We start from the raw sequence: 110,065 nt of genomic DNA, 5'->3' as shown, positions 1-110,065 counted from the left end.
GCACTCAACGCGATGCTGAATCTGACGTTGCCGGGTCTGCCGCCGATCAACTTGTCGCTGCCGGGTCTGCCGAGCTTCACGTTGCCGCCGTTGCCGGGGCTGCCGTCGATCACGCTGCCCAACCTGGCTGCCGACATCAACGCCGCACTGAGCGGTGCGCTCAACTTGACGTTGCCGGGTCTGCCGCCGATCAACTTGTCGCTGCCGGGTCTGCCGAGCTTCACGTTGCCGCCGTTGCCGGGTCTGCCGTCGATCACGCTGCCCAACATCGGCGCCGACATCAACGCCGCACTCAACGCGATGCTGAATCTGACGTTGCCGGGTCTGCCGCCGATCAACTTGTCGCTGCCGGGTCTGCCCAGCTTTACGTTGCCGCCGTTGCCGGGTCTGCCGTCGATCACGCTGCCCAACATTGGGGCGGACATCAACGCGGCACTGAACGCGGTGTTGTCCGGGGCGTTGACTCTGCCGCCGATCAACTTGTCGCTGCCGGGGTTGCCGAGCTTCACGTTGCCGCCGTTGCCGGGGCTGCCGTCGATCACGCTGCCCAACCTGGCTGCCGACATCAACGCGGCATTGAGCGGGGCGCTGAATCTGACGTTGCCGGGTCTGCCGCCGATCAACTTGTCGCTGCCGGGGTTGCCGAGCTTCACGTTGCCGCCGTTGCCGGGTCTGCCGTCGATCACGCTGCCCAACATCGGCGCCGACATCAACGCCGCACTCAACGCGGTGTTGTCCGGGGCGTTGGCGCTACCGCCGATCACCTTCCCGGCCCTGCCTCCGTTCACGCTGCCTAACCTCGGTGCGTTGGGTCTGAACTTGAGCGCGGCGCTGAACGGGATCGGTGGCTCGATTAGCGCGTCGCTGAACGGGTTGGGTGCGTCGCTGAACGCGATGTTGGCGGGAAGCCTGAACCTGGGCACCAACCTCAACGCGTTTATCCAGACCGGTCAGACGCTGGCGGCCAACTTCGCTGCAGGGCTCGGGGCGGGCCTGAACACGGCGATCCAGACCGGCGAGAGCCTCGCCGCGAACCTCGCCGCCGCGTTGTCGACGCTGTCCCTGCCCAACCTGGGACTGTCCATCAATGGAGCGCTGTCGGCTAACCTCGGTGCCGCTCTGAACGGCCTGCTGCAGGCGACCGGATCCCTGGCGGGCGGCCTCACCGGCGGTCTCGGGGGCCTGGTGAGGGCCGGTGAAATGCTGGGCGGGAGCCTGGCGGCGGGCCTGTCCGGGTTCGCCGGCACGGGTAACGCGTTGGCGATGATCTGGGAGAACACCGCGGCGCAGGTTGGTTCCGCGCTGAGCGGCGGCTTCTCGTCGACCGTCGCGGTGGGCGCCCCCGGCTTGATCGGACTCGGCTCGGACCTCGCGACCGGGTTCGCGGGTGCCACCGCTGCACTCGAGCAGACGGGCGTCTCGCTCGTCGGCTCGCTGAGCACCGCACTGACCGATCTCGAGCTGTCGCTGCAGGCCGCCCTGGACGCCAGCCTGGGCATCAGTTTCGCCGCATAGACCGGTGGCGCCCAGGAGATTCGTGTAGGCCCTCGCTCTCCCGAAGCGGAGCCTTTGCCCGACACGATCTCCTGGGCGTACGCCGCTCCAGCAGGAGCGGAATGGATTTGCAAACTGCTGCATAACCATGCAGAATCATCCGAATGGCCGACGTATTGAGGGTGGCGGTTGCCGGCGCCACCGGCTACGCGGGTGGTGAGATTCTCCGGCTGCTGCTCGGGCATCCCGCCTGCGCCGACGGGCGGCTGACCATCGGCGCGCTGACCGCCGCCGCCAGCGCCGGCAGCACGCTCGCCGAGCATCATCCACATCTGATTCCGTTGGCCCAGCGCACGATTGAGCCCACCGATCCCGCCGTCCTGGCAAGCCACGACGTGGTGTTTCTGGGTCTGCCGCACGGGCATTCGGCCGCGCTGGCCGAACAGCTCGGCCCGGACACCCTGATCATCGACTGCGGGGCCGACTTCCGGCTCACCGACGCCGGCGCCTGGGAGCGGTTCTACGGCACGGCCTACGCCGGCAGCTGGCCCTATGGCCTGCCGGAGCTGCCGGGTGCGCGCGAGCGGCTGCGCGGCGCCCGCCGGATCGCCGTCCCGGGTTGCTACCCCACCGCGGCGCTACTGGCGCTCTCTCCCGCGATGGCCGAGGACCTCATCGAGCCCGCCGTCACCGTGGTCGCCGTCAGCGGCACCTCCGGGGCCGGCCGCGCGGCCAAGACCGAACTGCTCGGCTCGGAGGTCATCGGCTCGGCGCGGGCCTACAACATCGCCGGCGCGCACCGGCACACCCCCGAGATCGCGCAGGGCCTGGGCGCCGTCACCGACCGCGACGTCACGGTGTCGTTCACCCCGGTGCTGATCCCGACGTCCCGGGGCATCCTGGCGACCTGCACCGCGCGCACCCGGGCGCCGTTGTCGCAGCTTCGGTCGGCCTACGAAAAGGCCTACGACGCGGAGCCTTTCGTGTACCTGATGCCCGAGGGGCAGCTGCCCCGTACCGGGTCGGTGATCGGCAGCAACGCGGCACACGTCGCCGTGGCACTGGACGAGGCGGCCGAGACCTTCGTGGCAATCGTCGCGATCGACAACCTGGTCAAGGGCACGGGCGGGGCCGCGGTGCAGTCGATGAACCTGGCGCTGGGTTGGCCGGAGGGCGAAGGCCTTTCGGTGGTTGGGGTCGCGCCGTGACCCACACAGCCGAGGCGCGGATGCTGCGCGAGCAGGGCGTCACTGCGCCCGCGGGGTTCCGGGCCGCCGGCATCGTCGCCGGTATCAAGGCATCGGGCAACCCCGACCTGGCCCTCGTCTTCAACGAGGGGCCCGACTACGCGGCCGCCGGCGTGGTCACCCGCAACAAGGTCAAGGCCGCGCCGGTGCTGTGGACCCAGCAGGTGCTGACCACCGGCCAGCTGCGCGCGGTGATCCTCAATTCCGGCGGCGCGAACGCTTGCACCGGGCCGGGCGGCTTTCAGGACACCCACGCCACGGCGGAAGCCGTCGCGGCCGCCCTGTCGGACTGGGGGACGGAGACGGGAGCCATCGAGGTCGCGGTCTGCTCCACCGGCCTGATCGGTGACCGGTTGCCGATGGACAAGGTGCTCGCCGGGGTCCGCCAGATCGTGCACGACATGGCCGGCGGGCTGACCGGCGGCGAGGACGCCGCCCAGGCGATCATGACCACCGACACCGTGCCCAAACAGGTTGCGCTGCATCATCCGAACAACTGGACCGTCGGCGGAATGGCCAAGGGCGCGGGCATGCTGGCGCCGTCGTTGGCCACCATGCTGTGCGTGCTCACCACCGACGCGGCCGCGGAAGCCTCGGCGCTCGACCGGGCGCTGCGCCGCGCCACGGCGCGCACATTCGACCGGCTCGACATCGACGGCTGCTGTTCGACCAACGACACCGTGCTGCTGCTGGCGTCGGGAGCCAGCGAGATCACGCCGTCACAGGCCGAACTCGACGAGGCGGTGCTGCGTGTCTGCGACGACCTGTGCGCCCAGCTGCAAGCCGACGCCGAGGGCGTGACCAAGCGGGTCACCGTCACGGTGACCGGGGCCGCCTCCGAGGACGACGCGCTGACCGCCGCGCGAACGGTCGCCCGCGACAGCCTGGTCAAGACCGCGGTGTTCGGCTCGGACCCCAACTGGGGGCGCGTGCTCGCGGCCGTCGGCATGGCGCCGGTCACCCTCGAGCCCGATCGAATTCGGGTGTCGTTCAACGGTTCCGCGGTATGCATCGACGGGGTCGGGGCGCCCGGCGCGCGGCAGGTGGACCTGTCGGACGCCGACATCGACATCACCGTCGACCTGCGGGTCGGCGACGCCTGCGCCGCCGTCCGGACCACCGACCTGTCGCACGGCTACGTCGAAGAGAACTCGGCCTACAGCTCATGACCCTCCGCGTCGACGCCCTGCCCACGGGGGTCAAGGCCCAGGTGCTGGCCGAGGCCCTGCCCTGGCTCAAGCAGCTGCACGGCAAGATCGTCGTCATCAAATACGGCGGCAACGCCATGACCGACGACACGCTGCGCCATGCGTTCGCCGCCGACATGGCGTTTTTGCGCAACTGCGGCATCCATCCCGTGGTCGTGCACGGCGGCGGGCCGCAGATCACCGCGATGCTGCGGCGCCTCGGCATCGAGGGCGACTTCAAGGGCGGATTCCGCGTCACCACACCGGAAGTGCTCGACGTGGCGCGCATGGTGCTGTTCGGCCAGGTGGGCCGCGAGCTGGTCAACCTGATCAACGCGCACGGTCCCTACGCCGTCGGGATCACCGGGGAGGACGCGCAATTGTTCACCGCCGTGCGGCGCAGCGTCACCGTCGACGGCGTGGCGACCGACATCGGCCTGGTCGGCGACGTCGATGAGGTCAACACCGCCGCGGTGCTGGATCTCATTGCCGCGCGGCGCATTCCGGTGGTGTCGACACTCGCGCCCGACGCGGAGGGCGTGGTGCACAACATCAACGCCGACACCGCCGCGGCGGCGCTGGCCGAGGCCCTGGGCGCCGAAAAGCTGCTGATGCTCACCGATGTCGAGGGCCTGTACACCAGCTGGCCGGACCGCGGTTCGCTGGTCAGCGAGATCGACACCGTCGCGCTCGCGCAACTGCTGCCGACGCTGGAGTCGGGCATGATCCCCAAGGTCGAGGCGTGCCTGCGGGTTGTCACCGCGGGCGTGCCCAGCGCGCACATCATCGACGGGAGGGTCGAACACTGTGTGTTGGTCGAGCTCTTCACCGACGCGGGCACCGGAACCAAGGTGGTGCGCGCCGGCGACGATGCAGCGCGCAGCGATGAGGAGGAGCGGCGCAAGTGGAAGGCGTGACACACACCGACGAGATGCGGCAGCGGTGGGAAGCCGTGATGATGAACAACTACGGCACCCCGGCGCTGGCGCTGGCCAGCGGTGACGGCGCCGTCGTCACCGACGTCGACGGCAAGACCTACGTGGACCTGCTCGGCGGCATCGCGGTCAACGTCCTCGGCCATCGCCACCCGGCCGTCATCGAGGCCGTCACGCACCAGATGGCGACGCTGGGCCACACCTCCAACCTGTATGCCACCGAGCCCGGCGTCGCGCTGGCCGAGGAACTGGTCGCCCTGCTGGCGGTCGACGCGAAGGCGCGGGTGTTCTTCTGCAACTCCGGCACCGAGGCCAACGAGGTCGCGTTCAAGCTGTCGCGGCTGACCGGTCGCACGAAACTCGTTGCGGCGCACGAGGCATTTCACGGCCGCACGATGGGCTCGCTGGCGCTGACCGGCCAGCCGAGCAAGCAGGCGCCGTTCGAGCCGCTGCCGGGCTACGTCACGCACGTGCCGTACGGCGACGCCGACGCCCTGGCCGCCGCGGTCGACGACGGCACCGCCGCGGTCTTCCTCGAGCCGATCATGGGGGAGAGCGGCGTCGTCGTCCCGCCCGAGGGCTACCTCGCCGCCGCGCGGGACATCACCGCGCGCCACGGCGCCCTGCTGGTGCTCGACGAGGTGCAGACCGGAATGGGCCGCACCGGAGCGTTTTTCGCCCACCAGCACGACGGCATCACCCCGGACGTGGTGACCATGGCCAAGGGGCTCGGCGGCGGGCTGCCCATCGGGGCGTGCCTGGCCGTCGGTCCGGCCGCCGAGCTGCTGACCCCCGGCCTGCACGGCAGCACCTTCGGCGGCAACCCGATCTGCACCGCGGCCGCGCTGGCGGTGCTGCGCACCATCCGGACCGACGACTTGGTCCGGCACGCCGAGGTGCTGGGCAAGTCGGTGCGCCACGGCATCGAAACGCTGCGCCACCCCCTGATCGACCACGTCCGGGGCCGCGGGCTGCTGTGGGGCATCGTGCTGACCGCCGAAAGCGCCAAGCACGCCGAGGCGGCCGCCCGCGACGCCGGGTTCCTGGTCAACGCCGCCGCACCGAACGTCATCCGGCTGGCGCCGCCGCTGATCATCACCGAAGCGCAGATCGACGGCTTCATCGACGCGCTCCCGGAAATCCTCGACACCGCAGGGGCCACAGCATGATTCGGCACTTCCTGCGCGACGACGACCTGTCGCCCGACGAGCAGGCCGAAGTGCTCGAGCTGGCCGCCGAGCTCAAGAAGGACCCGTTCAGCCGTCGTCCCCTGGAAGGGCCGCGCGGCGTCGCGGTCATCTTCGACAAGAACTCGACCCGCACCCGGTTCTCGTTCGAGGTGGGCATCGCCCAGCTCGGCGGGCACGCCGTCGTCGTCGACGCCCGCAGCACCCAGATGGGCCGCGACGAGACGCTGGGCGACACCGCGCAGGTGTTGTCCCGCTACGTGGAGGCCATCGTATGGCGAACCTTCGGGCAGGACCGGCTCGAGGCGATGGCCGCGACGGCGACCGTGCCGGTGGTCAACGCCCTCTCCGACGACTTCCACCCCTGCCAGGTGCTGGCCGACCTGCAGACCGTCGCCGAACGCAAGGGATCGCTGAAAGGCTTGCGGCTGTCCTACTTTGGCGACGGTGCCAACAACATGGCGCACTCGCTGATCCTCGGCGGGGTCACCGCCGGCATCCACGTCACGGTCGCGGCGCCCGACGGGTTCGCGCCGGACCCGGCGGTGGTGGCCGCCGCCGGACGGCGCGCCGACGCCACCGGCGCGTCGGTCACCGTGACCGCCGACGCCGACGCGGCCGCCAAGGGCGCCGACGTCGTCGTCACCGACACCTGGACGTCGATGGGTCAGGAGGGCGACGGGCTGGACCGGGTGGGGCCGTTTCGGCCGTTCCAGGTCAACGCCCGGCTGCTGAGCCTGGCCGACGCCGAAGCCGTTGTGCTGCACTGTCTTCCGGCCCACCGCGGCGACGAGATCACCGACGAGGTGATGGACGGCCCGGCCAGCGCGGTGTGGGACGAGGCCGAAAACCGGCTGCACGCCCAGAAGGCGCTGCTGGTCTGGCTGCTGGAGCGCTCCCGATGACCCGCTCAAAGGCCACCCCCGAAACCACCCGGGCCGGACGCCAGGACCGCATCGTGGCGATCCTGTCGTCGGCGTCGATCAGCAGCCAGAGCGAACTGGCGGCCAGGCTGGCCGACGAGGGCATCGAGGTCACGCAGGCCACGCTCTCGCGCGACCTCGAGGAGCTGGGCGCGGTGAAGCTGCGCGGCGCCGACGGCGGCGTCGGGGTCTACATCGTTCCCGAGGACGGCAGCCCGGTGCGCGGGGTGTCGGGCGGCACCGCCCGGTTGTCCCGGTTGCTGAGCGAGCTGCTGGTGTCCGCCGACGCCAGCGCCAACCTCGCGGTGCTGCGCACACCCCCCGGCGGCGCCAACTATTTGGCCAGCGCAATCGATCGCGCGGCGTTACCGTACGTGGTCGGCACCATCGCCGGCGATGACACCGTCTTCGTGGCGGCCCGGGAGCCGATGACCGGCGCCGAGCTGGCCACCACCCTCGAACGCCTGAAGTAACTAAGGAGACCTATGTCAGAGCGCGTCATCCTGGCGTATTCCGGGGGCCTGGACACCTCGGTGGCCATCAGCTGGATCGGCAAGGAGACCGGTCGCGAGGTGGTCGCGGTCGCGATCGACCTCGGGCAGGGCGGCGAGGACATGGAGGTCGTGCGCCAGCGAGCCCTGGACTGCGGCGCCGTGGAGGCCGTCGTCGTCGACGCCCGCGACGAATTCGCCGAGGGCTACTGCCTGCCGACCGTGCTCAACAACGCGTTGTACATGGACCGCTACCCGCTGGTGTCGGCGATCAGCCGGCCGCTCATCGTCAAGCACCTCGTGGCGGCCGCCCGCGAGCACGGCGGCACGATCGTCGCGCACGGCTGCACCGGCAAGGGCAACGACCAGGTGCGGTTCGAGGTCGGCTTCGCGTCGCTGGCACCGGATCTGGAGGTGCTGGCGCCGGTCCGCGACTACGCGTGGACGCGGGAGAAGGCGATCGCGTTCGCCGAGGAGAACGCGATCCCGATCAACGTCACCAAGCGCTCGCCGTTCTCGATCGACCAGAACGTGTGGGGCCGCGCGGTGGAAACCGGCTTCCTGGAACACCTTTGGAACGCGCCCACCAAGGACGTCTACTCCTACACCGAGGACCCCACCTTGAACTGGAGTCCGCCCGACGAGGTGATCGTCGGGTTCGAGCGCGGCGTGCCGGTGTCGATCGACGGCAAACCGGTGTCGATGCTGCAGGCGATCGAGGAACTCAACCGGCGCGCCGGCGCGCAGGGCGTCGGGCGTCTCGACGTCGTCGAGGACCGGCTGGTGGGCATCAAGAGCCGGGAGATCTACGAGGCGCCGGGGGCGATGGTGCTCGTCACCGCGCACACCGAACTCGAGCACGTCACGCTGGAGCGCGAGCTGGGCCGGTTCAAGCGGCACACCGACCAGCGCTGGGCCGAGCTGGTCTATGACGGGCTGTGGTACTCGCCCCTGAAGGTCGCGCTGGAGAGCTTCGTCGAGAAGACCCAGGAGCACGTCTCCGGCGAGATCCGAATGGTGTTGCACGGCGGGCACATCGCGGTCAACGGCCGGCGCAGCTCCGAATCCCTTTACGACTTCAACCTGGCCACCTACGACGAGGGTGACAGCTTCGACCAATCGGCCGCCAAGGGCTTCGTCTACGTGCACGGGCTGTCGTCGAAGATCGCGGCCCGCCGGGACGCCGCCGCCGAGGACGCGTGAGCACGCGCGAGGGTTCGCTGTGGGGCGGCCGGTTCGCCGAAGGCCCGTCCGACGCGCTGGCCGCGCTGAGCAAGTCCACGCACTTCGACTGGGTGCTCGCGCCGTACGACATCGTCGCCTCGCGCGCCCACACCGTGATCCTGTTCCGGGCCGGGCTGCTGGACGAGGAGCAGCGCGACGGGCTGCTGGCTGGCCTGGACAGCCTGGCCGCCGACGTCGCCGACGGCAGCTTCGCCCCGCTGGTCACCGACGAGGACGTGCACGCCGCGCTGGAGCGGGGCCTGATCGACCGGGTCGGGTCTGACCTGGGCGGGCGGCTGCGGGCCGGGCGGTCGCGCAACGACCAGGTGGCCACGCTGTTCCGGATGTGGCTGCGCGACGCGGTGCGACGGGTCGCGGCCGGGGCGCTCGACGTCGTCGCCGCGCTGGCCGGGCAGGCGGCCGCCCACCCGGCGGCGATCATGCCGGGCAAGACGCACCTGCAGTCGGCGCAGCCGATCCTGCTGGCGCAGCACCTGCTCGCGCACGCCCACCCGCTGCTGCGTGACGTGGACCGGATCGTCGACTTCGACAAGCGCGCGGCGGTGTCCCCGTACGGCTCGGGGGCGCTCGCCGGGTCGTCGCTGGGGCTGGACCCCGACGCGATCGCCGCGGAGCTGGGCTTCGCCGCCGCCGCCGAGAACTCCGTCGACGCGACCGCCGCCCGCGATTTCGCGGCCGAGGCCGCGTTCATCTTCGCCATGATCGGCGTCGACCTGTCCCGGCTGGCCGAGGACATCATCCTGTGGAGCTCGACGGAGTTCGGCTACGTCACCCTGCACGATTCCTGGTCGACGGGCAGCTCGATCATGCCGCAGAAGAAGAACCCCGACATCGCCGAGCTGGCCCGCGGTAAGGCCGGACGGCTGATCGGCAACCTGGCGGGACTCCTGGCGACGCTGAAGGCCCAGCCGCTGGCCTACAACCGCGACCTGCAGGAGGACAAGGAGCCGGTCTTCGACGCGGTGGCCCAGCTGGAGCTGGTGCTGCCGGCGATGGCGGGGCTGGTGGCCAGCCTGACGTTTAACGTCGAGCGGATGGCCGAGCTGGCCCCGGCCGGCTACACGCTGGCCACCGACATCGCGGAGTGGCTGGTGCGTCAGGGCGTGCCGTTCCGGTCCGCGCACGAGGCCGCCGGCGCGGCGGTGCGGGCGGCCGAGAACCGCGGCGTCGGGCTCGACGAGCTGACCGACGACGAACTGGCCGCGATCAGTCCCGAACTGACGCCACGGGTGCGCGAGGTGCTGACCATCGAGGGCTCGGTGGCCTCCCGGGACGCCAGGGGCGGCACCGCGCCGGCCCGGGTGGCCGAGCAGCTGGACGCGGTGCTGGCCAGGCGCGCGGAGCTTCGCGACCGATTGGCCGACGGCGGGTAAATGACCTGGGCATATGCCCGGCGGTTTTCAAACGGCTAAACTTCCAGACCTATGGCATCGAGTTGAACGACTCGGCCTATGTCGTCGTGACCAAGGGATGGGACCAATGAGCGTCATCGCCGGAGTCTTCGGTGCGCTGCCGCCGCACCGCTATTCCCAGCGCGAGCTCACCGATTTCTTCCTGCGCATTCCCGGTTTCGAGGACTACGAGGACATCGTCCGCCAGCTGCACACCAGCGCCAAGGTCAACGGCCGCCACCTGGTCCTGCCGCTCGAGCAGTACCCCGCGCTGACCGACTTCGGCCGGGCGAACCGGATCTTCATCGACAAGGCCGTCGACCTCGGCTGTGAGGCGCTCGAGGGCGCCCTCGGCGAGGCGGGTCTGCGGCCACAGGACCTCGACGTGCTCATCACGACGACGGTGACCGGGATCGCCGTCCCGTCGCTGGACGCCCGGATCGCCGGGCGGCTCGGGCTGCGCGACGACGTGCGGCGGGTGCCGCTGTTCGGCCTGGGCTGCGTCGCCGGGGCGGCGGGCGTGGCGCGCCTGCACGACTATCTGCGCGGCGCCGTGGACGGCGTGGCGGCCCTGGTCTCGGTCGAGCTCTGCTCGATGACCTACCCCGGGTACAAGCCCTCGCTGGCCGGCCTGGTGGGCAGCGCGCTGTTTGCCGACGGCGCCGGGGCGGTGGTGGCCGTCGGTGACCGGCGCGCGGAGCAGATCGGCGCGGGCGGCCCGGACATCATCGACTCCCGCAGCCACCTCTATCCGGACTCGCTGCGCACGATGGGCTATGACGTCGGCGGCGCCGGCTTCGAACTGGTGTTGTCCAAGGACGTGGCCGCCGTGGTCGAGCAGTACATCGCCGACGACGTCGGCGGGTTTTTGGGCGCGCACGGCCTGAGCACCACCGACATCGGCGCCTTCGTGAGCCATCCCGGCGGCCCCAAGGTCATCGAGGCGATCAACGCGAGCCTCGACCTGCCGCCGGAGGCCCTCGAGCTGACCTGGCGCTCGCTGGGGGAGATCGGCAACCTCTCGTCGGCCTCGGTGCTGCACGTGCTGCGCGACACCATCGCCAAGAAGCCGCCCAGCGGAAGCCCGGGTCTGATGCTCGCGATGGGTCCGGGATTCTGTTCCGAACTCGTGTTGCTTCGGTGGCACTGATTCGTCGTGTTCGTGAACTTTTCGTCGTACGGTAAAGCTCTGCCTATGGGGTCTGTTGGGGCGTTGCACAAGGTGCTGACAGTGGGGCGGCGAGAGTGTGGTCGGGGGTCTGTTCGGGGGTTCAGGAAAGGCGCAAGCCGTGTCGGCCTGGGCGATGAGCCCGGGTCGGCGTTGGCTGTCGCGCCGCCGTACCCCCGTTCGGATGAGTGACACGAGAGGCCGGGTGGCATGACCAGCACCCACGATGAGCTCGTCGCCGCGCTCCGAAAATCGCTGAAGGAAAACGAGCGGCTGAAGCGGGAGAACCGCGAGTACCTCGCCCTGATCGCGGAAGGGCCCACCGAGCCGGTGGCGGTGGTGGGCATGGCCTGCCGCTACCCGGGCGGGGTGGATTCGCCCGAGGGCCTGTGGCAGATGGTGGCCGAGGGCCGCGACGTGGTGTCGGACTTTCCGGCCGACCGCGGCTGGGATGTGGCCACCTTGTTCGATCCGGATCCCGACGCGGTGGGCAAGTCGTACACGCGCAGCGGCGGCTTCCTGGCCGACGTCGCGGATTTCGACGCCGCGTTTTTCGGGATCGCGCCCAGCGAGGCGCTGGCGATGGATCCGCAGCAGCGGCTGTTGCTGGAGGTGTCGTGGGAGGCGTTGGAGCGGGCCGGGATCGATCCGGTCGGGCTGCGGGGCTCGCCGACGGGCGTGTTCGCCGGGGTGTTTCACGGTTCCTATGGCGGCCAGGGCCGGGTGCCGGGGGACCTGGAACGGTATGGGCTGCGCGGTTCCACCTTGAGCGTCGCCTCGGGCCGGGTGGCGTACGCGCTCGGCCTGGAGGGCCCGGCGGTGTCGGTGGACACGGCGTGCTCGTCGTCGTTGGTGGCGCTGCACCTGGCGGCGCAGTCGCTGCGGTCCGGCGAGTGCGATCTGGCGCTGGCCGGCGGCGTGACGGTGATGGCCACCCCGGCGATGTTCATCGAATTCAGCAGGCAGCGAGCGCTTTCCGCGGACGGCCGATGCAAGGCGTACGCGGGTGCCGCCGACGGCACGGCGTTCTCCGAAGGCGTTGGCGTGCTGGCGCTGGAGCGGTTGTCCGATGCCCGGCGCCTGGGGCATCCGGTGCTCGCCGTGCTGCGGGGATCCGCGGTCAATCAGGACGGCGCCTCCAACGGGCTGGCGACGCCCAACGGGCCGTCGCAGCAACGGGTGATCCGGGCGGCGCTGGCCAATGCGCGGCTCAGCGCGGCCGAGGTGGACCTGGTGGAGGGCCACGGCACCGGAACCACCCTGGGCGATCCCATTGAGGCGCAAGCACTTTTGGCCACATACGGGCAGGAGCGGCCGGCGGACCGGCCGCTGTGGCTCGGGTCGATCAAATCGAACATGGGGCATACCTCGGCCGCGGCGGGCGCCGCCGGGGTGATCAAGCTGGTGCAGGCGATGCGGCATGGGTTGATGCCCAAGACGTTGCACGTCGATGAGCCGACGCCGCACGTCGACTGGTCGGCCGGGGCGGTGTCGTTGCTGACCGAGCCGCGGCCCTGGCCGGCGCAGGACCGGCCGCGGCGCGCCGGAGTGTCGGCGTTCGGGATCAGCGGCACCAACGCGCACGTCATCGTGGAGCAGGCGCCGCTGGAGGCGGAAACCCCCGCGGCCCCCGGCGATGACGCTGCCGCGCCGTGGGTGCTGTCGGCGCGATCGCCCGAGGCGCTGGCCAACCAGGCCGCCCGGCTGCTGGCGCACGTGGAGGCCCGGCCCGGGCTGCGCGCGGTCGACGTGGGCTGGTCGCTGGTCTCGACGCGCTCGCTGTTCGAGCATCGCGCGGTCGTGGTGGGTGCCGGCCGCGACCAGTTGGTGGCGGGGTTGGCGAGCCTGGCCGCCGGTGAGCCCGGCGCGGGCGTGGTGACGGGGCGGGCGCGGCCGGTGGGCAAGACCGTGTTCGTGTTCCCGGGCCAGGGCTCGCAGTGGGTCGGCATGGGGGCCGAGTTGCTTGACCGCTCAGCGGTATTCGCCGAACAGCTGCGCCGCTGCGACAAGGCGCTGGCCGAGCATGTCCAGTGGTCGTTGATCGACGTCGTCCGCGGCGCGCCGGGCGCGCCGGGGCTCGATCGGGTCGACGTGGTGCAGCCGGTGCTGTGGGCGGTCATGGTGTCACTGGCCGAGCTGTGGCGCTCGCTGGGCGTGGCACCCGACGCGGTGATCGGGCATTCGCAGGGCGAGATCGCGGCGGCCTACGTGGCGGGCGCGCTGTCGCTGGAGGATGCGGCCCGGGTGGTGGCGCTGCGTAGCCGGTTGCTGGTGGGCCTGTCGGGCGCGGGCGGCATGGTCTCGCTCGCCTGCAGTCCGGCGCAGGCCGCGGAGCTGGCGGCCGCGTGGGGCGATCGGCTGAATATCGCTGCGGTCAACGGGGTTTCGTCGGTGGCCGTGTCGGGCGACGTGGACGCGCTCGAGGAGCTGGTGCGGCGCTGCGAGGCCGAGCAGATTCGCGCCCGCCGGATCGACGTCGACTACGCGTCCCACTCCGCCCAGGTCGACGTCATCCGCGAGCCGCTGCTCGAGGCGCTGGCCGGCATCGCGCCGCGGCCTTCCTCCGTCGCCTTCTTCTCCACCGCGACCGGTGACGTCATGGACACCGCCGGGCTGGACGCCGAGTACTGGTACCGAAGCATCCGCCAGACGGTGCAGTTCGAACGCGCGGTGCGCAGCGCGGGCGACGCCGGCTATCGCGTCTTCATCGAATCGAGCCCGCATCCGGTGTTGATCGCCGGTATCGAGCAGACGCTGGCGGACCAGGTTGCCGACGCGATCGTGATTCCGTCCCTCGGTCGTGACGACGGTGGCCTGCAACGGTTTTGGCTGTCGGCGGGGCAGGCGCACGTGGCCGGCGCGCGCGTGGACTGGCGCCCGGCGCTGTCCGGTGGGCAGCGGGTGGAGCTGCCGACGTACGGGTTTGTCCGGCGGCGCTTTTGGCTCCCCGACGCATCGGTGGGTTCGGGGGATGCGGCCAGCCTCGGTGTGCTGGATGCCGAGCACGGTTTCCTGCGCGCGGTGGTGGAGCGGCCCGACGCGGGCGGAGTGGTCCTGACCGGCCGGCTGTCGGTGGCGGCCCAGCCGTGGCTGGCCGCGCACGCGGTGGGCGGCACGGTGCTGTTCCCCGGTGCGGGATTCGTGGAGTTGGCCATCCGGGCCGGCGACCAGGTCGGGTGCGGGGCGATCGAGGAGCTGACCCTGTGGGCCCCGTTGGTGTTGCCCGCGACCGGCGCCGTGCAGCTGCAGGTGGTCGTCGGCGGCGTCGACGACTCCGGGCACCGGGAGGTGTCGGTGTATTCGCATGGCGCCCAATCGGGTTCGGAATGGGTCTGCCATGCCCAGGGGCTGCTGAGCGAACGGCCCCTGACGGCGGATTCGGACCTGTCGGTGTGGCCGCCCCTCGGCGCCACCTCGGTGGACGTCGCCGACGCCTACGAGCGGCTGGCCCAGCGGGGCTACCAGTACGGTCCGGCCTTCCGCGGCCTGCGGGCGATGTGGCGGCGGGGGGACGAGACTTTCGCCGAGGTCGAGGTCCCGCAGGACGCCGGGGCCCAGGCCGGTGGCTTCGGCATGCACCCGGTCCTGTTGGATGCGGCGCTGCACGCGCTCGGACTGGCGGGCGAGCAGGCCCAGACGGTGTTGCCGTTTTCCTGGCAGGGCATGTCGCTGCACGCCGCCGGCGCCGTGCGGGCGCGGGTCCGCATCGCACCGGCCGGCGCCGACGCGGTGTCGCTGGAGCTGGCCGACGCGACGGGGCTACCGGTGCTGTCGGTGCGGTCGTTGGTGATGCGTCCGGTGTCGCGTCAGCAGTTGTTGGCGGCCGTGGCTCCGGCCGAGGGGTTGCTGGAGGTCGTGTGGTCCCCGATGACCCTGGACGGCAGCGGGGCTGACGACGGTGTCGCGATCTGGGAGCTGGCGAGCGCCGGCCCCGACGTGGTGGGCTCGGTGCACGCGGCCGCCACCGAGGTGTTGGGGGTGCTGCAGTCCTGGCTGGCCGGCGAGGGCTCCGGGGTGCTGGCCGTACTCACCCGTGGGGCCGTCGCGCTTGCCGGCGAGGACGTTTCGGATCTGGCGGGTGCGGCGGTGTGGGGCCTGGTGCGGTCGGCGCAATCCGAGCATCCCGGCCGGGTGGTGCTGGTGGACTCCGACGGCTCGGTGGACGTGGCGGCCGCGATCGGTTGCGGCGAGCCGCAATTGGTGATCCGCGCCGGTGTCGTCCATGCGGCGCGCCTGGCGCCGGTCGCGGGGGAGTCGGTGCTCACGCTGCCTGCCCGAGGCTGGCGATTGGACGCCGGAGGCGCGGGCACGCTGGAGGACCTGGTGCTGGGGCCGCTGCCTCGGGTGGAGCTGGCCGCCGGGCAGGTGCGGGTGGCGGTGGCCGCGGTCGGGGTGAACTTCCGGGATGTGTTGGTGGCGTTGGGGATGTACCCGGGCGGCGGCCAGCTGGGCGCCGAGGGTGCCGGGGTGGTCACCGAGGTCGGGCCGGGCGTGACCGGGCTGGCCGTCGGCGACGCCGTCATGGGCTTGCTGGGTGTGGTCGGTTCCGAGGCCGTCGTGGACGAGCGCCTGGTGGTGCGGGTGCCGGCGGGACTGTCGCTGGTCGAGGCCGCGGGGCTGCCGGTGGTGTTCTTGACTGCGCTGTACGGGTTGTCGGATCTGGCCGGGCTGAAGGCCGGTGAGCGGGTGCTGGTGCACGCCGCCACCGGCGGGGTCGGGATGGCCGCGGTGCAGCTGGCGCGGCATTGGGGCGCGGAGGTTTTCGCGACCGCCAGCCGCGGCAAGTGGGACACGTTGCGCGCCATGGGCTTTGACGACGCCCATATCGGCGATTCGCGCACCTTGGAATTCGAGGAGAAGTTCCTGGCCGCCACCGGCGGCGCGGGTGTCGACGTGGTGCTCAACTCGCTGGCCGGCGAGTTCACCGACGCGTCACTGCGGTTGTTGGCCTCCGGCGGGCGCTTCATCGAGATGGGCAAGACCGACCCGCGCGACGCGGCGGCCGTCGCCGACCAGTACCCGGGCGTGGCGTATCAGTCGTTCGACCTGATGGAGGCCGGCCCCGACCGCACCGCCGCGATGCTGGCCGCGGTGATCGGGTTGCTGCGCGACGGCGCGATACGCCCGTTGCCGCTCAAGGCGTTTGACGTCCGGTGCGCCTCGGCGGCGTATCGGTTCGTCAGCTCGGCGCGCCACATCGGCAAGGTCGCTCTGACGATCCCCGATGGGCCCGGCGGCGCCCTCAGCGGATCCGGCGGCGGGCTGGCCGGGGGCAGCGTCGTGATCACCGGCGGCACCGGCATGGCCGGTTCGGCGCTGGCCCACCACCTCGTCGAGCGCTACGGGGTGGCCCATGTGGTGCTGGTCAGCCGCGCCGGCGCGGACGCCGCCGGGGTGCCCGAGCTGGTAGGCCGACTGGAAGACGCCGGTGCCCGGGCGTCGGTGGTGGCCTGCGACGTGGCCGACCGCGACGCCGTCGCGCACATGCTCGCCCAACTTCCCGCGGAGTACCCGCTGCGCGCGATCATCCACGCGGCCGGGGTGCTCGACGACGGTTTGATCTCCTCGTTGACCGCCGACCGCGTCGACGCGGTGTTGCGGGCCAAGGTCGACGGGGCCTGGAATCTGCATGAACTGACCCGGGACCGCGACCTGGCGGCGTTTGTGGTGTTTTCGTCGATGGCCGGGATCGTGGGGACCCCGGGACAGGCCAACTACGCGGCGGCCAACACCTTCCTCGACGGCCTCATCGCGCACCGGCGCGCGCACGGACTTCCGGGCGTGTCGCTGGCCTGGGGACTCTGGGAGCAGGCCTCGGCGATGACGGCACACCTGGGCGATCGCGACAAGGCCCGGATGAGCCGCATCGGGCTGGCGGCCCTGTCGACCGAGCAGGCGCTGGAGTCGTTCGATACCGCCCTGCTCGTCGACCATCCCGTGGTGGTCGCCGTCCGCGTGGACCGAACCGCGCTGTCCGACAACGCCGCCGGGCTGCCCCCGCTGCTGCGTGAGCTCGCCGGCCGCCGGACCCGCCGCGTCGTCGCCGACCCCGGCCAGACCGCGTCGACGACCGGACTCAAGGCGCGCCTGCACGGGCTGAGCCCCGAGGCGCGCCAGCGCGAGCTGGTCGACCTGGTGTGCGGCAACGCCGCGACCGTGCTGGGGCTGCCCAGCGGCAGCGACATCGCCGCCGACCGCGCCTTCCAGGACCTCGGCTTCGACTCGCTGACCGCGGTCGAGCTGCGTAACCGCCTCAAAACCGCTGCCGGCCTGACGCTTTCGCCCACCCTGATCTTCGACTACCCGACACCGGCGATCCTGGCGGCCCACCTCGGCGCCGAACTGGCCGGCACCGCCGACGGTCCCGCGCTGATGTCGCGCTTCGAGGACATCGTCCGCGAATTGCAGGCGCTGCTGGACTCGCCGGACTGCAAGCCGGACGACAAGGCGCGGCTGAGCGCACGCCTCCAAACCCTGCTCGCCACAGCGGCTTCCGCCGACCACCCCGACCCCGACCACCTCGACGACGACCTCGACGCCGCCGACGAAAGCCAACTCTTCGCGATCCTCGACGAAGAACTCGGCCGCTGATGAGCCAGGAACATCCCGGGAATGACCCAGCAATGACGACGCCGAGCACCGAAAAGCACGTCGATTACCTCAAGCGCCTGACCGCAGACCTCAGGCGGACCCGGCGACGGGTGGCCGAGCTCGAAGGCAAGCTGTCCGAGCCGGTCGCGGTGGTCGGCATGGCGTGCCGCTACGCGGGCGGGGTGGATTCGCCGGAAGCCCTGTGGCGGCTGGTGGCCGAGGGCCGCGACGCGGTGTCGGATTTTCCCACCGATCGGGGCTGGGAGATCGACGCGCTGTACGACCCGGATCCCGACGCGCAGGGCAAGATGTACACGCGTCAGGGCAGCTTCTTGCAGAACGCCGGCGACTTCGACGCCGGATTCTTCGGCGTCGGGCCCAGCGAGGCGCTGGCGATGGACCCGCAGCAGCGACTCATGCTCGAGGTGTCGTGGGAGGCGTTGGAACGGGCCGGGATTGACCCGCTGGCGCTGCGCGGCTCGCCGACGGGGGTGTTCGCCGGGGTCATTCACGCCGGCTACGGCGGCGAGGTCAAGGGCGAGCTGGAGGGCTACGGGCTCACCGGCTCCACGCTGAGCGTCGCGTCGGGCCGGGTGTCCTACGTGCTGGGCTTGGAAGGCCCCGCGGTGTCGGTGGATACGGCATGCTCGTCGTCGCTGGTCGCCATGCACCTGGCGGCGCACTCGCTGCGCACGGGTGAATGCGATCTCGCGCTGGCCGGGGGCGTGACGGTCATGGCGACGGCGGCCGCCTTCGTCGAGTTCAGCAGGCAGCGGGCGCTGGCCCCCGACGGCCGCTGCAAGGTCTACGCGGGCGCCGCAGACGGCACCTCGTGGTCGGAGGGCGCCGGCGTGCTGGTGCTGGAGCGGCTGTCCGACGCGCGCCGGCTCGGACATCCGGTGCTGGCGCTGCTGCGCGGATCCGCGGTGAACCAGGACGGCGCCTCCAACGGCCTGACCGCCCCCAACGGACCGTCGCAGCAGCGGGTGATCCGGGCGGCGCTGGCCGACGCCGGGCTGACGACGGCCGACGTGGATGTCGTCGAGGGCCACGGCACCGGAACGGTGCTGGGCGATCCCATTGAGGCGCAGGCGCTTTTGGCGACCTACGGGCAGGATCGGCCCGCGGACCGGCCGCTGTGGCTGGGGTCGATCAAATCCAACATCGGTCACACGTCGGCCGCCGCCGGGGTGGCCGGGGTGATCAAGATGGTGCAGGCGATGCGCCACGAGCTGATGCCCCGGACGTTGCACGTCGACGTGCCCAGCCCGCACGTGGATTGGTCCGCGGGGGCGGTGTCGGTGCTGACCGAGCCGCGGCCCTGGACGTCCCGGTCGGCGAACGGCCCACGGCGGGCGGGGGTCTCGTCGTTCGGGATCAGCGGGACCAACGCGCACGTCATCATCGAGGAGCCGCCCACCGAGGCGGAAAGCCCCGCGCCGCACCGCGACGGCGCCGATCCCGTTGTGCCGTGGGTGGTGTCGGCCCGTTCGGAACGGGCGCTCGCCGATCAGGCGGCCCGGCTGGCGGCGCACGTCGGTGCCGACCCGGCCGCGGACGTCGTCGACGTCGGGTGGTCGCTGGCGACGACCCGGTCGGCCTTCGAGCATCGGGCCGTGCTGGTCGGCAGCGACCGCGCGGCCCTGCTGGACGGATTGGCGGGTCTGGCGTCCGGGAGCCCGGACACCGCGGCGGTGGTGGGCGGCGCGCGGTCGGTGGGCAAGACCATCTTCATGTTCCCCGGGCAGGGTTCGCAGTGGTTGGGCATGGGGGCGGCGCTGTACGGGCGCTTTCCGCAGTTCGCCCGCGCCTTCGACGAGGCCGCCGACGCGTTGGACCGCCACTTGCGGCTGCCGTTGCGGCAGGTGATCTGGGGCGACGACCCGGAGTTGTTGGAGAACACCGAGTTTGCGCAACCGGCGCTGTTCGCCATCGAGGTCGCGCTGGCCGCGCTGTGGCGGTCCTGGGGCGTGCTGCCCGATGTGGTGCTGGGCCACTCGGTGGGGGAGCTGGCGGCGGCGCACGTGGCCGGGGTGCTGTCGCTGGCCGACGCGGCGAGCGTGGTGGCGGCGCGGGGACGGTTGATGGCGCGGTTGCCCGCCGGCGGGGCGATGGTGGCCGTCGCCGCCACCGAGGCGGAGGTCGCACCCATGCTGACCGAGGGCGTGAGCATCGCGGCGGTGAACGGGCCCGAGGCGGTGGTGGTTTCGGGTGAGCGCGGCGCGGTCGACGCGGTGGCGGACCGGCTGGGGAAGCTGGGCCGGCGGGTGCACCGGCTGGCGGTCTCGCACGCGTTCCACTCGCCGCTGATGGATCCGATGCTCGACGACTTCGCCGCGGTGCTGGGCGGCATCTCGGTCGGTGAGCCGCGGATCGGGTTGGTGTCCAACCTCACCGGGGAGTTGGCCGAGTCGGGGTATGGGTCGCCCGCCTACTGGCTGAAGCACGTGCGCGAACCGGTGCGCTTCGTCGACGGGTTGCGCTTGGCCGAGTCCCTGGGCGCGGGCGTTTTCGTGGAGGTGGGCCCCGGCGCGGCCCTTACGGCGTCGCTGGCGCAGTCGCTGACCGCGGAGCCGGCGGCGTCGGTGATCACGATGGCCAAAGACCGCCCGGAGATCGATTCCGCGTTGCGCGCCGCCGGCCGCCTCTACGTGACCGGTGTCGGCGTCGACTGGGCGGCGGTGTACGACGGCCTGGCCGCGCGACGAGTCCTGTTGCCCACGTATGCTTTTCAGCGGCGGAGATACTGGCTGCCGCCTGAGCTGGTCGGTTCGGCCGACGTGAGCACGTCGGGCTTGGCGGGGGCCGCGCACGGATTGCTGGGTGCGGTGGTGGAGCGGCCCGATTCGGGCGGGGTGGTGCTGACGGGCCGGTTGTCGACGGTCGCCCAACCGTGGCTGGCCGACCACGCGGTGGGCGGCATGGTGCTGTTTCCCGGCGCCGGGTTCGTCGAATTGGTGTTGCGCGCCGGCGACGAGGTCGGCTGTGCGGTGGTCGAGGAGTTGACGTTGTCGGCTCCGCTGCTGCTGCCGGCGCCCGGCGCGGTGCGCGTGCAGGTGGTGGTGGCCGCCGCCGGAGAGGGCGGCCGGCGGGCGGTGTCCGTCTATTCGTCTGGCGTTCAACCGAATTCGGAGTGGATACTGCACGCCGAGGGCGAGTTGAGCGCGGGTGCGACAGACCCGGCCGCCGACCTGTCGATATGGCCGCCGGCGGGCGCGACGGCGGTCGACGCGACCGGCGGCTACGAGCGGCTGGCCGACCTGGGCTACGACTACGGCCCGGCGTTCCGCGGCCTGCGGGCGATGTGGCGGCGGGGCGAGGAGATCTTCGCCGAAGTCGCCGTTCCACAGGACGCCGGCGTGACGGTCGCCGGGTACGGCATACACCCCGTCCTGCTGGACGCCGCCCTGCACGCGCTGGGTATGGACGACGCGCAGGCCCAGGCGGTGTTGCCGTTTTCCTGGCAGGGCGTGTGCCTGCATGCGGCCGGGGCGTCGCGGGTCCGGGTGCGGCTGGCCGCGGTCGGCTCGGGCGCGGTGTCGCTGGAGCTGGCGGATCCGACGGGCCTGCCCGTCTTGTCGGTGCGGGAGCTGGTGCTGCGCCCGGTGTCGGCCGAGCAGCTGGCGGCGGGCGCGCCCCGTCCCGGCGGGGCGGCCCTCTTCCAGCCGACGTGGTCGTCGGTGTCGTTGCCGGCCAACGGCGTTGCCGAAGCCGCCGTGGTGTGGGAGCCCGGCTCGCAGGATGGCGCCGGCCTGCCGGGCTTGGTGTACGCGGCTACGCACGAGGCGCTGGGCGTGTTGCAGTCCTGGCTGGCCGGGGACGGGGCGGGCGTGCTCGTCGTGCAGACCCGCGGGGCGGTGGCGTTCGACGACGAGGAGGTCACCGATCCGGCCGCCGCGGCGGTGTGGGGGTTGGTCCGTTCGGCGCAGGCGGAGCACCCGGGCCGAGTGGTACTGCTGGATTCCGACGGGTCGATCGGCGTCGACGCCGTCCTCGCCTGTGGCGAACCGCAAGTGGTCGTGCGCGCCGGCGAGGCGTATGCGGCCCGGCTGGCGCCGGCCGAGGGTTCGATCTTGGCGCTGCCGCCGGGGGAGTGGCGGCTCGCCGCGGGCGACGCCGGCACGCTCGAGGACCTGGTGGCGCAGCCCTGCCCGCGGGCCGAGCTGACGGCCGGTCAGGTGCGCGTGGAGGTGGCCGCGACCGGGGTGAACTTCCGGGATGTGTTGGTGGCGTTGGGCATGTACCCGGGTGCCGCCGACCTGGGCGCCGAGGGTGCCGGGGTGGTCACCGAGGTCGGGCCGGGCGTGACCGGGCCGGCCGTCGGCGACGCCGTGACGGGAATCATCGGGCTGACGGGCTCCGAGGCGGTGGTGGACGAGCGCCTGGTGGTGCGGGTGCCGGCGGGGTGGTCGCTGATCGAGGCGGCGGGCGTGCCGGTGGTGTTCTTGACCGCGCTGTACGGGTTGTCGGATCTGGCCGGGCTGAAGGCCGGTGAGCGGGTGCTGGTGCACGCGGCCGCGGGCGGGGTCGGGATGGCCGCGGTGCAGCTGGCGCGGCATTGGGGCGCGGAGGTATTCGCGACCGCCAGCCGCGGCAAGTGGGACACGTTGCGCGCCATGGGCTTTGACGAGGACCACATCGGCGATTCGCGGACGCTGGAGTTCGAGGAGAAGTTTCGTGCGGCGGCGGGCGACCAAGGCTTCCAAGTGGTGCTGAATTCGCTGGCGGGCGAGTTCACCGATGCGTCGTTGCGGTTGTTGGCCTCCGGCGGGCGCTTCATCGAGATGGGCAAGACCGACCTGCGCGACGCGGCGGCCATCGCCGGGCAACACCCGGGTGTGCGGTATCGCGCGTTCGACTTGATGGAGGCCGGACCCGACCGCATCGCGGCGATGCTGGGCGACCTGATGAGCCTGTTCGCCGCCGGCACGTTGACGCCGTTGCCGGTCAAGACTTTTGACGTCCGGCACGCGACCGAGGCGTATCGGTTCGTGAGCCAGGCGCGCCACACCGGCAAGGTGGTGCTCACGCTGCCCGACGGCCCGGGCGGGCTGGCCGCGGGCACGGCGTTGATCACCGGCGGGACCGGCATGGCGGGTTCGGCGCTGGCCCGCCACCTGGTCGCGAAGTACCGGGTGCCCCACGTGATGTTGGTCAGCCGCGGCGGCGAGCGGGCCGACGGCGCCGCGGAATTGGCGGCCGAACTGCGAGAGGCCGGCGCCTCGGTGTCGGTGGTCGCCTGTGACGTCGGCGATCCCGAGGCGGTCGCGGGATTGCTCGCGCGGGTGCCGGCGCGCTATCCGTTGCAGGGCGTCTTCCACGCCGCGGGCGTCCTCGACGACGGGTTGATCGCGTCCTTGACACCCGAGCGGATGGACACGGTGCTGCGGGGCAAGGTCGACGGGGCCTGGCATCTGCACGAGCTCACCAAGGACTCCAATCTGTCGGCGTTCGTGATGTTTTCGTCGATGGCCGGCATCGTGGGCGCGCCGGGCCAGGCCAACTACGCGGCCGCCAACAGCTTCCTGGACGGGCTCGCGTCCTACCGGCGTGGGCAGGGACTGGCCGGGTTGTCGGTGGCGTGGGGCCTCTGGGAAGAGGCCAGCACCATGACGCGACACCTCGGCGAGCAGGACCGGGCCCGCATGAGGCGGGCGGGGTTGGCGCCCCTGTCCAGCCAACAGGCGTTGCAGCTCCTCGATGAGGCGCTGCTGGCCGATCGCCCGCTGGTGGTGGCGGCCCGGCTGGACACGGCGGCACTCGGCGGCGACGGCGCGATGGTGCCGCCGATCCTGCGCGCGTTGGCCACGACCCGCCGATCGCGGCGCGTCATCGCCGACGCCGCGACGGCGGCCTCGGTGTCCGGGCTGCGGGCACGACTGCACGGGCTCACCGCGGAACAGCGGCGCCGCGAACTCGTCGATCTGGTGTGCGGCAACGCCGCCACGGTCCTCGGCCATGCCACCGCGGACGTCGACGCCGAGCGCGCCTTTCAGGATCTCGGGTTCGATTCGCTGACCGCGGTGGAGCTGCGGAACCGCCTCAAGACGGCGACCGGGCTCACGCTGTCGCCCACGCTGATCTTCGACCACGCCACCCCGGCCGCGCTGGCAGAACACCTCGACGCCCAGTTGGCCGCGGCGCCCACCAACGACCCGCCCGATCGCATGGCCCGCTTCAACGACGTCGCGCGCGAACTGCAGGCGCTGATCGACCAACCCGGCTGGACGCCCGACGACAAGGCCCGCCTGACGGCCCGGATCCAGGCGCTGCTCTCGCCCCTGAGCGCCCCCGAGCCGGAGCTGGACCCCGTCGAGCTTTTCGGCGACGACCTCGACACGGCGACCGAAAGCCAACTGTTCGCCATCCTGGACGAAGAAGTCGGGCCCTGACCCGTGCCGCCGACAGCCATCGCAGTCATTGGGCTGGCCTGCCGGTTCCCCGGAGCCGGCAGCCCCCACGACTTCTGGCGGCTGATCCGCGACGGCGGCGAAGCCACCGAGTTGCCCGGTGACGTCGCCGAGTTCGACGCCGACTTTTTCAACGTGTCGCCGCGCGAGGCCGCCGCGATGGACCCCCGGCAGCGCCTCGCGCTCGAATTGGCTTGGGAGGCTATCGAAGACGCGTTCGTGATTCCGGAAACCCTCCGCGGAGAACCGGTCGCGGTGTACCTCGGCGCGATGAACGACGACTACGGCGCGTTGACCCTCGCCCAGGAAATCGACCACCACTCCTTCGCCGGGGTGAGCCGGGCGATGATCGCCAACCGCATCTCGTACGCGCTGGGGCTGCACGGCCCGAGCTTCACCGTCGATTCCGGCCAATCGTCGTCGCTGGTGGCGGTGCACCTCGCCTGCGAAAGCATCCGAACCGGCGAATCGGAGCTGGCTCTGGCCGGCGGCGTGCACTTGAACCTGGCCGACGAAACCGCCCTACTGGAAACCGAATTTGGCGCGTTGTCCGCCTCAGGGCACACCTATGCGTTTGACGAGCGCGCCGACGGCTACGTGCGAAGCGAGGGCGGCGGCCTGGTGCTGCTGAAGCCGTTGCGCGCGGCCCTCGACGACGGTGATCCCATCCGCGCCGTCATCCGGGGCAGCGCGGTCGGCAACGCCGGGCACGGCGCCGCCGCCCAGACGGTCCCGTCCGTGCAGGGCGAGGTCGACGTCATCCGGCGTGCGTTGCGGACCGCCGGCCTGGACGCCGGGCAGCTGCAGTATGTCGAGGCGCACGGCACCGGAACCGAAATCGGCGACTCGGTGGAGGCGGCGGCGCTCGGCGAGGTGTTCGCCGGGCCCCGGCGCCACCCGCTCGGCCTCGGGTCGGTGAAGACCAACATCGGCCACGCCGGCGCAGCCGCGGGCATCGCGGGCTTGATCAAGACGGTGCTGGCCGTCGAAAGCGCCGCCATTCCACCGAGTCTCAACTACGCGCACCCGGGTCCCGGATTCGATCCGGCAAGCCTCGGGCTGCGCGTCAACGCCGCGCTTACCCCCTGGCCGGAGGATGGGGAACCGCGGCGGGCGGGCGTGTCGTCGTTCGGCATGGGCGGAACCAACGCGCACGTCATCGTCGAGCAGGCACCGGCGCGCCCTAAAGCCGAAGCGGGAGAACACGGTAACGCGCCCACGGCGTGGGTGCTGTCCGCTCGTTCGGAACGGGCGCTGGCCAACCAGGCCGCCCGGCTGCTGACCCGCGTCACCGCCGACGCGGCGCTGGACGCCGGCGACGTGGCGTGGTCCTTGGCCACGACGCGCTCGGCGTTCGAGCAGCGGGCGGTGCTGGTCGGCGCGGACCGGGCGGCGCTCACGTCGGGATTGGCGCGATTGGCCGCCGGCCAGGCGCATCCCGACGTGGTGGTGGGCCGGGCGGGCGCACCGGGCAAGACGGCGTTCGTGTTCCCCGGTCAGGGCGCGCAATCGCTTGCGATGGGTGCGCAGTTGTACGGCCGGTTTCCCGCGTTTGCGCGGGCCTTCGACGAGGCCGCGAAGGCGCTGGACGACCACCTGCGGCTGCCCCTGCGCGAGGTGATGTGGGGGAGCGACGCAAAGCTGTTGGACAACACCGAATTTGCCCAACCGGCGTTGTTCGCGATCGAGCACGCGCTGGCGGAGTTGCTACGGGACTGGGGCGTCGTCGCGGATGTCGTGCTGGGCCATTCGGTGGGCGAGATCACCGCGGCGCAGCAGGCCGGGGTGTTGTCGCTGGCGGACGCGGCGAAAGTGGTGGCGGCGCGTGGCCGGTTGATGGCGGGGCTGCCCGCGGGCGGTGTGATGATCGCGGTGGCCGCCGGCGAGGCCGACGTGGCGCCGTTGCTGACCGACGGGCTGGCGATCGCGGCGGTCAACGGGCCTGATGCCGTGGTGATCTCGGGCGCGCAGGATTCCGCCGGAGCCCTCGCGGACACCCTCGCGCGGCTGGGCAGGCGGGTGCATCGGCTCCCGGTCTCGCACGCGTTTCACTCACCGCTGATGGACCCCATGATCGAGGACTTCGCGGCGGTGGTGGCCGAGGTGTCGCCGGCGGAGCCGCGAATCACGTTGGTGTCCAACGTGTCCGGCCGGCCGGTCGGCCCCGGTTACGGATCGGCGCAGTATTGGGTCGAACATGTGCGCCGTCCGGTGCGCTTTGCCGACGGGGTGCGGGCCGCCGAATCGTGCGGTGCCGACGTGTTCGTCGAAGTCGGGCCGGGTGGCGGCCTCGGTGCCGCGGTGGAGCACTGCGTGGCCACCGACCATCCCGTGTCGGTGAGCACGCTCGCCAAGGACCGGCCGGAATTGGAATCGCTGCTCACCGCGGCCGGCCGGCTTTTCGCCGCCGGCGTCACGGTCCGCTGGGACGCCGTGCTGCGGGGCGGCCGGCGGGTCCCGCTGCCCACGTATGCCTTTGCGCGCCAACGGTTCTGGCTGGGTGCCCGCACGGACTCGCCGTCCCCGGTGGTCTCACGTCCGGCCGAATTGGCGCGCCGGCTGCGCCAATTGCCGGCCGAAGAGCAGCACCGAGAACTCATCGCGCTGGTGTGCGGTCACGCCGCGGCCGTGTTGGGACACGCCGACCCGGCTGCCGTCGAGGCGGAGCGTGCTTTCCAGGACCTCGGGTTCGATTCGTTGACCGGGGTCGAATTGCGCAACCGCCTCAAGGCGGACACGGGGCTGGCGCTGTCGCGCACACTGGTCTTCGACTATCCGAACCCGGCGGCATTGGCCGATCACCTCGCGCAACGGTTACTGCACGGCGAAGCCGAAAAATCCAATGACGAAAAGATCTGGTCGGCGCTGAAAAAGATTCCGCTTCATGAACTTCGAAGAACCGGATTGCTCGACAAATTATTGGCGTTGGCGGGTGATCCGGAAAATCCGGAAACTCGATCCACGATCACCGAAGACGTCATCGACTCCCTGAGCGCCGATGCGCTGATCGCCCTCGCACTTGATGCCGGCGAAGCGGACGACGTTCAATAAGGAAACAATCGCCGGGGGAAGCGAAAACGCCACGCGGTAAGGTAATTCGACATGCGTTAAATAGCGCAATTTGACATACGTTGAATAGCAACGGCTTTGCGGCGCTGACGCAAAACTCCTAAACTTCCACATTGGCGCTAGATTCTCGGCGGCGCACGAAAGTGATCGTTTTCTTCGATCACGACCTAACCAAGGTAGGGGCATGAGCGTTATCGCGGGCGTGTTCGGAGCGCTGCCGCCACATCGGTATAGCCAGAGCGAGATCACCGACCAATTCGTCGAGTTCCCCGGATTGAAGGAACACGAGGAGATTGTTCGGCGATTGCACGCGGCCGCGAAGGTCAACAGCCGCCACTTCGTCCTGCCGTTGGAGCGCTACCCGACGCTGACCGACTTCGGCGAGGCCAACGAGATCTTCATCGACGCCGCCGTCGACCTCGGCTGCGAGGCGCTGCTGGGCGCGCTCGAGGAAGCCGGCCTCGAGGTCGAAGACATCGACCTGATCGCCACCTCGACCGTCACCGGCGTCGCGGTGCCGTCGCTGGACGCGCGGATCGCCGGCCGTCTCGGCCTGCGGCCGGACGTGCGCCGGATGCCGCTGTTCGGCCTCGGCTGCGTGGCCGGTGCCGCGGGGGTGGCCCGGCTGCACGACTACCTGCGCGGCGATCCGGACGGCGTCGCGGTGCTGGTCTCGGTCGAGCTCTGCTCGCTGACCTACCCGGCGGTCAAGCCGACCGTGTCGGGGCTGGTCGGCAGCGCGCTCTTCGGCGACGGCGCGGCCGCGGTGGTGGCCGTGGGTGACCGCCGCGCCGCCACGGTGCGCGCCGGCGGGCCCGACGTCATCGACTCGCGCAGCCGCCTCTACCCCGAATCGCTGCACATCATGGGCTGGAACGTCAACTCCTCGGGGCTGCAGCTGGTGCTGTCGCCGGAGCTGACGACGGTCATCGACCGCTACCTGGCCGACGATGTCAACGGCTTCCTCGCCATGAACGGGCTGACCAAGGACGACATCGGCGCGTGGGTCACCCACCCGGGTGGTCCGAAGGTCATCAACGCGATCGCGAGGAACCTCGAGCTCGGCCCCGACGCGCTGGAGCTGACCTGGCGCTCGCTGGGCGAGATCGCGAACCTCTCGTCGGCCTCGGTGCTGCACATCCTGCGCGACACCATCGCCAAGCCGCCGCCCAGCGGCAGCCCCGGGCTGATGCTCGCGATGGGTCCCGGATTCTGTTCCGAACTGGTGCTCCTGCGCTGGCACTAGCGCACTGAGCCGACGTCGACGGTCAGCCCCGGCCGGGGCGACAGCGCGGCGAGGTTGTGGGCCCGGACGCGCTGGGCGGGCAACCGCAGCGTGGTCCTGGCGACCAGCCGGGCCAGCATGACGGTCATCTCGGTGGTGGCCATGACCGCCCCGATGCAGCGGTGCAGCCCCCCACTGAACGGAATGAATTCATACGGCGCGGGCCGGCGGTAGTCGGGGGAGCCGGGGTCCCAGCGCGCCGGGCGGAACTCGGTCGGCTCGGGCCACAGCTCGGCGAGCCGGTGCGTGACGTACGGGCTGAAGATCAGCAGCCGCCCCGCCCGAATCCGGCGCCCGTCGAAACGCAGGTCGCGCATCACCTTGCGGGCGGAGATGACGCCCGGCGGATACAGCCTCAGCGTCTCGTGCACGACGCCGTCGAGGTAGGTCAGCCGCTCCAGGTCGCCCGCGGCGGGCGCCCGGTCGCCCAGCACCCGGCGCACCTCGTCGGCGGCGGCGTCCCACGCGCCGGGCAGCGACAGCAGCGTGTGGATGGCCCAGGCCAGCGCGCCGCTGGTGGTCTCGTAGCCGGCGGTGATCAGCGAGATGACCGCGTCTCGAATCTCGTTGTCGCTCAGCGCGTAGTCCTCGTCGCCGCGGCCGTTGATCAGCATGGTGAGCATGTGGTCGTCGGGCCTGGGGTGCGCTCGGGCCGCGGCGATCTGGGCGTCGACGAGGTCGTTGATGCGCCTGCGGGCCGCCATCGCCCGCCGCCAGCCCGGGGAGCTCAGGCGCCGCTCCAGCTGCATCACCTGGGGGAGCCGGTGGGTCATGTCCAGCAGGGGCTGCAGCTGCTCGCCGAGGAAGTCCGAATGCTCGGCCAGGCGCGGGCCGAACAGGCTCGCGGCGGTGCTGCGGCGCACCGCCGAGCGGCACTGCCGGTAGATGTCCAGCCGCTGCCCGGGTCGCCATTCGTCGATGACGGCGTCGATGCTCGCCACCATCGTCTGCACGTAGTCCTGGATCTGCCGATGCCGCAGGCCGGGCGCCACCACGCTGCGCCGGCGGCGGTGGTCGTCGCCGTCGCTGACGATCAGCGCGGTGGGCCCGTCGACGAGAGCCAGGTTCTCGAACGTCTCCCGCCAGCTGAACGCGTCGGCGTTGGCGAACACGAACTTGTTCGCCTCGGGCCCCAGCAGGTAGGTGTAGCCGCGCCGGCCGACTCCGGCATCGATCACCGGACCGCGCCGGCGGTACAGCGCCAGCAGCGCCTCGCCGGGCGGGTAGCGCACCGGCCGATACGCGCTCATTCGAGCAGCTCCGACAGCTCCAGCCAGCGGCTTTCGGTCGCGGCGACTTCGTCTTCCAGGCCGCGCAGGTCCCGGGTCAGCCGGGTCAGGCCGACGTGATCGGACTGATCGTGATCGGCGAGCTCGTGGTGTTTGGCCGCGATCCGTTCGGCGAGCCGGGCGAGCTGGCGGTCGACGGCGGCCAGCTCCTTCTCGGCGGTGCGGCGCTGCGAGCCGGACATCGCTTCGGAAGCCGGCGGCTCGGCCCGCGGGCGCTCGGCGGCGACCGGGCGGTGCGCCGCCAGCCGCAGGTACTCGTCGACCCCGCCCGGCAGGTGGCGGAGCCGGCCGTCGAGGATCGCGTACTGCTGGTCGGTCACCCGCTCCAGCAGGTAGCGGTCGTGCGAGACGACGATCAGGGTGCCCGGCCACGAGTCGAGCAGGTCCTCCACGGCGGTCAGCATGTCGGTGTCGACGTCGTTGGTGGGCTCGTCGAGCAGCAACACGTTCGGTTCGGACAGCAGGGTGAGCATCAGCTGCAGCCGCCGCCGCTGACCGCCGGACAGGTCAGCGACGCGGGCGGACAGCTGGCCCCGCCCGAACCCCAGCCGCTCCAGCAGCTGGGCCGGCGTGACCTCCCGGCCGTCGACCTCGTAGCCCCCGCGCAGCCGGCCCAGCACGTCGGCGATCCGGTCGCCGGCCAGCGTGTCCAGCTCCTCGCCCCGCTGGTCGAGCACCGCCAGCCGCACCGTCTTGCCCCGCTTGACGCGCCCGGTGTCCGGGGTGACGGTGCCGGCGATCAGCCCCAGCAGCGTCGACTTGCCGGCGCCGTTGGCCCCGACGATGCCGGTGCGTTCGCCCGGCGCGATCCGCCATTCGACGTCGCGCAGCACCGGGCGGCCACTGAAAGGCGGGTAGGAGACCGACACGTCGAGCAGATCGATGACGTCCTTGCCGAGCCGCGCGGTCGCCAGCTTGGCCAGCTCGACCGTGTTGCGCAGCGGCGGAACGTCGGCGATCAGCTGGTTGGCGGCCTCGATGCGGAACTTGGGCTTGGAGGTGCGCGCTGGCGGTCCCCGGCGCAGCCACGCCAGCTCCTTGCGCATCAGGTTCTGCCGCTTGGCCTCGGTGGCGGCGGCCACCCGGTCGCGCTCGACGCGCTGCAGCACGTAGGCGGCGTAGCCGCCCTCGAAGGGCTCGACGATCCCGTCGTGCACCTCCCACGTCGTGGTGGCGACCTCGTCGAGGAACCAGCGGTCGTGCGTCACCAGCAGCAGCCCGCCGGTGTTGCGGGCCCAGCGTTGCCGCAGGTGGCCGGCCAGCCAGGTGATGCCCTCGATGTCCAGGTGGTTGGTGGGCTCGTCCAGGGCGATGATGTCCCACTCGCCGATCAGCAGCCGCGCCAGCTGGACCCGGCGGCGCTGCCCGCCGGACAGCGTGTCGATCCTTGCGTCCCAGGCGATGTCGGCCACCAGCCCGCCGACGACGTCGCGGACCCGCGCGTCGCCCGCCCACTGGTGCTCGGGCTGGTCACCGACCAGCGTCCAGCCCACGGTGTGCCCGGGTTCGAGGGTGTCGGCCTGGCTCAGCGCGCTGACCCGCAGCCCGCTGCGGCGCGTGACCCGGCCGGCGTCGGGTTGCAGCCGTCCGGTCATCAGGCCCAACAGGCTGGACTTGCCGTCCCCGTTGCGCCCGACGATGCCGATCCGCGCGCCGTCGTCGACTCCCAGCGTGACCGACTCGAACACGACCTGAGTCGGGTATTCCAGGCGGATGCCCTCGGCTCCCAGTAGGTGCGCCACCCGGGCAATTATTCGAGGGTCAACAGAGCGTGATCGACGTGGGTCCGCGTGTCCGGCGACGCCTTGCCGGCCACGGCGACCAGGAAGCGCGCGGCGAGGTCGCGCACCTTCATGTTGGTCTCCTGGGAACGCCAGACCAGGAGGTCGAACGCGCGCTCCGCCGAGATGCCGTAGGCGCTCATCAGCACCCCTTTGGCCTGCTCGATCTTCGCGCGGGCATCGGCCACCGCCTCCAGGACGTTGGTGATGTCGGTGTGCAGCGAGTCGGTGACGTCGACGTAGAAGCCCGACGTGCCGGACAGCGCGCCGCTGTCGTCGACCATCCGGTCACCCGCGACGACGACGCAGCGGGTGTGCCCGGCGGTGTCGATGATGCGGTGGCGGCTGCTGAACGGCTTTCCCTTGAGCACGTGGTCGAGCACGGCCGCGACCCGCTCGCGGTCCTCCGGGTGCTTGTGTTGCAGCAGCAGTTCGGTGGTCGGCTCGACCTGCCCCGGCTCGTAGCCGTGCATCCGCGCGACCGCGTCCGACCACTCCCAGCGCTGGCCGTCCAGGAAGAACCGGAACCGGCCGACCCGCTGCGGCTCGCCGAGGCCCAGGACCATGTCGACGGCACCCAGCTCCTGCTCCTCGACCACATCGGACATCAGCGCCTCCGACGGCGTCGCCTGCCCGTCGGCGCTCCCGTTGCGACGTTGTGCGGTCTCATCGTCGAAGTTCACAGTCATCGCCTTCTCCCCCGCAGTGCCTTGATCCTTTTTGCATATCAATGCCCGTTTTCGGGCACCTTCATGCACGGATCGAGGGTTGTCAGCCGACCCGGTACTGCTCGGCGTCGCCGTGTTTGAACTCGAGCCCCAGGCCGGGCCGGTGCTGATCGGGCCGCAAGGCTCCGCCGTCGGGCGGCAGCGCGCCGTCGAAGAGCATGTGCTCGATGCGGTGGTGATCGTGGAAGTACTCCAGGTGCCGCAGGTTGGGGATCGCGGCGGCGACGTGGGCGTGCAGGTTGGGGGCGCAATGTCCGGAAACGTCGATGTTGTGCGCGGCGGCGACGGCCGCGGCCCGCAGCCAGTCGGTGATGCCGCCACAGCGGGTGACGTCGATCTGCAGGCAGTCGACCGCTTCGGCGGCCAGCATCCGGCGGAAGTAGGTCAGGTCGTAGCCGTACTCGCCGGCGGTGACGTCCGGCGTCACCTGGTCGCGCACCTCGTGCAGCCCGGCGAGGTCGTCGGATGAGACGGGCTCCTCGAACCAGGTGACGTCGTGATCGGCCATGGCGTGGGCGACCCGGATCGCCTGCTTGCGGCCGTAGCCGCCGTTGGCGTCGACGTACAGCTCGGTGTCGGGCCCGATCACCTTGCGCGCCAGCGCGATTCGGTCCAGGTCGCGGCGCTCGTCGGAACCCGACGACTCGCCGATCTTGATCTTGACCCGGGGGATCTTCCAGGCGTCGACCCAGCGCTCCAGTTGGGTGCGGGTCTGGTGCTCGTCGTACGTGGTGAACCCGCCGCTGCCGTAGATCGGCACCTCGGGGTGCGCCACGCCGAGCAGCCGGCACACGGGCAGCTCGAGCAGCTTGCCCTTGAGGTCCCACAGCGCGGTGTCGACCGCCGAGATCGCGCACGACACCAGGCCCGGGCGCCCGCTGTTGCGGATCGCGTGGACCATGGATTCCCAGGCGCCGGTGATGTCGAGGACACTGTGCCCTTTGACCGCGTTCGCGAGCGGCCCGTTGATCAGCTCGCGGCACGCGCCGGCGGCGTAGGTGTAGCCGAGCCCGCGCCGGCCGCCCCCGACCACCTCGGCCAGGACCAGCGTGGTCGACGACCAGGCGAAGGTGCCGTCGGCTTCCGGTGCGTCGGTGGGGATTTCGTAAGCCTGCGCGGTGACCTCGTCGATGCAAGCGTCCAGCATGCGGTCCTCCTACGTTTTCAGGGCGGCACGAACGTCGCCCGGCAGGGTGTAACTGGCGACGGTTTCGGCGATCCGGTGGCGAAGCCGTACGAGGGTGGCCAGCGCGTCGCCGGTGGGCGCGTCCGCGACCGCGGGCGCCCGCCGAGCCTGCGCGGCGCCGGCGACGGCGAACATGCCGGCGGTCGCGGCGCTCAGCAGCGTCAGCCGCCGGGCGCCGCGGTCGACGGCCGCCCAGCCGAGCATGGTGATCGCGTGCACGAAGTCGACCTCGGCGCCCAGCGCCACGCTGACGGCGTCGGGCCGAATGTCGGTCACCGCGGCCTGGGTCAGCAGCCGCGCCCCCAAGACGCGGGTCACCGCCCGCTCCCGATTGCTCGCCGGCTTGCCGGACGCCAGCCGCAGCAGCGACCTCGGCGCGGCGAGCAGCACCAGGCCGTAAACCGTTCGCGCCCAAGCCGTCATCGCGCCCGCCGCAGCGCCAGCAGCGCGCCCAGCCCGAGCCCCAGCGCGCCGGTGCCGCCGACGAGCGGATGCTGGGACAGCCACACCTGCGGGCTGTGGGCGTGCGACTTGTCGTCGAACTCGCCGTGGGCGCCGTGGTCGCTGCCGCTCTCGCCGTCGACGGGCTCCCACAGGTTGTGCGGCCGCCCTCCGTTGACACGTTCGTCGGTTTGCTGCGAGTCGAATCCGGTGCGACCCAGGTAGCGGTCCAGCAGCGGGGCGACGAACTTCTGGGCGAGCAGGGTGACCGCGGTGCTGTCGCCGACCCAATACTGTTTGCGCCCTGGGTGATCCGCGGCGTAGACGACGCCGCGGGCGGCGACCTCCGGCTGATAGATCGGCGGCACCGGCTGCGGATGCCGGGGCAGGCGCGACAGCACCCAGGAGAACTGCGGGGTGTTGACCGCCGGCATCTGGACGACGGTGATCCGCACCTTCGAGCCCTCGTGCAGCAGCTCGCAGCGCACGGACTCGGTGAAGCCGTTGGTGGCGTGCTTGGCGCCGCAGTAGGCCGACTGCAGGGGGATGGACCGCTCGCTGAGCGCCGACCCGACCTGGACGATGGTGCCGCGGTCGCGCGGGCGCATCTTCGCCAGCGCCGCCAAGGTGCCGTGCACGTAGCCGAGGTAGGTCACCTCGGTCACGCGCTTGAACTCCTCGGGGGAGATTTCCCAGAACGGCGCGAACACCGAGGTGAACGCGACATTGACCCAGGTGTCGATGGGACCGAACGTCAACTCGGCCTCGTCGGCGGCGGCGGCGACCGCCGAGTAGTCGGCCACGTCGGTCGGGATGGCCAGCGCCTTGCCGCCGCCGGCTTCGACGTCGCGGGCGGCGCCTTCCAGTCCGGCCGTGCCGCGGGCGAGCAGGGCGACGTTGGCGCCCCGCTGCCCGAACAATTGGGCGGTGGCCCGGCCGATTCCGGCGCTGGCTCCGGTGATCACCACAGTCTGTGTCATCGTCTGGATCTCCTTTCGTTCAGTCGTGATGCACGGCGTCGTCGGCGAGGGTGGCCGTGCACTCCAGCAGCAGGGCGTGCGCGAACGCCTGGGGCAGGTTGCCCCGCAGCTGGCGTTGCCTGACGTCGTATTCCTCGCACAGCAGGCCCGGCGGGCCGCATGCGGCGCGGTTGCGCTCGAACCAGCGCATCGCGCAATGGGCGTGTCCCAGTTGGTGTTCGGCGAGCGCCATCATGAATCCGCAGAGCAAGAAGGCGCCCTCGGCGTCGCCGAGCTCCCGTTCGTCGTGCCGGAAGCGGTAGACGTAGCCGTCCTGGGCGAGTTCCCGGCGAACGGCGTCCAGCGTGGCCCGGGTGCGCGGATCGTCGACGGGCACGGCGCCGCGCACCGGCGGCAGCAACAGCGACGCGTCGACGCCGGCAAGCCGCGGGCTGCGTTGCCAGTAGCCGTGCGGGTGCACGCTGTCCGAGGCGGTGCCGGCGAGGATCGCGTCGGCCAGCGACGCGGAGGCGGCGACCTCGGGACCGGCCCCGGCCACCTTGGCGATGGCGCGCAGTCCGGCCACGCAGGCCAACCGGGACTGCGTCCAGAGCTCGTCCTCGATCTCCCAGACTCCGGCATCCGGCTCGCGCCAACGCTTTTCGATCGCGTCGATGGCGGTCTGCGCGGCGCGCCAGCCCTCGGCATCGAGCCGGTCGGCGGCACCCGCGGCGGCCAGCAGCTGCAGCGCCTCGCCGAAGACATCGAGCTGGAATTGCTGGTTGACCCAGTTGCCGACCTTGTCGGTGCCGCCCGGGTAGCCCGGGAGGTCGAGGGTCTCTTCGCTGGGCACCGCGCCGCCGGTGACGGTGTAGGCGGGCTTGAGCTGCGGGCCGTGCTCGAGCAGCCGGGCGCCGACGAACTCGACCGCCTGGTCGAGCAGCTCCAGCGCGCCGGCCGCGGCCGCCGCGAGGCCGGCGTACACCTGGTCGCGGATCCAGGCGTAGCGGTAGTCGTAGTTCTGGTTGGTGTGCGCGCGTTCGGGCAGGCTCATCGTCGCCGCGGCGACCATGCCGCCGCCGCTGCTGGTCAGTCCGCGCAGCACCGCGTAGGAGTGACGCCCGTCGCGGGGGGCGATCGTGCAGTTCAGTTCGGGGATACTGCGCTGCCAGGCGGCCGCGGTGGCGTCCCAGGTGATGTCGGGGTCCGGCGGCTGCTCGGGCAGTGCGCGTTCGGAAAACTCGAGCACCAGGTCGTGATGCCGGCCCTCGTCGATGGTGATCTCGCCCATCAGCGGCTCACCGCGGCCGTGTGCCGATTTCACGGGACGCGCGTCGGCGCCGCCCGACCATCGCCACCGCAACCGCCCCGACCGGCCGCTCCACACCCCGTCCTCGCGGCTGGGCTGGCCCGGACCGTGGCGTCCGAACCCGGCGCTGGGCGCCAACAGCATCCGCAACCGCGCCGTCCCGCGGCAACCCATCAGCCGCCGGAGCAGCACCACCCGGTCGGGGTCACCGGGGAAGGCCAACGCCTCGCGGCACTCGACGATGCCGTCGCGGGTGATCCAGCGGTTGCGCCAGATCAGGGTTCCCGGCTCGTAGTACCCGCCCCACACGTGCCGCACGTCGGTCGGGGTGATCGCGTACACCCCGTCGCCGCCGATCAGGTTGGAGAAGACGGCGTCGGAATCCCATCGCGGCGCGCACATCCACGCCACGTCGCCCTGTGGGCCGATCAGCGCGCCCCGCTCGCCGTCGGCCAGCAGCGCGTACTCGCGCAGCACGCGGGGCGCGTAGGCCGCGTCGACGTCGATCGTCTGCTCAGCCACGGGCCTCCGCCTTGGACCGTCGATCGACCGTGCCGGCCGCGTCGGTGCGGATCTTCCCGCCCGCCAGCCGTTCGGCCAGCCGGGAGGCCAGCGCCATGATGGTCAGGGCCGGGTTCGCCGAGCCCTGCGTCGGGCAGACCGAGCCGTCGGCGAGAAACAGGTTCGGCACCCCCCACACCCGGTGGTCGGAGTCGACCACCGAGTTCTCCGGGGCGGTTCCCATGCGGGCGCCGCCGATCAGGTGGGCGAACCGCTCGATGGTGAGCACGTCCTGGGCGTCGGCGGCGTGCAGGATGTCGCCGATCACCTTGGTGGAGTAGGCCATGTTGGCCTTGTCGTTGTCGCAGAGCGTGTAGTCGAACCGGGCCACCGGGATGCCGTACGGGTCCTTCTCGTCGGCGAGGGTGACCCGATTGTCGGCCCGCGGCAACAGCTCGTTGAGCACGCCGATGGTCGCCCAGTGGTTGTAGTCGCGCATGTACTCGCGCAGCGCGCGGCCCCAATGCCCGTCGGCCATCACGTGTTCGGCCCAGCCGATGGGCATGGGCGACACGGTCTGGATGGAAAAGCCGCGGGCGAATCCCCGCGCGGGGTCGGTCTCGTAGAACTGCTCGGAGGACACCTCCGGGGGAGGCGCCTTGTACATCCGGACCTCTTCGGACCACCGGCCCGCGGACTGCGTGGCGCCCTGCACCATCACGTAGCGCCCGACCTGATCGTCGTTGTTGCCCAGCCCGTTCGGGAAGCGATCGCTGGCCGAATTGAGCAGCAGACGGGGCGTCTCGATCGAATATCCGGCCACGGCAACGACTTTCGCGCGCTGCAGCCGTTCGGTGCCGCCCGCCTCGTCGTAGTAGACCACGCCGCGCGCGGCGCCGCTCTCGTCGAGTTCGACGCGCGCGGCCATGCAGTTGGCGCGGATCTCCACGCCGTGGGCGAGCGCGTCGGGCAGGTGCGTGACGTACGGGCTGGCCTTGGCGTTGACCTTGCAGCCCTGCAGGCAGTAGCCGCGGTAGATGCAGTGCGGACGGTTGCCGAAGGTGCCGTTGACGATGCCCACGGGCCCGACGCGCATCTCGATGCCGAGCTTCAGCGCGCCGTCCCACAGCTTGGCCGCGGCACCCGAAATGGGATGCGGGGCGAACGAATACCGGTGCGGATAGCCCCACGGCCAGTTCTGGCCGGCCACCGGCAACTCGAGCTCGACGCGCTCATAGTGGGGCAGCACGTCCTCATAGCGGATCGGCCAGTCCGCACCGACCCCGTCGAGGCTGTGGGTGGCGAAGTCGCTGGGGTGGAACCGCGGGCAGTAGCCGGCGTAGTGGACCATCGAGCCGCCCACCCCGCGCCCGGAGTTGTTCTTGCCCAGCTCGATCGGGTCCTCCCCGCCGATGATGCGCTTCTGCGTCCAGTACAGGGAATGCGAACCGGCCTCGTCGGAGACCCAGTCCTCGTCGGGGTGCCAGAAGGGTCCGGCCTCGAGGATCACCACCCGCCAGCCCGCGCGCGCCAGCCGTTGGGCGAGCACCGAACCGCCGGCGCCGGCGCCGACCACGACCAGGTCGACCTCGTCGTCGTCGTGGAAGCGGCGCATGGTCTTCTCGCCGGGCAGGTCGCGGGAGTGCACGTCGAGCAGGAACCGCGAGTCGTTGTCTTTGGGTCCCACCGCCCCCTTGAACAGGCCGCGCCAGAAGTCGCCCATCACACCTCACCCTCTTGCTCGACCTGGACCGGATCCTCGTCGGTGGCCCCGCGGGTCTCGAACGGTTCGCGCGCCGAGGCCGGCCCGGTGGCACCGCCCAGGCGCATGAACCCGCGGGGGTAGGCCGGTCCGCCGAAGCCGATCTCGTTCCACGCCCAGGGGTGGGAGTAGAAGCCCGACAACGTCATTCGCATGCACACCGACCAGGCGCGCTTGACGTTGAGGCGCTCCCAGGTCCCGTCCTCGAGCTGGCCCTTGGAGAACTGGTCGATGATCGCTTCGCGGGTGACGGGCTCGGCGGCGGCGAAGGAGGCGGCGCCGTAGCGGCGCTCGGCGGTCTCGTCCAGCGCGCGCAGTACCAGCCGCCAGGTGTCGCGGTCGTCGGGCATGTCGGCGTACTGGTAGCCGTCGAGGCGCCCGTCGGCGAGCTTGGAGTCGACCGATTCGGCCACCGGCACCTTCGGTTCGCGATCCTGCGCCAGCACCGTGTCGCAGAACGCGCGCAGGCAGGGTTCCTCGTCGTCGGTGAAGAACCGCAGCGGCCCGGGGGCCTCCAGCCGGGCCAGCACCACCTTCCTGGTGGCGTCGTCCCACGAGTCGGCGGTTTCCAGCACGTCGAAATCGGGGTAGCGCCCGATCATTTGGGGCGTGATGCCGCGGCGCTGCTTCGGCAGCCACGACGGGTGCGGGGGCTGGCGATCCGGGCGCAGGTTGGGCAGGTGGTCGGGGAGTGAGGTGTCGGCCATCGCGCGGATCCCTATCGCCGGAACCGTTCGCGGCGCAGGATCGAGGCGAGCAGCCCCATCCCGCCGACCATGCACATCAGTCCGGGCGCCGCGATCGGCGGGCCCATCGGCACGTTGTAGGACGCGTGCTTCCAGCCACCCGGTTTGCGCGCGACCCCGCGGGCGTGCAGGTACTCGCCCATCAGGCCGTTGGCCGTGTAGATCCCGGCGGTGATCGGCAGCCAGAGCTTGGCCCAGCGCCGCGAGAACACCCCGCCGATCCCGGCGACGACCACCGGCGGGGTCACCACGATGGGGCTCCACATCCACTTGTTGCCGAAGCTGGCCTTGTAGTGCTCGAAGTAGATTTCGGCCGTCGTCACGACGGCGGCCATCGCCGTCAGGCCCGACAGCGAGCGTTCGAAGCGACCGTGCGCGACGTCGTAGAGTGCCCGCTCGGCCAGCTGCTGAGGCTGCCCGCCTTTGCGCCGTCCGCCGTTGCCTAGCAACAACATTTCGCTACCCTTTCGTGACGTCCGCCGGGCACGACCGGCCCGGCCGGGATTCGTTGGCGAATTGCGGGAGGGTGCCCGGAACCGACAGATCGGGCCGTCGTCTTGCCCATCGGGCCACCTCACTCCCGCACGGAAACACGCTGTCGCAGCCACCCCGACGACACCGGTCACAACAACGAGTCGAGATGGCTGCCCAGAAAACTGGTTAAGCGCCCAGCTGCGTGTTTCAACCGAGGTGGTCCTGACGGCATGCAGGCATGCGTCGCGAACCATGCGCTTGGGATGCATACCCCGATTCGCCGGCGCTAACCAACGCAAGTCGTCGCCTTCGAGACTCGTTCGGCCAAAAGCGTTTCAGGGGCGCCAACCGGGTCAATCCTGCCGCCAGAAAGGACTGGAGCATGGTCAGCGCAGAAAACGGGCTCCAGGCTGAACCCGATCTCCAGGTGTGGGGCGCCGACGACGCGTTCCGCACCGGTCAGCGAGCGGAGCGTGCGTGGCGACTGGCCAGGGCGGCCCAGCGCTCCGCCGCCAGGAGCTTCGACCATTCGGCAGACAGCCACGAGCGGACAGCGGACGCGTACGAGGAGGCCGTCAAACACGGCGGCCGGCAAGGCGATGAGTGCCGGCAACACGCCGCGCGCCACCGGGAATTCGCCCGGGAGGATCGCCGGATGGCGCAGCGGCTGCGCCGAATGGCGGACACCGGTCCGATGGGTTTCGCGGGCCTGTAAAGCCCCGGCCGGGGCGCGCACAATTGACGGCCCCGACTAATTCGACGGGGCCCGAGCGCGTGCCCGGGTCGGCCGCGGGCAAACACCTGACCAAAACCGCAGGACGCGCCGATGTGCCATGATGTCGGAGCTGTCAAGAGTCAGGGAGCAGCGGTGGATCTCAATTTTTCGATGGTCACGCGGCCGGTCGAGCGCCTGGTCGCGACGGCACAAAACGGGCTCGAGGTCTTGCGACTGGGGGGTTTGGAAACCGGCAGCGTCCCGTCTCCGTCCCAGATCGTCGAGAGCGTCCCGATGTACAAGCTGCGCCGGTATTTCCCGCCGGACAGCCGGCCCGGGCATGCGCCGGTGGGCCCGCCGGTGTTGATGGTGCACCCGATGATGATGTCCGCCGACATGTGGGACGTCACCCGCGAAGACGGGGCGGTGGGGATCCTGCACGCGAGCGGCATCGATCCGTGGGTCATCGACTTCGGCTCGCCGGACAAGATCGAGGGCGGCATGCGCCGCAACCTGGCCGACCACATCGTCGCGCTCAGCCAGGCGATCGACACGGTCACCGATGTCACCGGCAGCGACGTGCACCTGGTCGGCTACTCGCAGGGCGGAATGTGGTGTTATCAGGTCGCCGCATACCGGCGGTCGAAGAACCTCGCCAGCATCGTCGCGTTCGGCTCGCCGGTGGACACTCTGGCCGCCCTGCCGATGGGCATCCCGGCGAACTTCGCCGCACCCGCGGCCAACTTCATGGCCGATCATGTCTTCAGCCGGCTGGCCATCCCGAGTTGGATGGCGCGCACCGGTTTTCAGATGATGGACCCGCTCAAGACGGCCAAGGCCCGCGTCGACTTCGTGCGCCAGCTGCACGACCGGGAGGCGCTGCTGCCGCGCGAGCAGCAGCGCCGGTTCCTCGAGCGCGAGGGCTGGATCGCGTGGTCGGGCCCGGCGATCTCCGAGTTGCTCAAGCAGTTCATCGCGCACAACCGGATGATGACAGGTGGTTTCGCCATCAACGGCCAGATGGTCACGCTCACCGACATCACCTGCCCGGTGCTGGCCTTCGTCGGCGAGGTGGACGACATCGGGCAGCCGGCCTCGGTGCGCGGCATCCGCCGCGCGGCGCCGTACGCCGAGGTCTACGAACGCCTGGTCCGCACAGGCCATTTCGGTCTGGTCGTCGGATCGAGAGCGGCGCGGGAGAGCTGGCCCACCGTCGCCGAGTGGGTGCAATGGCTGTCCACCGGCGGCGACAAGCCCGACGGCATCGACCTGATGGCCGACCAGCCGACCGAGCACACCGACAGCGGTGTTGCGTTCAGCTCGCGGATCGTGCACGGCCTCGGGGAGGTGTCCGAGGCGGCGCTGGAGGTGGTGCGCGGCACCGCCAACGCCGTGGTCGCGGCCAACAAGTCGATGCGCACCCTGGCCGTGGAGACGGTCCGAACGCTGCCGCGGCTGGTCCGGCTGGGACAGATCAACGACCACACCCGAATCTCGCTGGGGCGCATCATCGACGAGCAGGCGCGCGACGCCCCGCAGGGCGAGTTCCTGTTGTTCGACGGCCGCGTGCACACCTACGAGGCGGTCAACCGCCGCGTCAACAACGTCGTCCGCGGCCTGATCGAGGTCGGGGTGCGCCAGGGCGACCGCGTCGGCGTCCTGATGGAGACGCGGCCCAGCGCGCTGGTCGCCATCGCCGCGCTGTCCCGGCTGGGTGCCATCGCCGTGGTGATGCGCCCCGACGCCGACCTGGTCGCGTCGGTGCGCCTCGGGGGCGTGACGGAGATCCTCACCGACCCGACCAATCTCGACGCGGCGCGCGACTTGCCCGGGCAGATCCTGGTGCTGGGCGGCGGCGAGGCGCGCGACCTGCACCTGCCCCAGGACTCCGACATCATCGATATGGAGCAGATCGACCCGGACGCGGTGCAGCTGCCCGCGTGGTACCGGCCCAACCCGGGACTGGCCCGCGATCTGGCGTTCATCGCATTCAACGCCGCCGGCGGCGAGCTGGTCGCCAAGCAGATCACCAACTACCGCTGGGCGGTGTCGGCCTTCGGGACCGCCTCCACCGCCGCGCTCGACCGCCGCGACACCGTCTACTGCCTGACGCCGCTGCACCACGAGTCGGCGCTGCTGGTCAGCCTGGGCGGCGCGGTCGTCGGCGGCACGCGCATCGCGCTGTCGCGGGGCCTGCAGCCCGACCGGTTCGTGCAGGAGGTGCGGCAGTACGGCGTGACGGTGGTGTCCTACACCTGGGCCATGCTGCGCGACGTCGTCGACGACCCCGCGTTCGTGCTGCACGGCAACCACCCGGTCCGCCTGTTCATCGGGTCGGGCATGCCGACCGGTCTGTGGGCGCGCGTCGTCGACGCGTTCGCCCCGGCGCGCGTCGTGGAGTTCTTCGCCACCACCGACGGGCAGGCGGTGCTGGCCAACGTGTCCGCCGCCAAGATCGGCAGCAAGGGCCGGCCGCTGCCGGGCGCCGGGCGCATCGAGCTCGGCGCGTACGACGCCGAGCACGACCTGATCCTCGAGGACGACCGCGGTTTCGTTCAGGTCGCCGCGCCCAACCAGGTCGGCGTGCTGCTCGCGCAGTCCAACGGCCCGATCGACCCGAGCGCGTCCGTCAAGCGCGGGGTCTTCGCGGCCGGCGACACCTGGATCTCCACCGAGTACCTGTTCCGCCGCGACGACGACGGCGACTACTGGTTGATGGGCCGGCGCGGGTCGGTGGTCCACACCGCGCGCGGGCTGGTCTACGCCGAAGCGGTCACCGACGCGCTGGGCTGCATCAACGGCGTCGACCTCGCGGTGACCTACAACGTGCCGGTGGGTGACCAGCAGGCGGCGGTGTCGGCGGTGACGCTGCTGCCCGGGGCCACCATCACCGCGGCCGACCTGACCGAGGCCGTCGCGAAGATACCCGTCGGGCTGGGGCCCGACATCGTGCACGTCTGCCCGGAGATGACGCTGAGCGCGACCTACCGGCCCACGGTCAGCGCCCTGCGCGCGGCCGGGATCCCCAAGGCGGGGCGGCAGGCGTGGTATTTCGACGCCGGCAGCAACGAGTTTCGCCGGTTGACTCCCGGGGTGCGGTCCGAGCTGAGCGGCGCCCGGTGATGGTCGACGACGCTCTGCTCGCCATCCTGGTGTGCCCGGCCGACCGGGGTCCGCTGCTGTTGATCGACGACGAGCTGCTCTACAACCCGCGGCTGCGGCGCGCCTACCGCATCGAGGACGGCATCCCGGTGTTGCTGATCGATGAGGCCCGCGACGTCGACGACGACGAGCACGCCCGGCTCATCGAGCGAGCCCGTCCGGCAGCTCCCCGGTGAGATAGCGCTGCAGGTTCGGCGCGATCGTCCGCGCGATCTGATCGGCCGGGAGCGACGCGAACGGCTGCAATTGCAGGATGTAGCGCGCCATCACGACGCCCACCAGCTGCGACGCGACGAACTGGACGCGGATGGCGCCGCTGCCCGGCGGGTCGTCGACGCGCGGGCCCACCTCCACCGCGATCACGTCCTCGATGAACGTGCGGAACAGGTTGACCTCCGAGCCGGCCAGGATCGACCGGAGTACCGCGATGAATCCGGTGCCCAACTCGGAATCCCACAGCGGCAACAGCATTGACGGCAGCCGGTAGCCGATCTCCTCGATCGGCACCTCGCGCAGCGGGACGATGATGTCCATCGGGTCGATCGGGATGTGAACGGCCGCGGCGAACAGCTTTTCCTTGGTGCCGAAGTAGTGATGCACCAACGCCGAGTCGACGCCCGCGCCGGCAGCCACCGCCCGTATCGACGTGTCGCGAATCCCCTTGGTGGCGAACAGCTCCCGGGCGCTGGTGAGGATGCGGTTGCGGGTGTCGGAGACCCCGGCCGGTCGCCCGGGCCGTCGCCGCCCGGTCTTGGTGTCCGCCACTAGGGCCCTCCGTGGCGACCCGCCGCGCCCGGCAGCGCCGCGCTTACGATCGCCACTACGGGGTCCGCCGCCGCAGCGTCGCCGCGGCCAGGCACAGCGCGGCGATGGCGAAACCGAGCACCACGATGATGTCGCGCACCGCGATAGAGGTCAGCTCGGGGTGCGTGCCCACCTGCTGTAGGGCCTCCAGCGCGTAGCTGGCCGGGAGCACGTTGCTGATCCATTGCAGCCAGTGGGCCATCAGCGCCCGGGGCACGATGATGCCGGCCAGCAGGAACTGGGGCACCATCACCAGCGGGATGAACTGCACGGCCTGAAACTCGGTGCGCGCGAACGCGCTACAGAGCAGGCCGAGGCCCACCCCCAGCACGGCGTTGACGATCGCGATCACGAACACCCACACGGGGCTACCCGCGGTGTCGAAGCCGAGGAACCAGAACGACACGATGCACGCCAGAATCGCTTGCACCGCAGCGGCGATCGAGAAGGCGGTGCCGTAGGCGATCAGCATGTCGAGCCGGCGCAGGGGAGTGGTCAGGATTCGCTCCAAAGTCCCGGAGGCGCGTTCGCGCTGCATGGTGATCGACGTGATGATGAACATCACGAAGAGCGGGAACAGGCCGAGCAGGATCAGGCAGGCGTTGTTGAACGGCGTCGGCGCGCCCGGGCGGTGCGGGGCATTTTCGAACATGAAGTACATCAGCGTGATGACCAGGATCGGCACGAACAGGATCAGCGCGACGCTGCGATGATCGGCGGCCAGCTGACGCAGGATCCGCGTCGTCGTCGCCGCGTACGCCTGGAGCCCTAACCCGCCTTTTGCTTCGTGCTGCGCCTGATGATGGACAGAAACGCGTCCTCCAGTGACGTGCATCCGGTGTCCTCTCGTAGTCGGGACGGGGTGGTGTGGGCCACCAGGTGGCCCTCGCGCATCAACAACAGGTCGTCGCAGTGGTCGGCCTCGTCCATCACGTGGCTGGACACCAGCAGCGTGGCGCCGCCGCGGGCGAGCTCGGTGAACTGCTCCCACAAATCGACCCGCAGCACCGGGTCGAGGCCCACGGTGGGCTCGTCGAGCACCAGCAGCTCCGGCTGGCAGACCAGCGCGCAGGCCAGCGACGCCCGCGTGCGCTGGCCGCCGGAAAGGTTGCCGCAGAAGGCGGTTCGGTGATCGGTGAGGCCGACCCGGTCGATGGCGGCGTCGGCGGCGCGGTGGTCGAAGCCGTAGAGCGCGGCGAAATAGCGCACGTTATCGACGATGCGCAGGTCGTTGTAGATCGTCGGGTCCTGCGGCATGTATCCGACGCGGCGGCGCAGGGCCGGGCTGCCGGCGGGCTTTCCCAACACCGTGACGGTGCCCGACTTCAGGATCTGGGTGCCCACGATGCTGCGCATCAGCGTGGTCTTGCCGCAGCCGGACGGGCCGAGCAGGCCGGTGATGGTGCCCTGGGCGATCTGCACCGAAAAGTCGTGCAGGGCAGGGCGTTTGCCGCGCACGACGCGCAGATGCTCGATGCTGACCGCGGCGGCGTGGCCTCGTGCCAATAATTCATCACTCGATGAACTCATCATACGGTGAATAATCGTCCTCGGGCGAGGGCTTGTCAAGGGGTGCCGAAAGTGCCACTAGCGACGGGCGCACTCGCGAAATGCGTCGCCAGACGCACTCTGGCGGTTACGCGGAGGGCAGGCCCGGGCGGCGCTGGGGCAGGTGCCCGTGCACGCCCTCGGCGTACGCGGTTTCGGCGTGCTGGGTCAAGTCGACGCCGGTGGTCTCGTCATCGGCGCTGAGCCGGAAGCCCATGGTCGCGTCGATCAGCTTGGCGAGCGCGAACGACACGACGAACGCATACAGCGCCACCACGACGATCGCGAGGCACTGCTTGCCCAGCTGGCCGAAGCCGCCGCCGTAGAGCAGGCCCCGCGGGCCCGCCGTCATGACCGCGGTGGCGAGCAGCCCGATCAGCGACACACCGACCACGCCACCGACGAAGTGCACGCCCACCACGTCCAGCGAATCGTCGTAGTTGAAGCGGAATTTCGCGCCCACTGCGAACGAGCACACGACGCCGGCCGCCAGGCCCACCACCGCCGCGCCGAGCGTGTTGACCGTCCCGCACGACGGGGTGATGGCGACCAGGCCGGCGACCACCCCGGACGCCGCGCCGAACGTCGTGGGCCGGCCGTCGCGGACCCGTTCGACCGCGAGCCAGCCGAGCATGCCGAGGCAGCCGGCGACGAGGGTGTTCAGGAAGATGGCCGCGGCGGTCCCGCTGGCCGCCAGGGCCGACCCGGCGTTGAACCCGAACCAGCCGAACCACAGCAGCCCGACGCCGAGCAGGACGAACGGCAGGTTGTGCGGCCGCATGGCGTCCTTCTTGAACCCGATGCGCGGCCCGAGCACCAGCGCCAGGGCCAACGCCGAGGAACCGGAAACGATTTCGACGACGAGGCCGCCGGCGTAGTCCAGCACGCCGAGCTTGGCCAGCCAGCCGCCCGGCCCCCACACCCAGTGCGCGACAACCGAATACACGACGACCGCCCACACCGCGACGAACGTCATCCAGGCCGCGAACCTGGCGCGGTCGGCGATCGCGCCGCTGACCAGCGCGGCCGTCACGATCGCGAACGCCAGCTGAAACGTCGCATACAGCAGCTCGGGAACCGTCCCGTGCAGGGTGTCGGGGCCGATGCCGAGCATTCCGACGTGTCTGAGGTTGCCGACGAACCCGCCCGCCCCGTCTTCGGAGAACGCGATCGTGTAGCCGACCAGCAGCCACGCCACCGTGACCAAAGGGATGGAGATGAAGCTCATCATGATCATGTTGAGCACCCCGGTGGTGCGGACCATGCCTCCGTAGAAGATGGCCAGGCCCGGCGTCATCAGCAGGACGAGCGCGGTGCTGGCCAGCAGCCACGCGGTGGCGGCGGGGTCGATCGCATGCATGTTTTGGGCTCCTTCGCCACGCGGCAACCGGAGATATTGCCATGTCGGCGGTGTCGGTAGGTTCGTTGGGTGGTTGCGGACCGGCTGGTGGTGGACCCCGTCGCCGCCGCCCATCGGCTGCTCGGCGCCACGCTGACCGGACGGGGGGTGCGCGCGGTCGTGGTCGAGGTCGAGGCCTACGGCGGAGTGCCCGACGGTCCCTGGCCGGACGCCGCGGCCCACTCCTACCGCGGCCGCTCCGGGCGCAACGCCGTGATGTTCGGGCCGCCCGGGCGGCTCTACACCTACCGCAGCCACGGGATCCACGTGTGCGCCAACGTCTCCTGCGGGCCCGACGGCATCGCCGCCGCGGTGCTGCTGCGCGCCGCGGCCATCGAGGATGGCACCGACGTCGCGCGGGCCCGCCGCGGCGAGCTGGTCCGCACCGCGGCGCTGGCCCGCGGGCCCGGCAACCTGTGCTCGGCCCTGGGGATCACCATGGACGACAACGGAATCGACCTGTTCGACCCGGCGAGCCCGGTGACCCTGGAACTGCACGACCCGCTGACCGCCGTGTCCGGCCCCCGCGTCGGGGTCAGCCAGGCCGCCGACCGGCCGTGGCGGCTGTGGCTCGGGGGCCGCCCGGAGGTCTCGGCATACCGGAGAAGCCCGCGCGCGCCCGCCCCCGGGACGAGTGACTAGTGGCGATCGCAAGCGCGGCGTAGCCGGGCGCTGCGGGTCGCCACCATCGGGCTAGACGGCGACGGGGGCGCTGGTGCGAAACGCCGGGTCGACCCGGCGGGCGACGAGGATGAACGTCACGGCCAGCAGCGGCGCGACGGCGCTGTATACCGCGGCCGGCGTGGCCATGACGGCGCTGTTCAGCAGCTGGGGGCTCAAGGCGATGCCCATCGCCACGACGGCGTTGTGCATGCCGACCTCCAGGCTGACCGCGACGGCCTGCCGCGGGGCCAGCCGCATCAGGCGGGGCGCCAGGTAGCCGACGCTCAGGCTCACCGCGCAGAAGGCCACGACGGCCCCGCTCAGCAGGCCGATGTTGTGCCACAGCGTCGTTCGTCCCCCCGCGATGGCCGCGACGATGGCGAGCACCAGCAGCGTGATCGCGGCGATGCGGACCGGCTTCTGCAATCGCCGCGCCAGCTCGGGGAAGCGGTGGCGGATGGCCACCCCGATCGCGATCGGGACGAGCACCAGGCCGATCACCGCGAGGAACTTGTCCAGCTGCAGCGGGAGGAACCGCCCCTCGCCCAGGAACCACGTCATCGCCACCGCCAGGATCGCGGGCAGGGCGACGACCGACAGCACGGCGTTGATTGCGGTCAGGGTGAGGTTAAGCGCCAGGTCGCCGTTGAACAGATGGCTGAGCAGGTTCGACATGGTCCCGCCCGGGGTCGCCGCCATCAGCATCAGCCCGACCGCCAGGTGCGGTTCGAGGTGAAAGGCCTCGGCGATCAGCAGGCACAGGCCCGGTAGCAGCAGCGACTGGCAGGCGAGCGCGACCACGAGTGGTTTGCGCAGCGTGGCGGCCCGCTTGAAGTCGTCGACCGTGAGCGTCAGCCCGAGGGCGAGCATGATGATCGCGACGACCAGCGGCCAGTATCGGTTGTCCATGACGCTCCGCGTTGTTGGTGCGCTGACGGGGGAAGGCGATAGCGCGACGATGCGCCACGTAGTTAGCTTGCCTTAGAGAGCGGCGCGCGGGCGAATCGTGGCGCCGGGAACGACTAAAGTCGTGCGCGATGTCTTCCGGGATCCTCGACGAGCTGGGCTGGCGCGGGCTCATCGCCCAGTCCACCGACCTCGATGCGCTGGCCGCCGAAGCGCAGCGTGGGCCGATGACCGTCTATGCCGGCTTCGACCCCACCGCGCCCAGCCTGCACGCCGGCCACCTGGTCCCGCTGCTGGCGCTGCGTCGGTTCCAGCGCGCCGGGCATCGCCCGATCGTGCTGGCCGGCGGCGCCACCGGCATGATCGGCGACCCCCGCGACGTCGGCGAGCGCACCCTCAACGAGGCCGACACCGTCGCCGCCTGGACCGAACGGATCCGCGGCCAGCTGGAGCGCTTCGTCGACTTCTCGGATTTTGGCGAGTCCCCGACGGCTGCCGTCGTCGTCAACAACCTGGACTGGACCGCGCCGCTGTCGGCCGTCGAGTTCCTGCGCGACATCGGCAAGCACTTCTCGGTCAACGTGATGCTGGACCGCGACACCGTGCGGAGGCGCCTGGAGGGCGAGGGGATCTCCTACACGGAGTTCAGCTACATGCTGCTGCAGGCCAACGACTACGTCGAATTGCACCGGCGCTACGGCTGCGTCCTGCAGATCGGCGGCTCCGACCAGTGGGGCAACATCATCGCCGGGGTGCGGCTGGTGCGCCAGAAGCTCGGCGCGGCGGTGCACGCGCTGACGGTCCCGCTGGTGACGGCCGCCGACGGCACCAAGTTCGGCAAGTCCACCGGCGGCGGCAGCCTGTGGCTGGACCCCCAGATGACCAGCCCGTACGCCTGGTACCAGTACTTCGTCAACACCGCCGACGCCGACGTGATCCGGTACCTGCGGTGGTTCACCTTCCTGTCGGCCGACGAGCTGGCCGAACTGGAGCGGGCCACCGCGGAGCGCCCGCAGCAGCGCGCCGCCCAACGCCGGCTGGCCCGCGAGCTGACCGCGCTGGTGCACGGCGAGGCGGCGACCGAGGCGGTCGAGCACGCCAGCCGGGCGCTGTTCGGGCAGGGCGAACTCGACCGGCTGGACGAGGCGACGCTGGCCGCCGCGCTGCGCGAGGCGTCGGTCGCCGAGCTCAAGCCGGGCAGTGCCGACGGGATCGTCGACCTCCTGGTGGCCAGCGGCCTGTCGGCCAGCAAGGGGGCCGCACGGCGCACCATCGGCGAGGGCGGCGTCTCGGTCAACAACGTGCGCATCGACAGCGAGGACTGGAAGCCGCAGCCCTCGGACTTTTTGCACGGCCGGTGGCTGGTGCTGCGGCGCGGCAAACGCAACATCGCCGGCATCGAGAAGGTCTAGAACCGGCCCAAACCTTTATCGCGCCGTGCCCCCGACGTGACCGCCGGCGACCACTGTGGTCACGGTGACTAGCGCGAGGCGGGTGCTGCGGGTCGTCGGGGTGGGTGCGGGCGTGGCCGGTTTGACCGCGGTGCTGGCGGCACCCGTCCACGCCGACCTGCGGGGCAACGCGTTCCTGCGGGCCCTCACCAACGCCGGCGTCCCGGTGTCGCAGCCCGACTCGGCGATGGCGCTGGGCCAGTCGGTCTGCCCGATGCTCCTGCAGCCCGGCGGGTCGTTCGACTCGGTGATCACCGCGGTGGCCGACGGCTACGGCATGCCCCGCGACGCGGCGGGCGTGTTCACCGTCGTCGCGATCGCGACCTATTGCCCCGCGGTGCTGGCGCCGCTGCTGACCGACCGGGGCCCGGCCTAGCCGTCCTCGGCTCCGACGAGTGTGAGCTGACGGCTTTCGGTGTGCACTCAGGGCGGGATTTGGCCGGTTTTGCCGCCCTGGACGCGCACTCGAAGCCGTCACCGCACACCCAACGGCCTCGCCGCGGGGCGTCCGTATCCTTTGCAGGGTGGTTGACGACAGGCAGGGGCGCGACAGCAGGCGGCGGCCCCGCCCGGCATCCGGGTCGTGGTCGGGCCCGGGCCGCGCGCGCCCGGTGCAGCCCCGCAGCGCCGAGCAGGACGGCAACGGCGACCGGCCCGGCGCGCCCCCGATCCCGCCCGGCGTGGAGGCCCGCCAGCTCGCGCCCGAGATCCGGCGCGAACTGAGCACCCTGGACCGCGCCACGGCCGACGCGGTGGCGCGCCACCTGGTCGCGGCCGGCGAGCTGATCGACGAGGACCCCGAGGCCGCGCTGAGCCACGCGCGCGCGGCGCGGGCCCGCTCCAGCAGGATCGCCGCGGTCCGTGAGGCCGTCGGGATCGCCGCCTACCACTGCGGCGACTGGGCCCAGGCGCTGGCCGAGCTGCGCGCCGCCCGCAGGATGGGCAGCAAGTCGCCGCTGCTCGCGCTCATCGCCGATTGCGAACGCGGGCTCGGCCGTCCGGAGCGGGCGATCGAACTGGCGCGCGGCGAGGAGGCGGCCCAGCTGTCCGGCGACGACGCCGACGAGTTGCGCATCGTCGCCGCCGGCGCCCGCGCCGACCTCGGGCAGCTGGAACAGGCCCTGACCCTGTTGTCCACGCCCCAGCTGGACCCGAACCGCACCGGTTCGACGGCGGCGCGGTTGTTCTACGCCTACGCCGACACGCTGCTGGCGCTCGGCCGCAATGACGAAGCGCTGCAATGGTTTTTGCGCTCGGCCGCCGCCGATGTCGAAGGCGTCACCGACGCCGAAGAGCGGGTCGGCGAGCTGGCCTGAGATGAAAAGCCTTGCCCAACAATACGATTGCCTGCTAGTCGACCTCGATGGGACCGTCTTCCGCGGCGCTCAGCCGACCCAGGGCGCGGTGCAGTCGCTGGACGAGGTGGGCGGCCGCAAGCTCTACGTGACCAACAACGCGTCCCGCAGCGCCGACGAGGTGGCGCTGCACCTGCGCGAGCTCGGCTTCACCGCCGCCGGCTCGGACGTCGTCACCAGCGCACAAAGCGCGGCCAAGCTGCTCGCCGATCAGCTGCCGGCGGACTCCCGCGTGCTGATCGTGGGCACCGACGCGCTGGCCAACGAGATCGCCGCCGTGGGGCTGCGCCCGGTGCGGCGCTACGACGACGAGCCCGTCGCCGTCGTGCAGGGCCTGTCCACGACCATCGGCTGGCCGGACCTCGCCGAGGCCGCCCTGGCCATCCGCGCGGGCGCGCTATGGGTCGCGGCCAACGTCGACCCCACGCTGCCCACCGAGCGCGGCCTGCTGCCGGGCAACGGGTCGTTCGTGGCCGCGCTGCGGGCGGCCACCGGCGCCGAACCGCGGGTCGCGGGCAAGCCGGCGCCGCGGCTGCTGCAGGACGCGGTGGCCCGCGGCGAGTTTCGCGCGCCGCTGGTCATCGGCGACCGGCTGGACACCGACATCGAGGGCGCCAACGCCGCGCGGCTGCCCAGCCTGATGGTGCTCACCGGCGTCAACACCGCGCGCGACGCCGTCTACGCCGACCCCGCCCGCCGGCCCACCTACATCGGCCACGACCTGCGTTCGCTGCACTCCGACGGCGACCTCCTCGCGGTGCGGCCCCAGCCGGGCTGGCACGTCGACGTGGTCGACACGGCGGTGACGGTCAGCGCCAACGGCGCCGACGAGGGGGACGGGCTCTCGGTCGTGCGCGCGGTGGCCAGCGCGGTGTGGGGCGCCGAGGACCCGGCGTCTTTGCGGATCGAGGCCGACGGCGACCGGGCCCGCGATGCGCTGCAGCGCTGGTCTTTGGTCGACGGCGACTAACGTAGGTACGCGATGACTATCGATCCCGATCAGCTCCGCGCTGAAATCGACGCCCTGGTTGCCCAGCTGTCCGAGGTCGGGGATCCGGAAAACCCCGAGCGCCAGCCGTCTCTCACCGAGCTCGAAGAGATAGCCCGCCGCCTCTCGGAGGCGCACGACGTGCTGCTGGCGGCGCTGGAGTCGGCGGAGAAGGGCTGAGTGCGACGGTGGCACGGCGTGCCCGCGTCGATGCCGAGCTCGTCCGCCGCGGGCTCGCAAGGTCCCGCCAGCAGGCCGCGGAGTTGATCGACGCGGGCAAGGTGAGCATCGACGGCATGCCGGCCCGCAAGCCGGCCACCGCCGTCGACGTCACCGCGGCGCTGACCGTCGCCGACGACCGCGAACGCGGCTGGGTGTCGCGCGGCGCGCACAAGCTCATCGGCGCCCTGGACGCGTTCGGCATCGCGGTCGCGGGCCGCCGCTGCCTGGACGCCGGCGCGTCGACGGGCGGGTTCACCGAGGTGCTGCTGGACCGCGGGGCCGCCGCGGTGGTGGCCGCCGACGTCGGCTACGGCCAGCTGGCCTGGTCGCTGCGCAGCGACCCGCGGGTGACCGTCGTCGAGCGGACCAACGCCCGCGACCTGACCCCGGAGGCCATCGGCGGGCCGGTCGACCTGGTGGTGGCCGACCTGTCTTTCATCTCGCTGGCCAGCGTGTTGCCCGCGTTGATTGGATGCGCCTGCCCCCGCGCGGATATCGTTCCCATGGTGAAGCCGCAGTTTGAGGTGGGCAGGGGCCAGGTCGGCGCCGGCGGGGTCGTTCGCGACCCGGGCCTGCGGGCCGACGCGGTGCTGGCCGTCGCGCGCCGCGCCGGGGCACTGGGCTGGCACACCGTCGACGTCACCGCGAGCCCGCTGCCGGGCCCGTCGGGCAATGTCGAATACTTCCTGTGGTTGCGCGCCGAGACCGAGCGGGGGCTGACTGCTGATGGGCTGGTGGACGCGGTGACGCGGGCCGTGGCAGAGGGCCCGGAATGACCGATCACCGAACCGTGCTGCTGGTGGTGCACACCGGCCGCGACGAGGCGACCGAGACCGCGCGTCGCGTGCAAAAAGTGCTGGGCGACAACGGAGTTGGGCTCCGGCTGCTGTCCGCCGAGGCGGTCGACCGGGGGTCGCTGCACCTGGCGCCCGACGATATGCGGGCGATGGGGACCGAGATCGAGGTGGTCGACGCCGAGCCGTCGGCCGCCGAGGGCTGCGAACTGGTGCTGGTGCTGGGCGGTGACGGCACCTTCCTGCGGGCCGCCGAGCTGGCCCGAAACGCCGGGATTCCCGTGCTGGGCGTGAATCTGGGCCGGATCGGATTCCTGGCCGAGGCCGAGGCGGAGGCCATCGACCGGGTGCTCGAGCACGTGGTGGCCCGCGACTACCGGGTGGAGAACCGCCTGACGCTGGACGTCGCGGTGCTGAACAAGGGTCACGTCGAACACGGGTGGGCGCTCAACGAAGTCAGCCTGGAGAAGGGCCCGCGGCTGGGTGTGCTCGGGGTCGTCGTCGAGGTGGACGGGCGGCCGGTGTCCGCCTTCGGCTGCGACGGCGTGCTGGTGTCGACGCCGACCGGCTCCACCGCCTACGCGTTCTCGGCCGGCGGCCCGGTGCTGTGGCCCGACCTGGAGGCAATCCTGGTGGTACCCAACAACGCTCACGCGCTGTTCGGCCGGCCCATGGTCACCAGCCCCGAGGCGACCATTGCGATCGAGACCGAGGCGGGCGGGCACGACGCGCTGGTGTTCTGCGACGGCCGCCGCGAGATGGTGATCCCGGCCGGCAGCCGGATCGAGGTGACCCGCTGTGACACGCCGGTCAAATGGGCGCGGCTGGACAGCGCGCCGTTCACCGACCGCTTGGTGCGCAAATTCCGCCTGCCGGTGACCGGTTGGCGCGGAAAGTAACGACGCTCGTCAGGTGCTCACCGAATGCTGACGGAAATCAGAATTGAATCGCTGGGCGCGATCAGCGCCGCGGTCGGGGAGTTCGGCCGCGGGCTGACGGTGCTGACCGGCGAGACCGGCACCGGCAAGACGATGGTGGTGACCGGGCTGCACCTGCTCGGCGGGGCCCGCGCCGACCCCGCCCGCGTGCGGTCCGGCGCCGACCGCGCCGTCGTCGAAGGTCGGTTCGCCACAAGCGATCTCGACGATGAGACGGCGACGCAGCTGGATGCGATGCTGGAAGACCTGGGCGGCGAGCGCGACGAGGACGGCAGCGTGATCGCGCTGCGCTCGGTCAGCCGCGACGGCCCGTCCCGCGCGTATCTCGGCGGCCGCAGCGTGCCGGCCAAATCCCTGGGCGACTTCACCACGGAACTGCTGACCCTGCACGGCCAAAACGACCAGCTGCGGCTGATGCGCCCCGAGGAGCAGCGCGGCGCGCTGGACCGCTTCGCCGGCGCCGGCCCGGCGCTGGAGCGCTACCGCAAGCTGCGCGACGCGTGGCTGACCGCGCGGCGCGACCTGATCGACCGCCGGGAGCGGGCCCGCGAGCTGGCCCAGGAGGCCGACCGGCTGAAGTTCGCCTTGAACGAGATCGACACCGTCGACCCGCAACCCGGCGAAGACGACGCGCTGGTCGCCGACATCCTGCGCCTGTCCGAACTGGACACGCTGCGCGAGGCCGCCGCCACGGCGCGCGCCGCCCTGTCGGCCGACGACGCCGACGGGCTCGGCCAGAGTGCCACCGACGGCCTCGGAAAGGCAAGGGCCGCACTCGAATCCACCGACGACGCGACGCTGCGCGCGTTGGCCGGACAGATCGGCGAGGCGCTCACCGTGGTCGCCGACGCCGCGCAGGAGCTCGGCGGGTTCCTGGACGAACTGCCGGTGGACGCCAGCGCGCTGGAATCCAAGCTGGCCCGCCAGGCGGAGCTGCGCACGCTGACCCGCAAGTACGCCGCCGACATCGACGGGGTGCTGGAGTGGGCGCGGGAGTCCCGCGAACGCCTGGCGCAACTCGACGTCTCCGAGGAAGGGCTGGCGGCGCTGGAACGCAGGGTCGACGAGCTGGCCCGCGAATTATCCGATGGGGCAGTCGATCTCAGCAAGCTGCGGCGCAAGGCCGCCAAGCGGCTGGCCAAGGAGGTGACCGCGGAACTGTCCGGGCTGGCGATGGCCGACGCCGAATTCACGATCGACGTGGCCCTGGACGTCGCGGCCGGCCCGGACGACCCCGCCACGCTGGTGCTGCCGTCCGGCGAGCTGGTGCGCGCCGGCGGCGACGGCGTCGACCAGGTCGAGTTCGGCTTCGCCGCCCACCGCGGCATGACGGTGCTGCCGCTGGCCAAGAGCGCGTCCGGCGGCGAGTTGTCCCGCGTGATGCTGGCATTAGAAGTCGCGCTGGCGACTCTCCGTAAAGAGGCGGCCGGCACCACGATGGTGTTCGACGAGGTCGACGCCGGCGTCGGTGGCCGGGCCGCCGTGCAGATCGGGCGGCGGCTGGCGCGGCTGGCCCGCACCCACCAGGTCATCGTGGTCACGCACCTGCCGCAGGTCGCCGCGTACGCCGACGTGCACCTGGTGGTGCACAGCGCCGGGCCCAAGGGCACCAGCGTGGTGCGGCGGGTCACCGGCGACGACCGGGTGGCCGAGCTGGCACGCATGCTGGCTGGGCTGGGCGACTCCGACAGCGGCCGGGCGCACGCCCGCGAGCTGCTCGAGACGGCGCAGAACGACAGGGACTAGCGCCTCGAGCGTCGACTTGTTGTCGGCATCTTGGCCGTTTTCGCGCAACAAGTCGACGCTCGAGACCATCCCGACATCGACCTGTTACTGATGTGACTCTAGATAACTTCTGAGGCTAATGTTACGGCGCGCCTACTCGCCTGGCCCGGGCTTCACCGACAGAATCGCCCCCATGAAGATGTCAGGTCTGCTTTCGCGTAACACGTCCCGGCCCGGCCTCACCGGCACCGCCCGGGTCGACCGGAACATCGACCGCCTGCTGCGCAGGGTGTGTCCCGGCGACATCGTGGTCCTCGACATCTTGGATCTGGATCGCATCACGGCCGACGCGCTGGTGGAGGCCGACATCGCCGCCGTCGTCAACGCCTCGCCGTCGGTCTCCGGCCGCTACCCGAACCTCGGCCCCGAGGTGCTGGTCAACAACGGCGTGACGCTGATCGACGAGACCGGGCCCGAGGTCTTCAAGAAGGTCAAGGACGGCGCCAAGATTCGCCTCTACGAGGGCGGCGTGTACTCCGGCGATCGCCGCCTGGTTCGCGGCACCGAACGCACCGACCACGACATCGCCGACCTGATGCGCGAGGCCAAGAGCGGCCTGGCCGCCCACCTGGAGGCCTTCGCGGGCAACACGATTGAGTTCATCAAGAGCGAGAGCCCGCTGCTGATCGACGGGATCGGCATCCCCGACATCGACGTCGACCTGCGCCGCCGGCACGTGGTGATCGTGGCCGACGAGCCCGGCGCCGAGGACGAGCTGCGCTCGCTCAAGCCGTTCATCAAGGAGTACCAGCCGGTGCTCATCGGCGTGGACACCGGCGCGGATGTGTTGCGCAAGGCCGGGTATCGCCCCCAGATCATCGTCGGCGACCCCGACAAGATCAGCACCGACGCCCTCAAGTGCGGTGCGCATGTCGTCCTGCCCGCCGACGCCGACGGCCACGCGCCCGGGCTGGAGCGGATCCAGGACCTCGGCGTCGGCGCGATGACGTTCCCGGCCGCGGGGTCGGCGGTCGACCTGGCCCTGCTGCTGGCCGACCACCACGGCGCCGCGCTGCTCGTGACGGCCGGCCACACCGCCAACATCGAGACGTTCTTCGACCGCAACCGCACCCAGAGCAACCCCTCGACGTTTCTGACCAGGCTTCGGGTGGGGGAGAAGGTGGTGGACGCCAAGGCCGTTGCCACGTTGTACCGCAACCACATTTCGGCGGGCGCCATCGCGCTGCTGGCGCTGACCATGCTGATCGCGGTCATCGTGGCGCTGTGGGTGTCCCGCACCGACGGTGTGGTGCTGCACTGGGTCACCCACTACTGGAACCACTTCTCGCTGTGGGTGCAGCACCTGGTCACCTAGTTCGAGGACGGTGCGTTAAATGATCTCGTTACGCCAACATGCCCTGTCGCTGGCGGCCGTCTTCCTGGCGCTGGCCGTGGGAGTCGTGCTGGGCTCCGGATTCTTGTCGGACACCCTGCTGTCCAGCCTGCGTGACGAGAAGCGCGACCTGTACACCCAGATCAACGGGCTCAACGACCAGAAGAACGTGATGAACGAAAAGCTGGCCGCCGCAAACAATTTCGACAACCAGCTGGCGGGCCGGATCGTGCATGACGCGCTGGGCGGAAAGTCCGTCGTCGTCTTCCGCACCCCTGACGCCAAGGACGACGACGTCGCCGCGGTCTCGAAGTTCGTCGGCCAGGCCGGCGGGACGATCACCGGAACGGTTTCGCTGACGCAGGAGTTCGTCGACGCCAACTCCGCGGAGAAGCTGCGCACGGTGGTGAACTCGTCGATCCTGCCCGCCGGTCAGCAGTTGAGCACCAAGCTCGTCGATCAGGGTTCGCAGGCCGGCGACCTGCTGGGCATCGCGCTGCTGGTCAATGCCAACCCGGCCGTGCCGCCGGTGGACGACACGCAGCGCGACACCGTGCTGGCCTCGCTGCGCGACACCGGCTTCATCACCTACCAGCCCGCCGACCGGGTGGGGGCGGCCAACGCCGCGCTGATCGTCACCGGTGGCGGGCTGCCGCAGGACGCCGGCAACCAGGGCGTCAGCGTGGCCCGGTTTTCCGCCGCCCTCGCCCCGCACGGCTCGGGCACGTTGCTGGCGGGGCGCGACGGTTCGGCGACGGGCGGCGCCGCGGTCGCCGTGACCCGCGCCGACACCGGCATGTCGTCGGCCATCAGCACCGTCGACGACGTCGACGCCGCGCCCGGGCGCATCACCGCGGTGCTGGGCCTGCACGACCTGATCAACGGCGGCCACGTCGGCCAGTACGGCACCGGGCACGGGGCAACCTCGATCACCGTGCCGCAGTAGCGGGCGTGTTCCCCGCGACACGGCGCGGTGGATGTTAGGGTGGGTTTCCGTGGGTCGGCAGGCCCATCTAGTTAACCGCTAGAAAAATCGAAGCCCTGCCCGTCTTCACGGAGGTCGCCTGTGCGGAAGCACCCGCAAACAACCACCAAGCACCTCTTCGTCAGCGGTGGGGTCGCTTCCTCGCTGGGCAAAGGGCTTACCGCCAGCAGCCTGGGGCAGCTACTGACGGCGCGCGGGCTGCACGTGACGATGCAGAAGCTCGACCCGTACCTCAACGTCGACCCGGGCACGATGAACCCGTTCCAGCACGGCGAGGTCTTCGTCACCGAGGACGGCGCGGAGACCGACCTCGACGTCGGCCACTACGAGCGGTTCCTGGATCGCGACCTGTCCGGCTCGGCGAATGTGACTACCGGTCAGGTGTATTCGACCGTCATCGCCAAGGAACGGCGCGGTGAGTACCTCGGCGACACCGTCCAGGTGATCCCGCACATCACCGACGAGATCAAGCGGCGCATCGTGGCGATGGCCCAGCCGGACGCCGACGGCAATCGCCCGGACGTCGTTATCACCGAAATCGGCGGCACGGTGGGCGATATCGAGTCGCAGCCCTTCCTCGAGGCCGCGCGGCAGGTGCGCCACGACCTCGGCCGGGAGAACGTCTTCTTCCTGCACGTGTCGCTGGTGCCCTACCTGGCCCCGTCGGGGGAGCTCAAGACCAAGCCCACCCAGCACTCGGTGGCGGCGCTGCGCAGCATCGGTATCACCCCGGACGCGCTGATCCTGCGCTGCGACCGCGACGTCCCCGAGGCGCTGAAGAACAAGATCGCGCTGATGTGTGACGTCGACATCGACGGGGTCATCTCGACCCCCGACGCGAAGTCGATCTACGACATCCCGAAGGTGTTGCACCGCGAGGAACTCGACGCGTTCGTGGTACGCCGGCTCAACCTGCCGTTCCGCGACGTCGACTGGACCGAATGGGACGACCTGCTGCGCCGGGTGCACGAGCCGCACGAGACGGTGCGAATCGCGTTGGTGGGCAAGTACGTTGAGCTGTCCGACGCCTACCTGTCGGTGACCGAGGCGCTGCGCGCCGGCGGGTTCAAGCACCACGCCAAGGTCGAGATGGTGTGGGTGCCCTCCGACGACTGCGCGAGCCCCGGCGACGCCGCGGCCGCGCTGGGCGACGTGCACGGCGTGCTGATCCCCGGCGGGTTCGGCATCCGCGGCATCGAGGGCAAGATCGGGGCCATCCGCCACGCGCGCGGGCGCGGGCTGCCGGTGCTGGGGCTGTGCCTCGGGCTGCAGTGCATCGTGATCGAGGCCGCGCGCTCGGCCGGCCTCACGGAGGCCAACTCGGCCGAATTCGAGCCGGGCACACCGGATCCCGTCATCTCGACGATGGCCGACCAGGAGCAGATCGTCGCCGGCGAGGCCGACCTCGGCGGCACCATGCGGCTGGGGGCCTACCCGGCGGTGCTGGAGCCGGATTCCATTGTGGCCCAGGCGTATGGGGCCACCGAGGTGTCCGAGCGGCACCGGCACCGCTACGAGGTCAACAACGCCTACCGCGACAAGATCGCCGAGAGCGGGCTGCGCTTCTCGGGCACCTCGCCCGACGGCCACCTGGTCGAGTTCGTCGAATACCCGCCCGACGTGCACCCGTTCGTCGTCGGCACCCAGGCCCACCCCGAACTCAAGAGCCGCCCCACCCGGCCGCATCCGTTGTTCGTCGCGTTCGTCAAGGCAGCGCTCGACTACAAGGCGGGCGAGCAGTTGCCGGTGGAAATCCCCGAGCAGCATTCGCCTAACGGCACCCAGCATCGAGACAGCGTTGAGCGGCCGCTACCCGAGCCCGCGGCCCGTGGCTGAGCACGTCTTCGAGACGGCGTCATCCGAAACGCTGTACACCGGAAAGATTTTCGCGCTGCGCCGCGATCGGGTCCGGATGCCCGGGGGCAAGCTCGTCACGCGCGAGGTCGTCGAGCACTTCGGCGCGGTGGCCGTGGTGGCCATGGACGACGACGGCAACGTCCCGATGGTCTACCAGTACCGCCACGCGCTCGGCCGGCGGCTGTGGGAGCTGCCGGCCGGGCTGCTCGACGTCGGCGGCGAGCCCGCCCAGCTGACCGCCGCCCGGGAGCTGCACGAGGAGGCGGGGTTGAAGGCCGACACCTGGCGGGTGCTGGCCGACCTCGATTCCACCCCCGGCTTCAGCGACGAATCGGTGCGGGTCTATCTGGCCACCGGGCTCACCCAGGTGGACCGCCCCGAGGCGCACGACGAAGAAGCCGACATGAAGCTGGAGTGGTATCCGCTCGCGGATGCCGTCCGCAAGGTGCTCAGCGGCGAGATCGTCAATGCCATTGCGGTGGCGGGGATTCTGGCCGCCCACGCGGTGACCGACGGCGTCGCGCAGCCCCGCCCGGCGGACAGCCCGTGGACCGACAAGCCGACCGCGTTCGCCGCGCGTAAGGCGGCGCAATGACGGCGGCCCTGGACACGCAACTGCAGGGCTACCTCGACCACCTGACGATCGAGCGGGGCGTCGCCAAGAACACGCTGAGCTCGTACCAACGCGACCTGCGTCGCTACAGCAAGCACCTGTCCGACCGCGGCATTCACGACCTGGCCAAGGTCGGCGAGGACGACGTCAGCGAGTTCCTGGTGGCGCTGCGCCGCGGCGACCCCGACAACGGGACGGCCGCGCTCTCGGCGGTGTCGGCGGCGCGGGCGCTGATCGCGGTGCGCGGCCTGCACCGGTTCGCCGCCGCCGAGGGGCTGGCCGAGCTGGACGTGGCGCGGGCCGTGCGGCCGCCGACCCCGGGCCGGCGGCTGCCCAAGAGCCTGACCATCGACGAGGTGCTGGCCCTGCTCGAGGGTGCCGGCGGCGACAGCCCGAGCGACGGCCCGCTGACGCTGCGCAACCGCGCGCTGCTGGAGTTGTTGTACTCCACCGGATCTCGGATCTCCGAGGCCGTCGGCCTCGACGTCGACGACATCGACACCGAGGCGCGGTCGGTCCTGCTGCGCGGCAAGGGCGGCAAGCAGCGGCTGGTGCCGATCGGGCGGCCCGCCGTGCAGGCGCTGGACGCGTACCTGGTGCGCGGCCGCCCCGATCTGGCGCGCCGCGGCCGCGGCACGCCGGCCATCTTCCTCAACGCCCGCGGCGGCCGGCTGTCGCGGCAGAGCGCGTGGCAGGTGCTGCAGGACGCCGCCGAGCGCGCCGGCATCACCTCGGGGGTGTCGCCGCACATGCTGCGGCATTCCTTCGCCACGCACCTGCTCGAGGGCGGGGCGGACGTGCGCGTCGTGCAGGAGCTACTCGGCCATGCGTCGGTGACGACGACGCAGATCTACACGCTGGTCACCGTGCACGCGCTGCGCGAGGTGTGGGCCGGGGCGCACCCGCGGGCCACCTAACCCCTCCCGCCGAACGTCGACTTGTTGCGCCAATGCGGGCCGATTCCCGACATCAAGTCGACGTTGGGCCCAGGAATTCCGACTCCAGCACCAGGTCGGACACCAGCGACTGGTACTCGACGTGCGTCTTGTGCTCGACGGTCTTCCAACCCTTGCCCTGCTGTTGACGCATGTACTCGCGGTACTTCGGCGCGCCGGGAATCCTGACGTTGTCGGCGACCACGATCGCGCCCCGGTGCAGCCAGCCCCGATCGACGATGCTCAGCAGGTCGTCCAGGTAGGCGTCCTTGTCGTGGTCGAGGAACACGAAATCGATTGCGCCGGAAGCGAATCCGTGCTCGTTGGCCAGCGTGTCCAGGGTGCGCCCGCCGTCACCGATGGTGCCGACGACGCACGTCACCCGGTCGGCGACCCCGGCGTGCGCCCAGATCCGCCGCGCGTTGGCGGCGTTGGCCTCGGCGAGCTCGACGGAAAACACCGTGGCGTGGGGCGCGGCGCGGGCGATCCGCAGCGCGCCGTAGCCGCAATAGGTGCCCAGCTCGAGCGCCAGCGCGGGATCGGCGCGCCGCACGGCCGCGTCAAGCAGGAGCCCCTTCTCGTCACCGATGCTCATCAGCATCGACTTCTCGTAGGCGAACCTGTCCATGGCGGCGAGCACGTCGTCGATATCGCCGGCGCGGGCGTTCCGCAGCACGTATTCGGTGGCGGCGGCCTCGCGGCCGTCGCCGATCTGACCCGTCGTGGTGATGTGGCGCACGCCCGCGGCCATCCGCAACACCGACCAACGCAGGATGGGCAGCCGTCGCTTGAGATCCATGTCAATCCACGATAGTGACGCCCCCGCGCGCCGTGCCCAATGGTGCTGGTGTGACTGAAGTTAGCCCTGCGCGCAAAGGTGCGTTTCACCAGCGATTTCCGCCCATATTGGCTGGTGACTCGCCCGCGCGGCGCCCGGCTTAACTGCGCGAAGCCGTTAGACTTTCGAGCGATGTTCACCTCCCGAACACGCCGGGCGTGATGACCGAGCACCCGGACAACGGCGTCGAGATCGGCTTGACGGGACGCCCGCCGCGGGCGATCCCCGAGCCGACGCCGCGCACCTCGCACGGCCCGGCCAAGGTCGTGGCGATGTGCAACCAGAAGGGCGGCGTCGGGAAGACCACCTCGACGATCAACCTGGGCGCCGCGCTCGCCGAGTACGGCCGGCGCGTGCTGCTGGTGGACATGGACCCGCAGGGCGCGCTGTCCGCGGGCCTGGGCGTGCCGCACTACGAGCTGGAGAAGACGATCCACAACGTGCTGGTCGAGCCGCGGGTGTCGATCGACGACGTGCTGCTCAAAACCCGGGTCAACCACATGGACCTGGTGCCCAGCAACATCGACCTGTCGGCCGCCGAGATCCAGCTGGTCAACGAGGTCGGCCGCGAACAGACCCTGGGCCGCGCGCTGTATCCGGTGCTGGACCGCTACGACTATGTCCTGATCGACTGCCAGCCGTCGCTGGGCCTGCTCACCGTCAACGGGCTGGCCTGCGCGGACGGCGTCGTGATCCCCACCGAGTGCGAGTTCTTCTCGCTGCGCGGGCTGGCGCTGCTCACCGACACCGTCGACAAGGTGCGCGACCGGCTCAACCCCAAGCTGGAGATCAGCGGCATCCTGCTCACCCGCTATGACCCGCGCACCGTCAACTCGCGCGAGGTCATGGCCCGCGTCGTGGAGCGGTTCGGGGACCTGGTGTTCGACACCGTGATCACCCGGACCGTCCGGTTCCCGGAGACCAGCGTGGCGGGCGAGCCCATCACCACCTGGGCACCCCGATCGACCGGCGCCATCGCCTACCGCGCGCTGGCCCGCGAATTCATCCACCGATTCGGCGCGTGAACGGCACCGCCAACGGTGAGGCGCCAGCCAAGAACGGCTTCCAGGTCCGCCTGACCAATTTCGAGGGGCCGTTCGATCTGCTGCTGCAGCTGATCTTCGCCCATCGCCTCGACGTCACCGAGGTGGCGCTGCACCAGGTCACCGACGACTTCATCGCCTACACCAAGGCGATCGGCTCCCAGCTGGGCCTGGAGGAGACCACGGCGTTCCTGGTGATCGCCGCGACGCTGCTCGACCTCAAGGCCGCCCGCCTGCTGCCGGCGGGGCAGGTCGACGACGACGAGGACCTGGCGCTGCTCGAGGTCCGCGACCTGCTGTTCGCACGGCTGCTGCAATACCGCGCCTTCAAGCACGTCGCCGAGATGTTCGCCGAGCTGGAGGCCGCCGCGCTGCGCAGCTACCCGCGCGCGGTGTCGCTGGAGGACCGGTTCACCGAGCTGCTGCCCGAGGTGATGCTCGGCGTCGACGCCGAGCGGTTCGCCCAGATCGCCGCCGTCGCGTTCACCCCGCGCCCGGTCCCGACGGTGGCCATCGGTCACCTGCACGAGCTGCAGGTCTCGGTCCCCGAGCAGGCCGAGAAGCTGCTGGCGTTTTTGGAGGCCCGGGGCAGTGGCCAGTGGGCGACGTTTTCGGAGCTGGTCGCCGACTGTGAGGCGCCGATGGAGGTCGTCGGGCGCTTCCTCGCGCTGCTCGAGCTGTATCGGAGCCGGGCGGTAGCATTCGACCAGTCAGAGCCGCTTGGCGTGCTCCAAATTTCGTGGACCGGGGAGCGTCCGGTAGAAGTGCGGGACGAATGACCGACGAGTTGCCAGAAGAGCTGCCCGAGATCGATCTGGGCATCGAGATCGCCGAGGCGGCGCCGATGGACGCCGAGGAACTCGGCTCCGTGCTGGAAGCGCTGCTGCTGGTGGTGGACACGCCGGTCACCGCCGAGGCGCTGGGCGCGGCCACCGGACAGCCCGTCTACCGCATCGCGGCCCGGCTGCAGCAGATGGCCGAGGAACTCACCGAACGCGACAGCGGCATCGACCTGCGGCAAAACAGCGAGGGCTGGCGGATGTACACCCGCGCCCGGTTCGCGCCGTACGTCGAGAAGCTGCTGCTCGACGGGGCGCGATCCAAGCTCACCCGGGCGGCACTGGAGACGCTGGCCGTGGTCGCCTATCGCCAGCCGGTCACGCGCGCGCGGGTCAGCGCGGTGCGCGGCGTCAACGTCGACGCCGTCATGCGCACCCTGCTGGCGCGCGGCCTGATCACCGAGGCCGGTGTCGACGACGACACCGGCGCCACGACGTTCGCCACCACCGAGCTGTTCCTCGAGCGGCTGGGGTTGACGTCGCTGGCAGACCTGCCCGACATCGCGCCGCTGCTTCCCGACGTCGACACGATCGAGGACCTGAGCGAATCCCTGGACAGCGAGCCACGTTTCATCAAACTCGCGGGCGGTTCGGCCTCCGAGGAGTCGCTGTCCTTCGATGTGGACAAGGATTGATGGCCGAATCTGAAGGGGTCCGCCTACAAAAAGTCTTGTCCCAGGCCGGAATTGCGTCGCGGCGGGCCGCCGAGAAGTTGATCGTCGACGGCCGCGTCGAGGTGGACGGCGAGGTGGTGACCGAGCTGGGCACCCGGGTCGACCCGGACACGTCGGTGATCCGCGTGGACGGCGTGCGGGTGCTCGTCGACGACTCGCTGGTGTACTTCGCCCTGAACAAGCCGCGCGGCATGCACTCGACCATGTCGGACGACCGGGGTCGGCCGTGCATCGGCGACCTGGTCGAGCGCCGGGTTCGCGGCACCAAGAAGCTATTTCACGTCGGCCGGCTCGATGCGGACACCGAGGGGCTGATCCTGCTGACCAACGACGGCGAGCTGGCGCACCGGTTGATGCACCCCTCGCACGAGGTGCCCAAGACGTATCTGGCGACGGTGAGCGGAACCGTGCCGCGCGGGCTGGGCAAGAAGCTGCGGGCCGGAATCTCGCTGGACGACGGGCCGGCGCGGGTCGATGACTTCGCGGTCGTCGATGCGATTCCCGGAAAGACGTTGGTGCGCCTGACATTGCACGAGGGGCGCAACCGCATCGTGCGCCGGCTGTTGGCCGCCGCCGGTTTCCCGGTGGAGGCGCTGGTGCGCACCGACATCGGCGCGGTGTCGCTGGGGGAGCAGCGCCCCGGCAGCATCCGGGCCTTGCGGCGCGACGAGATCGGTTCGCTCTACAAGGCGGTCGGCTTGTGAGTGCTTTGGTGGTCGCCATCGACGGCCCCGCGGGCACCGGGAAGTCCTCGGTGTCAAGGGGTTTGGCGCGTGCGCTGGGGGCCCGCTACCTGGACACCGGGGCGATGTACCGAATCGTGACACTGGCGGTGCTGCGCGGCGGGGTCGATCCCGCCGACGCCGAGGGCGTCGCGTCTCTGGCGTCTACGGTGGAGCTGTCGGTCAGCTACGATCCCGACTCGGACCGCTGTTACCTTGCGGGAGAGGATGTTTCGGTCGAGATCCGCGGCGACGAGGTCACCCGGGCGGTCTCGGCGGTGTCGTCGGTGCCGGCCGTGCGCGCCCGGCTGGTGGAGCTGCAGCGGTCCATGGCCGAGGGCCCGGGCAGCGTCGTCGTCGAGGGCAGGGACATCGGAACCGTGGTGCTGCCCGACGCGCCGGTGAAGATCTTCCTCACCGCCTCGGCCGAAACGCGCGCCGCGCGCCGCAACGACCAGAACGTCGCGTCGGGTTTGGTCGACGACTATGACGGCGTGCTGGCCGACGTGCGCCGCCGCGACCACCTCGATTCCACCCGGGCGGTGTCGCCGCTGCGCGCCGCCCCGGACGCGCTGGTCGTCGACACGAGCGACATGACCGAGGCAGAGGTGATCGCGCATCTGCTCGAGCTGGTGCGGCAGAAGAGCGGGGCGGTGCGATGACGCAGGACGGCACCTGGGCCGACGAAAGCGATTGGGCGCTCACCGATTCCGGGGTTTCGGATGTCGACGAACCCGGCCCGGCTCCCGTCGTCGCCGTGGTGGGCCGGCCCAACGTCGGCAAGTCGACTTTGGTCAACCGAATCCTCGGGCGGCGCGAGGCGGTGGTGCAGGACATTCCCGGCGTGACGCGCGACCGCGTTTCCTACGACGCGCTGTGGACCGGGCGGCGGTTCGTCGTGCAGGACACCGGCGGGTGGGAGCCCGACGCCAAGGGGCTGCAGCAGTTGGTGGCCGAGCAGGCGTCGGTGGCCATGCGCACCGCCGACGCGGTGATCCTGGTGGTCGACGCAACCGTCGGCGCCACCGCGGCCGACGAGGCCGCCGCGCGCATCCTGCTGCGCTCGGGAAAGCCGGTGTTCTTGGCGGCCAACAAGGTGGACAGCGAGAAGGCCGAGGCCGACGTCGCGGAGTTGTGGTCGCTGGGGCTCGGCCAGCCGCACGCCATCAGCGCCATGCACGGCCGCGGCGTCGCCGATCTGCTCGACGAGGTGCTGGCCGCGCTGCCCGAGGTGTCCGAAGCCGCGCCGGCGCCCGGCGGGCCGCGACGGGTGGCGCTGGTCGGCAAGCCCAATGTCGGCAAGAGCTCGCTGCTGAACAAGCTTGCGGGCGACCAGCGTTCGGTGGTGCACGATGTCGCCGGGACGACCGTGGATCCGGTGGACTCGCTCATCGAGTTGGGCGGCAAGGTCTGGCGGTTCGTCGACACGGCGGGGTTGCGGCGCAAGGTGGGCCAGGCCAGCGGGCACGAGTTCTACGCGTCGGTGCGCACCCACTCGGCCATCGATGCGGCCGAGGTGGTGGTCGTGCTGATCGACGCGTCGCAGACCCTGACCGAACAGGATCAGCGGGTGCTGTCGATGGTGATCGAGGCCGGCCGCGCCCTGGTGCTGGCCTTCAACAAGTGGGACCTGGTCGACGAGGATCGCCGCGAGCTGCTGGAGCGCGAGATCGACCGCGAGCTGGCGCAGCTGCGGTGGGCGCAGCGGGTCAACATCTCCGCCAAGACGGGCCGCGCCGTGCAGAAGCTGGTGCCGGCGATGGAGAGCGCGCTGGAATCGTGGGACACGCGGATCGCGACCGGCCCTTTGAACGCCTGGATCAAGGAAGTGGTCGCGGCCACGCCGCCGCCCGTCCGCGGTGGGAAGCAGCCACGCATCCTGTTCGCCACCCAGGCCACCGCGCGTCCGCCGACGTTCGTGCTCTTCACTACGGGTTTCTTGGAGGCCGGCTACCGGCGGTTCCTGGAGCGCCGGCTGCGCGAGACGTTCGGGTTCGAGGGCAGCCCGATCCGGATCAACGTGCGGGTCCGCGAGAAGCGGGGAGCGAAGCGGCGCTGAGCGTCGTGGCAGTCCCAGCCGTCACTTCCGCCTCGGCTCGGAGGGAATTGGCGATGTGCCCGCCTCATAGCGACAACTGCTTGGCGTGAGGCAGACTCGCAGCTGGCTCGGGCATTCGTCAGGCCGCGGCTCGGCTGCGGTAGGCTGTCGACCTGCTGCCGGTGATCGCGGCGGCATGCGGGCTGTGGCGCAGTTTGGTAGCGCACTTGACTGGGGGTCAAGTGGTCGCAGGTTCAAATCCTGTCAGCCCGACGGTGTGGTGAAGCACGACATCGGAATGGCCCCGAACTTGCGTTAGCTGCGGGGGTTTTTTGCGCGCGGGGCCCTTGGGTGCGGCGATGGGTTGATAATCGCTGGTTGGTCCACGATGAGATCGCGCAGAGTTCTCCGATGGGACTACGGCGCAGAGGCGGACGCCGCAGTCAATAGCGGGCAGCGACCGTCTCGTCCAGTTTTTTGGTCAGCTGCGCGACTACGTTCGGTGGCGCTTTGACGGCCGCTAGCGAGGAAACAAGTCGTCTGAACCGCTCCACCTCCTCGGCCGTCAAGGATTCATTACGAACACAGGCGATGTCGCAGAAGGTATACATGTCAACCGCTTTGCGAGCGGGCGCCAGCGATGGGTACGTGGCGGCGTTGTAGCGCTGATTTAAGGCTCCGCGTGTTCTCAACCAGGCTCTGTCGGGGCGATCGTCGGAATAGGGCGGCCCCTTGGACTCGGGCAGGTCTCCAAAGTAGTAAAGCGTGTAACCGCGGTTGTAAGACGCTAAATTATGATCGGATTGAAGTTCGTCGAAGTACTTGCTTGTGTACGTCCAATTGTTTTGCTGGGCAAGGGCCCAGGATAGACTATTTCGGAGAAATAGATTCGTCTCGTCCCTCAGGAGTTCCACCAGTGATTCATGGGCGGGCACTTCGAGCCGAGATGCCAAGTATGCCAACAGGTTTTTCACCGTTAGCCCGTCCTGGAGATGTTCCGTCGCGGGATCTTTATACATCTTGGCCAGATGGTGAGGCCATTCGGTTAGGTCTATGCCGGAACGCGTCAGTAGATCCACGAGGTGGTGCCGGATTTCGGGCGTGAGATCGCGCCTGAGAAGGCTTATGCATGATTCCGGATCTGACCCCATGTTGCGCTGAAGTGCCGACGATATATACCGCGCCGTTAAGAATTCATAGAATGAATAATGGAAATATGCGGAGGGGCCGTCTTGTATGTCGAGTATGCCGGCTAGGGCTCGGCGCACGCATTGCGCTGAAGCGTGTTGATCGAGCGCGAATTGCGCTAAATCTGCGGGATAAAGTGAGTCAGGTTCAAGTTGTGAGCGGCATATGTGCCAAGATAAGTCTTGCCACAGATCCACCGCACTCGGAATATCATTGCATCCTACGGCACGAACACGCACATCCGTCGCCGAGCCGAGTCGGTTCATATATTCCGAATACAGGGACGTGCGATCTGATGGAAGTTCGCCATTATCGGCAAGGAAAGTCAACATGCGAGCGAGTAATGGCCTGCGTACCAGTGCAGCGAGGTTGGGGTCTGCTTGAACCCGACTAGTCAGCGACTGATCGACAAAGACGTGGCCCTCGTTCAGTTGAGCAACGAACTGTTCGAATTGCATGGGATCCCAGTCATGCACATACCAGATGTGATCAAATATATCAAAGGGAACGTAGCCGGAAAGAGTGTAATCATAGTCGTTCTCTCGACAGGAAACTATTAGCTGGCCCATCTTTGCTAATGCCTTTAGATGCGAGCTGATGGTCGTAGCCGCTACTCCTGCTGAGAGCGCTTCGTCAATACCGTCAACTATGAAGGCTCCCGATGATCTAACTTTTTCTTCGAGACTCGAAAGATTAACCTCGCCTATTTGGACCAAATCTGATAACTGTATTTTGGAATCTTTGAATTTGGCAATGTCGACAACTATCGGGACTCGCTCGGTTTGCTCTAATAGTCCTTTGCTAATTTCGTACAGGATCACAGTCTTTCCCGCGCCCGGGGCGCCCAAAATCAGAATGTTCTTCTCGGAATAGTCGGCGATAACGCTGCCAGCCGACATCAGTTCTGACTGGTCTTTCGCTCCTCGACGGCCGAAGCGCGTCGTAACTACGAGGCCAGCGGCGCGAAGTTCCTCGACGCTCATGTCTGTTGGGAATGCAGTTCGCCGTCGCCCAAGCTCGGCAACCGCGCTTCGGGCGAATCGCCGGAGGGGGTCACCAGGCAGCGGGACCGGTGCGGCCCGGACCGGAGACCGAATTACGTGCTCGACGAAAGGCGAGCCCTCGGGTAGTTGTTCGGAGTCCGCGGCCCAACGGACCTGTTTTCCGGCCCATCGCCGAGGCCAGATTCGGATGGCTATAGACCCGTCGTCCAGTTCGACGATGGCTCCCACGCTAAAAGTCGCAGGGGTGCCAGCTCGGTTTTCAGCTTCATCAGGGTGCACGGCGCCCGCCGCAACGGTCACAAGAGATCCTCCTGCGCCGTACGTTATTCTTTGGGTCTCTGGGTCGTGCATGTGGCCGTGAAGGTGCACGTGAGCATATTTGCGCATCATCCGAGCTAGATACGGTCCGTTCGCCGCATTCAGCCAATCAACCGGATGATGTGTGAGGGCGAAGACAAGATCGCCCTTTGGTATGTTCAGGAAGGCCGCATTGCTCGCAGCTTTCGCTAGGCTCAATTTTTCTTTATCTGTATCGTCATTACACAGTAGTGCCGTATTCATGCCGGCAAGGTGAACTTTCAGATTTCCGCCAATATCGACTCTTTCAAGCCACAGGCCGTCTGCGTTCTCGTCGACGGGGGAGCCGATTTTTTGGCAAAACTCATTATAGTTCTGAAAACGTGGTGCAATTAGATCAGTATCTGCGGTATTACGGATTACATCGTCGAGGTTTTCACCTGACTTTGCATCACGTAAGGCGCGAAGGAGGCGAGTCGTGTTATTTGGCAGATCCTTCTCGTTATTGGCCTTGATGTCCGGCGTTCTCTGAACATCGTGGTTTCCCGGTACGGCAAACACCGGTAAGTGATTATCGAGCAGATTTCTTAACTTCGAAACCAGGTCCACAGCGTCGGCGTATTCCTGGGGTCCACGTGCCATTCCGCCGGAGAATGCTATGTCGCCGGTTAGTAGAATAGCTGCAGGCTTCGGCGCACCGATTTCGACAAGTACTTCAACAGCAGAAAGAATTTCAGTGATTACCGCTTCTTGCTCCTCTTGGTACGGCTTACTGCCATGACCGAAATGTATGTCGGAGAGGTGCAGCCATGCCCAATGGACCTTTTCGTTTACCATCTTCGCCACTTCTGTAGGCCTCGGTGCAGCAATCCTAGTGAAGATCCCTCAAGTAGCCAAGGCCGACTTATGAGCTACTACCGCGATGGCGCCGCCGCCGTCATTTGCGCCAGGCGACGCTGCGCAGCGAGTGCGAGCCATCGGTATGCCGAAGGCATGATGACCACCATGGACGCTGAACTGAAACGCTGGCTGGACTCGGGGGAGTACTTCGATTACCTCGGCTTCGACATCTTCTACCGCGTCGAGGGCAGCGGGCCTCCACTGCTGCTGATCCACGGCTATCCGTTCAACACGTTCGACTGGGCGCCGATCTGGCCGACGCTGACGCAACGGTTCACCGTCATCGCCCCGGACATGATCGGCATGGGGTTCTCCGCGAAACCGGTGGCCTACGAGTACTCGGTCCTAGACCACGCCGACGTGCACGAGGCTCTCCTACAGCACCTCAACATCGACCACGCGCACATTTTGGCCCACGACATCGGCGACTCGGTGGGCCAGGAACTGTTGGCCCGCCACGAATTCGGCCAACAGGCCTACGGCTCGCCACAGATCGACTCGATCACCTGGCTCAACGGCGGCATGTTCATCGAGTCGTACACGCCCAGGGCCGCGCAGAAGCTGATGTCGGGCACCCCGCTGGGCGACGTCTTCAGCCAGGTGCAGAACACCCCGCTTGCTCGCCGGCTCCTCGAACCGACGCTGCGCGAGATGTTCGGGCCGAACACCAAGCCGACCCGGCACATGATGGACGTATTCAACCAGATCCTGGATTACAACGACGGCCGCCGCGTGCTGCACAAGGTCGGCCGGTTCATCAACGACCGCTACAAGCACCGCAACCGGTGGGTGCGCGCCATGCGGCAGACCGCGGTTCCGATGCGGCTGATCGACGGGCCGATCGACCCGAACTCCGGTGCCCACATGGCCCGCCGCTACGCCGAGGTGATACCCAACCCCGATGTGGTGATGCTCGCCGACGACATCGGGCACTGGCCGCAAATCGAGGCGCCCGAGGAAGTGCTACAGCACTTCCTCGCCCACATCGACCGACTCGCCCGGCCCAAGGGATAGGGCGCGAACATCAGACGGTGTACGACATAGATGTGGTGAACAAGCACGAATTGGCCCGGGAGCTGGGCCACCCCGGCGCCCAGAAGCTGCTCTCCGGCTCTATGGCCCGGCTCGCTTACAACGGACACGATGGCTTCCCGCGGGTGATCCCGGTCGGGTTCTACTGGACCGGCGAACGCATCGTCGTCTCGACGGCGCCGACCTCACCGAAAGCCCGCGCGATCTCGTCCCGCCCGCAAGTCGCACTGACGATCGACACCGGCTCCACGCCGGAAGAGGCAAGGGCCCTGTTGGTCCGCGGCCTCGCGACGCTGGAAACCGTCGACGGCGTCACCGAGGAGTACCTCGCGGCGGCGAGGAGCTCAATGGACGAACCCGGGCTCGCCGAGTTCGAACACAACGTGCGCTCCACGTATAAGCAGATGGTGCGCATCTCGATCGAGCCCCTGTGGGCACGGTTCTACGACTTCGGCGCTGGCCGGTTGCCCGTTTACCTCGCGAACCTCATCAACGATGCTTAGCGAGGCTCCGGTCGGGGCAAGTCGGATTGCCAGAGCGCAAGGAGCGCCCATGCGCGGCAACGCATTACCTCGATTGATCGCCATCGCCTGTGTCGCGAGCCTTGCGGCCTGCAGCACCGCGGCGAAGACCGCGGTGGGTAGCGGCAGCGCGTCGCCGCCCGCGAGGCCGCGGTCGATCACCAGCGAACCGTTCGGCGAAATGAGCGGGGCGCCGGTGAGCCGCTACACGCTCGACAGCGGAAACGGCATGCGCGTGCGAATCCTCACCTACGGCGGCATCGTCCAGTCGATCGAGGTTCCCGATCGCACCGGACATGTCGACAATGTGGTGCTCGGATTTCCGACCCTTGACGGCTACCTGCGCAACACCGGCTCCGGCAAAACCTACTTCGGCGCGATCGTGGGCCGCTACGCCAACCGGATCGCCAAGGGAACCTTCTCGCTGAACGGCACCGAGTATCACGTGCCGCTCAACAACAACGGCAACAGCCTGCACGGCGGCACCGCGGGCTTCGACACGAAGGTGTGGCAGGCGAGCCCGCAGAACGGGACCGACAGTGTCGGCCTGCAGCTCCAATACGTCAGCCCCGCAGGAGAAATGGGCTATCCCGGGAACCTGACGACCACGGTCAGCTACACCGTAAACCCGAACAACGAACTGCGCATCGACTACCACGCGACCACCGATGCCCCGGCCGTGCTCAACCTGACCAACCACAGCTACTTCAACCTGGCCGGCGAGGACACGCTCGACGTCTACAACCAAACGATCACCATCAACGCCGACAACTACACCCCGACCGACGCCACGCAGATCCCGACGGGGGAGATCGCTCCAGTGAAGGGCACACCGTTCGACTTCACCTCGGCGACAGCGATCGGCGCGCATATCACGGCGAACGACCCGCAGCTGCTGCTGGCCCACGGCTACGACCACAACTGGGTGATCAACCGCGGCGGCAACACCGGGCTGGTCCAGGCGGCCCGGGCCGTCGATCCGCAGACCGGGCGCACGCTGACGGTCTCCACCACCGAACCCGGGGTGCAGTTCTACACCGCCAACTTCCTCGACGGGGCGCTCACGGGCACCGGCGGGCACATCTATCGGCAGGGTGCGGGATTCACAGTGGAGACCCAGCACTACCCGGATTCGCCGAATCACCCGAATTTCCCGAGCACAACCCTGAACCCGGGCCAAACCTACGATTCGGCAACGGTTTTCGCTTTCGGCACCCAATAGGCCAGCCAAGGCTGTTCCAGCGGACGTTCGCTGTCGAGCTGTTTTTCCAGGATTGCCGAAGCGCAGCGCGGCAACGTCGGGATGTCGACTGACGGAGCGGGTCTGCAGCCCTGCGGATCAAGGCTTTCGGTCGCGCCGCTGTGTAGCAAGGCGGGGTGGGTCAGGCCGAAAATGGGTAACCGCCGATTAGCGCACTATTCGTAACCGAAGAGAAGGACACGCCAGTGAGCGGTGCGAATAAAGCCCGAAACAAGATCGACCAGGTCACGGGCAAGGTGAAGGCGGCAGTCGGCCGCGCGATGAACGATCCGGCGTTGGAGGCTGAGGGCAGGGCTGATCAGCGTGCGGCTCACCTGCGAGACGCGGGTGAAAAGGTCAAAGACGCGTTCCGGCCTCGTCGGCGTCGACAGATGCCTCGTCGGCGTCGACAGATATAGCGGACGAAGCCCCCACGAAACGCCCAGCGGGATCGGTCCCGCGCCCACGCCTAGCGAGGGCAGGACCGCCCGCTCCCGCGCGGCACGGCGCAAGGCTCCGCCTGATGGCCTGAAGCCCGGACGAGGCCCGGATGAACTTACTGGATGTTCTCAACGTCGTACATATATGAGCACCATCTCCACAATGCGGACCGGACATCGTCGACTGGCGGACGGATCGCTGCTCCGGATTGACATCGAGCTGGGCCGCTTTGTGGGAAGTCTTTACACACGAGACATGCGGGTGAAGAAACAAGTCGTCGGCAGTGAGGTCGAGGTTCATGCGTGGGCCGGCGGCGTGCACCCGTCGTTCGGCGGAACCATTGCGAAGGTTTCGCATATCGCAACGAAAGTGGCACCACCACAACAGATTAACGCTGACGTCCGATTCCCTACTTCACTAGGGTGAAGTGGTTGACGTCCATATAACCGATCCGGAACATCTTGGCGCAGCGGTCAGGTACTTGATATAGCGCTCGTACACCTCTGCCGAGTGAATCTCGAGGGCCTCGCTTTTGTGTGCCTGCAGCACATCCCGCGCTTCACATCTCCGCGAGGCTGGCGAAGCGTCCGGGGCCCGCGTTAGGCTGTTAGCCGCGCTGATCCGTAGCTTTAGCGACTGTCGCGGGGGTGTCAGGTGAGCTTGAGTGATTTGGCGGCCAGGTTTGTGGCGTTCATCCGCGCCGGCTACCCGCACGGCATCCCCAAGACCGACTGCAGAGCGCTGCTGGCATTGTTGCGGCGTCGGTTATCCGAGGACGAGGTAGCGGCAGTGGCCAAAGACCTGGTGGCCCGCGGCGAGTTGAAAATCGCCGATATCGGCGCGACCATCGCGTGGTTCAGTGACAAACCGGCAACGGCGGCAGATCTTGAACGTGTCCAGCGTCGCCTTAGAGGTGATTGGCTGTCCCGCCCGTCCTGACCAAGTGCCGTGGGTGCTTCCTACCCGGCCGGTCACAACGCTGCGCGGGAAATTCGTTTCAAGGGCGGGCCAGAAATCAAAAGCCGCGGATCTTGCGGTTCATGTAACGGTACGTCACTGCCCGGCGCACTGAACCTCGACGACGCGGCCCGACGAGATCTTCGCCAGCGCGCCGTCCTGGGCGGCCGTCGGCGTCATGCCCCAGTCGGCGGCCCACCCGTGAGGGGCGAGAGCCAAAGCGGTGCAACCGTTTTGAGACCACGACGCGACGGTGCAGCCGGGGCCATGCACCTGGCATTTACCCAGCGCGATGTGGGTAGCCTCCTCCATGGTGGTGCCGTTGGTGGTCCAGCCGGCCCAGCCGGTGATGGGGGAGTAGGCGATCACGACGTAACGGTCGACGGCGGCCGCCTGCGCGGCGGGCGACGCCAGGAACGCAGCGCCGAAGAAAGCGGCGGCGGTCAAGGCGATCAAGGCGTAGATGCGGTGGCGAGTCATTGCGGAACCTCATGAGTCGTTTGGAGTGGACGAACTCACGATCGGACGCGCGGCTTGGCGAGTCCTAAAAAGATTCTTGGTTACCGAGCTTTCCGAAGATCGGCGAGCGAGTTCCGCGGCCCACCGTCCATGCGAATCTGGATGGCCGCCACCGCGAGCATCACGCCGGCGGTCACCAAATGCACCACCGCGTCGGTCGTATTGTTGGGAAACGTGAAGACAAACGCCACCTGATGCGAGAAGAACGCCCAAATACCCGGCAGCGCACCGGCTACCGCCGCGAACAAGAGATACAGCACCGCCCACGACTTGCGCGTCGCGAACACCAAACCCGGCGCGAACAGGGCCAGCCCGGCGACGGCATGCCAGCCGTTGTAGTCCATTCCGAACAGTTGAACAGTGGGTGCACCGGGCCCGGTCGCGAAGCTCGGCTCAAGAATGAAGCCGATCACCGCCTGCGCGACGTGCAAAACACAGATGATCAGCAGCCCGATCTGGGCGAAACTCCACCTCACGTTGCACCTCCTTGTGCACGGTGGGATCGCCCCGAATACTACGCCGGGTAGTAGGTCATCGCAATGTCACTTCCGCCCGGGCAGCCGCATCACCGCGCGGACCACGGGCACCAGCGACTTCTGCCACAGGGTCGACGGAACACCAAGCGGCGGATCGAGATTGAACACGCGAGCCGCCGCGATCGTCTGCGATTCGGTGTACTTCAGCAGGCCCTCGGGACCGTGCCGGCGGCCGACGCCGGACTGGCCCATCCCGCCCATCGGCGCGCCGAGGCTGCCCCACGCGAACGCGTACCCCTCGTTGACGTTCACCGTCCCCGACCGCAGCCGCGCGGCGATCTGCTCGCCCTCCGCGGCCGACCCCGCGAACACGCTGGCGTTTAGCCCGTACTCGGTGTCATTCGCCTTGTGGACTGCCTCGTCCACGTCGGCGACGGGATAAATGGACACGAGCGGCCCGAACGTCTCGTTGGCCGCGCATTCCATCTCCGGTGTGACGTCGGTGAGCACCGTCGGCTCGTAGAACAGCGGCCCGATGTCACTCCGGGCCTTGCCACCCGTAATCACCTTGGCGCCCTTGGCTTTCGCGTCGTCGACGTGGTCGGTCACCGTGTCCAGCTGACTCGCGGAGATCAAGCTGCCCATGTCCACCGAGAAGTCATACGCGGTGCCCAGCTTCATGTTTCGGACGGCGGCGCCGAACTTACTGGTGAATTCGTCGGCGATGTCCTTCTCGACGTAGATCCGCTCGATGGAGATGCACAACTGGCCCGCATTGGAGAAGCACGCCCGGGTGGCGGCGCGCGCGGCCTTGTCGAGGTTGGCCCCGCGCGTGACGATCATGGCGTTCTTGCCGCCGAGCTCCGCCGAGAAGCCGATCAGCCGACGGCCACAGTGCTCGGCGAGCTGCCTGCCGGTGGCGGTCGAGCCGGTGAACATCAGGTAGTCGCAGTTGTCGATGATCGCGGTGCCGACCACCGAGCCCGGACCGGGGACGATCGCGTAGAGCGCCCGCGGCAACCCCGCCCTGTACAGCAGCTCGGCGCACGCCAGCGCGCAATACGGCGTCTGACTGTCCGGCTTGAGCACCACCGCGTTGCCCGCCAGCAGCGCCGGCACCGAGTCCGAGGCCGTCAAGGTCATCGGGTAGTTCCACGGCGAGATCACGCCGACGACGCCCTTGGGCTGATAGGCGACGGTGGTCTTGCCGACCCCCGGGAGCAGCGCTTGGACCTTGCGCGGCTTCAGCAGGTCGGCGGCGACGCTGACGTAGTAGTTCGCGTTGGCCATCAGGTCGATGATTTCCTCCTGCGCCGCCCAACGGGCCTTGCCGGCCTCGGCTTGCAGCAGGTCCATCAGGAACTCACGGTTCTCGACGACCAGGTCGCGATAGCGGCGGATGACGTCGACGCGGTCGGTCACCGGACGGTTCGCCCACTCGACCTGCGCCGCGCGGGCCTCGGCGAAGGCCGCTTCGACGTCCTCGGCCCTGCCGATGGGGATCGTGGTCAGCGGTTTACCGGTGAAGACCTCATCGATCGTCTTGGTCTCGCGTGCCTCGACGTCCTTGATGGCGGCGAGCTGGCGCAATCGGTCGAAGACCTCGGCTGATGGTGCGGACATGTCGTAACCCCTCGGAAATGCACAGCGTCCAAAGCACCAGCCTATAGCCGCGACTACAGTCCACCACCGTGAAGCCTGACGCGGTTGCTTTCGCCGAGCAGTGGGTGGAGGCATGGAATGCCCACGATGTGGAGTCGGTGCTGCAGCATTTCGACGACGAGGTCGTGTTCACGTCGCCGGTGGCCGCCAAGCTGCTGCCCGAAACGGCGGGCGTCGTTCGTGGCAAGCCCGCGCTCCGCGGCTACTGGGCCCTGGCGTTGCAGCGCAAACCGAACCTGCGGTTCGTCGTCGAGGGCGTCTATGACGGCATCGACACCATCGTCATCGCCTACCGCAACCAGGACGGCGGCCTCGTCAGCGAGGTGCTTCGATTCAGCGGCGGCCTGGTCGTCGAGGGCCATGGAACGTATCGCGTTGCCGCGCAAGGAGATGACTAGACGATCGGCGTTGGCGGGCCGTCCGGCTCGCCAGTAGGCGACAGGTCGAGCTGCATCCACGCGACGTCGTGCCAGCTGTCGTGCTTCCATCCGACGCGACGGTAGAGGCCCGCGTCGCGAAACCCGAAGGATCGATGAAATGCGTTGCTGGATTCGTTCGGTTGGGTGATGCCGGCGAAGGCGCGGCGGTAACCGCGCTCGGCCAGCCGGTCCAGCAGCCGCGTGTAGAGCTTGCGGCCGGCGCCCGAACGATGATGCCCATCGTCGATATAGATGCTGGTTTCGGCCGACCATTGATACGCGGCGCGGGGATTGAACGCGTGCGCGTAGGCGTAGCCGATCACGCGCCCGGCGGCGTCCTCGGCGACAAGCCAATCGTGGGTCGCCCGGGCCGCCTCGATGCGGGCTGCCATCTGCGCCACCGTCGGGACCTCGACTTCGAAGGTGATCGCCGTGTCCTCGACGTAGGGCCGGTAAATCGCCGCGCAACGGGCGGCATCGGCCGGGATCGCCGAGCGCACCGTGCTGTCGCTTGCTGCCATGCGGGTAGTGTCGCACTACCAATTCGGCAGGCGCACCGAGCTATTCGGTGATGGCCGCGGCGAGCTGTTGCCGGGCGGCCTGCAGGATCAGGCCGGCGGTCAGAAACGCCTGCTTGCCTTGGTCGCAGGAGTCGACGGGCAGATCGGCGGCGCGGCGCAACACCATCACCGCGAGCGCAGTGTAGGTGGCATACGGGACGACCAGCAGGTTGACGTGTGCCAGACCGCCGCTCAACGTCATCACGTGCTGGCGCTTGTGTTCCCAACCCGCCCAATTGAAGTCGGGCGGTCGTTGCAGCGGTGGCCAGTTGACGTTGATGGCGTCGATCTCGCCGAGCAGGGGAGTCAGGGCCGTTACGAGGGTGGGCAATTCGTTGGTGATCCGGTCCGCGCGGGGCCACCACGCACCATCGATCGCCCCACCCAATTGGTGAGCCACGGAGAGCCGGACGGGTTCGCTGCGGCGCCGGCCCGCGCGCGGATAGGTCATCGCTCAGCCGACCGACGTGGGACTGTACAAACGGTTGACGCTGTGCGATTCACGGGCTGGTCCTTCACGTTCTGCATCGCCCGCACGCGCGGATGGCGGTAGACCACCGCTGACAAACGAAACGGCTCGTGGTTGACGCTACGCTCCTCGCCGCCGGGCGAATCGGTCGGGTGCTCAGCGCGGAACGTAAATCCCACGTAGGGTTGCGGCAACAGCTAAAGGATGGACGACAGTTGCCTATAGAGAATTGGTGCGACGCACCCCAGATCCATCCGTCGCAGGTCCGGGTCGGTGACATCATCGGCACTTTGCGGGAAACCACATTGCGCCTCACCGTGAAACTGATCGGTGGGCCCCAGAGCACCCCGCGCCAGTGGACGTTTTTCACCCGCGACGACAACGGCCTGCAGCGCACCAGCACGTTCGGCGAGGACGAGCTGGTCCGCAGGTACGTCAAAGCCTGCTGACAGGCCGCCGACCGCCACGAAGATAGCCGACCGGTCGGCTACTCTTGGCGGTATGCCGCGCCCGCCGAACCCCGAGGTGCGCCGCCGCCTGCTCGAGGCGGGGCTCGACCTCGTGCACGCCCGAGGTTTCACCGCCAGCGGCGTCAAGGACATCACCGACGCCGCCGGCGTGCCGAAGGGGTCGTTCTACGCGTATTTCGACAGCAAAGAGGCCTTCGCCGCGGCGATCCTCGAGCATCACTGGGCCGACATCGAGGCGCGGCTGCTGCCGATCCTGGAAACGGACGGGACGGCGCAGGAACGAATCACGCGGTTCTTCCATGCGCTCGCCGACGAGCACGAGGCCGGCGACTTCCTGCTCGGCTGCCTCGTCGGCAACCTGTCGCTGGAGCTGGGCGGCTCGAGCGAGCCGGTGCGCACCGAGCTCGTCCGCATCCTCGACCGCTGGGATGCGGCGCTGAGCACGTGTGTGCGTTCCGGCCAGCGCGGCTCCGGGGGTATCCGCAGCGACCTCGATGCCGGCGAGCTGGCCGCCCAGCTCACCGAGGCATGGGAGGGCGCTGCCCTGCGCGGGAAGGTGACCCGCAGCCGCGCCCCCTATGACCGCTTCGAAGCGGTCACCGTCCCGGCCCTGCTGCACTAATCCGTCCCGGGAATACGCGGCCACGGAACCCGGTTAAGTAGACGACTGGTCGTCTATCGCAGCGCGGCCAGCGGCAACCGACTAGCGAGGATGGCCCCATGACAGACCTCAGCCGGCACAGATTCGCCTTAAACAACGGCAGCGGTGCGATGCCCGCGCTCGGCTTTGGGACGTCGCTGTCCGACAACACCAGGACGCGCGACGCCGTCAAGGCCGCGGTGCAGGTCGGGTTCCGCCATCTCGACGCCGCCGAGCGGTACCGCAACGAAGCCGACGTCGGTGCGGCGCTCAAAGAATTGTTCGCGGACGGGACCGTGCGCCGCGAGGAACTGTTCGTCACCACCAAACTCTGGAACAACAACCATCGACCCGAACGGGTCAGGCCCGCGCTGCAGGCCAGCCTGGGCCGCCTCGGGCTGGAGGCGGTCGATCTGTATCTGGTGCACACGCCGTTCGCGTTCCGGCCCGGTGACGACCAGGATCCCCGCGACGCCCGCGGTGCTGTCGTCTACGACGACGGGGTCACGCTCGAGGAAACCTGGGCGGCAATGGAATCCCTTGTCGACGAAGGTCTTACGCGAGCGATCGGGCTGTCGGACATCGACGCCGCCGGCACCCGCAACGTCATGGAAAGCGCCCGGATCAAGCCCGCGGTCGTCGAGGTCGAGTCGCACCCCTACCACCCGCAGTGGGAACTTCACGAATTGTGCGCGACGCACGGCATCATCCTGCTGGCATTCGCCTCGCTGGGGCATGCGCTGGAACCGCGGTTGCTCGACGACCCGCTGATCGTGTCGATCGCCTCCAGCCTCGGAAAGACCCCCGCCCAAGTGCTTTTGGCGTGGGGCATCCAGCGCGGCAGCGCGGTACTCACGGCATCAGTGACGCCCGCGCGCATCCGCGAAAACTTCGACGTCACTGCCCTTCCCGAGAACGCGATCCGAGAGATCAACGAGCGCCTCGAAACTCGCTACCGGTTCAATTCCGTCGTCGATGCCGGGCAACCCGGATTCGCCGAAGTCCCGCAAGGCAGCTGAGCAGATGACAGGTTTCCACAGCGGCGAGCTGACCGTGCAACGACAAGCCGGCGTCGAGGCGCAGGCCGCCCGGCTCGCGCCGATGGTCGGCCGGCGCCAGCTGAGTGGCGGAACGGCCGCCGCCCTCTCCGACATGACGTTCGCGGCTTTAGCCGCCCGCGATGCGACCGGGCGGCTGTGGACCTCACCGCTGCTCGGGCCGGCCGGTTTCCTACAGGTCGCGTCGCCGACCACCCTGCAGATCCACGCGTCGCTGCCGGGCGTCGATCCCCTGCACGGCCTACCTTGCGGGCAGCCGGTCGGTGTCGTCGCCATGAACTTCCTGACCCGGCGGCGCGTTCGGATCAACGGTCGACTCGCCTCCACCGAGGGCGGACTGGCCATCGACGTCGACCAGGCCTACGGCAACTGCCCGCAATACATCCACCAGCGCCGGGTCCGGGCCGATGGACCGCCCGGCGACAACCGGGTGCGGCTGCACTCCGGAACTACGTTGCGGCCCAGCGACCTTCGCCTCATCAACGCCGCGGACACGTTCTTCCTCGGCACCACCCACGCCACCTCCGGCAACGACGCCTCCCACCGCGGCGGGCCGCCGGGCTTCGTTCGCGCCACACCCGGTCGGCTGTGGTGGCCGGACTACCCCGGCAACAACATGTTCAACAGCCTCGGCAACCTCTCGACCGATCCCGCCGCGGCGCTGCTGTTTTTGGACTTCCGCACCGGCATCGCGCTGCAGCTCTCCGGCAGCGCCGCGGTCCGCTGGAGCGACCCGGGGGCCGCGGGCGACGACGGCCACACCGGCCGCCGCGTCGAGTTCGTACCGCAACGGGTGATCAGTACGGGGCCGCCGGCCCTCGCGGAGGCCGGCGTCAGCCCCTCGACCTGATGGCTCCATCACGCCGAGACTGCACTCAGCGCGCGCGTTTGTAGGCAAATCGCGATCTGTGCGCAGCCTCGATGCCCACGGCCCGCTGACCAAAGCGCAACGGTGGACTGGCCGGGAGGCGAACGACGACTTCGCCAAATGCCACCGAACTGCCCCCAAATGGAAGACGGCGCGCATTTAACAACTAAGTTTGTCTTCATGGGGGCCGACGAACGGGACGACTCCACGTTCACCTGGCAGGGCCGGCGTGAGCTGGAGGGCCCTGTGCACGAACAGCTCGACGAGCTGGTGGCGGCCCGCGACCAGCTGGAACAACTGGTGCGGGTCATCGTCGAGATCGGCTCCGATCTGGACTTCGAGGTGACGTTGCACCGCATCGTCGATGCGGCGATGGAGCTGACCGGTGCCCCGTACGGCGCCCTGGGGATCCGCTCGTCCGACGGCGCCCTGGTCTCCTTCGTGCACGCGGGTATCGACGACGACACGGCGCGGCGGCTGGGCGAGCTGCCGGTTGGTCGGGGGCTGCGCGTCGACGACGTCAGCGGTGACCCGCAGACAAGCGGGCTGGACGTGCGCGGCACGCCGATACGGGCCCTCCTCGGAATACCGATCACCGTGCGGGCGGCCGACTTCGGCAGCCTCTATTTGGCCGACGATCGGCCGGGCCGGGTGTTCTCCGACATTCAGGAGGGCGCGGTGCGGGCAATGGCCACCGCCGCGGCCGCCGCCATCGACAACGCGCGGCTGTTCGAGCGGGAACGCGAATCGGCGAAATGGACGAAGGCCAGCCGCGAGATCACGACCGCGCTGCTGTCCGGGGCCCCGCAGACGGGACCGCTGCAACTGATCGTGAACCGGGCGCTGGAGCTGGCCGACGCCGAACAGGCGATCTTGCTGATCCCCAAAGAGCCGGACCTGCCCGCCGACGAAGTCGACACCCTCGTCGTGGCCGCCACCGCGGGCCGGTACTCCGCTGAGGTGATCGGCCGGCAGGTTCCGATGGAGGGATCCACCACGGGCGGCGTGGCGCGGCGCGGGCTGCCGCTGATCACCGATTCGTTCCAGTACCCGATCGAGGGGTTCACCGATGTCGGTGAACGCTCGGCGACGGTCATGCCGCTGATTGCCGACGACAGGGTGCTTGGCGTCATCGCCGTCGCGCGCCACCCGCAGCAGGCCCCGTTCGACACCGATTACCTGGAACTGGTCAGCGACTTCGCCCGGCACGCCGCCATCGCTTTGGCGCTGGCCGCCGGTCGGGAACATGCGCTCAATCAGGAACTCGCCCAAGCGGACACCGTCGACGACGCGCTGCGCGCCGCCGCCGAGGAGCTGCGCCGGCTATGGCGGGCCCGGCGCGTCCTGGCAGTCACCTTCCCGGCCCACAGTTCCTCCACCGAAACCGTTTACAGCGCACCGCAAGTGGTGTCGGTCGGGGAGCCCACGCAATGGGCCGACCTACCCGCCGACACGCGAAAGATGCTCGGTTCCCTGCGCGAGGGCGACCTCCTCACCCCCAACGCGACTCAGCCCGGGACGGCCGGGATCGCGCTACAGCATCCCGAGGGTGTGCTCGTCGTGTGGCTGGACTTGGCCGAGCAGCGCCCGTTTACTCTCGAGGACCAGACCCTGCTCACCGTGCTCGCGGGCCGGCTCGGCCAGGGCCTGCAGCGCGTGCACCAGGTGGATCAGCAGCGCGAGACCGCCCTGGCGCTGCAGCACGCGATCCTGGGTCCCGCCGAGTTGCCGCACGGGTTCGCGGTGCGCTACCAGGCCGCCAGCCGACCCTTGCAGGTGGGCGGTGACTGGTTCGACATCGTCGATCTGGACGACGGGCGCATCGCGATGGTCGTCGGCGACTGCGTCGGCCATGGCCTTGCCGCGGCCACCGTGATGGGTCAGATGCGCAGCGCCTGCCGCGCCCTGCTGTTCGAGAACCCCAGCCCGGCCGCCGCGCTCGCCGGGATGGACCGGTTCGCGGCGCGGCTGCCGGGCGCCCAATGCACCACCGCCGTCTGCGCGGTGCTCAACCGCGATACCGGCGAACTGGTGTACTCCAGCGCCGGCCACCCGCCGCCGATCCTGGTCCACTCCGACGGCACCACCGAGATGCTCGACGACGGCCACACCATCGCGCTGGGAGTGCGATCCAGCTGGCCCCGCCCCGAGGCCCACGTCACCATCCCGGCGCGCGCGACCCTGCTGCTCTACACCGACGGCCTGGTCGAACGTCGCCGTAGCCCCCTGCACCAGGGCATCTCCCGCGCCGCCGGCCTCCTTCAGGACGGCCGCACCTCCACGCTCGAGGATCTGGCGGACCAAGTCATGTCCGGACTTGCGCCGAGCGGCGGCTACCAGGACGACGTCGTCCTGCTGCTCTACCGGCATCCCGCGCCGCTGGAGCTGACGTTTCCCGCGGACGTCAGCCAGCTCGCCCCCGCGCGCACCGCGCTGCGCACCTGGCTGACCCAGGCCCGGGTGGACCCGGATCAGACGGTGGACGTGCTCGTCGCCGCCGGCGAAGCCGTCGCCAACGCCATCGAGCACGGTCATCGCCACGCCCCCGAGGGCATGATCGTCCTCGGGGCGACCGCGCTCGTAGACCGGGTGCAGCTGACCATCACCGACACCGGCTCGTGGAAACCACCGCAACCCGCCGCCAGCGCCAACCGCGGCCGGGGCATCGCGCTCATGCGCGGCCTCATGCAGGACGTCACCATCAGACCCGGGGCCGCCGGAACCACAGTTCACCTATCCGCGAGGATCACCTGATGACCACGCCGCTCACCCTCGACACCGCGCGCCGCGACGACGGCAATCTCGTCCTGACCGCGGCCGGCGAAATCGACCTGAGCAACATCGACGCCTTCAACAAGGCCCTCACCACCGCCACCAGCGAAGCCGGTGACAGCGGCGAAACCCTCACCGTCGACCTCAGTGCCGTGGAGTACCTCGACAGCGCCGCCATCAACGCCCTGTTTGCCCGCGCCGACGACATCCGCCTCGTCGCCCACCCGCTGCTGATGCCGATCCTCAACGTCAGCGGCCTCACCGAACTCGTCACCACCGAACCCGCGCCGTCCATCGAACGCTGACGCCGGCGGAAACCCGATGATCCGCGGAAAGTCCGTTCTCGTAACGGGTTCCACGTCAGGCATCGGCCTGGGCATCGCGCGCGCCTTCGCGGCGGAGGGCGCGAATGTGACCCTCAACGGTTTCGGTGACCCCGGGGCCGTGGAGCAACAGCGGCGCGGCATCGAGGAGACGTTCGGGGTGGCGGCCGCCTACTCGGGCGCTGACGTGACCAAGCCGGAGCAGATCGCCGAGATGATCAGCGGCGCCGAAAACGCCTTCGGGGCCATCGATGTCCTCGTCAACAACGCGGGCATCCAGTTCGTGGCGGAGGTGGAGGACTTTCCCGTCGAGAAGTGGGACGCCGTGATCGCCACGAATTTGTCGGCCGCCTTCCACACTTGTCGCTGCGCGGTCCCGGGAATGAAACGCCGGGGTTGGGGCCGAATAATCAACATCGCCTCGGCCCACGGCCTCGTCGCCAGCGCCGGGAAGGCGGCGTATGTCGCGGCCAAGCACGGGTTGATCGGACTGACCAAGGTGGTGGCGATCGAAACCGCCGACCACAACATCACGTGCAACGCGATCTGCCCCGGCTGGGTGATGACACCCCTGGTCGCGGGTCAGGTCGAAACGCGCGCCCACGCGACCGGCAAGCCCTTCGACGATGCCAAGCGGGAATTCGTTGCGGAAAAGCAGCCGATGGCCCGCTACACCACCCCGGAAGACATCGGTGCCCTCGCCGTGTTCCTGGCCGGCGATGCGGCCGGCACCATCACCGGAGCGAGTTATTCGATCGACGGCGGGTGGACCGCTCAATGAGGCGCGATGCGCCTAAGAAGTTGTTGAGATTTCCGACCATTAAGAGGCGCAGAATTCGCCCCGTTCATTTAGATCACGGCAATTGCTGAAAAGCCGAGTTTTCGTAGCTATTTCGACGCTTTCCTATTACGCTCATGTCACTTAGGTCATCGGGCGACCGTCGCATCCGACCCACGGGGAGGCGCATGTGTCATATCTGGTGACCGCTCCAGACGAGGTCGGAGCGGCGGCCCAGAATTTGGCAGGTATCCGCTCGTTGTTGGCCGGGTCCGCCGCATCCGCCGCGGCGCCCACGACTGCGGTGGCCGCCGCGGCCCAGGACGAGGTGTCCGCCTTGGTCGCGGCCATGTTCAACGATTTCGGCCAGGAATTTCAAATAATCAATGCCCAAGCCAACGCGTTTCACGGCGAATTTGTCGGACTGATTAAGGCGGGCGCGGATGCCTACCTCGGCACCGAGGCGGCCAATGCCGCGGCGGCCGCGATGGGCGCGATGAACTCGCCCCTCCAAGGATTCCTTGGGCTCTCCGTTCAGAGCGCGGCCGGCGCCGGCCGCGCGGCCGCCGTCGACCTGAGCCTGACCTCGATCCTGGGCGGCAGCGCGAGCCTGTCCCTCGATGGCGGCGTGGTGAGCCTGCCGCCGATCCTGGGCGGTGGCGTGCTGAGCGTGCCTTCGCTCGTCGCCGGTGGTGTGCTGAGCCTGCCGCCGGTCCTGGGCGGCGCGCAATTGACCGTGCCGCCGATCTCCAGCGTCGGGCCGGCGGTCCTCACCGCGCTGAGTCCGATCATCAACGGCGGCGTGGTGGATCTGCCCTCCTTCCTCGGCGGCGGGGAGCTGAGCGTGCCGTCGATCCTCGTCGGCGGCGTGCTGAACCTGCCCGCGTCCCTCGGTGGCGGGGTGCTGGGCCTGCCGTCGATCCTCACCGGTGGCCTGCTGAGCCTGCCCGAGAGCCTCGGCGGCGGCATCTTCACGGTGCCGCCGATCACCACCGTCTTGACGTCGATCGTCAACGGTGGCGCGGTCACCCTGCCGCCGGTCCTGGGCGGCGGCCAGCTGAGCGTGCCGTCGATCCTCACCGGTGGTGTGCTGATCCTGCCGCCGATCGCCGGCGGCGGCGACGTCGGCATCCCGTCGATCCTCACGGGTGGCGTGCTGAGCCTGCCCTCGAGCCTCGGCGGCGGCGACGTCGGCATCCCGTCGGTCGTCACCGGTGGTGTGCTGAGCCTGCCCTCGAGCCTCGGCGGCGGCCAACTGACCGTGCCCCCGGTGCTCACCGGTGGCCTGCTGGGTCTGTTCGGCTAGGCCGGCGCCGCAAGGGATTGCGGCTGGGTCCCCGACGCGGCCGATTCCAGGATTTCCCGGATGCGCCGCCGCGACCTCACCCAGCCCCGCACGCGCTCTTCGCCTACCTTTTTGCCGTCGCGCTTGATCACGATCCGCCACGGCACTCCGAGCCAATGCGCCACGAACCAGAAGGGCCACCACAGCCCGAGGACCACGACGCTCGTGACCAACGACCCGAGGCCGCCGCCCCCGGAATCGCTGAACATCCACCAGGACAGCCCATACCACCGGCGCCGACGCACAGACCAGACCACGCCACCCGGGTCGGTTACCTTCGCCATGCCGCCCTCATTCCTTCGTGCTATCGACTCTCGCCGAGCCGGCCATGCGCAGTCTGGGGAAGAGGCCTTGGAGGATCCTTGGAGCCCAACGGGATTGGGGCCCGCGCCGTCAATTCATCACTGTGACGGCGCCGGGGTCATGGAGCCGATGTAGTAGGTCTCGTGACCGGTCGGGTATCCGCCGCCGTTGGTGGCGATATGGACGTGGTCGTAGTGGTTGAGGGTTTCGTTGCCGTAGTCCGCCGTCCAGCTGGGTGAGCCGACCCCGGGGTAAATCTTCTGCCGCCAGATCACGTGGTTGATGCCCCACCGCTTCGCATTCGCCAGCGCATACCCGGCGATTTCGTTGCCCAGCTGGATGCCGTCGGGGGAGGAGTGGTTGGGAATCATCACGTCGATCGCCAGGCCGTTGGGGTGCCACGGCAGCGGATCCTCCCGGTACCCGTAGATGGTGGTGATCTCCGGAAACAGCACGCTGATGGCGCGGGCCGCCCAGATGGTCTTGACCTGCAGCCGCTGCTCGGACGCGACGCCGGGCGACAACGGGAACAGGAACTGCTGGGCCGCCGCGGGGGCCCCCGCCGCCAGCTTTTCCACCTCCGCGGGAGTGGCGATCTGCGGCGCCGGTCCGGCGGCCGCCGACGGTGCCCCGGCCACCATGGACGGCGGACCGGCCGGGGCGGGCGCCGGCGGTGTCGGGCCGGCGGCCGGATTGTCAACGCAGCAAGGCGCTTTGGCGCTTTCGGCATGCAGCGGCTTGGCGCCCTGGGCATAGATGATGGCGGCCGAGACCACGAGGGAGGCCGCCAACGCCAGCCAGCGGCTCCTGCCGATGGCTAACACACCTTTGCCCACGATCAGCAGCTTAGCGCCGCGCGGGACGCCCGTGGCAATCTTTTCCGAAGAATCAGGGCACCATCCACGACAGCACCGAGGCCTGCAGCCCGGACAGGGCGCAGACGAACGCCAGGAACACCAGGCTCCAGATGAACACCCGGCGGAAGATGTCGCCCTCCTTGCCGTGCACACCCACCGCGGCCGCCCCGATGGCGAGGTTCTGCGGCGAGATCATCTTGCCGAGCACACCGCCGGAGCTGTTGCCGGCGGCCATCAGCACCGGGGATAGCCCCGCCTTGGTCGCCGCGGTCACCTGCAGCGCGCCGAAGAGCGAGTTCGAGGAGGTGTCGGACCCCGTCACCGCCACACCGAGCCAGCCCAGGATGGGGGATAGGATCGCGAACGCGCCCCCCGCCCCGGCCATCCACGTGCCCAGGGTGATGGTCTGCCCGGACGCGTTCATCACGAAAGCCAGTGCCAGCACGGCCATTACGGTGACGATGGCCCAGCGCAGCTGGTGCAGCGTCGCCCCGTAGGCCTTCAGCGCCCTGCCCACGGACAGGCGCAGCGTCACCATGGTGAACACCCCGGCCACCAGCATCTGCGTGCCCGGCGTAGTCAGCAGATTCAGGGTGAAGTTCGGCAGCGACGACGGGGTGCCCTTGGCCGTGTAGAGGTGTAGACCCGGCCAATGCACGACGGAGGTCGCCTCGTCGAGGAGCTTTTTCACCGGGGCGATCTGGCAGACCACGAAGACGGCGATGACGATCGCGTAGGGCGCGTACGCGCGCAACACCTCCCCGCGTGGGTCGGGACTCGTGACGCGCTCAGTGGGCTCGGGGGCCGGCGCGTCGGCGACACCGCCGGCAGTGACCGGGGCGCCGACGTGCTCGGGACGCGAAGGACTGAGGCGAACCACCGACACGACGGCTCCCGCGGACAACAGCGACGCGATCACGTCGGCCAATGGCACCGACACGAAGTTCGACGTCGCGTACTGGCCCAGGCCGAAAACCACGCCGCCCGCCAGCGCGGGGATCCATGCTTCGCGGACGCCGCGCCGGCCGTCGACGATGGCGACCAGCGCGAGGGGGACGAAAACCGCCAGGATCGGTGTTTGGCGCCCGACCATCGCGCCGAGCGTGTCGGTCGGCAACCCTGATGTCTTGGCGAGGGTGATGATGGGCGTGGCCATCGCGCCGAATGCCACCGGCGCGGTGTTGGCGACCAGCGCCAGCACGGCCGCCTTGATCGGTTTGAAGCCCAGCGCGAGCAGCATCACCGAGGTGACCGCCACGGGCGTGCCGAACCCGGCCAGCGCCTCGAGCAACGCGCCGAACGAAAACGCGATGATGATCGCCTGGATCCGGTGATCGTCACTGACCGTCGCAAAGCTGCGTCGCAACACGTCGAAATGGCCTGTCTCGACCGTCATCTGGTAAACCCAGATCGCGTTGATCACGATCCAGAGGATCGGGAAGAAGCCGAACACGGCGCCCTCGGTGCCCGCCAGCGCCGCCTGGCCGATCGGCATCCCGTAGACCGCAATCGCGATCACGATCGCGACGGCCAGCGAGGCGACCGACGCCAGCCAGGCCCGCACCCGCAACACACCGAGCATCACGAATAGCGATGCCAGCGGCAACGCCGCCACGAGTGAGCTCCACGCCAGCGAGTGGGCGACGGGATCAAGGATCTGGCGATACATGTTGCGCACCTTCCGGACGGAGGGGTGTGAAGGGCGATTCTGGCCGCGAACCTCCTTGAGCCGCAACGGGAATCGGTGGCCGGCCGTGGGCACGCCACCGTGGTGACCGTCGTCGTGGTCGTAACAGTGCTCTACGCAGCACTCTATATCCGCGGGCGTTGTTCGCGGCGTTCTGTTTTCGTGCCAGAGAGTTTTCGGCGGCGACGTTAGCCGTGCAGCCTTTCGGTGTTCACCTCGAATTAATCTGGCCGACTGGCTCTTTGCGGCGCCACAGGTATACGCGGAGCGCGACGATCGACACGAACGGTATGTCGCCGAGCCGGCCTGCGCCGCGACGAACGCACCTCGACGACGGCGCCGCCTTGCCGGTCGGTCGCGCCAGAATCCCGACCTGGCTCGACTAGGCATCGAGGTGGGCCTCCTGCGGCGCGCCGAACGCGGTTCGGTGCTGCCGAACGAAGGCTTCCAGCGACTGGGGCGCCACGCCGCCAATTGATTCCACGACGTCGGTCACGGTGTCGAAAACACCGTGTTGGTGACTCTCGGCCACCCGCGAGAGGTGCTCGATCAAATACGGCGTCATGACGGGGACCTGTGCGAGGGCCTGCCTCCAGGCCTCGCCGGGAATGTCGACGTATTCGACGGGGCGGCCCAGCACCCGGCTGAACACCTGGGCCTGTTCCGCCACCGTCAACGACGCCGGCCCGGTGGGCACATACGTCTTTCCGCGGTGCGCGGCCGGATCGGTCAGGATGCCGACTACCACGCGCGCGATGTCTTCACCCCCGATCGGGGCGTGGGCCCCGTCGCCGTACGGAAGATAGATCTTGTTCTCAGAGCGAACGGTCGGGGCCGCGACGTTGAAGAGATTCTCCAGAAAGAACGGGGGCCGCAGGTGCGTGACACCGATTCCCGACCAGTCCAGCACCCGCTCGGCCAGCCAGTGTGCGCGAGCCGCGGGGCTGCGATGATCGGGGCCCGCGGTGATCTGGGACATGTTCACCACCGATTGCACGCCCGCCTCGGCGCCGGCCACGGCGAAGGTCGCGGTGGCCTCCAGGAGGCCCTCGGCGAGCGGATACGTGAAGTAGGCGCGCTGCACACCCTCCAGCGCGGCGCGCACGTCGCGGTAGTCGCGGAGGTCGCCGACGGCGATCTCGGCGCCGAGCTGCCTGAGTAGGTCGGCGCGTTCGTCGGCGCGACGAACGAACGCGCGAACCGTCAGCCCGCGGGCGAGCAGCAGTCGCGCCGCGTAATTGCCCGTGGCTCCATGGCTTCCACCCGCACCCGCGATCAGGTAGCGCGTGGGTGTCTGCTGTGTCATCTCGGGTTCCTCTCGAAGGCAAACACTCTGAACGCCTATACAGAGGCGGCGTGCGGCGCAAACTCATCGGCGGCCTGGGCAGTAGCTGGCCATGGCGAGCGACGACGTGGGCGCGGCAGACAAGTGCCGGTCGGGTTTCAGCCGGCGCGCGTAAGCCCACGTCCCGGGCCGCGACTTGTGGGAGCATTCCGGTCATGGACCCCGACGATCCCGAGAAGCGAATCAGGGAGTTGGAACGCCGCCTCGCCGACGCGAAAGGCGGCCCGCGGGAGAATGTCCCGGCGGGCGACGAGGTCGGATCCGCGCCGCCCGCATGGGTGCCACCGCCGCCGGGCATGAGTCCGCCCAACTACGAACTGCTGCGCCGGCAGCTGAACCGGCGGCGCCGGCTGAGCAGCATGTGGGGGATCGTCCTGATCCCCGGCATCCTGCTGGTGGCCATTCTGGTCTTCCATCCATACCGGGTGGAGAAGCACTCGCCGCCGGCCACCGCCTTGCCGGGCGCCGAACCCACCGCGGACCTGTCCAGCGCCCTGACCGTGGGTCCGGGCGGGAACCTCACCGAGGAGCCCACCAGCGACACCTTCACGGTGCTCTGTGATCGCGCCGAACTGACGATCGCCGGCAGCGGGAACTCGGCCTACGTGGCCGGACACTGCGCCCATCTCATCGTCCGGGGATCGCGCAACAAGGTGGTCGCGGACAACGCGGACGTGATCGACACCGATGGCTCCGCGAACCACGTGACCTATCACGGGGGAGCGCCACAGATCTCGGTCGGGGGCACCGACAACATCGTCAGGAAGGGCTGAGACCGCCTGCGCGACTTGGGACTGGCCCATCTACGGTGAACTCATCGAACACGAAATGAGATCCCGCTAGCGTGCTGTACGCATCCGCTCGTCTCGCCCTCGCCGCGCCCCGCCGCGTCATCGCCCTGGCGGTTCTGGTCATGATCGGCGCCGCGATCTTCGGCATCCCGGTGAGCAAGACGCTGTTGCCCGGCGGCTGGTTCGACCCCGGCTCGGAGTCGGCGCAGGCGTCGGCATTGCTCTCCCAGAAGTTCGGCCAGGGCGACATGGTCATGCTGATCACCGTCACCTCCGACGCCGGCGCGGAAGGCCCGCGGGCCAGGGCGGTAGGCACCGATCTCGTTGCACGGCTGCAGGATTCGCCGAACGTCGGGCAGGTGCAATCCGCGTGGACCGTGCCCGCGGCGGCGGCGCGCGCGTTCATCAGCAAGGACGGCAAGACGGGGCTGATCGTGGCCGCGATCACCGGCGGCGAGGCCCACGCGCAGAAGGCCGCCGAGCGGCTGTCCCACGAACTCGTTCACGACCGCGACGGCGTCACGGTGCGCGCCGGGGGCGACGCCACCGTCTTCTGGCAGGTGGACGATCAAACTCGCACGGACCTGCTGGTGATGGAGTCGCTGGCACTGCCGCTGAGCTTTCTGGTGCTGATCTGGATTTTCGGGGGCTTGTTCGCCGCGGCGCTGCCGGTGGTCGTCGGCGGATTCGCGATTCTCGGTGCCATGGCGTCGCTGCGGGCGGTGTCGCTGTTCGCCAACGTGTCGATCTTCGCGCTGAACCTGACGGTCGCGATGGGCGCGGCACTTGCCATCGACTACACGCTGCTGATCCTCAGCCGATACCGGGATGAGTTGGCGGAGGGCCAGACTCGCGAGGCGGCGCTGATCCGCGCGATGGCCACGGCCGGCCGCACGGTGCTGTTCTCGGCCACGACGGTCGCGCTGTCGATGGCCACGATGGTGCTGTTCCCGCAATACTTCCTGAAATCGTTCGCCTACGCGGGCGTCGCGGTGATCGCGTTCGCGGTGGCCGCGGCCGTCGTCGTGACGCCGGCCGCGATCGTGCTGCTGGGCGAACGGCTCGACTCGCTGGACGCGCACCGGCTGTTGCGCCGGATCCTGCGGCGGCCGGAACCCCAGCCCGCGCCCTACGAGCAGTGGTTCTGGTATCGCTGGACGAGATCCGTTACGCGCCATGCGGCGCCGATCGTCATCGCCATCGTCGCGCTGCTGCTGTTGCTCGGGTCGCCCTTCCGCGATGTGCGATGGGGCGTCGCCGACGACCGGGTGCTGCCCACCTCGGCCTCGGCGCGTCAGGTCGGCGACCAGCTGCGCACCGACTTCCCGGGCAGCGGGATCCCCGACGTCACCGTGGTGCTGCCCAACGCGACCGGCATCAGCGCCGCCGATCTCGCTGCCTACGCGGCCGCCCTGTCGCGGGTGCCCGACGTGACATCGGTGTCGTCGCCGGGCGGCACGTTCGTCGGCGGCAGGCCGGCCGGACCGCCCGCCGCGCCCACCGACTTCAAGGACCGGAGCGCCTTCCTGACGGTGAGCACCGCCGCACCGCTGTATTCGGCCGCGTCGGCCGCTCAGCTCGACCGGCTGCACGCCGTCGCCACCCCGGCGGGCAGGCCGGTGCAGTTCACCGGCGCCGCACAGAGCGATCGCGACACCGTGCACGCGATCACCACGCGCCTGCCGCTGGTGCTCGCGATCATCGCCGTGATCACCCTGGTGCTGGTGTTCTTGCTGACCGGGAGCGTGGTGTTGCCCTTCGAGGCGCTGGTGACGAACACCCTGTCGCTGGCCGCGGCGTTCGGCGCGGTGGTGTGGGTGTTCCAGCAGGGCCACCTGGGCGGGCTCGGCACCGCCGCGACCGGCACGATCGGGGTGGATCTGCCAGTCTTGTTGTTCTGCATCACCTTTGGGCTTTCGATGGACTACGAGGTGTTCCTGATCGCGCGGATCCGCGAGTACTGGCTGGCGTCGCACCGCGGTTGGGGGGCGAACGACAAGAGCATCGCGCTCGGCGTGGCCCACACCGGGCGGGTGATCACGGCCGCGGCGCTGATCATGGCGATCTCATTCGTGGCGCTGATGGCCGCCCAGGTGTCGCTCATGCGGCTGTTCGGATTCGGGCTCACGGTGGCGGTGCTGGTCGATGCCACGTTGGTGCGGACGCTGCTGGTGCCCGCGGTCATGCATGTGCTCGGCCGGGCCAACTGGTGGGCGCCCGAATCGCTGGCGCGGCTGCATGAACGGTTCGGGATCAGAGAAACCGCGGACCGCGGCCCCGGCGATGCCCAACCCGACTGGCGGATGCTGAGTCGCCGCGTGCTGTTCGGCGTCCAGAGCTAGCCGCGGCGCGGCCGGGGATCAAACGGCGACGGCTTGTTCGAGCGTGGTCCGCGTGGCCAGCAGCTCGACTTCCTGGCCGGCGAACCGCTCCACGAGGAGCGGAACGTACTCCCGCACCGGCCGGCCTTCGAAGCGGGCGTGAACGTCCCGCACGACCGCGGTCACGGTTTCCCCCGAAACGGACGGATACTTGCTGGTCAATCGATCGGCCACCCCGTCGATGATCTGCTGCTCGCTCAACTCGATCACGGCGTAAGGCTCGCATGCGTTCACACCGAAGTCAAACTTCGTTAACCCTCGCGGACCCCACCGCGCTCTGTCTCATTACTGAGTATTGTGTACTATACCCAGCATGACGGAAAAGCTTCCCGGCCGGTTGGCCGAGCACCCCACGGTGCGACGGGTGCGCTCGCGCACGACGCGGCGGCCCGGCGCGCTGGACGCCGACTGGCTGCGCGAGATCTGCCTGGCCGCCGGCGCCGACGACGTCGCGTTCGCCGGCATCGACAACCCCGACCTGGCCTCCGAGGCCGAGCACGTCGAGGCCGCGCTGCCGGGCACCAAGAGCTACATCTCGCTCGTCGTCAAGATGAACCGCGACAACGTGCGCTCGACCGCGCGCAGCGTGGCGAACCAGGAGTTCCACCGCAGCGGCGAGGTGCTCAACGAAGCGGCCCACCGCATCGTGCGACGGCTGCAGGACGCCGGCTATCGGGCGCTGAACCCGTCGGCGACCTTTCCGATGGAGATGGACAACTTTCCCGGCCGGATCTGGGTGGTGGCGCACAAGCCCGTCGCCGTGGCCGCCGGCCTGGGCGTAATGGGCATCCACCGCAACGTGATTCACCCCAAGTTCGGCAACTTCATCCTGCTCGGCACGATCCTGGTGGACGCACCGATCAGCAGCTACGGCCGGCCGCTCGACTACAGCCCGTGCCTGGAATGCAAGCTGTGCGTGGCGGCCTGTCCCGTCGGCGCGATCGGCAAGGACGGCGATTTCGACTTCGTCTCCTGCTCGGTGCACAACTACCGCGAGTTCATGGGCGGGTTCACCGACTGGGTGCAGACCGTCGCCGACAGCACCGACGCGGCCGACTTTCGTTCGCGGGTAAGCGATTCGGAGAACGCCTCGATGTGGCAGAGCCTGGCGTTCAAGCCCAACTACAAGGCGGCCTACTGCCTGGCCGTGTGCCCGGCGGGGGAGGACGTCATCGAGCCGTACCTCGAAAACCGCAAAGGGTTCATGGACCTGGTCCTGAAACCGTTGCAGGACAAGAAGGAAACGCTGTACGTGCTGCCCAACTCGCGGGCGAAGGCGCACGCCGAGCGCCGCTATCCGCACAAGCCGGTCAAGGTCGTCGACGGCGGGGTCCGGGGACGGTAGCGCCTATCCGGACACCGTGGTCCGGTACTGCGGGCAATAAGCGGCCGTGGAAATGCCCAGGAAAAAACCCGCTTGCCTGGCCGTGAGATTGGTGTCCTTCATCAGCCTCATCACCAGCAAGGGGCGCGTGGTGCCCTGGTCCAGCATGGCGCACATGGTGCGGCCCTCCTGGATCGCGGCGTCGTTGTCGGGAACCGGGAGGCCCTGGTTGATCAGCGCGGCGATGAAGGCGTCATCGGTCTCGTCCGCGGCCGCCGGCGCCGCGGCGAGCAGGGCGCCGGACGACAGCAGGACGGCAACGAACGCCGACCACGTCCCGCGAGCACCCCTCCGGTGGGTCATGGTTCCCCTTTGTGCGGGCGAAACTGCGCCGATCCCAAAATAACGCCGCCGCAGCGGGGGGAAAGGGTCCCGCGGGCTCACATCATCGGCGGGAACGGCACCGCCCAGTTGAACGAGTTGTCGGTCTTCCCGCGATATTGGGGGCAATAGGCGGCCACCGAAACGCCCACGAAATAGCCGGCCTGTTTGGGCGAAAGCGGGGTCTCCCGGACGATTCTCATCGCCACTTCGGTCGACGGTTGGCCCTGATCGAATCCGGCGCACACCGAGTGACCCAGCGACACCGCGGCATTGCGGTCGGACAGGGAAATACCGTTCTTGGCCAGGGCCGCGACGAACGCGTCGTCGGTCGCATCCGCCGCGGCCGGCGCCGCGCAGATCAGCGCGGCGGCCGTCAGCAAGCCCGCGCATGCCGCCGACCACTGAGTGCGACCGATATTCATGGCCTTCCGATGCTGGTAAATCGGCGTGAAGTCAAGAACGACTTGATTGAACGGTAGCTGAAGTCTCGGCTTTTCTCTCTCCGAGCGGCCGCAAGAATTCCGCAAGAACTTCACGACGAACCGGCAAGCGGCGGGGAGTTATGTACGTGCTGCGCAAGAAAGTGTCCGACCGCGGGGGAGCGGTGGCTCTTACCTGAGCGAGCGGCCCACCGCGCGGCGGTCGGAGATGTTGGGACCGGTAGCCGAGCGGGCGGGGTCGACTAGCACACAACTACAGACCACCCACCGAGAGGAAACACCCCGTGAGCACCGACCTCGACAACGCGCCGACGCTGCGCACGCGCAGCATCGGAGCGCTGACGCCCACGAGCGAGCCCCGCATCGCCCACCGCGGCTGCTACACGACGGGGTCGCGCGCGCTCGCCGCGACGGACACGCTTCCCCGGGTCCAGGTTGTCGGCGCCGCGGTCGTCCCGCTGCCCGCGGCCTCCGTCGAACGTGCCTCCCGGAAATGGCAGGGCCTCTACGCGCTGAAGCCGTGGTACACCCGCCGGTTGACGCCGATCCTGAACGTCGCCGTGGAGCGGCGCATCTCCCCGGACGTCTTCACCGCGGCCGGCGTCGTGGCGGCGGGCGCGGCCGGCGCCGCCGTCGCGCTGGGTTGGTGGCCGCTGGCGGCGCTGTTCCTCGCGCTGCGGCTGGCCGGAGCCAATCTCGACGGCGCGGTCGCTCGCGCCCGCGGCGTGAGCCGGCCGTGGGGGTTCGTCCTCAACGAGATCGGCGACCGCACCTCGGATCTGCTGACCTTCGCCGGGCTGGCGGTGTGGGCGGCGCGGCAGCGCGGCCCCGGGCTGCATTTCTTGTCCTGGCCGGTGCTGCTGGTGCTGGTGGCGGCCCTGGCCGCGACGCTGCCCACCTTCGCGTCGCTGGCCGCCGCGGCGGCCGGGGCGCAGCGGCGCAACGGCGGCCCGCTCGGCAAGACCGAACGCTGCCTTTTCGTCTTGCTGGCCACCGCCTTCCCGGTCATCCTGCCCGTGGTCTGCACGCAGCTGGTGAACGGATCGCTGATCACCGCGACGCTGCGGCTGCGGGCGGCCCGTCGCGAGCTGGCGGCGAAGCAGCGGGGCGAGGTGTCGGCGTCATGAGTGCGACCCGAATCACCAGCGTGCTGCGGCACCGGCTGTGGCGGGCGGTATGCGCCGTTTCGGGCGGGCTGACCGTCACGGGTCGGTGGCGCGTGCCGGGCGGCTGCGTCGTGGTGGCCAACCACTCGTCGCACGCCGACACCGCGGTGCTGCTGGCCGCGCTGCCCGCCGGCGCCCAGCCGGTGTTCGCCGCGGCCGCGGACTACTGGTTCGACGTGCCGGTGCGCCGTTTCGTGGCCTCGTCGCTGATCGGTGTGCTGCCGGTGCGGCGGTCCGGGACCGACACCTACGCGCAGTTGCTGGCGGCGGCGCGTCCGGCGCTCAAGGCCGGGCGCACCGTCGTCATCTACCCGGAGGGCACCCGCTCCGCGGATGGCAGCGTCGCCGAATTCCGTTCCGGCGCAGTGCGCCTGGCGCGCGACTGCGGCGTGCCCATCGTTCCGGTCGCCGTGCTGGGCACCGCCGAGGTGCTCCCCAAGGGGGCCAGCTTCATCTCCCACGCGCCGATGCAGGTGCGCATCGGCGCACCCGTCGACCCGCACACCGCCTCGGCGGCGCAGCTGCGGGCGCAGGTGCTGGCCCTCCGGGGCGACGACACGACGAAGCCGCTCGAGCAGCTGGCGTACGCCGCGTGAGCGGCCGGTCACGCCAGCAGGTACGCCAGGGGCAGCACCAGCAGTAGCGAGTCGATCCGGTCGAGCAGGCCGCCGAAGCCCGGCAGCCACGTGCCGGCGTCTTTGACCTGCGCCTGCCGCTTCACCATCGACTCGACCAGGTCGCCCAGCACGCCGCCGAACGCCACTGCGATCCACAGCCCGACGGTGACCGTCCCCAGCAGCATCAGCACCAGAAACGCGCCGATGACCGCGCCGACCAGGCCGCCGACCGTCTTGTTCGGGCTCAACGGCGACAACGGCTTTCGGGCCCACCCGAAGAACCGCAGCCCCTTGCCGCCGCACCAGGCCGCGACGTCGGTGGCCGCCGCCGCGAAGCACACCAGGTAGGCGTCCGACCACAGCGTCACCAGGTGCGCCAACGACCAGCAGATCCACACCGAACCGAACGCGGTGAACGTGGTGCGCCTGCCGCCGTTCTCGACGTCGCCGCTGAACACCGACGGCAGGGCGCACGCCAGCACGATGATCGGCGCCAGGCGCAGCAGCGGCGGGTGCAGCCACGCCGCGAGCGGATAGAGCACGGCCAGGCCCAGCAGCAGGTACGTGTCGACCTTGCCGAGTTTGACCAGGCGCGCGTACTCGAAGACCGCCACCACCGCCAGCGCGGCGGCCAGCGCCGCGGTGGTTCCCCGGCCGATCCAGATCGGGATCCCGACCACCGGCGCGATCATCACCCACGTCGTCCACCGCCGGATCAGCTCCCGCCTGCGCGACGCGAGCACCGCGACGCCGGCGACCACCAGGATCACCACGGTGACCCACATGAAGAACACCGATCGCGCGTACAGGTGCACGTGCAGCGGGCCCAGGTCGAAGTTGAGCGGCATCCGCCGATCCCATTCCAGGATCCGCAGCGAGTCCTCGGTGAGCATCAGCGCGGCCGGGCGTGTCGGTGGAGCGGAGCAGTCGAGCGGTACCGGCCGAACGGCGTCCCGTCCACATCAGCCTCCCAGCAAACTGTGGTCCAGGAAACGATAAGGCTTGCGGCCCTATCCGGGAAACGAAAACGCAAGAACCGGATCGGCGGTGGCTACCCATCGCCGCGGCCGCACTGTACGCGCCGGAACGGGTCCCGGTAGGGTCAAAGGAGTGTGTGGACTCACCGGTGAGGTTCGACTCGACGGCCGGGTTCCCGATCTAGCGGCGGTGTCAGCGATGGCCGCCGTGATGGCACCAAGGGGGCCGGACGCGGCGGGGGCCTGGTCACAGGGCCGGGCTGCCCTCGGTCATCGTCGACTCCGAATCATTGACCTGACCGAAGCCGGCGCCCAGCCGATGTTCGACGCCGAACTGGGCCTCACGATCGCGTGGAACGGCTGCATCTACAACTACCAGGAACTGCGGCGCGAGCTCGCCGGGCACGGCTACCGGTTCTTTTCGCACAGTGACACCGAGGTCCTGCTCAAGGCCTACCACCGCTGGGGCGACGACTTCGTCAGCCACCTGCACGGGATGTTCGCCTTCGCGATCGTCGAACGCGACAGCGGCCGGGTTTTGCTCGGCCGCGACCGGCTCGGCATCAAACCGCTGTACCTGACCGAGGACGCCCACCGGATCCGGTTCGCCTCGACGCTGCCGGCGCTGCTGGCCGGCGGCGGCGTGGACACCCGCATCGATCCGGTCGCCCTGCACCACTACATGACCTTCCACTCGGTGGTGCCGGCGCCGCTGACGATCCTGCGCGGCGTGCGCAAGGTCCCGCCCGGCTCGCTGGTCGCCATCGAGCCCGACGGCCGGCGCACCACCACCACCTACTGGTCGCCCGACTTCAGCCGGCGGGAGGACCGTGCCGACTGGTCCGAGCGCGACTGGGAGGACGCGGTGCTGTCCGCGCTGCGCGTCGCGGTCGAGCGCCGGCTCGTCGCCGACGTCCCGGTCGGCTGCCTGCTGTCCGGCGGCGTCGACTCCAGCCTGATCGTCGGGCTGCTCGCCGAGGCCGGTCAGCACGGGCTGTCGACCTTTTCCATCGGCTTCGAGTCGGCGGGCGGCGTCGAGGGCGACGAGTTCCGCTGGTCGGACATCATCGCCAAGCGCTTCGACACCGACCACCATCAGATCCGCATCGGCACCGACCGGATGCTGCCCGCGCTCGACGGGGCGATCGGCGCGATGAGCGAGCCGATGGTCAGCCACGACTGCGTGGCCTTCTACCTGCTCAGCCAGGAAGTCGCGCGCCACGTGAAGGTGGTGCAGTCCGGCCAGGGCGCCGACGAGGTGTTCGCCGGCTACCACTGGTACCCGCCGATGGGTTCGCCGGCGGCCGCGACGCTGCGCGGGGCGGTGGCCGAATACCGCGGCGCCTTCTTCGATCGCGATGCGCTGGGCGTCCGGGACCTGTTGGGGCCGGCCTATTTCGCTGAGGGCGACCCGAGCGAGCGGTTCGTCAGCGAGCACTTCGCCCGCGCCGGCGCCGAGACCGGCATCGACCGCGCGCTGCGGCTGGACACGACGGTGATGCTGGTCGACGACCCGGTCAAGCGGGTCGACAACATGACCATGGCCTGGGGGCTGGAGGGCCGGGTTCCCTTCCTCGACCACGAGTTGGTCGAACTGGCCGCGACGTGCCCCCCGGAGCTGAAGATCGCCCACGAGGGCAAGGGAGTCCTGAAACAGGCTGCGCGACGGGTGATTCCGTCGGAGGTCATCGACCGGCCCAAGGGCTACTTCCCGGTTCCCGCGTTGACCCACCTCGAGGGGCCCTACCTGGAGCTGGTGCGGGATGCCCTGTACGCGCCGGTGGCCAAGGAGCGCGGGCTGTTCAACGCCGAGGCGGTCGACGCGCTGCTGGCCGACCCGAACGGCAAGCTGACCCCGCTGCGCGGCAACGAGCTGTGGCAGATCGCCCTGCTGGAGCTGTGGTTGCAGCGCCACGGCGTGACCGGGCAGGCCGCATGACGGCCGTCGACCCGTCCGAGGAGCACGATCACACCGAGGCCATCACGATGGGCCTGCATGACGCGTCGCCCCCCGAGCTGGTCGACGCGATGGCCAAGGACGTCGAGCTCGAAATGGGTTGGGGCCGTCTCATTTTCGGCCAAACCTTCGCGGACGCGGAGACCCTGGCCGAGACGCTGCGCCGCGAGGTCCCGGGCCGGCGCGACATCTGCATCTACGCGCGCGAGTCCCACGTGGTGGTCGCCGGGGCGCCGACCGAGCTGTTCATCGACCCCAGCCACACCTATCGGCTGCGCTTTCACCCGGACGATGAGGACACCACGCCGTCGCCGATCGGCATGACCGTGCGCACCCTGGCCGACGCGGCCGACGCCGACGCCATGAACCGCGTGTTCGTGCGCTGCGGCATGGTCCCGGCGCCGGTCGAAACGATCTGGGACAACCACCTGCACGCGGAGGCGGTGACCTACCTGGTCGCCGTGCGGGACGACGACGGCGCCGTGGTGGGCACGGTGACGGGCGTCGACCACGAGCTGCTCTTCTCCGATCCGGAGGAGGGCTCGAGCCTGTGGACACTGGCCGTCGATCCCGCCGCTGCGCTGCCCGGGGTGGGTGAGGCCCTGACCCGGGCGCTGGCCGACCATTTCCGCCGCGCCGGCCGCGCCTACATGGATCTGTCGGTGGCGCACGACAACGCCGCGGCCATCGGCCTCTACGAAAAGCTCGGCTTCGTCAGGGTTCCGGTGCTGGCGATCAAACGGAAGAACGCGATCAACGAGCCGCTGTTCACCGCGCCCCCGGAAACCGTCGAGGATCTCAACCCCTACGCGCGGATCATCGCCGACGAGGCGATGCGCCGCGGGATCTGGGTCGAGGTCCTCGACGCCGAGACGGGCGAGATGCGACTCACCCACGGCGGACGCAGCGTGATCACCCGCGAATCGCTGTCCGAATTCACCTCGGCGGTCGCGATGTGCCGTTGCGACGACAAGCGTTTGACGCGGCGCCTGGTCTCCGAGGCGGGCATCACGGTGCCGCGCGCGCGCCTGGCCACCTTCGACGACGGCGACTACTCCTTCCTGCAGGAGGTGGGGGAGGTCGTCGTCAAACCGACCCGCGGCGAGCAGGGCAAGGGCATCACCGTGGGCGTGCCCGCGGAGAAGGGGCCCGACGAGCTGGCCGCGGCCGTGACGCGGGCGCGGCAGCACTACCCGGAGGTGTTGATCGAGGAGCGGGTGTCCGGCGACGACCTGCGGCTCGTGGTGATCGACGGCCGGGTGGTCGCCGCCGCCCTGCGGATGCCGCCGGAGATCATCGGCACGGGCGAGCACAGCATCCGCGACCTGATCGCGGCCGAGAGCCGGCGACGGTCGGCGGCCACCGGTGGCGAGTCCAGGATCCCGATCGACGACCTCACCGAGGCGACCGTCGCCGAGGCCGGTTGGACGCTGGATGACGTGCTGCCCCAGGGCACCCGGCTCCGCGTGCGGCGCACCGCCAACCTGCATCAGGGCGGCACCATCCACGACGTCACCGCCGTGGTGAACCAGGAACTGTGTCGCGTCGCGGTGGCCGCGGCCGAGGCGATCGGCATCCCCGTCACGGGGATCGACCTGCTCGTCCCCGACGTCACCGGCGCCGAATACGCATTCATCGAAGCCAACGAGCGACCCGGGCTGGCCAACCACGAACCCCAGCCCACCGCCGCGGCTTTCATCGACTACCTTTTCCCGGGCCAGCCCGGCCAGCCGCTGGCCTGGACCCCCGAGGAGTCACGCCCGGACCGGGATTGAGGCTTGCCCCACCGCTTGGGTGGGTAATTCTCTGCTCACCCCGATAGGAGTCAGATGAGCGCAGGCGTGCAAACCGGAACCATCACCACCCACGTGCCGGCCCGGCTGGACCGGTTGCCCTGGTCGCGGTTTCACTGGCGCGTGGTCATCGGCCTCGGCGGCGTCTGGGTCCTCGACGGCCTCGAGGTCACGATGGTCGGCAACGTGTCGTCCCGCCTCACCGAGAAGGGCAGCGGCATCGGACTCAACGCCGCGCAGATCGGTACGGCGGCAGCGTTCTACATCGCCGGGGCCTGCCTGGGCGCGTTGTTCTTCGGTCATCTGACGGACCGCTTCGGCCGGCGCAACCTGTTCATCCTGACCCTGGCGGTGTACCTGGCCGCCACCGTCGCGACCGCTTTCGCGTTCGCGCCTTGGTATTTCTTCCTCGCGCGCTTCTTCACCGGCTCCGGCATCGGGGGCGAATACGCGGCGATCAATTCGGCGATCGACGAGTTGATCCCCGCGCGCGTGCGCGGGCGCGTGGACCTGGTGATCAACGGGACCTACTGGCTGGGGTCGGCGGCGGGCGCCGCCGGCGCGCTGGTCCTCCTGGACACCTCGAATTTCCCGGCGAACATCGGGTGGCGGCTGGCCTTCGGCGTCGGCGCCATCTTCGGCATCTTCGTGCTGCTGGTCCGGCGCAACGTCCCGGAAAGCCCGCGGTGGTTGTTCATCCACGGCCGCGCCGACGAGGCCGAACGGGTCGTCGGCGAGATCGAGGGGGAAGTGCAGCGCGACACCGGCGAACCGCTGCCGCCGCCGGGCGGCCGCCCGCTCAAAGTCCGCCAACGCGAGACGATTTCGTTTCGCGAGATCGCCAAGGTGGCATTCACGCTGTACCCGCGGCGCGCGGTGCTCGGGCTGGCGCTGTTCATCGGGCAGGCGTTCCTCTACAACGGGGTCACGTTCAACCTCGGCACGCTGCTGAGTGGCTTCTACGGGGTCCCGTCCGCGAAGGTGCCGCTGTTCTTCATCCTTTGGGCGCTGAGCAATTTCGTCGGCCCGCTGGCCCTCGGGCACCTGTTCGACACCGTGGGCCGCAAACCGATGATCACCGCGACGTATATCGGTTCGGCCGCCGTGGCCGTCGTCTTGGCGGTGCTGTTCGTCACGGGGACCGGCGGCGCCTGGATGTTCATCGCCGTCCTCGCGGTGGCCTTCTTTTTGGCCTCGGCGGGGGCGAGCGCGGCCTATTTGACCGTCAGCGAGATCTTCCCGATGGAGACCCGGGCGCTGGCGATCGCGTTCTTCTACGCGGTCGGGACCGCGATCGGCGGCATCACCGGCCCGCTGCTGTTCGGCCAGTTGATCAACTCCGGGCAGCGCGGCCAGGTGATGTGGTCGTTCCTTATCGGGGCGGCGGTGATGGCCGTCGCGGGCCTGATCGAGCTGTGGCTGGGCGTCGCGGCCGAACGGCGCCCGCTGGAAGAGCTGGCATTGCCCTTGACGGTGGCCGACGCCGAGCGCGAGGACGAGTCGACGGACGGCGCGGCGCAAGCAGATCCTCGCGGGGGCGGCCCTCAAACCTGACCGCGGGTTGCGGGTATTGCCGGCGCCGCCGCCCGGCGAGCGCGTCGGGGCGGCGATTGGTTCAATTGCACCGTGATGCGTTCGCGGCGGTTGGTTCAGATCCGCCGGCTCCGCGAATGGCTGGCGCTGTGCGCCGCGATCGCGTTGATCCCGTGGACCATCTTCCTGGGGATGACGCTGCCGCAGAGCTACACCGCCCAGCATTGGCAGCTGACCTGGGTCGGCTTCGACGTCCTGCTGCTCGCGTTCATGATCGCCACCGCGGTGCTCGGCTTCACCCAGCACCACCTGCTGACGCTGTTCGCGTTCACCACGGGGGTTCTGCTCGTGTGCGACGCCTGGTTCGACGTACTGACCGCCAAGCGTGGCGACTTCGCGGTGGCGGTCCTCACCGCGGCGCTGGGGGAGCTGCCGCTCGCGGCGGTGCTGATCGCCGGCACCCTGCGCATCGTGCGGCTGCAGGGCCGCCCGTCGATCGGGGTGCGGTGGTCGTTGCCGCTGCGCCTGGCCGGCGGCAGGCGCGACCCGGCCCGCGTCTCGCGATCGCAACCATCGCGGACCCAGCGTTGACACCGGCGTAACAGATTTGCCATCGAACGTTCCTATCGTGGGGCCGTCCGTCGTCCGCCACGGGAACCGTGGGGCCCCTCAGCGATAGGAATTCAATTGAGCGGAAACGCTGTCCGCCTGCAGGCGATCAACAACGTCGAGGCGTATGTCCCCCCGGCCATCAGCTTCGTGCCCGGCGAGCCGCCGGGCGAGATCTTCGGCTCCAACGTCTTCACCAAGGCCGAAATGCAGGCGCGGCTGCCCAAGTCGGTGTTCAAGTCCGTCGTGGCGACCATCGAGAAGGGCGCCAAGCTCGACCCCGCGGTCGCCGACACCGTGGCGGTGGCCATGAAGGACTGGGCGCTGGAGAAGGGCGCCACCCACTACGCCCACGTGTTCTACCCGATGACCGGCCTGACCGCCGAGAAGCACGACAGCTTCCTGGAGCCCATCTCGGACGGGCAGACGCTCGCAGAGTTCGCCGGCAAGACCCTCATCCAGGGCGAGCCCGACGCCTCCAGCTTCCCCTCGGGTGGGCTGCGCAGCACCTTCGAAGCGCGCGGCTACACCGGCTGGGACGTCACCAGCCCGGCCTACATCCTGGAGAACCCCAACGGCAACACGCTCTGCATCCCAACGGTTTTCGTGTCGATGACGGGCGAGGCGCTGGACTACAAGACGCCGCTGCTGCGCAGCCAGCAGGCCATGGGCATCCACGCCGAGCGCATCCTGAGACTGTTCGGCCACAAGGACCTCAACAAGGTCGTGTCCTTCTGCGGCCCGGAGCAGGAGTACTTCCTGGTCGACCGGCACTTCTTTCTGGCCCGGCCGGACCTGGTCAACGCCGGGCGCACGGTGTTCGGTGCCAAGCCGCCCAAGGGGCAGGAGTTCGACGACCACTACTTCGGCGCGGTGCCCGAGCGGGTCCTCGGCTTCATGATGGACACCGAGCGGGAGCTGTTCAAACTGGGCATCCCCGCTAAAACCCGCCACAACGAGGTGGCCCCGGGCCAGTTCGAGGTCGCCCCGATGTTCGAGCGCGCCAACATCGCCTCCGATCACCAGCAACTGCTCATGACGATCTTCAAGACGATCGCCAAGAAGCACGGCATGGAATGCCTGTTCCACGAGAAGCCGTTCGCCGGTGTCAACGGCTCGGGCAAGCACGTCAACTTCTCGGTCGGCAACGCCGAACTGGGTTCGCTGCTCGTCCCGGGCGACACCCCGCACGAGAACGCCCAGTTCCTGGTGTTCTGCGCCGCGGTGATCCGCGCCGTGCACAAGTTCGCCGGGCTGCTCCGGGTGTCGGTCGCGTCGGCCACCAACGACCACCGGTTGGGCGCCAACGAGGCTCCGCCGGCGATCATCTCGATCTTCCTCGGAGAGCAGCTCGCCGACGTGTTCGAGCAGATCGCCAAGGGCGCGGCCACCTCGTCGAAGGGCAAGGGCACCATGATCATCGGTGTCGACACGCTGCCCCCGCTGCCGACCGATGCCGGCGACCGCAACCGCACCAGCCCCTTCGCGTTCACCGGCAACCGATTCGAATTCCGGGCTCCCGGCTCCGGGCAGACCGTCGCCGTGCCGATGATCGTCCTCAACACGATCATGGCCGACTCGTTCGACTACCTGGCCTCTGTCCTCGAGGAAGCCGTCGCGGCCGGCGACGACTTCGATGCGGCGGTCCAGAAGCTGCTCACCGACGTCATCACCGAACACGGCGCGGTGGTGTTCAACGGGGACGGGTATTCGGAGAACTGGCAGATCGAGGCGGCCGAGCGGGGCCTGCCGAACCTGAAGACCACGCTTGACGCGATCCCCGAGCTGATCAAGCCGGAATCGATCGAACTCTTCGAGAAGTACGGCGTTTTCAACCACCGCGAGCTGCACAGCCGCTACGAGGTCCGCCTGGAGCAGTACGCGCTGACCATCGCGGTCGAGGCGAAGCTCGCGCTCGAGATCGGGACGACGGTCATCCTGCCGGCCGCGATCCGCTACCAGACCGAGCTCGCGCAGAACGTCGCGGCCCTGAAGAAGGCCGGCGTGGAGCCGAGTATGGCCGCATTGGAAGGGGTTTCGGCTCCGCTCGCCGATTTGTCCGCGGCATTGACGGCGCTGAAGTCCGCGCTGTCGGATCACTCGGCTGGGTCGGCCCTCGAAGAGGCCACGCACGCCCAGCAGGCGCTGCTGCCGGCGATGGAAGCCGTGCGCGCGGCCGTCGATACGCTGGAAAGCGTTGTGGCCGACGACCTGTGGCCGCTTCCCACCTACCAGGAGATGCTCTACATCCTGTGACAGACGTCGTCGGGTGTGGGGGCCGGCCGCGCACGCGGCGGTGATCCGCGGCCCCCACGCCCGGCGATCCTCGGACGCAGCGCAAGAATTCCGCAAGGACTTCACCAAGATCTGGCAAGTTCGGTGCCGCAACCTTTCTGCTGACGGGCGATAGCCCTTTGGCCGAAAGGATCGGAAGTGCCCAAAACCCCCGAAGACAGGACTTACGATCTGGCCATGTCGCTCGAGGTCGGCCAGGTGTTTGCCGGATACACGATCCGACGGCTGCTGGGCTCGGGTGGCATGGGCCAGGTGTACCTGGCGGCGCACCCCCGGCTGCCGCGCGAGGACGCGCTGAAGGTGCTGCCGCCGGAGCTGACCGCCGACGCGGAGTTCCGCGCCCGCTTCGTGCGCGAGGCCGACCTGGCCGCCGGGTTGTCACACCCGAACATCGTGCGCGTCCACGACCGCGGCGAGGAGGACGGCCACTTCTGGATCGCGATGGCCTACGTGCCCGGCATCGACGCGGGCCGGCAGCTGCTCGAAAACAGCCCCGGGGGAATGCCGCTCGACGAGGTGGTGTCCATCATCTCCGCGGTCGCCTCGGCGCTGGACTACGCCCACCATCGCGGGCTGCTGCACCGCGACGTCAAGCCCGCCAACATTCTGTTGACCGAACCCGACGGCCAGGAGCGGCGGGTCTTTCTGGCCGACTTCGGCATCGCCCGGCGCATCGAGGACGCCACCGGGCTGACCGCGACCAACATGACGGTGGGCACGGCGGCCTACGCGGCGCCCGAGCAGCTCAAGGGCGAGCCGATCGACGGGCGCGCCGACCAATATGCGTTGGCGTGCACGGCTTTTCACCTGCTGACCGGCGCGGCGCCCTACGTCGATTCCAATCCCGCCGTGGTGATCAGCCAGCACGTCAACGCCGCGCCGCCCTCCCTCGGTGCGCGGCGGCCGGAGCTCGCCGCGCTCGACGCGGTGTTCGCCACCGCGATGGCCAAGGAGCCGTCGCACCGATTCGGCAGCTGCGGGGAGTTCGCCGCCCACCTCGGCCAGCAGGCGGGCCCGGGTTACGCATACGCCGGGCAGATTCCGCCGCGCCCCGACAACGAGATCACCCAGCCCTCGTTCGGCGTCGCCGCGCCCACCGCGCCGCTGCGCCCGAAGAGGCGGTGGAGCCGGCGCCCCGCCGTCCTGGTGCCCGCCCTGGCCGGCGTCGCCCTACTGATCGCGGGTGGCGTCTGGGCGGGCGACCGGCTCACCCAATCCCACCGCCCGTCGCCCGCCGCCGCGCCCACCGCCGCCCCGACAC

Annotated in this window: 92 protein-coding genes, 1 tRNA gene and 1 pseudogene; 63 read left to right on the top strand and 31 right to left on the bottom strand. The window is 69.6% G+C overall.

What is annotated here, in order from left to right:
• The 14 genes from AWB89_RS27360 to AWB89_RS23035 all read left to right on the top strand — a co-directional run.
• Window positions 1-1,515, top strand: a 1,515-nt coding sequence (locus AWB89_RS27360) for a hypothetical protein (RefSeq protein WP_158089847.1), incomplete at its 5' end; no start/stop codon positions are given.
• Between the two features lie 143 nt (window positions 1,516-1,658).
• Window positions 1,659-2,702, top strand: a complete 1,044-nt coding sequence (argC, locus tag AWB89_RS23095) for an N-acetyl-gamma-glutamyl-phosphate reductase (protein ID WP_085176790.1) — start codon at window positions 1,659-1,661, stop codon at window positions 2,700-2,702.
• Between the two features lie 20 nt (window positions 2,703-2,722).
• The gene (gene argJ, locus AWB89_RS23090) at window positions 2,723-3,910 is read left to right on the top strand and encodes a bifunctional glutamate N-acetyltransferase/amino-acid acetyltransferase ArgJ (protein ID WP_085176810.1); all 1,188 of its coding nucleotides are present in this window, start codon (window positions 2,723-2,725) and stop codon (window positions 3,908-3,910) included.
• Window positions 3,907-4,845 (top strand): acetylglutamate kinase, encoded by a 939-nt coding sequence (argB, locus tag AWB89_RS23085; RefSeq protein ID WP_085176788.1) that lies wholly within the window; start codon window positions 3,907-3,909, stop codon window positions 4,843-4,845. Before argJ ends, argB begins: the two co-directional genes overlap by 4 nt.
• Window positions 4,842-6,032: an acetylornithine transaminase gene (locus tag AWB89_RS23080; RefSeq protein WP_263993209.1), complete on the top strand. Its 1,191-nt coding sequence runs from the start codon at window positions 4,842-4,844 to the stop codon at window positions 6,030-6,032. The genes argB and AWB89_RS23080 overlap by 4 nt, the downstream gene beginning before the upstream one ends.
• Window positions 6,029-6,955, top strand: a complete 927-nt coding sequence (gene argF / locus AWB89_RS23075; protein WP_085101372.1) for an ornithine carbamoyltransferase — start codon at window positions 6,029-6,031, stop codon at window positions 6,953-6,955. Before AWB89_RS23080 ends, argF begins: the two co-directional genes overlap by 4 nt.
• On the top strand, window positions 6,952-7,446 hold the full coding sequence (locus tag AWB89_RS23070; protein ID WP_085176786.1) for an arginine repressor: 495 nt from the start codon (window positions 6,952-6,954) through the stop codon (window positions 7,444-7,446). The genes argF and AWB89_RS23070 overlap by 4 nt, the downstream gene beginning before the upstream one ends.
• A gap of 12 nt (window positions 7,447-7,458) precedes the next feature.
• Complete coding sequence (locus AWB89_RS23065) at window positions 7,459-8,667, top strand: argininosuccinate synthase (RefSeq protein WP_085101368.1); 1,209 nt, start codon at window positions 7,459-7,461, stop codon at window positions 8,665-8,667.
• Window positions 8,664-10,082, top strand: coding sequence for an argininosuccinate lyase (gene argH, locus AWB89_RS23060; protein WP_085176784.1), 1,419 nt, complete (start codon window positions 8,664-8,666; stop codon window positions 10,080-10,082). Before AWB89_RS23065 ends, argH begins: the two co-directional genes overlap by 4 nt.
• A gap of 106 nt (window positions 10,083-10,188) precedes the next feature.
• Window positions 10,189-11,250 (top strand): type III polyketide synthase, encoded by a 1,062-nt coding sequence (locus AWB89_RS23055; RefSeq protein WP_085176782.1) that lies wholly within the window; start codon window positions 10,189-10,191, stop codon window positions 11,248-11,250.
• Window positions 11,251-11,478: 228 nt separating this feature from the next.
• Window positions 11,479-17,859, top strand: a complete 6,381-nt coding sequence (locus AWB89_RS23050; RefSeq protein ID WP_085176780.1) for a type I polyketide synthase — start codon at window positions 11,479-11,481, stop codon at window positions 17,857-17,859.
• Window positions 17,860-17,891: 32 nt separating this feature from the next.
• Complete coding sequence (locus AWB89_RS23045) at window positions 17,892-24,251, top strand: type I polyketide synthase (protein WP_193791373.1); 6,360 nt, start codon at window positions 17,892-17,894, stop codon at window positions 24,249-24,251.
• A gap of 3 nt (window positions 24,252-24,254) precedes the next feature.
• Window positions 24,255-27,320, top strand: coding sequence for a type I polyketide synthase (locus AWB89_RS23040; RefSeq protein ID WP_085176776.1), 3,066 nt, complete (start codon window positions 24,255-24,257; stop codon window positions 27,318-27,320).
• A 130-nt stretch (window positions 27,321-27,450) separates the two neighbouring features.
• A complete protein-coding gene (locus AWB89_RS23035; protein ID WP_263993210.1) occupies window positions 27,451-28,584 on the top strand; it encodes a type III polyketide synthase in 1,134 nt (377 codons plus the stop codon).
• Here the strand turns inward: AWB89_RS23035 and AWB89_RS23030 are convergent.
• The 10 genes from AWB89_RS23030 to AWB89_RS22985 form a co-directional block, all read right to left on the bottom strand.
• Window positions 28,581-29,855, bottom strand: a complete 1,275-nt coding sequence (locus tag AWB89_RS23030; protein ID WP_142282614.1) for a cytochrome P450 — start codon at window positions 29,853-29,855, stop codon at window positions 28,581-28,583. The genes AWB89_RS23035 and AWB89_RS23030 overlap by 4 nt on opposite strands.
• Window positions 29,856-29,869: 14 nt before the next feature.
• Complete coding sequence (locus AWB89_RS23025; RefSeq protein WP_085176770.1) at window positions 29,870-31,654, bottom strand: ABC-F family ATP-binding cassette domain-containing protein; 1,785 nt, start codon at window positions 31,652-31,654, stop codon at window positions 29,870-29,872.
• 8 nt (window positions 31,655-31,662) lie between these two features.
• Window positions 31,663-32,382: a PAS and ANTAR domain-containing protein gene (locus tag AWB89_RS23020; RefSeq protein WP_085176768.1), complete on the bottom strand. Its 720-nt coding sequence runs from the start codon at window positions 32,380-32,382 to the stop codon at window positions 31,663-31,665.
• An 82-nt stretch (window positions 32,383-32,464) separates the two neighbouring features.
• Window positions 32,465-33,568: an enolase C-terminal domain-like protein gene (locus AWB89_RS23015; protein ID WP_085176766.1), complete on the bottom strand. Its 1,104-nt coding sequence runs from the start codon at window positions 33,566-33,568 to the stop codon at window positions 32,465-32,467.
• A gap of 9 nt (window positions 33,569-33,577) precedes the next feature.
• Window positions 33,578-34,030 (bottom strand): hypothetical protein, encoded by a 453-nt coding sequence (locus AWB89_RS23010; protein ID WP_085101347.1) that lies wholly within the window; start codon window positions 34,028-34,030, stop codon window positions 33,578-33,580.
• Window positions 34,027-35,028 (bottom strand): SDR family oxidoreductase, encoded by a 1,002-nt coding sequence (locus AWB89_RS23005; protein ID WP_085176764.1) that lies wholly within the window; start codon window positions 35,026-35,028, stop codon window positions 34,027-34,029. Before AWB89_RS23005 ends, AWB89_RS23010 begins: the two co-directional genes overlap by 4 nt.
• Window positions 35,029-35,047: 19 nt before the next feature.
• On the bottom strand, window positions 35,048-36,838 hold the full coding sequence (locus AWB89_RS23000; protein ID WP_085176762.1) for a glycoside hydrolase family 15 protein: 1,791 nt from the start codon (window positions 36,836-36,838) through the stop codon (window positions 35,048-35,050).
• Complete coding sequence (locus tag AWB89_RS22995; RefSeq protein WP_085176760.1) at window positions 36,831-38,540, bottom strand: GMC family oxidoreductase; 1,710 nt, start codon at window positions 38,538-38,540, stop codon at window positions 36,831-36,833. Before AWB89_RS22995 ends, AWB89_RS23000 begins: the two co-directional genes overlap by 8 nt.
• Complete coding sequence (locus AWB89_RS22990) at window positions 38,540-39,286, bottom strand: gluconate 2-dehydrogenase subunit 3 family protein (RefSeq protein ID WP_085101338.1); 747 nt, start codon at window positions 39,284-39,286, stop codon at window positions 38,540-38,542. The genes AWB89_RS22995 and AWB89_RS22990 overlap by 1 nt, the downstream gene beginning before the upstream one ends.
• A gap of 11 nt (window positions 39,287-39,297) precedes the next feature.
• Window positions 39,298-39,780: a hypothetical protein gene (locus AWB89_RS22985; RefSeq protein ID WP_085101336.1), complete on the bottom strand. Its 483-nt coding sequence runs from the start codon at window positions 39,778-39,780 to the stop codon at window positions 39,298-39,300.
• Between the two features lie 401 nt (window positions 39,781-40,181).
• On the opposite strand from AWB89_RS22985, the gene AWB89_RS22980 reads away from it, so the two are divergent.
• The 3 genes from AWB89_RS22980 to AWB89_RS22970 all read left to right on the top strand — a co-directional run bounded on the left by AWB89_RS22980 (window position 40,182) and on the right by AWB89_RS22970 (window position 43,852).
• The gene (locus tag AWB89_RS22980) at window positions 40,182-40,514 is read left to right on the top strand and encodes a hypothetical protein (protein ID WP_085176758.1); all 333 of its coding nucleotides are present in this window, start codon (window positions 40,182-40,184) and stop codon (window positions 40,512-40,514) included.
• Window positions 40,515-40,625: 111 nt separating this feature from the next.
• Complete coding sequence (locus AWB89_RS22975; RefSeq protein WP_142282613.1) at window positions 40,626-43,637, top strand: acyl-CoA synthetase; 3,012 nt, start codon at window positions 40,626-40,628, stop codon at window positions 43,635-43,637.
• A complete protein-coding gene (locus AWB89_RS22970) occupies window positions 43,637-43,852 on the top strand; it encodes a Trm112 family protein (RefSeq protein ID WP_085176806.1) in 216 nt (71 codons plus the stop codon). The genes AWB89_RS22975 and AWB89_RS22970 overlap by 1 nt, the downstream gene beginning before the upstream one ends.
• Here the strand turns inward: AWB89_RS22970 and AWB89_RS22965 are convergent.
• The 4 genes from AWB89_RS22965 to AWB89_RS22950 form a co-directional block, all read right to left on the bottom strand.
• Window positions 43,818-44,441, bottom strand: coding sequence for a TetR/AcrR family transcriptional regulator (locus AWB89_RS22965; protein ID WP_085176754.1), 624 nt, complete (start codon window positions 44,439-44,441; stop codon window positions 43,818-43,820). The two genes, AWB89_RS22970 and AWB89_RS22965, sit on opposite strands and share 35 nt — an antisense overlap.
• A gap of 55 nt (window positions 44,442-44,496) precedes the next feature.
• Complete coding sequence (locus AWB89_RS22960) at window positions 44,497-45,315, bottom strand: ABC transporter permease (RefSeq protein ID WP_193791094.1); 819 nt, start codon at window positions 45,313-45,315, stop codon at window positions 44,497-44,499.
• Window positions 45,249-46,013 carry an ABC transporter ATP-binding protein gene (locus AWB89_RS22955; RefSeq protein ID WP_085101328.1) on the bottom strand — a complete coding sequence of 255 codons (765 nt, stop codon included), beginning with the start codon at window positions 46,011-46,013 and terminating at the stop codon, window positions 45,249-45,251. The genes AWB89_RS22960 and AWB89_RS22955 overlap by 67 nt, the downstream gene beginning before the upstream one ends.
• A gap of 103 nt (window positions 46,014-46,116) precedes the next feature.
• Window positions 46,117-47,388, bottom strand: a complete 1,272-nt coding sequence (locus tag AWB89_RS22950) for an ammonium transporter (protein ID WP_085176752.1) — start codon at window positions 47,386-47,388, stop codon at window positions 46,117-46,119.
• A 69-nt stretch (window positions 47,389-47,457) separates the two neighbouring features.
• On the opposite strand from AWB89_RS22950, the gene AWB89_RS22945 reads away from it, so the two are divergent.
• Window positions 47,458-48,069: a DNA-3-methyladenine glycosylase gene (locus AWB89_RS22945; protein WP_085176750.1), complete on the top strand. Its 612-nt coding sequence runs from the start codon at window positions 47,458-47,460 to the stop codon at window positions 48,067-48,069.
• Between the two features lie 51 nt (window positions 48,070-48,120).
• On the opposite strand, the gene AWB89_RS22940 is transcribed toward AWB89_RS22945, so the two are convergent.
• Complete coding sequence (locus AWB89_RS22940; protein WP_263993211.1) at window positions 48,121-49,050, bottom strand: bile acid:sodium symporter family protein; 930 nt, start codon at window positions 49,048-49,050, stop codon at window positions 48,121-48,123.
• 77 nt (window positions 49,051-49,127) lie between these two features.
• Between AWB89_RS22940 and tyrS the strand changes: the two genes are divergently transcribed.
• The 13 genes from tyrS (at window position 49,128) to xerD (ending at window position 62,234) form a co-directional block, all read left to right on the top strand.
• A complete protein-coding gene (tyrS, locus tag AWB89_RS22935; RefSeq protein ID WP_085176748.1) occupies window positions 49,128-50,408 on the top strand; it encodes a tyrosine--tRNA ligase in 1,281 nt (426 codons plus the stop codon).
• 55 nt (window positions 50,409-50,463) lie between these two features.
• The gene (locus tag AWB89_RS22930) at window positions 50,464-50,823 is read left to right on the top strand and encodes a DUF732 domain-containing protein (RefSeq protein ID WP_085176746.1); all 360 of its coding nucleotides are present in this window, start codon (window positions 50,464-50,466) and stop codon (window positions 50,821-50,823) included.
• A gap of 148 nt (window positions 50,824-50,971) precedes the next feature.
• Window positions 50,972-51,763: a tetratricopeptide repeat protein gene (locus AWB89_RS22925; protein WP_085176744.1), complete on the top strand. Its 792-nt coding sequence runs from the start codon at window positions 50,972-50,974 to the stop codon at window positions 51,761-51,763.
• A 1-nt stretch (window position 51,764) separates the two neighbouring features.
• The gene (locus AWB89_RS22920; RefSeq protein WP_085176742.1) at window positions 51,765-52,772 is read left to right on the top strand and encodes an HAD hydrolase-like protein; all 1,008 of its coding nucleotides are present in this window, start codon (window positions 51,765-51,767) and stop codon (window positions 52,770-52,772) included.
• A gap of 12 nt (window positions 52,773-52,784) precedes the next feature.
• A complete protein-coding gene (locus tag AWB89_RS22915) occupies window positions 52,785-52,970 on the top strand; it encodes a hypothetical protein (protein ID WP_085101312.1) in 186 nt (61 codons plus the stop codon).
• 8 nt (window positions 52,971-52,978) lie between these two features.
• Window positions 52,979-53,788 (top strand): TlyA family RNA methyltransferase, encoded by an 810-nt coding sequence (locus AWB89_RS22910; RefSeq protein ID WP_085176740.1) that lies wholly within the window; start codon window positions 52,979-52,981, stop codon window positions 53,786-53,788.
• Window positions 53,785-54,705, top strand: coding sequence for an NAD kinase (locus tag AWB89_RS22905; RefSeq protein WP_085176738.1), 921 nt, complete (start codon window positions 53,785-53,787; stop codon window positions 54,703-54,705). The genes AWB89_RS22910 and AWB89_RS22905 overlap by 4 nt, the downstream gene beginning before the upstream one ends.
• A 24-nt stretch (window positions 54,706-54,729) precedes the next feature.
• Window positions 54,730-56,490, top strand: a complete 1,761-nt coding sequence (gene recN, locus AWB89_RS22900; RefSeq protein WP_085176736.1) for a DNA repair protein RecN — start codon at window positions 54,730-54,732, stop codon at window positions 56,488-56,490.
• A 172-nt stretch (window positions 56,491-56,662) separates the two neighbouring features.
• Complete coding sequence (gene steA, locus AWB89_RS22895; protein ID WP_085101304.1) at window positions 56,663-57,844, top strand: putative cytokinetic ring protein SteA; 1,182 nt, start codon at window positions 56,663-56,665, stop codon at window positions 57,842-57,844.
• Window positions 57,845-57,863: 19 nt separating this feature from the next.
• On the top strand, window positions 57,864-58,808 hold the full coding sequence (locus tag AWB89_RS22890) for a copper transporter (protein ID WP_085101302.1): 945 nt from the start codon (window positions 57,864-57,866) through the stop codon (window positions 58,806-58,808).
• Window positions 58,809-58,928: 120 nt separating this feature from the next.
• Entirely contained in the window at window positions 58,929-60,683 is a 1,755-nt protein-coding gene (locus tag AWB89_RS22885; protein ID WP_085101300.1) for a CTP synthase, read from the top strand.
• A complete protein-coding gene (locus AWB89_RS22880) occupies window positions 60,676-61,299 on the top strand; it encodes an NUDIX domain-containing protein (RefSeq protein ID WP_085176804.1) in 624 nt (207 codons plus the stop codon). The genes AWB89_RS22885 and AWB89_RS22880 overlap by 8 nt, the downstream gene beginning before the upstream one ends.
• Complete coding sequence (xerD, locus tag AWB89_RS22875) at window positions 61,296-62,234, top strand: site-specific tyrosine recombinase XerD (protein WP_085101298.1); 939 nt, start codon at window positions 61,296-61,298, stop codon at window positions 62,232-62,234. Before AWB89_RS22880 ends, xerD begins: the two co-directional genes overlap by 4 nt.
• Window positions 62,235-62,286: 52 nt before the next feature.
• Here the strand turns inward: xerD and AWB89_RS22870 are convergent, their stop codons facing one another.
• Window positions 62,287-63,051: an O-methyltransferase gene (locus AWB89_RS22870; protein ID WP_085176734.1), complete on the bottom strand. Its 765-nt coding sequence runs from the start codon at window positions 63,049-63,051 to the stop codon at window positions 62,287-62,289.
• A gap of 200 nt (window positions 63,052-63,251) precedes the next feature.
• Between AWB89_RS22870 and AWB89_RS22865 the strand changes: the two genes are divergently transcribed.
• From AWB89_RS22865 to AWB89_RS22835, 7 genes are all read left to right on the top strand, one after another.
• Complete coding sequence (locus AWB89_RS22865; protein ID WP_085101294.1) at window positions 63,252-64,115, top strand: ParA family protein; 864 nt, start codon at window positions 63,252-63,254, stop codon at window positions 64,113-64,115.
• Window positions 64,112-64,912 carry a segregation/condensation protein A gene (locus AWB89_RS22860; RefSeq protein ID WP_085176732.1) on the top strand — a complete coding sequence of 267 codons (801 nt, stop codon included), beginning with the start codon at window positions 64,112-64,114 and terminating at the stop codon, window positions 64,910-64,912. Before AWB89_RS22865 ends, AWB89_RS22860 begins: the two co-directional genes overlap by 4 nt.
• Window positions 64,909-65,607 carry an SMC-Scp complex subunit ScpB gene (scpB, locus tag AWB89_RS22855; RefSeq protein ID WP_139830767.1) on the top strand — a complete coding sequence of 233 codons (699 nt, stop codon included), beginning with the start codon at window positions 64,909-64,911 and terminating at the stop codon, window positions 65,605-65,607. Before AWB89_RS22860 ends, scpB begins: the two co-directional genes overlap by 4 nt.
• Complete coding sequence (locus tag AWB89_RS22850) at window positions 65,607-66,350, top strand: pseudouridine synthase (RefSeq protein ID WP_085176730.1); 744 nt, start codon at window positions 65,607-65,609, stop codon at window positions 66,348-66,350. The genes scpB and AWB89_RS22850 overlap by 1 nt, the downstream gene beginning before the upstream one ends.
• On the top strand, window positions 66,347-67,030 hold the full coding sequence (cmk, locus tag AWB89_RS22845) for a (d)CMP kinase (protein WP_172405447.1): 684 nt from the start codon (window positions 66,347-66,349) through the stop codon (window positions 67,028-67,030). The genes AWB89_RS22850 and cmk overlap by 4 nt, the downstream gene beginning before the upstream one ends.
• Window positions 67,027-68,427, top strand: coding sequence for a ribosome biogenesis GTPase Der (gene der, locus AWB89_RS22840; RefSeq protein WP_085176728.1), 1,401 nt, complete (start codon window positions 67,027-67,029; stop codon window positions 68,425-68,427). Before cmk ends, der begins: the two co-directional genes overlap by 4 nt.
• Before the next feature lie 178 nt (window positions 68,428-68,605).
• Window positions 68,606-68,679 (top strand) — tRNA-Pro (locus AWB89_RS22835).
• Between the two features lie 170 nt (window positions 68,680-68,849).
• Here AWB89_RS22835 and AWB89_RS22830 read toward each other — a convergent pair.
• Window positions 68,850-71,732 carry a metallophosphoesterase gene (locus AWB89_RS22830; RefSeq protein WP_142282612.1) on the bottom strand — a complete coding sequence of 961 codons (2,883 nt, stop codon included), beginning with the start codon at window positions 71,730-71,732 and terminating at the stop codon, window positions 68,850-68,852.
• A gap of 168 nt (window positions 71,733-71,900) precedes the next feature.
• Here AWB89_RS22830 and AWB89_RS22825 point away from each other — a divergent pair, with 168 nt between their 5' ends.
• The 4 genes from AWB89_RS22825 to AWB89_RS22810 all read left to right on the top strand — a co-directional run bounded on the left by AWB89_RS22825 (window position 71,901) and on the right by AWB89_RS22810 (window position 75,007).
• A complete protein-coding gene (locus AWB89_RS22825; RefSeq protein WP_085176801.1) occupies window positions 71,901-72,809 on the top strand; it encodes an alpha/beta fold hydrolase in 909 nt (302 codons plus the stop codon).
• A 35-nt stretch (window positions 72,810-72,844) separates the two neighbouring features.
• A complete protein-coding gene (locus AWB89_RS22820; protein ID WP_085176799.1) occupies window positions 72,845-73,330 on the top strand; it encodes a pyridoxamine 5'-phosphate oxidase family protein in 486 nt (161 codons plus the stop codon).
• Window positions 73,331-73,379: 49 nt separating this feature from the next.
• A complete protein-coding gene (locus AWB89_RS22815; protein ID WP_085176723.1) occupies window positions 73,380-74,570 on the top strand; it encodes an aldose epimerase family protein in 1,191 nt (396 codons plus the stop codon).
• A 224-nt stretch (window positions 74,571-74,794) separates the two neighbouring features.
• Window positions 74,795-75,007 (top strand): CsbD family protein, encoded by a 213-nt coding sequence (locus AWB89_RS22810; protein ID WP_085101276.1) that lies wholly within the window; start codon window positions 74,795-74,797, stop codon window positions 75,005-75,007.
• A 431-nt stretch (window positions 75,008-75,438) separates the two neighbouring features.
• On the opposite strand, the pseudogene AWB89_RS22805 reads toward AWB89_RS22810, so the two are convergent.
• Window positions 75,439-75,581, bottom strand: a pseudogene (locus AWB89_RS22805) (class I SAM-dependent methyltransferase); the annotation flags it as partial.
• A 102-nt stretch (window positions 75,582-75,683) separates the two neighbouring features.
• Between AWB89_RS22805 and AWB89_RS22800 the strand changes: the two are divergent.
• Window positions 75,684-75,968, top strand: a complete 285-nt coding sequence (locus AWB89_RS22800; protein ID WP_372515216.1) for a DUF3349 domain-containing protein — start codon at window positions 75,684-75,686, stop codon at window positions 75,966-75,968.
• A gap of 114 nt (window positions 75,969-76,082) precedes the next feature.
• On the opposite strand, the gene AWB89_RS22795 is transcribed toward AWB89_RS22800, so the two are convergent.
• The 3 genes from AWB89_RS22795 to AWB89_RS22785 form a co-directional block, all read right to left on the bottom strand.
• On the bottom strand, window positions 76,083-76,466 hold the full coding sequence (locus AWB89_RS22795) for a DUF4189 domain-containing protein (protein ID WP_085176721.1): 384 nt from the start codon (window positions 76,464-76,466) through the stop codon (window positions 76,083-76,085).
• 80 nt (window positions 76,467-76,546) lie between these two features.
• On the bottom strand, window positions 76,547-76,981 hold the full coding sequence (locus AWB89_RS22790; protein WP_085176718.1) for a DUF4383 domain-containing protein: 435 nt from the start codon (window positions 76,979-76,981) through the stop codon (window positions 76,547-76,549).
• Window positions 76,982-77,047: 66 nt separating this feature from the next.
• The gene (locus tag AWB89_RS22785) at window positions 77,048-78,604 is read right to left on the bottom strand and encodes a succinic semialdehyde dehydrogenase (protein WP_085176716.1); all 1,557 of its coding nucleotides are present in this window, start codon (window positions 78,602-78,604) and stop codon (window positions 77,048-77,050) included.
• A 68-nt stretch (window positions 78,605-78,672) separates the two neighbouring features.
• Here AWB89_RS22785 and AWB89_RS22780 point away from each other — a divergent pair, with 68 nt between their 5' ends.
• Window positions 78,673-79,041, top strand: a complete 369-nt coding sequence (locus AWB89_RS22780) for a nuclear transport factor 2 family protein (RefSeq protein WP_085176714.1) — start codon at window positions 78,673-78,675, stop codon at window positions 79,039-79,041.
• Here the strand turns inward: AWB89_RS22780 and AWB89_RS22775 are convergent.
• The gene (locus AWB89_RS22775; RefSeq protein ID WP_085101262.1) at window positions 79,038-79,583 is read right to left on the bottom strand and encodes a GNAT family N-acetyltransferase; all 546 of its coding nucleotides are present in this window, start codon (window positions 79,581-79,583) and stop codon (window positions 79,038-79,040) included. The two genes, AWB89_RS22780 and AWB89_RS22775, sit on opposite strands and share 4 nt — an antisense overlap.
• A 40-nt stretch (window positions 79,584-79,623) precedes the next feature.
• Window positions 79,624-80,073 carry a DUF5994 family protein gene (locus tag AWB89_RS22770; protein ID WP_085176712.1) on the bottom strand — a complete coding sequence of 150 codons (450 nt, stop codon included), beginning with the start codon at window positions 80,071-80,073 and terminating at the stop codon, window positions 79,624-79,626.
• A gap of 233 nt (window positions 80,074-80,306) precedes the next feature.
• Here AWB89_RS22770 and AWB89_RS22765 point away from each other — a divergent pair, with 233 nt between their 5' ends.
• The 8 genes from AWB89_RS22765 to AWB89_RS28345 all read left to right on the top strand — a co-directional run bounded on the left by AWB89_RS22765 (window position 80,307) and on the right by AWB89_RS28345 (window position 88,306).
• The gene (locus AWB89_RS22765) at window positions 80,307-80,540 is read left to right on the top strand and encodes a hypothetical protein (protein WP_085101256.1); all 234 of its coding nucleotides are present in this window, start codon (window positions 80,307-80,309) and stop codon (window positions 80,538-80,540) included.
• Window positions 80,541-80,592: 52 nt separating this feature from the next.
• Window positions 80,593-81,183, top strand: coding sequence for a TetR/AcrR family transcriptional regulator (locus AWB89_RS22760; RefSeq protein ID WP_085176710.1), 591 nt, complete (start codon window positions 80,593-80,595; stop codon window positions 81,181-81,183).
• Window positions 81,184-81,281: 98 nt separating this feature from the next.
• Complete coding sequence (locus AWB89_RS22755; protein WP_085176708.1) at window positions 81,282-82,220, top strand: aldo/keto reductase; 939 nt, start codon at window positions 81,282-81,284, stop codon at window positions 82,218-82,220.
• 4 nt (window positions 82,221-82,224) lie between these two features.
• Entirely contained in the window at window positions 82,225-83,109 is an 885-nt protein-coding gene (locus tag AWB89_RS22750) for a pyridoxamine 5'-phosphate oxidase family protein (protein WP_085176706.1), read from the top strand.
• Window positions 83,110-83,307: 198 nt separating this feature from the next.
• Entirely contained in the window at window positions 83,308-85,881 is a 2,574-nt protein-coding gene (locus AWB89_RS22745) for a SpoIIE family protein phosphatase (RefSeq protein ID WP_085176704.1), read from the top strand.
• Complete coding sequence (locus AWB89_RS22740) at window positions 85,881-86,204, top strand: STAS domain-containing protein (RefSeq protein ID WP_085176702.1); 324 nt, start codon at window positions 85,881-85,883, stop codon at window positions 86,202-86,204. Before AWB89_RS22745 ends, AWB89_RS22740 begins: the two co-directional genes overlap by 1 nt.
• A 16-nt stretch (window positions 86,205-86,220) precedes the next feature.
• The gene (locus AWB89_RS22735) at window positions 86,221-87,003 is read left to right on the top strand and encodes a 3-hydroxybutyrate dehydrogenase (RefSeq protein ID WP_085176700.1); all 783 of its coding nucleotides are present in this window, start codon (window positions 86,221-86,223) and stop codon (window positions 87,001-87,003) included.
• Window positions 87,004-87,190: 187 nt separating this feature from the next.
• Entirely contained in the window at window positions 87,191-88,306 is a 1,116-nt protein-coding gene (locus AWB89_RS28345; protein WP_162293335.1) for a PE family protein, read from the top strand.
• Here AWB89_RS28345 and AWB89_RS22725 read toward each other — a convergent pair.
• From AWB89_RS22725 to AWB89_RS22710, 4 genes are all read right to left on the bottom strand, one after another.
• Window positions 88,303-88,629: a hypothetical protein gene (locus AWB89_RS22725; protein ID WP_142282611.1), complete on the bottom strand. Its 327-nt coding sequence runs from the start codon at window positions 88,627-88,629 to the stop codon at window positions 88,303-88,305. The genes AWB89_RS28345 and AWB89_RS22725 overlap by 4 nt on opposite strands.
• A 117-nt stretch (window positions 88,630-88,746) precedes the next feature.
• Window positions 88,747-89,484 carry a VldE C-terminal domain-containing protein gene (locus tag AWB89_RS22720; protein ID WP_142280057.1) on the bottom strand — a complete coding sequence of 246 codons (738 nt, stop codon included), beginning with the start codon at window positions 89,482-89,484 and terminating at the stop codon, window positions 88,747-88,749.
• A 52-nt stretch (window positions 89,485-89,536) separates the two neighbouring features.
• Entirely contained in the window at window positions 89,537-91,174 is a 1,638-nt protein-coding gene (locus tag AWB89_RS22715) for an L-lactate permease (protein ID WP_085176693.1), read from the bottom strand.
• A gap of 400 nt (window positions 91,175-91,574) precedes the next feature.
• Window positions 91,575-92,498 (bottom strand): NmrA family NAD(P)-binding protein, encoded by a 924-nt coding sequence (locus AWB89_RS22710; protein ID WP_085176691.1) that lies wholly within the window; start codon window positions 92,496-92,498, stop codon window positions 91,575-91,577.
• 194 nt (window positions 92,499-92,692) lie between these two features.
• On the opposite strand from AWB89_RS22710, the gene AWB89_RS22705 reads away from it, so the two are divergent.
• Entirely contained in the window at window positions 92,693-93,310 is a 618-nt protein-coding gene (locus tag AWB89_RS22705; protein ID WP_085176689.1) for a DUF3060 domain-containing protein, read from the top strand.
• Between the two features lie 71 nt (window positions 93,311-93,381).
• Window positions 93,382-95,670 (top strand): MMPL family transporter, encoded by a 2,289-nt coding sequence (locus tag AWB89_RS22700; protein WP_085176687.1) that lies wholly within the window; start codon window positions 93,382-93,384, stop codon window positions 95,668-95,670.
• A gap of 18 nt (window positions 95,671-95,688) precedes the next feature.
• Here the strand turns inward: AWB89_RS22700 and AWB89_RS22695 are convergent, their stop codons facing one another.
• A complete protein-coding gene (locus tag AWB89_RS22695) occupies window positions 95,689-95,919 on the bottom strand; it encodes a three-helix bundle dimerization domain-containing protein (protein WP_085176685.1) in 231 nt (76 codons plus the stop codon).
• Window positions 95,920-96,022: 103 nt separating this feature from the next.
• Here AWB89_RS22695 and AWB89_RS22690 point away from each other — a divergent pair, with 103 nt between their 5' ends.
• Window positions 96,023-97,054, top strand: coding sequence for an epoxyqueuosine reductase (locus tag AWB89_RS22690; RefSeq protein ID WP_085101213.1), 1,032 nt, complete (start codon window positions 96,023-96,025; stop codon window positions 97,052-97,054).
• Between the two features lie 3 nt (window positions 97,055-97,057).
• Here the strand turns inward: AWB89_RS22690 and AWB89_RS22685 are convergent, their stop codons facing one another.
• Window positions 97,058-97,396 (bottom strand): DUF732 domain-containing protein, encoded by a 339-nt coding sequence (locus AWB89_RS22685; RefSeq protein ID WP_085101210.1) that lies wholly within the window; start codon window positions 97,394-97,396, stop codon window positions 97,058-97,060.
• Between the two features lie 77 nt (window positions 97,397-97,473).
• The gene (locus tag AWB89_RS22680) at window positions 97,474-97,953 is read right to left on the bottom strand and encodes a DUF732 domain-containing protein (protein WP_241519418.1); all 480 of its coding nucleotides are present in this window, start codon (window positions 97,951-97,953) and stop codon (window positions 97,474-97,476) included.
• Window positions 97,954-98,141: 188 nt separating this feature from the next.
• Here AWB89_RS22680 and AWB89_RS22675 point away from each other — a divergent pair, with 188 nt between their 5' ends.
• On the top strand, window positions 98,142-98,984 hold the full coding sequence (locus AWB89_RS22675) for a CDP-alcohol phosphatidyltransferase family protein (protein ID WP_241520575.1): 843 nt from the start codon (window positions 98,142-98,144) through the stop codon (window positions 98,982-98,984).
• Entirely contained in the window at window positions 98,981-99,619 is a 639-nt protein-coding gene (locus AWB89_RS22670; protein ID WP_085176683.1) for a lysophospholipid acyltransferase family protein, read from the top strand. The genes AWB89_RS22675 and AWB89_RS22670 overlap by 4 nt, the downstream gene beginning before the upstream one ends.
• A gap of 8 nt (window positions 99,620-99,627) precedes the next feature.
• Here AWB89_RS22670 and AWB89_RS22665 read toward each other — a convergent pair whose 3' ends face one another.
• The gene (locus AWB89_RS22665; protein WP_085101201.1) at window positions 99,628-100,533 is read right to left on the bottom strand and encodes a phosphatidate cytidylyltransferase; all 906 of its coding nucleotides are present in this window, start codon (window positions 100,531-100,533) and stop codon (window positions 99,628-99,630) included.
• A 217-nt stretch (window positions 100,534-100,750) separates the two neighbouring features.
• On the opposite strand from AWB89_RS22665, the gene AWB89_RS22660 reads away from it, so the two are divergent.
• From AWB89_RS22660 to AWB89_RS22635, 6 genes are all read left to right on the top strand, one after another.
• Complete coding sequence (locus AWB89_RS22660) at window positions 100,751-102,556, top strand: N-acetylglutaminylglutamine amidotransferase (RefSeq protein WP_085176681.1); 1,806 nt, start codon at window positions 100,751-100,753, stop codon at window positions 102,554-102,556.
• A complete protein-coding gene (gene ngg, locus AWB89_RS22655; protein WP_085176679.1) occupies window positions 102,553-104,349 on the top strand; it encodes an N-acetylglutaminylglutamine synthetase in 1,797 nt (598 codons plus the stop codon). Before AWB89_RS22660 ends, ngg begins: the two co-directional genes overlap by 4 nt.
• 54 nt (window positions 104,350-104,403) lie before the next feature.
• A complete protein-coding gene (locus AWB89_RS22650) occupies window positions 104,404-105,921 on the top strand; it encodes an MFS transporter (RefSeq protein ID WP_085176676.1) in 1,518 nt (505 codons plus the stop codon).
• Window positions 105,922-105,993: 72 nt separating this feature from the next.
• Window positions 105,994-106,491 (top strand): hypothetical protein, encoded by a 498-nt coding sequence (locus AWB89_RS22645; RefSeq protein ID WP_142282610.1) that lies wholly within the window; start codon window positions 105,994-105,996, stop codon window positions 106,489-106,491.
• Between the two features lie 96 nt (window positions 106,492-106,587).
• Window positions 106,588-108,765, top strand: coding sequence for a glutamine synthetase III family protein (locus AWB89_RS22640; RefSeq protein WP_085176671.1), 2,178 nt, complete (start codon window positions 106,588-106,590; stop codon window positions 108,763-108,765).
• A 216-nt stretch (window positions 108,766-108,981) separates the two neighbouring features.
• The coding region (locus tag AWB89_RS22635) for a serine/threonine-protein kinase (protein ID WP_142282609.1) at window positions 108,982-110,065 on the top strand (1,084 nt) is incomplete at its 3' end.

The sequence above is a fragment of the Mycobacterium paraense genome (assembly GCF_002101815.1).
Lineage (GTDB): Bacteria > Actinomycetota > Actinomycetes > Mycobacteriales > Mycobacteriaceae > Mycobacterium > Mycobacterium paraense.
Note: the sequence above shows the minus strand (reverse complement) of the source record. Positions and strands in the feature narration are given on the sequence as shown.

Bases quoted from the DNA above. Each gene is read 5' to 3' on its own strand.
- AWB89_RS22795 (WP_085176721.1), bottom strand. From the start codon at position 76,466: ATGACTCGCCACCGCATCTACGCCTTGATCGCCTTGACCGCCGCCGCT.
- AWB89_RS22980 (WP_085176758.1), top strand. From the start codon at position 40,182: ATGGTCAGCGCAGAAAACGGGCTCCAGGCTGAACCCGATCTCCAGGTG.
- xerD (WP_085101298.1), top strand. From the start codon at position 61,296: ATGACGGCGGCCCTGGACACGCAACTGCAGGGCTACCTCGACCACCTG.
- AWB89_RS22960 (WP_193791094.1), bottom strand. From the start codon at position 45,315: ATGCACGTCACTGGAGGACGCGTTTCTGTCCATCATCAGGCGCAGCAC.
- AWB89_RS22745 (WP_085176704.1), top strand. From the start codon at position 83,308: ATGGGGGCCGACGAACGGGACGACTCCACGTTCACCTGGCAGGGCCGG.
- AWB89_RS22740 (WP_085176702.1), top strand. From the start codon at position 85,881: ATGACCACGCCGCTCACCCTCGACACCGCGCGCCGCGACGACGGCAAT.
- AWB89_RS22995 (WP_085176760.1), bottom strand. From the start codon at position 38,540: ATGGGCGACTTCTGGCGCGGCCTGTTCAAGGGGGCGGTGGGACCCAAA.
- recN (WP_085176736.1), top strand. From the start codon at position 54,730: ATGCTGACGGAAATCAGAATTGAATCGCTGGGCGCGATCAGCGCCGCG.
- AWB89_RS22785 (WP_085176716.1), bottom strand. From the start codon at position 78,604: ATGTCCGCACCATCAGCCGAGGTCTTCGACCGATTGCGCCAGCTCGCC.
- der (WP_085176728.1), top strand. From the start codon at position 67,027: ATGACGCAGGACGGCACCTGGGCCGACGAAAGCGATTGGGCGCTCACC.
- AWB89_RS22865 (WP_085101294.1), top strand. From the start codon at position 63,252: ATGACCGAGCACCCGGACAACGGCGTCGAGATCGGCTTGACGGGACGC.
- AWB89_RS22770 (WP_085176712.1), bottom strand. From the start codon at position 80,073: ATGACCTATCCGCGCGCGGGCCGGCGCCGCAGCGAACCCGTCCGGCTC.
- AWB89_RS22985 (WP_085101336.1), bottom strand. From the start codon at position 39,780: ATGTTGTTGCTAGGCAACGGCGGACGGCGCAAAGGCGGGCAGCCTCAG.
- argC (WP_085176790.1), top strand. From the start codon at position 1,659: ATGGCCGACGTATTGAGGGTGGCGGTTGCCGGCGCCACCGGCTACGCG.
- AWB89_RS23050 (WP_085176780.1), top strand. From the start codon at position 11,479: ATGACCAGCACCCACGATGAGCTCGTCGCCGCGCTCCGAAAATCGCTG.
- AWB89_RS22750 (WP_085176706.1), top strand. From the start codon at position 82,225: ATGACAGGTTTCCACAGCGGCGAGCTGACCGTGCAACGACAAGCCGGC.
- AWB89_RS22735 (WP_085176700.1), top strand. From the start codon at position 86,221: ATGATCCGCGGAAAGTCCGTTCTCGTAACGGGTTCCACGTCAGGCATC.
- AWB89_RS22760 (WP_085176710.1), top strand. From the start codon at position 80,593: ATGCCGCGCCCGCCGAACCCCGAGGTGCGCCGCCGCCTGCTCGAGGCG.
- AWB89_RS22825 (WP_085176801.1), top strand. From the start codon at position 71,901: ATGGACGCTGAACTGAAACGCTGGCTGGACTCGGGGGAGTACTTCGAT.
- AWB89_RS22705 (WP_085176689.1), top strand. From the start codon at position 92,693: ATGGACCCCGACGATCCCGAGAAGCGAATCAGGGAGTTGGAACGCCGC.
- argJ (WP_085176810.1), top strand. From the start codon at position 2,723: ATGCTGCGCGAGCAGGGCGTCACTGCGCCCGCGGGGTTCCGGGCCGCC.
- AWB89_RS22850 (WP_085176730.1), top strand. From the start codon at position 65,607: ATGGCCGAATCTGAAGGGGTCCGCCTACAAAAAGTCTTGTCCCAGGCC.
- AWB89_RS23070 (WP_085176786.1), top strand. From the start codon at position 6,952: ATGACCCGCTCAAAGGCCACCCCCGAAACCACCCGGGCCGGACGCCAG.
- steA (WP_085101304.1), top strand. From the start codon at position 56,663: ATGAAGATGTCAGGTCTGCTTTCGCGTAACACGTCCCGGCCCGGCCTC.
- AWB89_RS22975 (WP_142282613.1), top strand. From the start codon at position 40,626: ATGTGCCATGATGTCGGAGCTGTCAAGAGTCAGGGAGCAGCGGTGGAT.
- AWB89_RS22710 (WP_085176691.1), bottom strand. From the start codon at position 92,498: ATGACACAGCAGACACCCACGCGCTACCTGATCGCGGGTGCGGGTGGA.
- AWB89_RS22755 (WP_085176708.1), top strand. From the start codon at position 81,282: ATGACAGACCTCAGCCGGCACAGATTCGCCTTAAACAACGGCAGCGGT.
- argF (WP_085101372.1), top strand. From the start codon at position 6,029: ATGATTCGGCACTTCCTGCGCGACGACGACCTGTCGCCCGACGAGCAG.
- AWB89_RS22915 (WP_085101312.1), top strand. From the start codon at position 52,785: ATGACTATCGATCCCGATCAGCTCCGCGCTGAAATCGACGCCCTGGTT.
- AWB89_RS23010 (WP_085101347.1), bottom strand. From the start codon at position 34,030: ATGACGGCTTGGGCGCGAACGGTTTACGGCCTGGTGCTGCTCGCCGCG.
- AWB89_RS22685 (WP_085101210.1), bottom strand. From the start codon at position 97,396: ATGACCCACCGGAGGGGTGCTCGCGGGACGTGGTCGGCGTTCGTTGCC.
- AWB89_RS22715 (WP_085176693.1), bottom strand. From the start codon at position 91,174: ATGTATCGCCAGATCCTTGATCCCGTCGCCCACTCGCTGGCGTGGAGC.
- scpB (WP_139830767.1), top strand. From the start codon at position 64,909: ATGACCGACGAGTTGCCAGAAGAGCTGCCCGAGATCGATCTGGGCATC.
- AWB89_RS22905 (WP_085176738.1), top strand. From the start codon at position 53,785: ATGACCGATCACCGAACCGTGCTGCTGGTGGTGCACACCGGCCGCGAC.
- AWB89_RS22955 (WP_085101328.1), bottom strand. From the start codon at position 46,013: ATGATGAGTTCATCGAGTGATGAATTATTGGCACGAGGCCACGCCGCC.
- AWB89_RS22775 (WP_085101262.1), bottom strand. From the start codon at position 79,583: ATGGCAGCAAGCGACAGCACGGTGCGCTCGGCGATCCCGGCCGATGCC.
- AWB89_RS22970 (WP_085176806.1), top strand. From the start codon at position 43,637: ATGGTCGACGACGCTCTGCTCGCCATCCTGGTGTGCCCGGCCGACCGG.
- AWB89_RS22670 (WP_085176683.1), top strand. From the start codon at position 98,981: ATGAGTGCGACCCGAATCACCAGCGTGCTGCGGCACCGGCTGTGGCGG.
- AWB89_RS22665 (WP_085101201.1), bottom strand. From the start codon at position 100,533: ATGCTCACCGAGGACTCGCTGCGGATCCTGGAATGGGATCGGCGGATG.
- AWB89_RS22870 (WP_085176734.1), bottom strand. From the start codon at position 63,051: ATGGATCTCAAGCGACGGCTGCCCATCCTGCGTTGGTCGGTGTTGCGG.
- AWB89_RS23045 (WP_193791373.1), top strand. From the start codon at position 17,892: ATGACGACGCCGAGCACCGAAAAGCACGTCGATTACCTCAAGCGCCTG.
- AWB89_RS22890 (WP_085101302.1), top strand. From the start codon at position 57,864: ATGATCTCGTTACGCCAACATGCCCTGTCGCTGGCGGCCGTCTTCCTG.
- AWB89_RS22920 (WP_085176742.1), top strand. From the start codon at position 51,765: ATGAAAAGCCTTGCCCAACAATACGATTGCCTGCTAGTCGACCTCGAT.
- AWB89_RS23015 (WP_085176766.1), bottom strand. From the start codon at position 33,568: ATGCTGGACGCTTGCATCGACGAGGTCACCGCGCAGGCTTACGAAATC.
- AWB89_RS22690 (WP_085101213.1), top strand. From the start codon at position 96,023: ATGACGGAAAAGCTTCCCGGCCGGTTGGCCGAGCACCCCACGGTGCGA.
- argB (WP_085176788.1), top strand. From the start codon at position 3,907: ATGACCCTCCGCGTCGACGCCCTGCCCACGGGGGTCAAGGCCCAGGTG.
- AWB89_RS23005 (WP_085176764.1), bottom strand. From the start codon at position 35,028: ATGACACAGACTGTGGTGATCACCGGAGCCAGCGCCGGAATCGGCCGG.
- AWB89_RS22650 (WP_085176676.1), top strand. From the start codon at position 104,404: ATGAGCGCAGGCGTGCAAACCGGAACCATCACCACCCACGTGCCGGCC.
- tyrS (WP_085176748.1), top strand. From the start codon at position 49,128: ATGTCTTCCGGGATCCTCGACGAGCTGGGCTGGCGCGGGCTCATCGCC.
- ngg (WP_085176679.1), top strand. From the start codon at position 102,553: ATGACGGCCGTCGACCCGTCCGAGGAGCACGATCACACCGAGGCCATC.
- AWB89_RS23020 (WP_085176768.1), bottom strand. From the start codon at position 32,382: ATGACTGTGAACTTCGACGATGAGACCGCACAACGTCGCAACGGGAGC.
- AWB89_RS22815 (WP_085176723.1), top strand. From the start codon at position 73,380: ATGCGCGGCAACGCATTACCTCGATTGATCGCCATCGCCTGTGTCGCG.
- AWB89_RS22725 (WP_142282611.1), bottom strand. From the start codon at position 88,629: ATGGCGAAGGTAACCGACCCGGGTGGCGTGGTCTGGTCTGTGCGTCGG.
- AWB89_RS22950 (WP_085176752.1), bottom strand. From the start codon at position 47,388: ATGCATGCGATCGACCCCGCCGCCACCGCGTGGCTGCTGGCCAGCACC.
- AWB89_RS22990 (WP_085101338.1), bottom strand. From the start codon at position 39,286: ATGGCCGACACCTCACTCCCCGACCACCTGCCCAACCTGCGCCCGGAT.
- AWB89_RS23065 (WP_085101368.1), top strand. From the start codon at position 7,459: ATGTCAGAGCGCGTCATCCTGGCGTATTCCGGGGGCCTGGACACCTCG.
- AWB89_RS23055 (WP_085176782.1), top strand. From the start codon at position 10,189: ATGAGCGTCATCGCCGGAGTCTTCGGTGCGCTGCCGCCGCACCGCTAT.
- AWB89_RS22830 (WP_142282612.1), bottom strand. From the start codon at position 71,732: ATGGTAAACGAAAAGGTCCATTGGGCATGGCTGCACCTCTCCGACATA.